This is a genomic window from Bacillus nitratireducens, assembly GCF_001884135.1.
Classification (GTDB): domain Bacteria; phylum Bacillota; class Bacilli; order Bacillales; family Bacillaceae_G; genus Bacillus_A; species Bacillus_A nitratireducens.
In genome coordinates this window covers 57,672-141,426 of the sequence record NZ_MAOC01000038.1, presented here as the reverse complement: position 1 = coordinate 141,426, position 83,755 = coordinate 57,672, and the positions used below count along the sequence as shown (strand labels likewise).

Sequence of the window (83,755 nt, the reverse complement as noted above, 5' to 3'; positions counted from 1 at the left end):
AAGCCACTAGCGCTTTTAGATTGTATCCAGTTCCGGCGGCTAGCTCTTCGTGTCTAAGAACCTCCCGCACTAAAGGTAAAAAGCACCTTTTGCGCGAGAGAACCTTAGCCAGTCAGAGCTGAACGAGCCGCCTCCACTTTTAAATATATTATCTAGCTCCAGCGGCTAGAATCTCCGGCTATTTCACTCTCTCGCTCGAAGCAAAAAGCGCTTCAAGGTCGAGAGTTGAAAGTGTCCTGCGATTCTGAACAAGCCACCTGCGCTTTTAAATATAATTTGCGTTTTTTTGATTAAGTACCATATACTATTTGTATTAGATACTAGGATGTAGAGGTGAATGGTGTGTTAGATCGTTTGCAAGCTGTAGAAGATCGTTATGAGAAGTTAAATGAATTGTTAAGTGACCCAGAGGTTATTAGCGATACAAATAAGCTTCGTGAGTATTCAAAAGAACAATCTGATATGCAAGAAACGGTAGAGGTGTACCGTGAGTATAAAGATGTTCGTGAGCAATTACGAGATGCAAAAGCAATGTTAGAAGATAAGTTAGACGCTGAGATGCGTGAAATGGTTAAGGAAGAAGTTTCTGAATTAGAAGGACAAGAGAAAACATTATCAGAACGTCTGAAAATCTTACTTGTTCCAAAAGACCCTAATGATGATAAAAACGTTATCGTTGAGGTTCGTGGTGCTGCTGGTGGTGACGAGGCAGCTTTATTTGCTGGTGACTTATACCGTATGTATAGCCGTTACGCTGAGGTACAAGGTTGGAAAACTGAAATTATTGAGGCTAGCTATACAGAATTAGGTGGATATAAAGAGATTATCTTTATGATCAATGGTAAAGGTGCTTTCGCGAAACTGAAATTCGAGAATGGTGCTCACCGTGTACAACGTGTTCCTGAAACGGAATCTGGTGGACGTATTCATACATCTACAGCAACGGTAGCTGTGTTACCAGAGGCGGAAGAAGTAGAAATTAATATTCATGAAAAAGATGTTCGTGTTGATACGTTCGCTTCTAGTGGTCCTGGTGGACAAAGCGTTAATACAACGATGTCAGCGGTACGTTTAACGCATTTACCGACTGGTGTAGTTGTATCTTGTCAGGATGAGAAATCACAGATTAAGAATAAAGAAAAAGCAATGAAAGTATTACGTGCACGTGTTTATGATAAATTCAGACAAGAAGCACAAGCTGAGTACGATCAAAACCGTAAACAAGCTGTTGGTACGGGAGACCGTTCAGAGCGTATCCGTACGTATAACTTCCCGCAAAACCGTGTTACTGACCATCGAATCGGTTTAACGATTCAAAAGCTAGATCAAATCCTACAAGGTAAGTTAGATGATTTCATCAATGCCTTAGTGATGGAAGATCAGGCGCAAAAGATGGAGGCAGCTGAGTAATGCGTGTCTATGAAGCCCTGAAATGGGCTTCTTCTTTTTTACAAGAAAATGGACGAGATGAGAATGCGGGAGAAATTGTCCTTTGTCATGTATTAAAGACGAACAGAACAGGAATGCTCATGAATATGCGTGAAGAAATAACTGCGGAACAAGAGACAAGCTTTACGGAGTTTATCCACAAGCATGTAGAGGGTATCCCTATTCAATATATGATGGGTTATGAAATGTTTTATGGACGATCGTTCTTTGTGAATGAAGAGGTATTAATACCAAGGCCAGAAACAGAGGAACTTATAGTTGGAGTCCTAGAGAGAATTGAGCGCCATTTCGGTAATGAGGAGCTTCATGTAGCGGATATTGGCACAGGTAGTGGAGCGATTTCTATTACGCTCGCTTTAGAAAATAAAAATCTTCATGTGTATACGGTAGATATTGCACAGGAGTCGATTGAAGTTGCAAAAGAAAATGCAAAGGCTTTAGGAGCGGAAGTAACTTTCTATCACGGTGATTTACTGTCGCCGTTTTATGAAACTGGTCAGAAGTTAGATGTTGTTGTTTCAAATCCTCCGTATATACCGGAGGAAGATTGGCGTGGTCTTTCTACTGTTGTGAAAGAGCATGAACCGAAAAGGGCGCTTGTTGGCGGTGAAGATGGACTAGATTTCTATCGTCGTTTTATGGAGGAATTGCCGAACGTATTAAAGAAAAAGGCGATTGTGGCGTTTGAAATTGGTGTAGGGCAAGGTGAAGATGTAAAAGCATTATTACAGCAAACTTTCCCTCACGCTCACGTTGAAGTTGTCTTTGATATTAATGGAAAAGATCGCATGGTATTTGCAGAGATGGAGTAAGGTTAAAACCTTACTCTATTTTTTTTGAAAAAATTTATATAGATTTTGAATTTAATAGTTTAGAAAGAAGTAACTCTGTCCACACTGTTTCTAGAGGGGACGGTGGAGGAAATGAAAAAACAAGTTATTGCTTATCTTCTTCTATTATTAATTGGTGCACAGTTACTTGTGCAGTTTGGATATATGAAAGCTGATGCGAAAGGGCCTTCTGTTATTCCGAAAGAGGCCGTTCGATTACGAATTTTAGCAAATAGTGATTCAGATAAAGATCAGGCGTTAAAGCGTAAAGTACGCGATGAAGTAAAAGCGCAAATTGATGGATGGGTAGCTGATTTAACGTCATTTGAAGAAGCTCGAAAGGTAATTCAAAATCATATTCCTGAAATTGAAAAGACAGTGACGAATACACTGAAAAGGGAAGGGAGTAAAGAGACTTTTCAAGTGAAATTCGGTAAAAATGTGAAGTTTCCTACAAAGGTATATGGGAATTTTATTTATCCAGCAGGAGAATATGAAGCGGTACTTATTACAATTGGAAAAGGTGAAGGTGCAAACTGGTGGTGTGTATTATTTCCACCGATGTGTTTCCTAGATTTTTCGAGTGGTACAGCTGTAAGGAAAGAAGAACACGTTGTGAAAGCTGAATCTCCTGAAGAAGAGCAAGTGAAACAAGCAGATGAGGAAGTAATGGAAGTACCGGAGAAGAAAGAGGATAAGGTGAAAGAAAAGAAAGTAGTAAAGCCGGAAAAAGCTGAAAAAGTAACGGCGCCTGAAAAGAAAGTAGTGAAAAATGAAACGCAAGTAGAAGAACAGCCTGTAAAAAAAGTAGAAACAAAACCTGTGGAAAAAGTGGAGAAATCTGTGGAACAAAAACAAGAAAAGCAAAATGAGTATGTAAAAGTAGAAGAGGAAGAAGAAAAACCAGAGGTTAAATTATTTATCGTCGAAGCTTTTACATCTTTATTCTCTAAATAGTACTATTAGTAAATCCCTCCTCATATATAAAAATGAGGAGGGATTTACTATGAAGAACGTGTATTTTGCTACGAAAGCAGATGTAGAAAGATTGCATTCTTTTTTCGGACAAGCTAATAAAAAAGATGATAAAATAAATGAGTTGTACGCACAATTTATGGTTTTGGAAGAGGCGGGAGAAATACGAGCTGTAATTGGATATGAACAAAGTGAAGAAGATGCGCTTATTCGTTCTTGTTTATTCACACCTAATGTGGATAAGCAGACTTTCTTATATTTTTTTGAAATGTTTTTGCAGTATATGAAAGAAAAAAATATTCGACAATTGTACTTACTCACAAATCATCCACAATCTGCGACAATCTTTCAATTTTTTGACTTTGTCATTATAGAGAAAGAGAAAGTTCCAGAGGGAATTCGACAGTTAGAACACTTTTGTAAAAATATAAAAGAGCCAAATGCAATAATACTAAATTGTCAGCTATTCACAAAGTTATCCACGGATTAACAAGGTTTATCCACATTTTGTGGATAAACCTTGTTTGTCTTTTGGATAAATCTCATAGTAAACTAAAAATAGACAAGTATTTCATGGTAGAAAAGGACGTGGGAAAAAATGCATACAAATATGTGGGTTGTGGATAATGTTGTGGAAAGAAAAAAATATTATCCACAATTAAAAGAAGCAGCGAGATTATTAAGAGAAAATGAAGCGGTGGCCTTCCCGACAGAAACGGTATATGGGTTAGGAGCAAACGCAATGGACGACGAAGCGATAGCGAAAATTTTTGCAGCGAAAGGGAGACCGAGTGATAATCCACTGATTGTCCACATAGGAACAAAATCTCAGTTAGATGGTATTGTAAGAGAAATTCCACCGGTTGCAGAAAAGTTAATGGAGCATTTTTGGCCAGGGCCATTAACAATCATTTTACCGAGGAAAGAAGGGATTTCAGAGAGGGTTACGGCGGGACTTAATACAGTCGGAGTAAGGATGCCAGATCATCCAGTAGCGCTCGCTCTTATTGAAGAAGCAAACGTGCCTGTTGCAGCACCGAGTGCGAATCGTTCTGGACGCCCAAGTCCAACATTAGCTTCGCATGTGTATGAAGATTTAAACGGGAAAATTGCTGGTATCGTTGATGGCGGGGCGACAGGAGTAGGTGTTGAATCAACTGTAATTGATTGTACGAGCGAAGTTCCGACGATTTTACGTCCTGGTGGGATTACGAAGGAACAATTGGAAGCAGTAATAGGAAATGTTTCTTTAGATCCAGCTTTAAAGGATGAGAAAGAAAAACCGAAATCGCCTGGAATGAAATATACACATTATGCACCGAAAGCGCCACTTAGTATTGTTGAAGGATCCCGTGAGTTTATTCAGCGTATTGTGGATGAGAAAAAGAAAGAAGGATTTAAAGTAGGTGTATTAACGACCGAAGAGTATCAACATGTATATAGTGCTGATGTTGTATTATCTTGTGGTATGCGAAATGATTTAGCTAGCGTTGCGACTAAATTATATGATGTGCTTAGAACGTTTGATGCAAGTGAAGTAGATGTTATCTTTAGTGAATCATTCCCAAATGAAGGAATAGGGAATGCAATTATGAATCGTTTAACAAAAGCAGCGGGACATCATATTATCACTGAATGATAATGTACCTTTAGCAAACAGAATATTTCTCCTCGGATAAGCATATTGTGAAGTAGCACGTCCGAGGGGGGACATGAATGACGCTTGAACAGCTAATACCTTTAATAATTATGGCATTCGCCCTAGGGATGGATGCATTTTCAGTGAGCCTCGGTATGGGGATGGTAACATTAAAGTTAAGACAAATCCTTTATATTGGTATGACGATAGGGATATTTCATATTATTATGCCGTTTATCGGAATGGTACTAGGACGTTTTTTATCAGAGAAGTATGGGGATGTCGCGAATTTTGCGGGAGCTATTTTATTAATTGGATTAGGGTTCTATATTGTATATTCGTCTATTTTAGAAGGTGAAGAGACTAGAACTGCTCCAATTGGAATCAGTTTATTTGTATTTGCATTTGGTGTCAGTATAGATAGTTTTTCAGTAGGTCTTAGCCTTGGGATTTACGGAGCTGAGACAATTATTACGATATTACTGTTCGGACTAATAAGTATGTTACTGGCGTGGATGGGTTTATTGCTCGGTAGGCATGCCAAAAATATGCTTGGTACATATGGTGAAATAGTAGGTGGTATCATTCTGGTTGGATTTGGATTATATCTCCTTTTTCCTATATAATTTTATATAGGAGGGAATTATGAACAAGTTGTTGGAATGGTATGTTAAGTTTTTAACCTTCTTTCCTAGATGGCTAAGAAGGCTAATTATCTGGGGTATTATTTTGCAAATTTCGATGTTAGGTTGGATTAGGTTAATTCTTGAATGGTGAGATCGTTCCTTTCTGTGCATAGTTTTGTTTGTACTATATTGATCGCGCTAAAAAATTACAAATATAGAAAGGATGAGATGGATGACGAGATTGAAGCAAGTTTTTGGTATTATTATTAGTTTTTTTGTTTTTTGGTTTAGTATGCTCGGTGTACAAATGTTTGCTGAGTTTTTAGATATTGAGTCATTGAAATTTGTTGCGGGGAAAACGGAGGCAGCGCGTACTTTTTATTCTCCGTACCCGTTTTTAATTGTTTTCCTTATTACATTGCTTTCTTTATACTTCTTTGTAATAAAGCTTGGTAAATCTAAAAAAGAGAAATTACCTGCATTAGAAGAGAAGAAGGAAGAATTACAGTGAAAAAATCCCCCGCTAAAAGCGGGGGATTTAATGTTTGAGTGCAGGAGCTGAGCGAGCCGCTGGAGCTTTTAAAGTGGCCTTACTAATTCAAATTGTTCTCCTAGTTTTGCGTAGTTGTGTCCTGCTAGGCGGCTTACTGGTTTTAGTCCTTCTGCGTGAATTCGGCCGTTTTCGTATAAGTGTTCTGCAACGTGGAAGCGAACGACGCGGCCGATTAGTAGGTCGCAAGCTGGTGAGTCTTCAGTTCCGCCGAGCGGGATAGCACGTTCTAATACACATTCCATTCGAATATTTGCTTCTTTCACCCCTGGTACTGAAATGGCATCACTGGCGATTGGGGTTAGTTTTGCTAGTTCAATTTCACTCTCATTTGGCGGGAGGTTAGCTGCTGTTTCGTTAATTGCTGCTACATATGATTCGTCAGAAATATGTACGACAAATTCGCCCTTTTCAATTGCATTTCGGGAAGTGTCCTTTGGTTTTCCTTCTTTTCGTTGTACAGAAACCGAGATAAGTGGTGGATTGGCTGCGACGATATTGAAGTAGCTATATGGTGCGCCGTTTAATACGCCATCTTTTGTTATAGAAGTGACAAAAGCGACGGGACGAGGAATAATACTTCCTGTTAATAATTTATAGTTTTCTTTTTCTGTCTGTTCATTTGGATTAATTGATAACATAATTGCAATCCCCTTTCTTAATATGACGACTTATTGTTTGTTTACAAGATACTAGTGGGAAACTCCTGCTGAAAAAATATTTTTTTGACGTTTTTTGTATTGCTACGTAAAAAGGCCTACTTCAAATTTTACTGAAGTAGGCCTTTTTTGAATAGGTATCTCAAATTCGAGATAAATGATTAAAGTAAAACGTAAGCGCCAGGGCCAATTAAAGCTACACCAATAGCAACAGCGATTAACATTAAATTGTACTCAAATCCGTTTTGTGTGATCCAATAACCATTTTTTCCGTGAACAGTGAAGATTGCCATTAACATTGTTCCAACGATAAATAATGAACCAATTGTAATGAAAATACCTGATGCAAATAAGAAACCACCTAATAATTCAGTTGCGCCAGCCATAAATGCCATGAATACACCAGGGCGTAACCCGATTGATTCCATCCAGCCACCTGTTCCTTTTAAGCCATAACCGCCGAACCAACCGAATAATTTTTGAGCACCATGACCCATGAATGTAATACCTATAATAAGGCGAATAATAAGAAGACCGATATCCATCATTTAAAAAAACCTCCTAAAAGTTATTAACTTATCTTATGTAAGTAATAATAAAATAGTTACTTACTTTAGTCAAGTGGATTTCAACAAAAATTTGAAAGAAATTTTACAAATTAACAACAAAAAATAAAATGTAGTAAAGACCTCTAGACAAGTAAGTGAAAAAAGGAGAAAATATAAGTAGAAGTTAACTTCTTATTGTTATTCAGACAATCAGAATTGACTGGAATTTTGTGAGGCGCTACAATAAGAGTCTAGTAGTAATGGCATAATTTATTTCGAAAGCGTTTTTACAGTATAACATTCGAAGTATGAAGTCTTACGTGTATTTCGATCTTGAATAGAGATTGCCCTATAACTTTTAGGTAAATTATAAGGAGGACTATCCTATGTTTAAAAAATTATTCGGTTTTGGTTCAAAAACAAATGAAGAAACAATCGTAGCTCCATTAACTGGAGCAGTGAAAAATATTGAAGAAGTACCAGATCCAGTATTCGCTGGTCGTATGATGGGTGAAGGTGTTGCAATCGATCCTACTGAAGGTGTAGTTGTATCTCCAGTTGATGGTGAAATCGTACAATTATTCCACACGAAACATGCTATTGGAATTAAAGCGAAAAACGGTACAGAAATTTTAATCCACGTCGGATTAGAAACTGTAAAAATGGAAGGCGAAGGTTTCGAAGCTCACGTTTCTGAAGGACAAGCTGTAAAAGCTGGAGATAAATTAATCTCATTCGACTTAGAATTAATTCGTGAAAAAGCAAAAAGCACAATTACTCCAATCGTTATTACAAACACAGATGCAGCTGAGTCTATTAAGACAACTGTAGGTGTAACAGCTACAAAAGGTTCAACAGAAGTAATGAAAGTTACAATGAAATAATTATTGTATGAAAGGAATCTGTTTCGTATGAAATAGATTCCTTATTTTGTTTTGTAGTGTGTTCATCATGTATGGTAAAATACTTTGGGCACTTGGAAATAGGGTTTCACATATATGTGGATAAGGCGCATTTTTCTTAGAAAAAATATAAGAGAAATGCGCCTTTCGTATATTCACATTTCTTTTTTTCTATTCTAATGTACGCTATGATAAAGTGAAACTTTAATTAGTCGAGGGGGCTGTTCATCCCAGCTGATTATTAGCCTTCACCAATCGGGGATAAATGGTAGGAAACAGAAAAAAAGGGGTGGGTTTAGATGAAACGAGTGTTATTTGTTTGCACTGGCAATACATGTCGTAGTCCGATGGCTGAGGCGTTGCTTCGTCATCATGGAGGAGATAAGTTTGAAGTGCAATCTGCTGGTGTTTTCGCCTATCCTGGAAGCGATGCATCGATATTTGCGAAGGAAGCTTTAGCTGAAAAAGGAATTTCAATCGATCATGCCGCGCAGCAGGTAAACGAAGCTTTGCTTGATTGGGCTGATATTGTCGTAACGATGACAGAAAATCATAAGCAAATTGTGCTTGGTCACTTTCCGAGTGTTGAAAAGAAGTTGAATACATTATATGGACTAACTGAAGGTATAGGTAAAGACATTTCAGATCCCTTTGGAGGATCGCTTTCTATTTATAAAGAAACGTTAGATGAGATGGAAAAACTTGTACAAACTTTACTGAAAAAACATTCAGAGGGTTGATGTTTCGTGTATAATACGATATTGGAGATCACTTCGTCCCATTGAGGTAGCGAGTGTGAAATGAAGATAATTGATTGAAACTTTGGAGGGGTAAAAATGAAAGTAGTAATAGCATCTGATCACGGCGGTATGAATATCCGTAAAGAACTTGTAAGTTTATTAGAAGAATTAAATATTGAATATATTGATTTAGGTTGTGAATGTGAAGCTGGTTCTGTTGATTACCCTGATTTTGCGTTTCCAGCAGCAGAAATGGTCGCAAATGGGGAAGTAGATCGTGGTATTTTAGTTTGCGGGACAGGCATTGGTATGTCAATCGCGGCAAACAAAGTAAACGGTATTCGTTGTGCGTTAGTTCATGATACTTTCAGTGCGAAAGCGACGAGAGAGCATAATGACACTAACATGCTAGCGATGGGCGAGCGTGTAATTGGGGCTGGTCTAGCGCGTGATATCGCAAAAATTTGGTTAACAACTGACTATGAAGGTGGCCGTCACGAAAACCGCGTAGGGAAAATTAAAACGTACGAAACAAAGTAATAGATTCTAACTATAAGTAGTATGAAATATAATTTGGTGAACCAACCTGTGAAAGGAAGAGGCGTAATGACAGAAATCGTAAAGGTAAGAGAACAGCTACAAATTTCGCTTTCTGATTTCCAAGAACAAGCTTCATTACAAAGTGGTCAAATTTTTGTAGTGGGGTGTAGCACGAGCGAAGTGCTAGGTGAAAGAATTGGAACGTCAGGAACGATGGAAGTGGCAGAGGCGATTTTTTCTGAATTAAAGCAATTTCAAGAGCGAACAGGTATTGAATTGGCGTTTCAATGTTGCGAGCATTTAAATCGTGCTTTAGTAGTTGAGAGAGATGTAGCGATGAAATATCAATTTGAAATTGTAACAGTTACGCCTGTTAGATCAGCAGGTGGTGCATTAGCGACGTATGCGTATCACAATTTTAAAGATCCGGTAGTAATTGAGTTTATTAAAGCAGATGCAGGAATGGATATCGGCGATACATTTATCGGTATGCATTTAAAACATGTAGCTGTTCCGGTTCGCACAAGTGTGAAGGAAATAGGAAGTGCGCATGTAACGATGGCGAAAACACGTGGAAAACTAATAGGTGGAGCACGTGCTGTTTATGCGGCAAATGAAGAAGTTATTCCTTGCCGTTAAACGTGAAAAATTATAAAGTCGCATAATAGCTTTATATCGAAAGATAAAAGGTATGTAGTCTGACTTTATAATAGAAGAAAGAAAAGACCGATTTCGGTCTTTTTTTTTCTTTTATGATATAGAAAGTCATGTTAGAATGTAGTTGAAAACATGAAGGTTCGAAAGAATTACAACCTGAATTTTCGTTTTTTCTGAATAAATGAGAAAAAACTATTGGGAATCGATGTAATTCGTTCAGAAAAGGGGGATTTTGGTGGATCATTTAAAACGTCAAGATGAAAAGGTATTTGCTGCAATTGAGGCAGAACTAGGAAGACAGCGTTCAAAGATTGAGTTAATTGCTTCGGAAAACTTCGTAAGTGAAGCGGTAATGGAAGCGCAAGGTTCTGTTTTAACGAATAAGTATGCTGAAGGATATCCTGGAAAACGTTACTATGGTGGCTGTGAGCACGTAGACGTAGTGGAAGATATCGCACGCGATCGCGCGAAAGAAATTTTTGGTGCAGAGCATGTAAATGTTCAACCACATTCTGGTGCACAAGCGAACATGGCAGTATACTTCACAATTTTAGAGCAAGGCGATACAGTACTTGGTATGAATTTATCCCATGGTGGTCACTTAACACACGGAAGCCCTGTTAACTTCAGTGGAGTACAATATAATTTCGTAGAATATGGCGTGGATGCTGAATCTCACCGTATTAATTACGATGATGTATTAGCAAAAGCGAAAGAACATAAACCAAAATTAATCGTTGCAGGTGCAAGTGCATATCCTCGTGTTATCGATTTCAAACGATTCCGTGAGATTGCAGATGAAGTGGGTGCATACTTTATGGTTGATATGGCACATATCGCTGGTTTAGTAGCTGCTGGTTTACATCCAAACCCAGTACCACATGCACATTTCGTTACAACGACAACACATAAAACATTACGTGGTCCACGTGGTGGTATGATTTTATGTGAAGAGCAATTTGCAAAGCAAATTGATAAATCAATCTTCCCTGGTATCCAAGGTGGTCCACTTATGCACGTAATTGCTGCAAAAGCTGTTGCATTTGGTGAGACACTACAAGGTGAGTTTAAAACATATGCACAAAATATCATTAATAATGCGAACCGCTTAGCTGAAGGTCTTCAAAAAGAAGGACTTACACTTGTTTCTGGCGGAACAGACAATCATTTAATCTTGATTGATGTTCGTAACTTAGAAATTACAGGTAAAGTAGCAGAGCACGTATTAGATGAAGTTGGTATTACAGTGAACAAAAATACAATTCCATTTGAAACAGCAAGCCCATTTGTAACAAGCGGCGTACGTATCGGTACGGCAGCTGTAACATCTCGTGGTTTCGGCTTAGAAGAAATGGATGAAATTGCATCACTTATTGCTTATACATTAAAAAATCATGAGAATGAATCTGCATTAGAAGAAGCAAGTAAGCGTGTAGAAGCGTTAACGAGCAAATTCCCAATGTATACAAATCTATAATAGATTGAAAAGGACTACTAAAACGTAATTGTTTTAGTAGTCTTTTTTTTGGACATATATTGTTTTTAAAGTATGTATACAAATGATGAATAAATTTTGGCGATATAACGAAGGATACACCTCCCATAATTGGTAAAGATACTAGATAGATTCATCACAAAATCATGATTTTGCCAAATTTGCCCTTGAATATTAGTAGCGTTTTCTTTACAATCGTAAATAGTGTAAAAAAGCGTGTAAACGCATGAATATCATCTAAAGGAGAGATTCACATGGGAAAACTGTATGTATTTGATCACCCGTTAATTCAACATAAGATTACATATATTCGCGATAAGAATACAGGTACGAAAGATTTTCGTGAATTAGTGGACGAAGTAGCAAGCTTAATGGCTTTCGAAATTACTCGCGACCTTCCACTTAAAGACATTGAAATTGAAACGCCTGTAAGCAAAGCGACAACAAAAGTGATCGCTGGTAAAAAACTTGGTTTAATTCCGATTTTACGTGCAGGTTTAGGAATGGTTGATGGAATTCTGAAATTAATTCCAGCAGCAAAAGTAGGACACGTTGGTTTATACCGTGACCCTGAAACATTGCAACCGGTAGAATACTATGTGAAACTTCCAACGGATGTAGAAGAGCGTGACTTTATCGTACTAGATCCAATGCTAGCAACAGGTGGTTCTGCAGCTGAAGCAATTAATTCTCTGAAAAAGCGCGGTGCAAAGCAAATTAAATTAATGTGTATCGTAGCTGCTCCAGAAGGAGTAAAAGTAGTACAAGAAGAGCATCCTGATGTTGATATTTATGTAGCAGCATTAGATGAGAAGCTAAATGACCATGGTTATGTAGTTCCAGGTCTTGGTGATGCTGGTGACCGTTTATTCGGAACGAAGTAAGACAACAGACGAGAGGGGAGTCCCCTCTCGTCTTTTTTTCGCCCTGAGCGTGCGGGGGAGGGGGGATAAATATACAGGGTGTATACAACATATGTTGTATACACATCACATATAATATAGAAGTCTTACGTCTTGGGGACACTATATTATGGAAGGAAAGCGCTATATCTTAAAAATATAATAGTGACAAACTTGTGAACATTTTCTTCTATTATAAAGAGAAAACTGTTAGAAATTGCATATCTCTAACCAGTATTTAGAAGGGGAACGTTTTCATTTTTGGGAGGAAATGACTAATACTCAAATTTTTTGATTTTTTACGATTTCTCGTTGACACTGTTAATACCCTATTGTATGCTAACAACGGGGATAGATGGTAGGGCTTTCAGTGACAAAAATGCATCTATTCCGTGACGAAAATGTAAACTTTTTATTTTGTATAGAATTTATGCAGAAAAATGAGTTATTATTAACACATCGTGAATGAGGGTTACATATTGGAGGGATGAATCCTTGCAAAAAAACGATCGCAGCCATATAAAAGCATATGCTTTAATGTCAGGAATTCTTGCTCAGTTAGTCGGTTCTATTCTTATTGGAATCTTTGGTGGGCAATGGATTGATAATAAGGTTGGAACGTTTCCATTGTTTCTTATTATAGGGTTATTACTCGGTTTAGGAACAGGGATATACGCAATGATTCGACTCATTCGACATTACTATTCGGGAGAGCAATGATGATAGACGTACATGGACTTGTCCAAAGACAAAAGAAATATATGTACTACTTGCTTGCGCTTCTAGTGCTAGGATGGGGATTTACCTCTTACAAGGATGTATTTCTTGGGCTGATTATCGGAACGATTTTCAGTTTTCTTAGTTTGCGCATCATTGCACGTAGAACAGACAAGCTATTAGATCGTGTAACAAATGGAGAAAACGTGAAGTTTAAGGCGACAGCGGTAAGTACATATTCAAGATTTGCCACGATTGGGTTATTAATTTTATTTGCAGCCAAATATCAAGAGTTAATTGCGATGTGGGGCCTAGGTGTAGGATTGCTGACAGGATACCTTGTCATGATCATAGATTTTCTTTATTTAGAGTATAAGAGCAGGGAAGAGAGGTGAATTACTAGTGGAACACGGTAAATTAGTTGAATTTCTAGGTTTAACGTTCGATTTGTCATCAGTTATGATGGTTACTGTAGCAGCAGTTATTGTTTTCTTAATCGCAGTTATAGGAACTCGCGGCTTAGCTCTTCGCCCAACAGGAATGCAAAATTTCATGGAATGGGTGTTTGACTTCGTGAAAGGGATTATCAATAGTACGATGGACTGGAAAACAGGTGGACGTTTCTTAACGCTTGGCGTTACGCTTATCATGTTTATCATCGTATCGAACTTCCTTGGTTTACCATTCATGTATTCAACAGTTGAGGCTGGCGAACATATTGCATGGTGGAGATCACCAACGTCTGATCCAGCAGTTACATTAACATTAGCCGTGATGGTAGTTACCCTCACCCATTATTATGGAATTAAGATGAAGGGTACGAAAGAATACGTTAAAGGTTATTTCCAACCAATGAAATTCTTATTCCCATTAAAGGTTATTGAGGAGTTTGCTAACACATTAACGTTAGGTCTTCGTTTATTCGGTAACATTTATGCAGGTGAGATCTTATTAGGATTACTTGCTAAGTTAGGCGGGGCATCATTCCTTGGAGCATTAGGTGCGCTTGTACCAATGTTAGCATGGATGGGATTCAGCGTATTCGTTGGATCAATCCAGTCATTTATTTTCGTTATGTTAACGATGGTTTATATGGCTCATAAAGTAAGTCATGACCATTAATATAATTTAAGTAAGAAAAAATTTATTTTTTTATAATACAAAGGAGGACAAATTAAATGAGTTTAGGTGTAATCGCAGCTGCAATTGCAATTGGTTTATCAGCATTAGGTGCAGGTATTGGTAACGGTCTTATCGTATCACGTACAATCGAAGGTGTTGCTCGTCAACCAGAATTAAAAGGCGCACTTCAAACAATTATGTTCATCGGGGTTGCTTTAGTTGAGGCACTTCCAATCATCGGTGTAGTTATTGCTTTCATCGTAATGAACAAATAAGGGAGACTCCCCTTACATAGATGGCGAAGAGTGTTTTTCCGAACTTTCTTCGCCATTGCTTTATGAATGAAACGTATGTCTTTTTTTTTCATATGATCAATTTAGATATTTTGAAGGGAGTGAATCCTTGTGCCAACTTTATTATTAGGGGCTGCCATTCCATTTGGAACGATTGCTTATACATTGTTCATTTTCTTACTTCTATTAGTAATGCTACGCAAATTTGCGTGGGGTCCTTTAATGGGAATTATGAAAGAACGTGAAGAGCATGTTACTAATGAAATCGACGCTGCAGAAAGAAGTAACGCTGAAGCGAAGAAGTTAGTAGAAGAACAACGTGAAATGTTAAAACAATCGCGTGTTGAAGCACAAGAGTTAATCGAAAGAGCGAAAAAACAAGCTGTAGATCAAAAAGATGTTATTGTTGCTGCTGCGAAAGAAGAAGCAGAATCAATTAAAGCATCTGCTGTACAAGAAATTCAACGCGAAAAAGAGCAAGCGATTGCTGCTTTACAAGAACAAGTCGCTTCTTTATCTGTTCAAATTGCTTCTAAAGTAATTGAAAAAGAATTAAAAGAAGAAGATCAAGTGAAGTTAATTCGCGATTATATTAAAGAAGTAGGAGAAGCGCGATGAGCAATGGGATTGTAGCAAAACGTTATGCTGTCGCTCTTTTTAAAATTGCTAAAGAAAAACACGTATTAGAAATGTTTGAAGAGGAATTACGCCTTGTACAAAACGTTTATGTAAAGAACGGAGAACTACATAGCTTTTTAACGCAACCGAACATTTCAAAAGAGCAGAAGAAAACGTTTCTTGCAAACGTATTCGGATCTGTTTCTGAATCTATTTTAAATACGTTATATATTTTAATTGATAACAAACGCATTGATATCTTACCTGAAATTGCAGATGAATATGTTGTTCTTGCTAATGAAGAACGTAACGTAGCGGACGCAACTGTATATTCTACTCGTCTTCTATCAGAAGAAGAGAAGCTTAACGTTGCAGAAGCATTTGCAAAGAGAACAGGAAAAGATGCAATTCGCGTGAAAAATGTTGTAGATGAAGATTTACTAGGCGGAATTAAAGTACGTATTGGAAATCGCATTTATGACGGAAGTTTACAAGGAAAATTAGCACGTATTCAACGTGAATTAATGAAGAATAGATAGGGGTGAAGCACATGAGCATCAGAGCTGAAGAAATTAGCGCACTGATAAAGCAACAAATCGAGAACTATCAGTCTGAAATCGAAGTTAGTGATGTTGGTACAGTTATCCAAGTCGGTGACGGTATCGCGCGTGCTCATGGTCTTGATAACGTTATGGCTGGTGAACTTGTAGAGTTCTCTAACGGCGTTATGGGGCTAGCACAAAACTTAGAAGAAAACAACGTAGGTATCATTATCTTAGGACCTTACACAGAAATCCGTGAAGGTGACGAAGTTCGTCGTACTGGTCGCATCATGCAAGTACCAGTAGGAAAAGAACTAATCGGTCGTGTTGTAAACCCATTAGGTCAACCAGTTGATGGTTTAGGCCCAATCAATACAACAAACACTCGTCCAATCGAAAGTCCAGCACCAGGTGTAATGGATCGTAAATCTGTTCATGAGCCACTTCAAACAGGTATTAAAGCGATCGATGCTCTTGTACCAATTGGCCGTGGTCAACGTGAGTTAATCATTGGTGACCGCCAAACAGGTAAAACAGCAGTTGCACTTGATACAATCATTAACCAAAAAGATGAAGATATGATTTGTATCTATGTAGCTATCGGACAAAAAGAATCAACTGTACGTAACGTAGTAGAAACACTACGTAAGCACGGTGCATTAGATTACACAATCGTTGTAACTGCATCAGCTTCTCAACCAGCTCCATTATTATACTTAGCTGCTTATGCTGGTGTAACAATGGGTGAAGAGTTCATGTACAATGGTAAACACGTATTAGTAGTATATGATGACTTATCAAAACAAGCAGCGGCTTACCGTGAGCTTTCATTACTATTACGTCGTCCTCCAGGTCGTGAAGCATATCCAGGGGATGTATTCTACCTACATTCTCGCTTATTAGAGCGTGCAGCAAAATTAAGTGATGCAAGAGGCGGCGGTTCTTTAACTGCACTACCTTTCATCGAAACACAAGCAGGGGACGTATCAGCTTACATCCCAACAAACGTAATCTCGATTACGGATGGACAAATCTTCTTACAATCTGACCTATTCTTCTCTGGCGTACGTCCAGCGATCGATGCGGGTACTTCTGTATCTCGTGTAGGTGGATCTGCTCAGATTAAAGCGATGAGTAAAGTATCAGGTACACTTCGTCTTGACCTTGCATCTTACCGTGAGTTAGAAGCGTTCGCTCAGTTCGGTTCTGACCTTGATAAAGCAACACAAGCGAAACTAAACCGTGGTGCTCGTACAGTTGAGGTATTAAAACAAGGATTACACAAACCGTTACGTGTAGAGAAACAAGTTATCATTCTTTACGCTTTAACACGTGGATTCCTAGATGATATCCCAGTAGTAGATATCACTCGTTTCGAAGAAGAATTCCATGCTTGGTTAGATTCAAATGCAACTGACTTATTAGAAGAAATCCGCACAACTAAGAAACTTGCGGATGACGACAAATTTGCAGCAGCAATTAACGGATTTAAAAAAGTATTCGTAGCTTCTGAATAATAAATAAAAGCGGAAGCGGCTGTTCTGAATGTGAGGGGGAAGAAGTGAAGCCACCGAGCATTCAAGCCGCTGGAGCTAGATAAATAAAAAGTGAAGCCGACTGTGGCTTAGCTAGATCATATAAAGGCATCTCAGCTTTTGAGATTGCTGACGGTTATGTAAAGGAAAAGAGTAGGTGCACCTATTCTTTTCCTTCAATCATGAGCAAGAATATCTTGCAACCTAGATTAGGAAGAGGATTCTTACTAATCGTGCCAACTTCCGGAAAAAAGGTGGTGAAAACCTGTGGCATCTTTACGCGATATAAAAGCGAAGATTACCTCGACAAAGAAAACGAGTCAAATTACGAAAGCGATGGAGATGGTATCTGCATCTAAGTTAAACCGTGCAGAGCAAAATGCTAAATCTTTCGTTCCGTATATGGAAAAGATTCAAGAAGTAGTAGCGAGCATTGCGCAAGGAAGTAAAGGAATTAATCATCCAATGCTAAATGCGCGTCCTGTAAAGCGTACAGGATACATCGTTATTACATCTGATCGCGGACTAGCAGGTGGTTATAACAGTAACGTATTACGTACAGTAAGTAATGTAATTCGTGAACGTCATAATATGGATTCAAACCAATATTCAATTATTGTACTTGGACGACTAGGACGTGATTATTTAAAACGTCGCGGCTTTAACATCATTGATGAAGTAGTTGGATTATCTGACCACCCATCATTTACTGATATTAAAGATCTTGCTTCTCGAGCAATTGCGATGTTCGCAGATGGTGCTTATGATGAGCTGTATATTTACTACAACCATTACGTAAGTAAAATTTCACAAGAAGTAACGGAAAATAAAATTTTACCGCTTACTGATGTGGCGTCTGACAAACCGACGACAGCTTATGAATTCGAACCTTCTGAAGAAGAAATTTTAAAAGTATTATTGCCACAATACGCAGAAAGCTTAGTGTACGGTGCATTACTAGACGGTAAAGCAAGTGAGCACGCAGCGCGTATGACAGCAATGAAGAGTGCTACAGACAACGCAATGGAAGTTATCGATTCACTTACACTTTCATTCAACCGTGCGCGTCAGGCAGCGATTACGCAAGAAATTACGGAAATCGTTGGTGGAGCAGCAGCGTTAGAGTAGTATTAAAAGGTGGAAGCGGTTCGTTCAGAATGAGAGGGGGATGGAGCTTTTGACGTAGAGGCGATTTGTGCCTCGCAGGAAAAAGCGAAGCCACCGAACATTCTAACCGCCGGAGCTAGATTCAATAAAAGTGGAAGCGGCTCTTTTAGGAGAGTCGCGTAAGCTATAAACTAATAAAAATTAAAAGCCGACTTCTCTTAGAAAGCTGGCTAATTAAAAGAAAGCTAGGAGGGAACCCGATGAATAAAGGGCGCGTTACGCAAATCATGGGTCCGGTTGTAGACGTTAAGTTTGATGGCGGAAAGCTACCAGAAATCTACAACGCCCTTACGGTAAAACAAAGCAACGAAAACGGAGCAAGCATTAACTTAACATTTGAAGTTGCACTTCATTTAGGTGATGACACAGTTCGTACAGTTGCAATGTCTTCCACAGATGGACTTGTTCGTGGCACAGAAGTAGAAGATACTGGTAAAGCAATCTCTGTACCAGTTGGTGATGCAACACTTGGTCGTGTATTCAACGTATTAGGTGATGCAATTGACTTAGATGGTGATGTTCCTGCGGATGTACGTCGTGATCCAATTCACCGTCAAGCACCTGCATTCGAAGAACTATCTACTAAAGTAGAAATTCTTGAAACTGGTATTAAAGTAGTAGACTTACTTGCTCCTTACATTAAGGGTGGTAAGATCGGTCTATTCGGTGGTGCCGGTGTAGGTAAAACAGTATTAATTCAGGAATTAATTAACAACATCGCACAAGAACACGGTGGTATCTCTGTATTCGCTGGTGTAGGTGAGCGTACTCGTGAGGGTAACGACTTATACCATGAAATGAGCGATTCTGGCGTAATTAAGAAAACTGCGATGGTATTCGGACAAATGAATGAGCCACCTGGAGCACGTCAACGTGTTGCATTAACAGGTTTAACAATGGCTGAACATTTCCGTGATGAGCAAGGACAAGACGTACTATTGTTCATCGATAACATCTTCCGTTTCACGCAAGCAGGTTCTGAAGTATCTGCCCTTCTTGGTCGTATGCCATCTGCGGTAGGTTACCAACCAACACTTGCAACAGAAATGGGTCAATTACAAGAGCGTATTACATCTACAAATAAAGGATCTATCACGTCTATCCAAGCGGTATATGTACCAGCCGATGACTATACGGATCCAGCACCAGCTACAACGTTCGCTCACTTAGATGCAACAACAAACTTAGAGCGTCGTTTAACACAAATGGGTATTTACCCAGCCGTAGATCCATTAGCATCTACATCTCGTGCACTTTCTCCAGAAATCGTAGGAGAAGAGCATTATGAAGTAGCTCGTCAAGTACAGCAAACTTTACAGCGTTATAAAGAGCTTCAAGATATCATCGCTATCTTAGGTATGGATGAGTTATCTGAAGAAGATAAGTTAGTTGTACATCGTGCTCGTCGTATTCAATTCTTCTTATCTCAAAACTTCCACGTAGCTGAGCAGTTTACAGGTCAAAAAGGTTCTTACGTACCTGTAAAAAATACAGTTAGTGGTTTCAAAGAAATTCTAGAAGGAAAATATGATGACCTTCCAGAAGATGCATTCCGTCTTGTAGGTGGCATTGAAGAAGTTATTGAAAATGCGAAGAAAATGATGGCGTAAGGCCTTAGGAGGGACGAAGTATGAAGACATTTCCAGTCAGTATTGTAACTCCTGATGGACCGGTTTACGAAAAAGAAGTAGAAATGGTAAGTGTAAAAGCAGAGAGTGGGGAAATGGGGATCTTACCAGGTCACATTCCAACTGTTGCACCATTAAAAATTAGTGCAGTTCGTCTGAAACATGGTGGACACACTGATTATGTAGCAGTAAGCGGTGGCTTTATCGAAGTTCGTCCAGATAAAGTAACTGTATTATCATCATCTGCTGAAGAAGCAAACCATATCGATATCCATCGTGCAAATGAGTCGAAGCGTCGCGCTGAGCAACGTATGCAAGATAAACAAGCTCATGTTGACTTTAGACGTGCAGAAATGGCACTACAACGTGCTGTGAACCGTTTAAACGTTTCCGATATGAAGTAAAAAAAACCGTAAAGGCTTTGCCTTTACGGTTTTTTTTATAAATGATAGTTCATGAATAATTTTACAAAAATGGTATGATTATATTGGTGTTTGTATAAGTAGAGAATGTACAACAATTTATATTTCGTAAAGGAGATGAATCAATGATCGGTGAAATGAAACGAGAAGCGTTGCACTCTTTAAAGGGAAATTGGGGACTAGGTGTTGGATCAACGATTTTATATTTTATTTTAAGTTATGTTGTTGCAATGGTTGCAATGCTTATACTTTTAATTCCAGGAATTATTATATTTTTTTTATTTGCTGGTTTAACAGGCTCACTTGAAGAGGAAACAATATCAACTGGGGCAGGTATTACATTTGGAATTTTTTATTGCATAATGATCATTTTAAGTAATGCATCTTACGGTATTACATCATACGGCTATACGAATGTACTGCTACAAATTAGTAAACGAGAAGGTGCAAAAGTAGATCACCTATTCGAAGGATTTCGTGGTTTTAAAAGAATGATGAAAACAATGTGGGCTATGCTTGCAATTTTGTTATATACAGGTACATGGATCCCGATGTTGTTACTAGGTTTATTCGCGTTTTTTGGTGAAGAAGGGAATATGTCGTTTGCAATTGCTTTCTTCGTATTATTAGCTATTTCGATTGTCGGCATGATTGTGATGTATTTTTCTTATGCGATGACGTATTATGTTATGATTGAAAATCCAGATTATAGCGTGTCACAGGCGATGAAAGAAAGTAAGAACCTTATGAAGGGACATAAACTAGATTTGTTTCTTTTATGGCTTAGCTTCATAGGATGGGCTATCTTAGCTACTTTTACTCTTGGAATAGGATTTCTTTGGCTTAGTCCATATGTAGGTACAACGACAGCGCATTTTTATCGCTATATTGCAAAAGGTGAATTGCAGTAGTAATATGCTATACTAATAGAATTGTTACGTATAGGAGGCTAGGTATGATTAGTGATTTAAAAGGAGAAGCGCTGGACTCACTAGAAGGAAAATGGGGATTAGCTGTCGGGGCAACACTACTTATTTCGATTCTTATTTCAGCTTTTAGTTTTAGTATTGATTTCGTTTTCTCTCAGGTTTGGGATTGGAAAGAAGTAAATAACTCACTTACAGTAGAAGTTATTACAATATTGGTGGTAGGTCCATTAACGATAGGTGGTTATTATTTAGCGTTACATCTAATTCGTGAAAAAGAAGCGCGTATTGGGCATATATTCAGGTGGTTTACAGAAGGAAGTAAGTTTATAAAGTCATTTTTATTATATATAGTAGTAAACATTTATATTTTCTTATGGTGCTTACTATTTATTATTCCAGGTATTATTAAATCATTTTCTTATGCGATGACGTACTTTATAATAAATGATCATCCGGAGTATTCCATAAATCAAGCTATTACAGAAAGCCGTCGTATGATGGACGGACATAAAATGGAGTATTTCATTTTATGTTTAAGTTTTATTGGTTGGTTTATATTGAGTTGTATTACATTAGGGATTGGATTTTTATGGTTAATTCCATATTTTTATACTACGTCAGCAGCTTTTTACGAAGAGATTGCAGAAGAATATTACGAGAAAAAAATTCCAACACTATAAAGTGAAGCTTTAATCAGTGGGGGGCCATCCCCCGCAAATAACAGGATAAAAACACCCAGTGTGAACTATTGGTTCATACTGGGTGTTTTTTGTAGAAATCTTATAAATTCTTTACTTGTTAGAGGTTTACTGAAATAGTAACCTTGCATGTAATTACAGTTATTTTTTTTCAAAAATTTAAGCTGTTTTTCTGTTTCAATTCCTTCAGCAACGACGGAGAGATTTAAAGTATTTGCAAGAGAAAGGATAGTGGAAACGATGGCTCTTTCTTCAGGTCGATGATCGGCTAGTTGTGTAAATTCTTTTGGTACTTTTAATGTATCGATAGGGAAAATTGATAAATAAGCAAGAGAAGAATAGCCGGTACCGAAGTCATCAATGGACGTTTGAATACCATATTCTTTTAATTGCTTTAGTCTAGATAATGTTTCTTTTTCATCAATCATCGCAATTCGTTCTGTTAGTTCAAGTGTTACATCTTTCGGGTCAATCTCAACGTCCTTTAGTATTCGTGAAATATTTTCGATTAATTGATTTTGTTGAAATTCTCTCGCTGATAAATTGACACTCATTTTTAAGTTTGTGTATCCAAAACTTTGCCATATTTTTAGTTGACGACAAGATTCTCTTAACACCCAATGTCCAAGAGGAACGACTTGTGGTGTCTCTTCTACAATTGGGATGAACTCGCATGGTGAAATATCACCTAATAGTGGATGTTTCCAACGTATTAATGCTTCAGCACCGATAATTTTATTTGTTGTCGTATCAATTTGTGGTTGATAGACGAGATAAAATTCGTTGTTTACTAAAGCGAGTGGCAAATCTTTTTCGATTCGAGCTTTTCGTTCCATTTTCTTATATAGTTCTTTCGTGTAAAGGGAGCTGCGATTTTTCCCTTTATTTTTTGCTTCGTACATGGCCATATCGGCATGTTGCAAAATAGACAGTGGGTCTTCGCCTGCTTCAGGGTATATGGCAATTCCGATACTCGGTGAGATGTGTAAATGTTGATTTTCGATTTCGAATGGTTCGTTCATAGCTACTACAATCATATCAGCTATCCTTTTTACATCTGTTCTTTTTTCATAATTTTCGATAAGGATTGTGAACTCATCCCCAGCTAGTCGAGCAAGTTTCATATTCTGTGTCGATATTCGTTCGAGCCTTTTTGCTACTGCAATTAATAGGAGATCTCCTATCCGGTGACCAAGGGTATCATTAATAACTTTAAAGCGATCTAGGTCGATAAACATAACAGCAAAGGGTCTTTTTGATACTTTTGCTCGTGCAATCGCTTTTTCTAAATGTTGATGAAATGAACGGCGATTTGCAAGCTCCGTTAAAGTATCGTGATATGCTAGGAAGTTAATTTGTTCTTGTTGCTGCTTGCTTTCTGTAATATCTTTAATCATTAAATAAACCCCAGAAATATGTTCCTTTAAAAAGATGGGAACAGCTGTGACATGCAAATAGTAAATATCTTTATTTTTATGATATGCCCGTATTTCTAAAGAAATAGATTTCCCTTTTTTTACGTGATGGAAGGCATTAATGATTTCTTCCAAGTCTTCTTCATACATAAGTGAATAGTATGGTTGGTTTAATAATTCATTCGTTTGATAACCGAGTAAAGTGGTTCCAGCGTTGTTTACATTTAGAAAATTACCGTACAAATCTAATGTGAAAATTGGATCTGGATGATGCTCATATAAAGATTTAAACATTTGTTGGTTATGATATAACTCGTTTTTTTGTTCTACTAAATCTTCTGTACGTAGTTCAATTTGTTTCTCGAGTTCCGAGTTGAATTGCATTTGTGCTAGCAATAATATTTTATTTTGTCTTCGGACTAACATGTGGCGTATGAGAACGAAGGCGAAAGTTACCATCAGTCCAATTACTAGGATAGGTGCAAAAACATTTTCGACCAATATAAAAACAATAAGCATCACTACAGAAATATACGGTAATGATAATCGGATTGATTCACCCAATCGAGGTGTTAGTAATACTTGTTCATGTTTTTCAGGTTCTTTTGTGTGAAGTATACAAGCGATTGCTACCAATACTAAAGTTACTTGATAGAATGGAGCAACTGTGAACATAGAGTGCTCAGGCTGGAAGTATTTTATATAAGAATACATAGCATCCGCAGTAGCATACAAAATTAAAGCACTGCCAAGAAGAGCACCAACTTGTTTTGGTAGTAAGAATAATGGTCTAAATAAAAGATTGATTCCTATTAAAAGAAAGAGTAAATCAGCCATTGGATACGTGAGTTGAACAAACATGTCGATATATGATGTTGTGAAAATATGAATGGTTCTTTCGATAAGCAAATAGTAGCTTAAAGTAAATTGAGCTGTAACAATAATACAAATATCACATATCGTAGAAAGCTGTTCCAATAAGTTTCGGCCATAAATAATTTCATATAGAAAGGCAAATGCAAGGCTAATTAAAAATAATAAGTAAAAAAAGTCTGATGGATCAACGAATGTATAGTAGTCATGTAGAATTAAGCGTTGATAAGCAACTACTATATCACCGATGAAATAAGAGAAGGATCCGATAGTTAATGTTATCCAAAACAAACGGGATAACCCTTGTTTTACATTTGAAAAATAAAATATATAACTGCAAATTGTAATATCAATTAATATGGTACTGATGCCCGTTAATATTTGAAATGGGAGTGCGTACTCATATAAAAAGGGCACTGATACGTAATGAATAGTTATATACAACAATGAAATGCTTATAAGGATACTTACGTGTGCTTGTTTTGTCATTTATATCACCTACTGTATATACATAAGAACCACCTTTTGTAGTTTATGTTTTTTTAGGATTGCTTGAAAAATATATAGAATTTCTATATTTATTTTACACATTTATAATGAGTTGTAAAAATAGATTTGTTTAGCAAGTATTAATTGTTGTTTCTGTCCCCAATATATCGACATAGGAATTTGAAGTTTGCTATAATGATTAAAATAGTTGCATTATTTAGAAAAATTTAAAAATAATAAATAATGCAAGTAAGACATATTGTTTACTATGTGAACTTGTTCTTAATTCAGGGGGGAGGGTTTCACAATGGCAAGTGTATATGAAAATAGTTATATGATCGTTTTGATTTTCTTGCTATTAGGTATATTGCTGCCGGTAGTGGCTCTTACATTAGGGAAAATGCTGCGTCCAAATAAACCGAGTGCAGCGAAAGCGACGACGTATGAGAGTGGAATTGAGCCTTTTCATGATGCGAATATTCGGTTTCATGCTCGTTATTATATTTTTGCTTTATTGTTCGTCATCTTTGATGTAGAAACTTTATTTTTATATCCATGGGCTGTTGCATATGACAAGCTTGGTTTATTTGCACTGATTGAAATGCTCATTTTTGTTGTGATGTTGTTGGTTGGATTAGCGTATGCTTGGAAAAAGAAGGTGTTACAATGGTTATAAATTTTGAGGAATTACACCCACAGGAGCGAGCGGAATTAGAAAGGAATATCTTTTTTTCTACATTGGAACAGCTCAAGGGATGGGCGCGGAGCAACTCTTTATGGCCGATGACATTTGGACTGGCATGCTGTGCGATTGAAATGATGGGAGTAGGTTCATCACATTACGATTTAGATCGATTTGGGTCATTTTTTCGGACGTCACCAAGACAATCGGATGTCATGATTGTGTCAGGAACGGTAACGAAGAAAATGGCGCCTATTGTTCGGCGCTTATATGATCAAATGCCTGAACCAAAGTGGGTAATTGCGATGGGATCTTGTGCAACAGCCGGTGGTCCGTATGTGAATTCATATGCAGTTGTGAAAGGCGTAGATCAAATTGTACCAGTTGATGTATATATTCCTGGATGCCCCCCAAACCCTGCTGCTTTAATTTATGGAATTAATAAATTAAAAGAAAAAATTCGTTACGAGGCGAAGACAGGGAAGCAGGTGACGAATAAATGAGTGATCCAAATAAAGACTTAGAAAGTATGAAGAGAGAAGCAGCTCGTCATGCGAAAGAGGAAGCGCGAAAACGTCTTGCTGCGAAACATGAGACGGAAATGTCTAAACTTGAAGAAGAACATCGAGAAAAAGAGAAAGCGCTACCAAAAGATAAAGAAGTTAATGTAGAAGAAGCAAAACGTCTTGCCGCAGCAGCCGCAAAAGCAAAAGCGGCGGCATTAGCGAAGCAAAAGCGAGAAGGAACAGAAGAAATACCGGATGAAGAAAAAGCAAAAGCGAAGGCGAAAGCCGCAGCAGCCGCAAAGGCAAAAGCGGCGGCACTAGCGAAGCGAAAGCGAGAAGGAACAGAAGAAGTACCGGATGAAGAAAAAGTAAAAGCGAAGGCGAAAGCCGCAGCAGCTGCAAAGGCAAAAGCAGCGGCGCTAGCGAAGCAAAAGCGAGAAGGAACAGAAGAAGTAACTGACGAAGAAAAAGCAAAAGCGAAGGCAAAGGCCGTAGCAGCTGCAAAGGCAAAAGCAGCGGCGCTAGCAAAAGTAAAATCTTCGCAAGGTGATGGGAATTCTGGAGATGAAAAAGCAAAGGCTATTGCAGCTGCAAAAGCGAAAGCCGCTGCTGCGGCAAGAGCAAAGGGAGCTGTAAATAAGGTAGAAGATGAACCGCAGCAGGAAGAACCATCAGTTAACCAACCATATTTAAATCAGTATGTGGAGGTTGTTAAGGAGAAGTTAGGGGAATATGCATTAGTAGATTCCTATATTAATAAGCTTTCAAAAGATGTCCCAACTCTTGTGGCGGAGCCTTCAAAATATTATGAAGTGATGGAGTTAATGCGATTGCATGAGGGACTTGCTTTTGATTATATGTCAGAGCTACATGCGACGGATTTTGTGACACATATGGAAGTATATGTTCATTTATTTTCATATGGAAAGAAACAGTCAGTAGCAGTGAAGGTAAAGCTGGATAGGGAAGCGCCGCAAGTAGAATCGGTGACGCCGCTTTGGAAAGGGGCAGATTGGCCGGAGCGTGAAGCGTATGATTTGCTAGGTATTGTATTTAAAGGTCATCCTAATTTATCTCGCATTTTAATGCCGGATGATTGGGTTGGGTATCCACTTAGGAAAGATTATGAACCGTATGATGTGGAGGTGTAGCTTGTGATCCGTACGGAAGAGATGCTCTTAAATGTTGGACCGCAGCACCCGAGTACACATGGTGTGTTTCGGCTTGTAATTAAGATTGACGGGGAAATTATTAAAGAGGCTACACCAGTTATTGGGTATTTGCATCGCGGAACAGAAAAGATTGCTGAGAGCTTGCAGTATACGCAAATTATCCCATATACAGATCGAATGGACTATTTATCAGCGATGACGAATAATTACGTCATTTGCCATGCTGTAGAGACGATGATGGGGCTTGAAATCCCGGAGCGGGCCGAATACTTACGAGTACTTGCAATGGAGCTTGGAAGGATTGCAAGCCACCTCGTTTGGTGGGGGACAAATCTTCTTGATATAGGAGCGGTCAGCCCGTTCTTATACGCGTTTCGTGAACGAGAGATGATTATAAATTTATTAAACGAATTATGCGGTGCCCGTCTTACTTTTAACTATATGAGAGTCGGGGGTGTAAAGTGGGATGCGCCGGACGGTTGGATTGAAAAAGTGGAAGAGTTTGTTCCGTATATGCGAGAGCAATTGGCAGGTTATCATGATCTCGTTAGCGGTAATGAGATTTTCTTAAATCGCGTAAAAGGCGTTGGTATATATAGCGCGGAAGAAGCGATTTCGTATTCTTTAAGCGGAGCGAATTTGCGGTGTACCGGAGTAAACTGGGATCTTCGCAAGGATGAACCGTACTCCATTTATGATCGTTTTGATTTCGACATTCCTGTTGGGAGTGTGGGAGATGCTTGGGATCGTTACGTTTGCCGCATGCAAGAGATTGAGGAGTCATTAAAAATTGTTGAGCAAGCTGTCCAGCAGTTCCCAAAAGATGGAGCCGTGCTGGCAAAAGTGCCGAAAATTATTAAAGCGCCTAAGGGAGAAGCGTTTGTCCGTATAGAGTCACCGCGGGGAGAGATTGGTTGTTATATTGCTAGTGATGGAAAGAAAGAACCGTACCGTTTGAAATTTCGAAGACCGTCTTTTTATAATTTGCAAATCTTACCGAAGTTATTGAAAGGTGAGAACATCGCCAATTTAATTACGATTTTAGGTGGGGTTGATATTGTACTTGGGGAGGTTGATGGCTAATGATTGAGACGCTCTTACAATCACCTTCAAGCTGGACGAATTTCTTCATTTTTTTCGGATTAGCGGTGCTTCTATTATTTGCAGTCCTGGGCTTTGTTACATACGGTATTTTGGCAGAACGGAAAGTGATGGGATTTATGCAAGGGCGGATTGGACCAAACCAAGTTGGGGGCCGGTTCGGTTTACTACAAACGGTAGCTGATGTTTTGAAATTATTATTAAAAGAAGATAGTATTCCGAAAGCTGCAGATAAACCGTTGTTTATATTAGCGCCTGTTATTGCATTCGCACCAGCATTTATGGTGCTTGCGGTTATCCCGTTTACTGATAAATTTCAGTTCGCGGATATTGGTGTAGGATTGCTGTATTACATTGCTGTTTCTGGGATTACGACGATTGGCGTTGTAACTGGGGGATGGGCATCAAATAATAAATACTCCCTTTTAGGAGGGATGCGTGCAGCGGCGCAAATGATTTCTTATGAGATTCCACTTGTGATGAGTGTAATTGGCGTCGTTTTGTTAGCAGGTAGTCTTAATTTAAATGAGATTGTAGCGGCGCAGGAGAAGGTATGGTACATTTTCGCACAGCCAATCGGTTTCGTTATTTTCTTAATTGCGTCAGTTGCAGAGCTAAATAGGACACCGTTTGATTTACCCGAAGCGGAGTCAGAACTTGTTTCTGGATACCATACAGAATACTCAGGTTTTCGCTGGGCGTTTTTCATGCTTTCAGAGTATGTGTATTTCTTCGGGATGGCATCTTTAATTACAGTACTCTTTTTAGGAGGCTGGAACCCAGTTATGTTCCTTGGATTTATTCCAGGAGCCGTATGGTTTGCTTTGAAATTCAGCAGTGTGGTCTTTCTGTTAATTTGGTTCCGCGTTACGTTCCCTCGCATAAGAGGTGACCAGTTAATGGAGTTTGGCTGGAAAGTATTATTACCAATCGCACTTGCAAATATTTTCTTAACGGCATTGATTAAGGAGCTATTCTTCTAATCTATAAAGGGGGTGCCAGTAAGAGATGAAAGGACTATTTAAAGGGTTAAAATATACGCTTAGTAATTTGAGTAAGAAAAAGGTGACGTATGATTATCCGAATCAGCCGCTACCATTACCAGACCGCTTTCGGGGTATTCAAAAGTTTTATCCAGAGAAATGTATTGTTTGTAATCAGTGTTCTAACATTTGTCCGACAGATTGCATTCAATTAACGGGAAAAAAACATCCTGATCCTACGAAAAAAGGAAAAATTATCGACACGTATGATATAAATTTTGAAATTTGTATTCTTTGCGATTTATGTACAGAAGTTTGTCCGACAGAGGCAATTGTAATGACGAATAACTTCGAACTCGCAGAGTATTCACGTGATGATTTATTTAAAAATTTGCAGTGGCTCGACGAAAACGACGAGAACGTCAGGAAGGAGAATAAAGCATGAATGGCGAGTTTGTAGCATTCTTTATCCTATCCTTGTCTGCGATTATCGGCGGAGTGCTTATGCTGAACTTAACGAAAGTAATGCATATGATGCTGGCTCTTGTACTTACATTTCTTAGCATTGCAGGCTTGTACTTTCTTTTATCGGCCGAATTTATCGGAGTTGCACAAATTTTACTTTACTCTGGTGCAATCACTATTATTATGATTTTTGGCATTATGTTAACGAAACATAATGCGGAAAATGAATCGCGCCTTACTCTTCGAAAATGGATTATCTTCTTTGCGGTTGTAGCATTTGGAGCAGTTATGTATTTCGCTGTTAATAGTATCGATTTTTCAAATCAAAGCACACAAGGAAGTTTACCTCTCCATGAAAATAACACACTTCAAATCGGTACACTTCTCTATTCAAAATATATTATTCCATTCGAATTAACCTCAGTTATTTTACTTGTAGCACTTGTAGGAGCGATTATCCTTGCGAAGAAGGATGAGGGAGAGGAGGATTCCCATGAGTAGCGTTCCGGCTTCTGCGTATTTAACACTTGCGATTATTTTGTTTTGCATCGGCTTATTTGGAGCTTTAACAAAGCGAAATACAGTAATTGTATTAGTTTGTATCGAATTAATGCTTAACGCGGCCAATTTAAATTTAGTAGCGTTTAGTAAATTAGGCTTGTTTCCGAATTTAACAGGACAAATTTTTTCGCTGTTTACGATGTCTGTAGCGGCAGCGGAGGCAGCGGTAGGTCTTGCAATTTTGATTGCTTTGTACCGTAATCGTCCGACAGTTCATGTAGATGAGATGGATACGCTCAAAGGATAGCATTGTGACCGAAAAGGGGGAAGGAAACAATGATCGATTATGCATGGCTCATACCGCTTTTCCCGCTTGTTTCGTTTTTGATACTTATTATGTTCGGGAAGAAAATTAGAGAGGGAAGTAGTGTACTAGGTATTTTCTTTACCTTTCTCTCTTTTATATCCGCGGTAGTGGTACTAATAGAACGGTTTTCATCCGAGGCAGTGAAGCATAAGTGGGTATGGCTTAGGGTAGGAGATATAGATATATCATTTGGTTTTGAAGTTACCGCATTAGGAGCTTTAATGTTGTTTATCGTTACGCTTGTGAGTTTTCTTGTACATGTGTACTCAAAAGGTTATATGAAAGGCGACGAAAGATTACCAACCTTTTATGCATATTTAGGGCTCTTTACATTTGCGATGCTTGGGCTAGTTATATCGACGAATTTATTACAGCTTTATATATTTTGGGAGTTAGTCGGCCTTGGTTCGTTTTTACTTATCGGTTTTTATTTCTTTAAAGAAGAAGCGAAGGCTGCTGCGAAAAAGGCTTTTATTATGACACGCATTGGGGATGTTGGGCTATTTATTGGGATGATTTTAATTTTTTGGCACGCAGGTAGTTTTGAATATGACGCGATTTTTAAAGCGATTCAGACCGGTGACCTCTCTCCTTCTATGATTACAATAACGGCGATATTAATTTTTATCGGTGCAATGGGGAAATCAGGTCAGTTTCCGCTTCATACATGGTTGCCAGATGCAATGGAAGGACCGACGCCTGTTTCGGCGCTTATTCACGCGGCAACGATGGTTGCAGCCGGCGTATATTTAGTAGCGACGATGTTCCCACTATTTTCAGCAAGTGTGGTAGCGATGCAAACTGTTGCAATCGTTGGGGCTTTCACCGCAATCTTTGCGGCCTCTATTGGTCTTGTACAAACGGATATTAAGAGGGTTCTTGCTTATTCCACAGTTAGTCAGCTCGGGTATATGATGCTTGCGCTAGGCTCTGCGGGTTATGTAGCTGGTATCTTTCACTTAACGACACACGCCTTTTTTAAAGCATTACTGTTCTTGGCGGCAGGAAGTGCAATTCATGCAGTCCATACGCAAAACATTAATAAAATGGGCGGTTTACAGAAAAAGATGAAAGTTACCGGTGCACTATTTTTAATAGGCACACTTGCAATTAGTGGTGTTCCTCTTCTTTCCGGATTTTTTAGTAAAGATGAAATTTTAGCGGTGGCTTGGATGAATGGCAATTACTTTCTATTCGTTTTAGCGGTAATTGCGGCATTTCTAACAGCATTTTATATGTTCCGTCTATACTTTCTTGTTTTTACAGGGGAAACGAAGACGGAGGAAGAGGTGCATGAATCACCTCGCACAATGACGTATCCGATGATTGTCCTTGGTGTTCTTGCGGTAGTGGCAGGCTATATAAATACACCGTGGTTCGGAACGTTTCTTGGGGATTGGCTTACGAAAGATGTAGGATTCAAAGTGCAGGAAGTGCATGGACCTGTTTGGATTATGATTGTTGCAATGCTCGTTTCATTTGCGGGAATTGCCCTCGCATATTTCATATATGGTAAGAAAGCTATCTCTAGAGATTGGGCAGGCGGAGAAGCGACGCCTCTTTATAACCTTTTGAAAGAAAAATATTATGTGGATGAACTTTACAATGTTACGGTGCTTCCTATTACGAAAGGGATCGCTTATGTGCTTCGCTTATTTGAAGTATACGTTGTAGAAGGAATTGCAGTTTTAATTGCGGGATTGGTTAAAGGTATGAGCCGTCTAGGATCGCGGCTTCAAAACGGGAATGTACAAGTGTATGGAACTGTAACGGCCGTTTCGCTCGCAGTGCTCATAATTATTTTGTTATATACGGGAGGGGATTTACGATGAATGGATTGCTATTAACGTTCTTCATTTTCTCCCCGCTTTTAGGGATTCTCTTGCTTGTGTTAACGCCGAAAAAAGAATCGCGTACAGTGCGAGCGCTTGGTTTATTTGGGACGGCACTTCCATTTGGTATCGCTATCGTCCTCGCTTGTACATATGTTTCAGGAAAGAGTTTATCGATATTTGATGAGAAAGTGAAATGGATTAAATTTGGGGATTTTGCAGCGGTAGATAAAAGATGGTTTTCCATTTATTACGAGATTGGTATTGATGGTTTATCGCTTGTAATGATGGTGCTGACAGCCCTACTAGCGGTGCTTGCAGCAATTGCAGCATTTTCCATTAAAAGAAATTTAAAAGCATTTTACATGCTATTACTCCTGCTAGAAATAGGGATGCTCGGTGTCTTCGCTGCTCAAAATTTAATGCTGTTCTTCATCTTCTTTGAAATTACGTTGCCACCAATGTTTTTATTAATTGGCAAGTGGGGGAAATTGTCGAGTGAAAAGGCTGCATATAGTTATTTAATATATAACGGTATCGGATCAGCTATTTTACTTATCGTTTTCTCGGTTTTGTTTGCGAAAACAGGTACAACAAATATTACGGAGCTTAAAGAAATATTAACGAGTGTAGGTGCTGGGGAAGGAATGGCTGTCTCAAGTAGCTTACAGTTCGGCTTGTTTCTTGCCATAATGATTGCTTTTGCGATTAAGCTTCCTGTTTTCCCTTTGCATCGCTGGATGGTCAATGTACACATAGAAGCGCATCCTGCTGTAGTTATGCTTCATGCGGGAGTTTTACTGAAAATTGGAGCGTACGGTATTATTCGTTTCGGGAAAGGATTATTTCCAGAACATTTTCGTGATTTTGCAACGCTAATTGCGATTTTAGGAGTCATTAATTTATTGTACGGGGCCTTTCTAGCACTCATCCAAACGGACTTTAGAAAGGTGCTTGCTTACTCTAGTGTTTCGCATATGGGCATTGTATTAATGGGGCTTGCGGCGTTAAATGCACCAGGTATACAAGGGGCACTGTTCCAGGTTGTGTCTCACGGTTTAATTGCGGCATTGCTCTTCTTCTTACTTGGCATGATTGAAGAGCGTTTTGGGACTTCAGATATTACAGCGCTTGGTGGACTCGCAAAAAGTGTTCCTGTGCTTAGCGGCTTCTTCCTAGCGGGAGGTATGGCATCGCTTGGAATGCCAGGGATGTCTGGATTTATTAGCGAATTCCTTGCCTTTCTCGGTTTATTCCAAGGGCAACCTGTTATCGCTGCCGTAGGTGTACTTGGAATTATTTTAACCGCTGTATACGTATTAAGAGCGACACTTCAAGTGACATTTGGTAAGAAAGAATGGGAAGCGAAATCTGATATACACGGATGGGAGTACGTTCCTGTTATATTACTTCTCGTTTCTATTATCGCAATTGGAGTAATGCCAGAACTACTAGGGGATCCGCTTCAAAATACGTTGAAAACATTGGGGGTGAAGTAGGATGGATATGAATACGTTACTTAGCTTGTCGTGGCATCTGATGGTGCCGGAATTCATTATTCTTGGGGCAGCCATCCTTCTTTCCATATGTGATTTGTTTTTTAAGCTGAACCATAGGCACGTTGCGATTGGTGCAATCGCAGCCGTCGTATTAGCAGCCGTGTCATTAATTACGCTATATAGTGAACCAGCGGGAGATATTTTAAATGGATCGTTTGTGTTAGATGGATTTTCAAAAGGGTTTAAAACATTGTTATTAATCGGGGCAGCTCTCGTCTTATGTATGGCAATGAGCGATGATGAAAAGGATCCTATTCAAGATAAGGGAGAATATTATTACTTAATGTTAATGGCGCTTCTTGGAGCGATGTTCATGGCTTCGAGCGTTGATTTCATCACACTATTCGTCGGTTTAGAATTGCTGTCGCTTTCTTCCTACATTCTTGTAGGAATCCGAAAAAGAAACCGCGCATCGAATGAGGCGGCAATGAAATACGTCATTAACGGAGGAATTGGAACAGCAATTACGCTCTTTGGAATGAGTTATTTATACGGTATTACAGGATCGACCAACATAGTGGAAATGCAACAGGCACTTACGCAAGGATTGGCCGGGGGTATTCAATTATTGTTAGCTCTCGCATTTCTACTTTTACTTGTTGGACTCTCATTCAAAATTGCAACAGTTCCATTTCATATGTGGGCACCGGATGTGTATGAGGGAGCGGCTACACCTGTCACTGCTTTTCTCGGAACGATTTCTAAAATTGCTGGTTTTCTACTCATTACGCGCTTGTTTCTTATGGTGTTTGCAGGTGTGGAAATCCAAGGGGACGCACAATCTTTGTACGGGCGTATGAGTATATACATTGCTGTGCTAGCTAGTATTACGATGATTATTGGGAATGTAGTAGCATTAAAGCAATACAACGTAAAACGTCTATTTGCCTATTCAGGTATCGCGCATGCTGGGTATTTGCTCGTGCCTCTTGTGGCGCTATCACAGTTCACGATGGATAGTATGTGGTTTTATATGCTTGCATATATGCTTATGAATATAGGAGCATTTGCAATCATCCACGGATTAATCTTACAAAATGATAAGGAAAATATGACGATTTTTACAGGATTATACAAGCGATCTCCATTTACAGCTATAGTGATGACAATCTTTATTTTATCGTTAGCTGGAATACCGGGGACAGCTGGTTTCATCGGGAAAATTAACATCTTTTTAGGGGCACTCCATGTTGAACCTGCTCATTACGTATTAGCTTCTATTATGATGGGGACAACAGTTGTTTCATTCGTATATTACTTTCGGATATTACAGCAAATGTTTTTCCGCACTGGAGAGACAGAAGAGAGGCTTCGGTTACCGTTAAATATAAAGATTGTCATGGGGTTTTGTGCAATTTCGATTGTAATACTAGGGATTATGCCGATGATTGGTTACAATTTCTTTTATGAATATTTTCCATTAATGAAGGATTTCTTCTTCTTGGGTAACGTGGTACAATAGTGAAAATAAAGGGTGTAGAGTCCGTACTCTGCGCTTTTTATTTTGGAGTAACAGCAAACGGAAACGTATATAAATATATGTTTTTTGAGAGGAAATTACGATTTGAAATGTAAGAAGCCTATTCGCGTTTGAAAAAGTGCGGCTCCTACTTATTATGGTATCGTTTTTACATTTTGCGTAAGTAGTAGCCAAACAAAAAAGGGGTCGATTTTTTGGCACAACTTTTAGGGCAACAAGCACTGATTGCCATTGTTTCGCATTTATTGTTTATTACTATTACGTGGTGGGCCTTGCAAGGTATTCACATTGAGCGTTTAATGAAGTCTGGGAAAGTGATGCAGACGAGAGTATTACTCATCCTAGTTACGATTGCGATTGGGACATCTGTCAGTAACTTTTTCCTTGATTATTTAGGCTATTCAAAGAGTTTAACGTATTTAGTAAAGTAAGTGTATAGAACCTCATATCTCCGTTAACAATGGGGATAGGAGGGGATGAAATTGAAGCTTAAAGCCATTCTTATCGTTGTCTTGAGTGTTGTTTTATTTTTGGTTGGATATAGAGAGATGAAACCTATAAGCGATGAACAGAAGATGGAGAGCATGATCGCAACTTTAGAGAAGAATGATGCAAAAGTAGAGCGGTGGTCATGGTTAGCGCGAGAAACAAAAACAATTTCTAATATACATACGTTTCAAAAATTGTTAAACGATGTGAAGGAAAAGGCAAATATCGAAAGTTGGGAATTAGAACAATCTCCAGATGGATATAAAGCTACATCCTATAAAAAATCTTCTTCATATGAAGAACGAGTAGTAGTAACTTGGACTAAGGAAAATACTAAAGAAAACACTTTCATTATATTTGAGGTAAGCGGGGCGAAATGGGACCCGAAGTACGTTCAGAAAATGAATAAAATTTTTAATGGAAAACCTACAATTTACACTTGTGTTCAAGGTGTATTGAATGATAAGATTGAAGGTGTTTTGCAAAATAAAACCAATCAGGTTTTGAAAGATCTTTCAGCAAGAGCGATCGAACAGACAGAAGAAAGAGCATTTGTGTCAGTCTCCGCATATAATAAAAAGTGGAATGACGCTCTTTCGATAAATAGAGAGAAAATAAATGTGCAAATAGCAATACGTTCTACAGACAACAAAGATACAATTGTGGTTGGCACACCGATCATAACTTCTGAGTATTGAGTGAATAGATACTGAAAAAAGGACACGGAGGGGAATAATTTGGAAAAGATCATCGTCCGTGGCGGAAAGCGGTTGAACGGCACAGTGCGTGTTGAGGGCGCAAAAAATGCTGTATTACCTATAATCGCTGCAGCCCTATTAGCGAGTGATGGAAAGAATGTACTATCTGAAGTACCAGTTTTGTCTGATGTATACACAATTAACGAGGTATTACGTCATTTAAATGCTGAAGTCGTATTTGAAAATAACCAAGTAACAATCGATTCTTCTAAAGAATTAAACATTGAAGCACCATTTGAGTATGTACGTAAAATGCGTGCATCTGTCCAAGTAATGGGTCCATTATTAGCACGTAACGGTCGTGCTCGTATTGCACTTCCTGGTGGATGTGCAATTGGTTCACGTCCAATTGACCAACATTTAAAAGGCTTCGAAGCAATGGGAGCAAAAGTAAAAGTTGGTAACGGTTTTGTTGAGGCGTACGTAGAGGGAGAACTAAAAGGAGCTAAAATTTATTTAGACTTCCCAAGCGTAGGCGCGACAGAAAACATTATGTCTGCAGCGACATTAGCAAAAGGGACAACAGTCCTTGAAAACGCAGCGAAAGAACCAGAAATCGTTGACTTAGCTAACTTCTTAAATGCGATGGGAGCGAAAGTACGCGGAGCTGGAACTGGAACGATTCGTATCGAAGGCGTTGATAAATTATATGGCGCAAACCACCCTATTATTCCTGACCGTATTGAAGCAGGAACATTCATGGTTGCAGCAGCAATTACTGGTGGAGACGTCTTAATTGAAAATGCTGTACCTGAACATTTACGCTCAATTACAGCGAAAATGGAAGAAATGGGTGTTAAAATTGTTGAGGAAAATGAAGGTATACGTGTTATCGGCCCAGATAAGTTAAAGGCGGTTGATATTAAAACTATGCCTCACCCAGGTTTCCCAACAGACATGCAATCACAAATGATGGCATTACTATTACAAGCTGAAGGAACAAGCATGATTACTGAAACGGTATTCGAAAACCGCTTTATGCACGTTGAAGAATTCCGTCGTATGAATGCTGATATTAAAATTGAAGGTCGTTCTGTAATTATGAACGGTCCAAACAGCTTACAAGGTGCTGAAGTAGGCGCGACTGATTTACGTGCAGCAGCAGCATTAATTTTAGCTGGTTTAGTATCAGAAGGTTATACTCGTGTAACAGAGTTAAAACATCTTGACCGTGGCTATGTAAACTTCCATAAGAAATTAGCTGCATTAGGTGCAACTATTGAACGTGTAAACGAAAAAGTAGAAGAAGTGAAAGAACAAGAAGTTTCTGATCTTCACGCTTAATTGAAATAGTCTCTATGTCTTTTGACATAGGGGCTATTTTTTTTACTATTACTGTTATAGTCAAGAAATTCTATACTTATGCACGTCTCAGTAAAAATATTTAGAAAATTTTCGTTTTATTTCGCTATTTGTGATCAGTACAACTTCACCTCATTAAAGTTTCACTTTATATCGATACCCCCAAGTATGTTCTAAAAGATTCCATAGTTCCATAAGAATGAAAGGAAGCCAACTTTATATTGGGGGAATAGGATGAAATTTTCAAAGCCACTTTTCATTACAGTAGCGCTTTTAATAGCGCTCGTCATCATTGTACCTGCTGCTCTTGTTATTCCGTTTGCGAAAGCAAAAGTAGGGGAAGAAGCAGCTTCTAAAACTCCTCCAGCGATAGAAAGCATACCAGCTCCAGGGAAAGTGGATACAGTGGTTCAGGTTGCTGTATATCGCGATCAACAGAAGAAGGTAGACACATTACCTATGGAGGAGTATGTGACCGGTGTAGTAGCTTCTGAGATGAATGCCAGCTTTGAAATAGAGGCGCTAAAGGCGCAGGCATTAGCAGCGAGAACATTTGTAGTCCAGCGTATGCTAAGCGGAGGTAAGAAAAACAATGCGGACGTGACAGATACGGTGAAAGATCAAGTGTATAAAAGCAAAGAAGAATTGAAGGAACAATGGGGTAATAACTACGAAAATAATTTGAAGAAAATCGAGGAAGCCGTTTCGAAAACCGCAGGACAAGTTTTAACGTATGATGGAAAACCAATTTCAGCTTCTTTCTTCTCAACGAGTAATGGCCGGACAGAAAATGCAGCTGATTATTGGGGAAATGATTATCCGTACCTGAAAAGCGTAGATAGTCCGTGGGATCAAGCATCTCCAAAATTTACGAGCGAGCAAACATTTACAGTAGCTGACTTTCAAAAACGTCTAGGTGTGAAGGTGTTGGCAGACGGGAAGGTTGGAAATATTAAAGATCTTACGGAAGGAAAGCGAGTAAAAGATGTAGCATTTCAAGGGAAAACATTAACAGGAAAGCAAGTTCGTGAAAAGTTAGATTTACGCTCTTCTGACTTCACGTGGAAACAAGATGGAGATAAAATCATTGTTACGACGAAAGGCTTCGGCCACGGCGTTGGTATGAGCCAATACGGAGCAAATGGCATGGCAGCGGAAGGTAAGAAATATACAGATATCGTCGCTCATTATTATAAAGGCGTTGAAATAAAGACGATGAATGATTATGAAGGAAAATTGATGGTGAAGAAGTAGGGTGAAAAAGAAAACCGTCCCAAATGGTAGTTGGGACGGTTTTTTTGTTGGTAGGTTATTTTTTTCGCATTTTGCAGTTAAGTCGATATAACTCAATTTCCGTTGATATAAATTCGATTATCATTGCAATCATGACAAAGAAGAAAATAGCTTTAGTCAGAGGTTCAATTTCGGAACGTCCTTTTTGTCATTATTTGTAGAAATAAATGGAAGTTACCCTGCATACTGCGTGTTATAATACAGTTATGTGAATATATAAAATATAACAACAGGGGGTAATGAAAAATGATGATGGATGTACCACTTCTCATTCCGTCCATGATGGAACGAGCGGAGAAATATTTTTCGAAAAAGGAAGTTGTTTCACGGACTGCATCGCGTATTCATACATTAACATACGGAGAAATTGCAAAGCGGACGAGAAGGCTCGCTAGTGTATTAACGAAAATGGGGATTGAACAAGGGGATAAAGTAGGGACAATTGCTTGGAACCATCATAGGCATTTGGAAGCATACTTTGCGATTCCAGGAATCGGAGCGGTGCTACATACGATAAATTTAAGACTTTCCGCTGATCACATTTCATATATTATTAATCATGCAGAAGATAAAATCATTCTTGTCGATGAAGATATGGTACCTATATTAGAGAGTATTCAACACGAAATCCCGCATATAAAAGCCTTTATTATTATGACAGACGATCATAAACTACCTCACACAACACTATCACCAGCATATCATTATGACCAATTACTCGAAGAAGGCGATGAGACATTTCCGTTTGTAAAAGATTTAGATGAAAAAGAACCAGCCGGTATGTGCTATACATCAGCTACAACAGGAAAACCGAAAGGTGTAGTTTACACACACCGTAGTATTGCGCTCCATAGTTATACACTTGGGCTTGCAGATGGCGGGAATATATCAGAAGTAGACACTTGTATGCCTATCGTTCCAATGTTCCATGTTAATGCATGGGGATTACCGTTTGCGAGTACATGGTTTGGGACAAAACTCGTATTACCAGGACCGCATTTCACACCGAAAATTTTAGCGGGGTTAATTGAAAGTGAGAAAGTAACAATTACGGCTGGCGTGCCGACAATTTGGATTGGCTTATTACAGGAACTTGAGAAGCATCCATATGATATTAGTAGCGTAAAAACGATATGGTCAGGTGGATCAGCGGCTCCGCAAAGTATGATTCGTACGTATGAAGAGAAATACGAAATTGCATTTAGACAAATATATGGAATGACAGAAACGAGTCCTGCTGTTGTAATTAATTGTCCGAAATCATATCAACGCGATTTACCGAAAGAAGAATATTATAACTTGCGCTCTCGCCAAGGATATTTATTCCCTGGGCTAGAAATGAAAGTGATTGGACAAGACGGTGAAGTTAAGTGGGACGGGGAAGAAATGGGAGAACTTTGCCTAAGAGGCCCATGGATCGCTGGTAGCTATTATAAAGATGAGCGTACAGAGGAATCGATGAAAGATGGTTGGCTCCATACAGGAGATATCGTTACAGTTGATTCGGAAGGATTTATTAAAATTGCTGATCGTACGAAAGACTTAATTAAAAGCGGCGGTGAATGGATTTCTTCAGTAGATTTAGAAAATGCTTTAATGTCACACGATAACGTATTAGAAGCATCTGTCGTGGCAGTTCCGCATGAAAAATGGCAAGAACGTCCTGTTGCTTGCGTCGTGTTAAAAGAAGGACAAGCAGTAGAAAGAGAAGAGCTGTATGCTTTACTAGAAGCCGAATTCCCGAAATGGTGGATGCCAGATGATATTTTATTCGTAAATGAAATTCCGAAAACATCTGTAGGGAAATTCCTAAAAAGAGCACTTCGTGATCAGCTGAAGACTTATATGGTAGAGCAGAAATAGAGAAGAAGGCTATCCTGATGGATAGCCTTCTTTGCTGATACAGTATAAAAATATTGTATTAAATATCATAATTTTCCATTAATTGTTTGGTATAATAGGATAAAAAAACATTTGGGGGAGACAGAATGGCGTTATTGGAGTTGAAACAATTAGGGAAGACGAACCAGTTACCGGCAGTTGAATTGAAGGTTGAAAAAGGACAATGTGTTGTTTTGCAGTGTAATAATCATACAGCTAAAGTGTTGCATCGCATTATTATCGGAGAAGAAGAGGCTTCTTCGGGCAGTGTGTTATTTGAAGGGGAGCCGATTGGAAAGAAAGTATATTCACGCATCGGTTTTTGTTTTTTGAAAGATGAAGCATACGACCGTTTGAAGGTGAAGGAATACTTCAAGTTCTTATTAGGGCTTTATGAATCACATATGAGTATAGAAGAAGTAGTACAATATGTCGGTCTCCTAGATAAGTTAAACGTTAAAATAGAAAAATTGTCCTTTTCAGAGAAACGCCGTCTTCATATCGGGCGAGTTATGATTCATAATCCTTATTTAGTTATTTTGGAAGAACCAGAGCAAAACGTAGATACAGAGAGTACAATTATTATTCGAAAAGCGATTATGAAAATGAAAGAGCAAGGAAAGGCAATCTTTATTACGTCATCTTTCTTATCGGACGCCCTTTCGTTAACAGAAGATGTATACATATTAAATAATGATGGTGTGAAAAAAGTAGAAATTGAGCAAGAAGAAGTTGAAGAAGTGGATGGAGAAAAAGTCGTTCAAATGATTCCGCAAATGAAGTTAGAAAGAATACCAGCGAAAGTGAACGATAAAATCATTTTATTAGACCCAATGGAGATTCATTTTATTGAAACGCAAAACGGAGTAACACATATTCACGTTCGTGAAGGCGATTTCGTATGTGCATTAACATTAAGTGAACTAGAAACGAGATTAACAGGATTCGGTTTCTTTAGATGTCATCGCTCGTACCTTGTTAATTTACAAAGAGTGCGAGAAGTCATTACGTGGACACGTAATAGTTTCAGTTTAATTTTGGATGATGAAAGAAAAAGTTCGATTCCGCTTTCGAAAGGGCGAATGGATGAATTAAAAGGTGTAATTGGGCTATAAAAAATGCTCCAATAAGCTCAAAATACGATTCGTTCACCGGTAAAAATACTCCTTTTACCGGTATTTTACTGCGTAAACCCTTTGTTTTTCATATGATTGAGTCAAGAAAAGCGAAACAAACAAACGAAAAGCGCTAAGGCGACTTTCATCTATAAAAAGAAAAAACAAAGGGGATGACGAAATGACATTGGCAATTGAAATGAAAGATGTAATGAAAAGTTTCGATGGAAAAACAGCCCTTCGAAATGTAAATATTGAGGTGAAGCAAGGAGAAATCTTTGGATTCCTCGGACCGAGTGGATCCGGGAAAACAACAACAGTAAAAATATTAACATCTCAATTGCTTCATAGCGTTGGAACAGTAAGAGTGTTAGGGAAAGACATTACGGGACCAAGTAGCATCGATTACAAACGAATTGGTATTTTAACAGACAATAGCGGCTTATATGAAAGACTTAGCATTTATGATAACTTACTATTATTTTGTGACTTATACGATTGTAAAAAAGAACGAATTGATGAAGTGTTAGCACAAGTGAACTTACTAGATGATAAAAAAACACAAGTGAAAAAGTTATCAAAAGGAATGAAGCAGCGCGTCATACTAGCGAGAGCAATTCTTCATAAACCAGATATCCTCTTTTTAGATGAACCAACATCTGCACTTGATCCAGTAAACGTACAAAACATTCATAAAATCTTAAAAGACTTAAATAAAGAAGGAACAACGATTTTCTTAACAACGCACAACATGGATGAAGCAGAAACGCTTTGTAACCGCATTGCCTTTCTATGTGGAGGAGAAATAGTAGCTCTTGATACACCAGAAAACCTTCGCTTGCAATATGCGAAAGATCAAATACAAGTTGTGTTAACAGATAAGAAGAAAGAAATTGTGAAAAAAGATGAATTAGGGGCAAAACGCATTTCAGAATGGATGAAAAAAGGCGAATTACTATCTATTCATTCGCACGAACCAACGTTAGGCGATATCTTTATAGAAGTTACTGGGAGGGGATTATAATGACATTTTCAATGAGACGATTTTCAGCGATTTTCCGGAAAGAGTTACAGGATTTTAAAACGAATTCACAAACTTTAATTATGTTGGTAATGCCACTTGTCTTTTCGGTATTATTTAGTCGCTCAGATAATATGAGAGAAGTTGGAGCAAGTACGTTAACTGCGATGGCGTTAGTTATGGTTGGAGGCTTTGTACAGGCGATGCTTATCGCTGAAGAAAAGGAAAAAAATACGCTTCGTGTTCTTATGCTATCACCAGCATCATCTATTGAAGTATTAATTGGTAAAAGTTCATTAACAGGTATGATTACAGTTGCAATCTGTTTTATTAATCTACTTATTTTAGGTAAATTAGAAGGCAATTTTGCATTATTATTACTCATCTTTGTTCTTGGAATGCTAATATTTAACCTCATTGGTACTTGTATTGGATTATTAGCTCAAAATGTGCCGCAAACATCAACAATTGGATTACCAATATTAATGACATTTCTTTTCGGTGATTTAATTGGAATGTTTGTGAAGAATGAAGTCGTTACAAAAATAATCGATTATTTACCAACTCGTCATATCGGTCTTGCAGTTAGCGGTGTTATAAAAGGTGGAGGTTTTAGTGCAATTACTAATAATTTATTGAACATAACTATTTGGTTAGTTGCAGTACTTGTTATTACGCTCTTCATTTATAGAAAGAAAAAAATGGACTAAAAACTGAGCTCAAACGCTCAGTTTTTTCCTTTTTCTATCATTTCCTCGGAAATTTTGCAATTCCTATACATATTTTCACAAATTTTGTCGAAAATTAATTAGTTATAGGTTGTATAGGATGATTGAATATTGTTCAAAATGATTGCTGAGGTGATGATGGAATGCGAGGAAGAAATAATAAAAAGTCGCGAAAAGTAGTACATTTATTTCAAAGAAGATGGGTGTTTCCGGCACTATACATTGCTTGTGCAGCGGTAATCTTAATGGTTGCGCTATGGTTCCAAGGAGCTAATCCAAAGAAAGCTCCGAACCAAGATCAAGCAACGCCGTATACACAAACGGAAGATCCAGCAGTACCAGTAACAAAGTCTTCAGAAGTAGTGAAAATGCCAGCTGCAGCAAATGCAGAAGTAGTAGTACAGAAGAAATTCTATGAAGATGCAGCATCAGAGGCGGAACAAGAAAAAGCACTTGTCTTTTATAACAACACATATTCCCCTAATAAAGGAATCGACATTGCTGCGAAGAACGGAAAAGAATTTGATGTTACAGCTGCTTTAAGTGGTACAGTAACGAAAGCTGAAAAAGATTCACTTCTTGGTTATGTTGTAACAGTAGATAGTGGAAATGGTGTAGCAGCATCTTATCAAAGCTTAGGCAGTGTGAAAGTAGAAAAAGGTGCAAGAGTTGCGCAAGGTGAAGTGTTAGGGAAATCAGGTCTAAGTGCAATGAATAAAGATGCAGGTTCTTACGTTCACTTTGAAGTACGTAAAGACAATGTGGCTGTGAATCCTGAGCGTTATTTAAATAAATCAGTAGCAGAAATTAAAGCTGATGCAGGTGCTGCAAAGGCGACAAATGCTTCTGGTAAAAAAGCTGATGACAAATCTCAAAAAGAAGAAAAGTCAACAAGCACGAAACCAGAAAGTAAAACAGAAGATAAGTCTCAAAAAGAAGAGAAATCAACAAGCGGTTCGACTAGTGATAAAGAAACGAATGGCAAACAAGATGAGCAATCTCAAAAAGAAGAAAAATCAACGAATGGTTCTACAGAATCATCTAACGGTTCTTCTTCACAAGAATAATAAAGTGAAAAATCAGTTCTCATTAGGAGAGCTGATTTTTTCACTTTCATATAAAAATAATCAATTTCGAGAAAAAAGTTGCAATAACAAGGAAAAATGACGAGATTCTCGAATATATATTACAAAAGGGAGGGGATACTGTGTCATTTTTATCTGTTCTGTCGATTGCTATTATTTTATTGTTTGTTTTATTCGCTTTATATTATTATATTGCCGGTAAGAAGGAAGTTCCCCACCATCAGTTGTTGAAAGAAGATTGTGATCGAGAAGAGTGACACCTTTTATAAAGAGGTGTCACTTTTTTTCGCTATAATTGTCATCTTTAACGTATTTCTCACAAAAAAACGTAATTTTTCTTAACTTAGTCCGCAAAAATAGTGAACATGTAGCATATATCAGTAGTGCGGGCAATACAATGGTATAAACCAATGCAAAGAGAGTGTTTGAGGTGAGAAATCGTGAATCCTTTCATTATAAATCCAAGAATGTTTAACGCTTACAAACAGCACTCACATTTACTTCATAGTCGTATGCAGCGAGTCTCATTTCACACTTCTCACATCCAATTTAGGGAGGCGAGTGGTGTGCACGATTACATCAAAGAGAGAACTATCAAGATTGGCAAGTATATCGTGGAGACAAGAAAGACAGTGCGTGTAATTGCAAAGGAGTTTGGGGTATCAAAGAGTACAGTCCATAAAGATTTAACAGAACGTTTGCCAGAAATTAATCCAGAGCTCGCAAATGAAGTGAAAGAAATTCTTGATTATCATAAGTCTATTCGTCATTTAAGAGGGGGAGAAGCAACGAAGCAGAAGTATAGAAAAGAAGATATAGAAAAGCCTGTACGTCAATAAATGCAAAACAGCAAACATTCCTTACAGATTCGGTAATGTTTTTCAGAAAAATTCTCTTTGCGAATATTACGTTTCTGTTAAATTTATGATAAAATCAGAAATTAGGTGTAAAAGAATTCGGGTGTAACCTGATTTTGAATATCGAGGAGGAAAAGACGGGAATGTTTGCGCGAGATATCGGAATTGACTTAGGTACGGCTAACGTATTAATTCATGTTAAAGGTAAGGGTGTTGTATTAAATGAGCCATCTGTTGTGGCAATTGATCGTAATAGTGGAAAAGTATTAGCAGTAGGTGAAGAAGCAAGAAGTATGGTGGGACGTACACCTGGTAATATTGTGGCAATTCGTCCGCTTAAAGATGGTGTAATCGCAGATTTCGAAATTACAGAAGCAATGTTAAAGTATTTCATTAACAAATTGGACGTGAAGAGCTTCTTTTCAAAACCTCGCATTTTAATTTGCTGCCCAACAAATATCACATCTGTAGAACAAAAAGCAATTCGTGAGGCTGCTGAACGTTCAGGTGGTAAAACAGTATTTTTAGAAGAAGAACCAAAAGTAGCCGCAGTTGGTGCTGGTATGGAAATTTTCCAGCCAAGCGGAAACATGGTTGTTGATATTGGTGGAGGTACAACAGATATTGCCGTACTTTCTATGGGTGACATTGTTACCTCTTCCTCTATCAAAATGGCTGGCGATAAGTTTGATATGGAGATCTTAAACTACGTTAAACGTAAGTATAAGCTATTGATTGGAGAACGTACTTCAGAAAATATTAAAATTAAAATTGGTACAGTATTCCCAGGTGCACGTAGTGAAGAGCTTGAAATTCGCGGACGTGACATGGTAACTGGTTTACCACGTACAATTACAGTATGCTCTGAAGAAATTACAGAAGCACTAAAAGAAGACGCGGCTATCATTGTACAAGCTGCAAAAGGCGTACTAGAGCGCACACCACCAGAACTATCTGCGGACATTATTGACCGTGGTGTTATTCTAACAGGCGGTGGAGCTTTATTACACGGTATCGACATGCTTCTAGCAGAAGAGTTAAAATTACCAGTATTAATTGCTGAAAACCCAATGCAATGTGTTGCTGTTGGTACAGGTATCATGTTAGAAAACATCGATAAATTACCACGTCGTGCATTACGATAAGGTTCAAAAACGTATAAAAGTAGTAAAAATCAGGAAGAGGATGTTTTCTTCCTGATTTTTTTGTAGTTGAAGAAGATAAATAGAACTTTGTAGAACTAACGAAGAAAGCGTTTTCCTAGAGTGTGTATGACAAAAACTGCATATTAATGGTAATAGTTTGTAAATGAAAAGTATGCGATAATCACTATTGTGAATTTTATGCGAACCTGATGTAAATTATATGTAAATTTGTTTAGGTTTACAGGGGCTTTTATGATTTCATGATGCGGGGAAATCTCTGTTTTAATTTACTTTCTTTAACCAATTATAAAGGGAATATTTCACAGGGGACAATGAAGTATGAAAAAGGTAATTACATACGGTACATTTGATCTTATTTAAAGGAATCAATATTTAATATAACAAGGGAAATTTTTAATGTGATAATGTGGATTTGAGTCAATATCATGGGGAATTAGATTGTTAACTTGTTTGACAGATTCAGAAATTAATGACTATCAATTACTATTAGAAGGAACTCGGGTAAAGTTATATAAAGCAGAAAATGCTACAGCAATCCCTGAGAAAACAGCTGGATTGGATAAAAAGGTAATGATTGCTGCAGGTAGATATGTACCTCAGAAAGATTTCGATCTTTTAGTTCCTGTTTTTTCTAAAGTTATAGAGAAATATCCGGATTGGAAGTTGGGAATGTTTGGTTCGTGAGAAGATGAACAACTTCTTCGACAACAGATTTTTGATCATAAAGCTTATAATAATATTTTTCTAATGCCAAAGACGAATGATATTATTGGTGAGATGCTTAATTCATCAATTTATGTTTTAAGTTCCAGATAGGAACCTTTTGGGGGGGGATCATTGAAGCCATGTCAGTAGGGGTTCCTTTTGTAAGTTTTGCTTGTACAGGTCCTGTTGAAATAATTAAAAATAAAGAAGACGGATTGCTTGTAGAAGAAGGAAATATTGATGATCTTGCTAATTTATTAATGACTTTAATAGGATCTGAAGAATTAAGAAAAGAATATGGTCACAAGGCTAAAAAGAATGTTGAGGGGTATACTTTTAATGTCGTTGGTGACAAGTGGGAAAATATTTTAGAAGAGCAAGTACAAAAAAATAAAACAGAATAAGAAGGCATTAACAGAGATATCGATATAATATTTTATTGATGTTGTATTAGTAATATCTTTAGTCATAGAATAATAACGTGTGAAATATGAATAGGTAGACATCATAAAATTAAAAATATAAAATATATAGATAATTTATTTTATATAGGAGTGTAATTAAATTCTCTATTTCTTTTTATTAGTGGTTAGATTTATGATTTATATAAATACGTTTTAGATTACTAGGAGGATTTTCATTGAAAAAAGTAAGAAAAGCCATTATTCCGGCTGCAGGATTAGGAACTCGTTTTTTACCGGCGACAAAGGCTATGCCGAAAGAAATGCTACCAATTGTTGATAAACCAACAATTCAGTATATTGTGGAAGAAGCAATTGAGTCTGGAATTGAAGATATTATTATTGTAACGGGAAAAGGAAAACGTGCAATTGAAGATCATTTTGATCATTCTTTTGAATTAGAACAGAACCTATTATCAAAAGGAAAGCATGAAATTCTTGAGAAGGTACAAGAGTCTTCGAAAATCAATATTCATTATATTCGTCAAAAGGAGCCTAAAGGTCTAGGACATGCTGTATGGTGTGCACGTAAATTCATTGGGAATGAACCATTTGCTGTATTACTTGGCGATGATATTGTTCAAGCTGAAACGCCATGCTTACGTCAATTAATGGATCAATATGAGGTAACAAAATCATCAGTAATCGGTGTTCAAACGGTTCCAGAAAATGAAACACACCGTTATGGCATTATTGATCCATTAGAGAAAAAGGATCGTAGTTATCAAGTGAGTAAATTTGTGGAAAAACCTGCTAAAGGAACAGCACCATCTAATTTAGCAATTATGGGACGGTACGTATTAACGCCAGAAATATTTATGTTCCTAGAAGATCAACAAACTGGAGCAGGTGGAGAAATTCAGTTAACAGATGCAATTCAGCGTTTAAATGAAATCCAACGTGTGTTTGCTTATGACTTTGAAGGGATACGCTATGATGTTGGAGAAAAGCTTGGATTTATTCAAACAACTGTTGAAATGGCACTGCAACATGAAAACCTAAGAAAAGAGCTATTAGACTATATGAAAAAGTTAGTAGAAAGCGAAATGGTTTATAATTAAGTTTTAACGACACAAAAAAGACTTCTATTTCATTAGAAATGAAGTCTTTTTTTAGAAAAGGATGCTAAATTTTTATGAATTAGAGTCAATATACTTGGTAAAAAGTTAAGGTAAATCTGTTTTGGGGATTAACCTTTTAATGATATTTCTTTTTTCGGTCATCATACTTGTAGAACATTATTTAATTCAGTTGTAAATGGTTACTTCTGATACGCCATACTCGCTGCTTAATGCTTTTACAGATTGTCCCGAATGATATAATTCAACCACCATTTTTTAAACTCTTCATTAAATTTCTTGTTTGTCATCCGGACACTGCCTCCTTGAAATCCATTGTAAGGACTTAACTAAGTTGTGTCCATATGACTATACTAACTCCGTTATTTTTGAATTTATATAAGGATAATTGAATTAAATATACTAAGGTAATCGATGGATTTGATGTATAAATTTATATTGACGGGTTCATTATCAAGAACTAAAATGAATATCGAGTATATTAAGATTAATGAAAAAAAGGTATATATTTTCTGAATAAAATATATACTCGGAAAATTCATCCTGTTTATGATTTAGTAAGTTATGTTCGGTATAATCAAAATTAACTTAGGTTATACGATTTAATTTACCTACGATTTGCTTTTTTATTAATCAAATAGACAGTAATGGAGGGGAAACATGGAAAAGGAAATAGACTTAAAAAAATTATTTAATGTTATAAAAAGAAAATTTTGGATTATTGCAGTAATTACGATATTAGCGGCATGTATTGGTGGTATATATAGCATCTTCATGAAAACGCCTTTATATGCGTCTTCTGCAAGAATCCTCATTCCAGCTAATGCCGATGCTATAGCTACACTTAAAGTGATGATAAAGGAACCTATTGTTTTAGAGAAAGTGGCCCAGCAATTAAATTCGCAAAAATCAGCAGATGCATTGAACGGACAGGTCAGTGTTGGAAAGATTGAAGAGTCACAGGTTTTTGTTATTACGGCTGTGGATACTAATCCAGCCCAGGCAGTCAAAATTGCTAATGCTACAGCAAATGTTTATAAAGAAGAAGCCAATGCTATCCTAAATTTTTCGAATGTCCGCATCTTAACAGAAGCAAAAGTACAAGAGCATCCTTTACCGATAAACTTGAATCATGCAAAAGCGATTGAGATGGCCTTGGCTGCCGGTCTTATACTGAGTATCGGAGTAGTCTTTGTATTGGATTCTCTTGATGAAACAATTAAATCGGAACGTAACATTGAAAAATTATTACCGGTTCCCGTTTTAGGAAGTGTTTCTCAAATGAAGAAAAATAATATAGTAGATAAAACAAGTAAGAGAGAAAGTGTAATAGTGGAGGGGAAAACATTTGATTCATAATAAAAAGCAAAGCCGTATCCTTGATAATAGTCATTTAATTGCTCATATCGCTCCGAAATCGAAGATGGCTGAGGAATATCGAACAATTCGTACTAACCTTCAATTTGCAATCGGCACGGACAAAACAAGAACTATAATTATTACTTCTCCTGGATATGGAGAAGGTAAAACCACCACTGTGGCAAATTTGGCGGTTTCTATGGCTCAGCGAGATGAAAAAGTCTTAGTTGTTGATGCGGATTTGCGAACTCCGGAACTACATGCGATTTTTGGGATGGAAAATAAATCTGGATTAACAAATATTTTGGAGGGAAAATCAGCATTAGAAAAAGTGGTAATGCAGACAGAAATCAAAAATGTACATATATTGACAAGTGGTCCCGAAGTTAATAATCCAGCTGAGATGCTTAGTTTACCATCTATGCAAAACTTAATTAGCAAAGCCGTAGAGCAGTATGACATTATTTTATTTGATTCTCCGCCCCTTCTTGAGGTTATAGATACAAATATACTAGCTAGTCAATGTGATGGGGTATTATTGGTGTTAAGTTGCTATCAAACTGCTAGTGAAGCAGTTGTTGAAGCGAATAGGGCCTTAGATTTAACAAAAGGAAAGCTTGTAGGGGCTATTCTAAATAAAAAAGTATAAGAGATTTATTAGAATTGATTATACATAAAATGATAATACAGCGCTTTCCTAATGGGTGACGTAAGGATGAGAAGCTTTTCATATGTTTTATAGTAGAGAATGAAAGACCACCTATAAAAAATTATAGGGTACGGTGATGTCTCCTTACCACTATCAATGGAGACACTCGATCATACTGTGGGTTGAAGAACCTTAGACGTTAGTCGTCAAGAGTGTGGTGTGAGGGAGGGTTAGATGCCCAAACTTATTTGAGGTTCTTGTCTAGAAAGTCTTTCTAAAGGATTTTGTAGATAGGAACTTTGTATTAGTTGGTTATTGATTATTTTCCTTGTCTATATGTTTAGCTAGACATATTCAATATATAAATCTTTTAATTCTAAGATAACAATTATGAGGATTTCCTTTTGTTATATATAAAAAATTTAGAGAGGGGGGCCTATTATGACATATCGTCAGAGATTATCCTTATTAATTTTAATTGATTCCTTAATCGTATTAACTACGGTTTTCTTTAGTCGCTTCTTGGTAAGTGCTGATTTCAATGTCATAACATTTCCCATCGTAGTGAGTGCAATGACGCTGCTACTTAGCCATCATATTTTTTCGTTTATTTATAAGCTTTATAAAAAAGCATGGGAGTATGCAAGTGTAGGGGAATTGCTAATTATTTTAAAAGCAATCACACTTTCTGTTATCACAACAGCAGTAGTACAACAAATATTGGTTCAAGATATTTATTTCCGTCTTCTTGTTGTAACTTGGATGATTCATATTTTACTGATTGGAGGATCACGTTTTCTATGGCGGATGTTCAGAGATGCTTATATTCAAAAAGGGGACGACAAAAAAAGAACACTAATTATTGGTGCGGGTTCTGCAGGTACAATGGTTGTAAGGCAACTTTTGAATAGTAATGATACTGAATTACTGCCTGTGGTATTTATAGATGATAATATAAAGAAACAAGGTTTGGATATTCTTGGAATACCGGTAGTTGGAGGAATTGATCGTATTGAATTTGCTGTTCAGCAATTAGATATCGATAGCATCATAATAGCAATTCCCTCACTTAGCAAGAAAGCATTAAATATGATTTTTCAAGAATGTTCCAAGACAAAAGTAAAAACACAAATTCTTCCAATGCTAGAGGATTTAGTGACTGGAAAAGTTTCAGTGAATGAATTTCGTGATGTCCAAGTAGACGATTTATTAGGACGTGATCCTGTTGAATTGGATATTGAAAGTATTTCAGAATTTATTACTAATAAAATTATTTTAGTAACTGGTGCTGGTGGTTCAATTGGATCTGAAATTTGTCGTCAAATTGCAAAATTCAACCCAAAACAATTGATTTTATTAGGTCATGGTGAAAATAGTATTTATTCTATCGAAATGGAATTGAAAGAGCTATACGGTGACACAGATATTGTCGTTACCACAGAAATTGCTGATGTACAGGATGATCTGAAAATGATGTCAGTAATGAGTCAATATCAGCCTCAAGTTGTTTATCATGCCGCTGCACATAAGCATGTACCATTGATGGAACGTAACCCCGAAGAAGCTATCAAAAACAATTTAATTGGGACAACAAACGTGGCAAAAGCGGCAAGCTGGAATGAGGTCGAGACGTTTGTAATGATTTCTACAGATAAAGCTGTGAATCCGACAAGTGTAATGGGAGCAACAAAAAGGCTTGCTGAAATGGTAATTCAAAACTTGGACAAAACAAGTAATACAAAGTTTGTGGCTGTAAGATTTGGTAATGTATTAGGAAGCCGCGGTAGTGTTATACCGTTGTTTAAAAAACAAATTAAGCAAGGTGGTCCAGTTACGGTTACACATCCAGATATGATTCGTTACTTTATGACAATTCCAGAGGCATCCAAGCTTGTAATACAGGCTGGTGCATTAGCTAAAGGAGGAGAAATATTTGTATTAGATATGGGAGATCCTGTGAAAATAGTAGATCTTGCGAAAAATTTAATTACATTATCAGGAAATTCGCTAGAAGAAATACAAATAGAGTTTACTGGAATAAGACCTGGAGAGAAGCTCTTTGAAGAACTATTGAAAAAAGAAGAAATACATGAACAACAAATTCATCCTAAAATTTATATAGGTAAAACATCGAACCTTTGTATAAACGAAATTGAATCAGTTCTCCAAACTTATAAGAATCTGGAGAAGACGGAATTAAGAAAACGTGTATTGACATTGGCAAATAGTCATATAACTCCACAAAATATGATGTAAATATGGATTTTGATCTGCATATATATGCTTAGACTTATGTTTTACTATGTAGAGAAATGAGAATGAAGTATGAACAGGTGGTTAGTTACAATATAACAATTGTAGGGTGATATATATGGAAAATAAAGTATTATTTTGTGCGACGGTAGACTTTCACTTTAAAGCATTTCATTTGCCGTATATGAAATGGTTTAAAGAACAAGGCTGGGAAGTCCATGTTGCTGCTGCTGGCAACATGGAACTTCCATATGTGGATAAGAAGTATGACATTTCTATTCAAAGGTCACCTTTGCAATTTAAGAATATTAAGGCTTATAAAGAGCTGAAAGATATTATTGATGAAAATCAATATAAAATTATTCATTGCCATACCCCGATGGGGGGAGCCGTTGCACGTTTGGCAGCAAGAAAGTCTAGAAAGCATGGAACAAAAGTTTTATATACTGCGCATGGATTTCATTTTTGTAAAGGTGCCCCGCTTGCAAATTGGCTGTTATATTATCCAATTGAAAAAGTGCTAGCAAATTATACAGATTGCCTCATTACAATTAACCAAGAAGATTATAACTTGGCTGTTCAGCGAAAGTTTAAAGTACCTAAAATTGAACAAATTCATGGGGTGGGAGTGGACACAGAATATTTTAAACCAGTTAGTGAGGCTCAAAAGAATTGTCTAAGGATTGAGATGGGTTATAAACCGGATGATTTTTTAATGTTTTATGCGGCTGAGTTTAATAAAAATAAAAATCAGCAGTTTTTGATTCGTTCATTGGCCTTAATAAAAGATCATGTTCCCAATGCGAGGCTTCTATTCGCTGGGAATGGTCCTTTGATAAATGATTGCAAAAATTTAGCTAAACAAATGGGTGTATTTGAAATGATAGATTTCCTTGGTTATAGGAATGATATTGCAAAAATTTTACCTATTTGTGATATTTCTGTTGCATCCAGTCTACGTGAGGGGTTACCAGTTAATATTATGGAAGCGATGGCTTGCGGATTGCCTGTTATAGCCAGTGAGAACAGGGGCCATAAAGAGTTAATTCAAAATGGTGTAAATGGTTGGACAGTAGGTCGTGAAGACATACAGACAATGGCAGAAAAGATAAAATATCTTGCTGAAAATAGTAGCTTACAAGGCATATTCGGAGAGTCTGGTCGTGAGATTATTAAAAATAATTATGCCGTCAATAAAGTATTAGAAGAAAAGAGCTATATTTACACCATGTTTATGAGTAGAACGGAGGCGTTAGATTGGATTGTCCATTAAGAATCTTACATGTTGTAGTCAATATGAACCGTGGTGGTGCAGAAACCCTTATTATGAACTTGTACCGGAATATAGATCGAAATAAAGTGCAGTTTGATTTTCTTACTTGTAAGGAAGGTGTTTTCGATACAGAAATATCGGAATTAGGTGGGAAAGTGCACAGGATTCCATATATTACTGATGGTGGTCATAACGAATACATAAAGTCTTTAGATAATTTTTTTGAATCTCATCAAGAATATATGATTGTACACTCACACATGGATAAGATGAGTGGATTTGTGTTACGTGCAGCTAAGAAAGCCGGTATACCAGTTCGTATCGCACATAGTCACAATACTAGCAGTGAAGGTGGAGTTGCTGCGAAAGTATATAAGTGGTATGCAGGGAAGTATATATTACGAAGTGCGACACATCTTTTAGCATGTTCGGATGCAGCATCTCGCTGGTTATTTGCAGGTAAAACAGATACTGCCACGATTTTAAAAAATGGAATTGAGCCTGAAAAGTTTTCATTTTCCCCCGAAATTAGAAAACAGATACGAGAGGAACTAAATCTTACAGTTGATAACTTTGTAGTAGGGCATGTAGGAAGGTTTGCGCATCAAAAAAATCATGGATTCCTTATCGAAGTGTTTGCTCAGTTAGTTAAACTTAGAAGAGATTCCGTTCTTGTTTTGGTGGGGGATGGTCCGTTACGGTTAAAGATTGAACAAAAAGTGGAAGAATTAAATTTAGGGGCTAATGTAAAGTTTCTTGGCATAAGGAGCGATATCGACCATTTACTTCAAGCTTTTGATGTATTTGCATTCCCATCCATTCATGAAGGATTGCCTGTTACTCTTATAGAAGCGCAAGGAGCTGGGTTATCTTGTGTAATCTCGGATGCGATAACTAAAGAAGTAGACATGGGAGCAGGTCTAGTGAGTTTTGAAAGCATAAATACCTCTCCCGAAATATGGGCGCAGGATATATTGGATGTCAATAAACGTATGCAAGATGTAGAAGGATATATCAAGAAAGAAGGATATGATATAAGTGAATCGGCTACTTGGCTTGAGAATTTTTATCTTCAAGCGCTTTAATTAATAGTAACTTCTATATTTTAAATAATGTCTAAAGGATTAAAAAGGAGCACAATGATGTCAAGAGTTTCATGTTGTCTTAGGCTAGGAGAAGTTCCGCTGCATCTCTATAATATAACTGCAGGTTTTGTTCTACTTGCTCAACAAGGAGTAATAGACTTGAGGATAGAGAAACTTAGTAAGAATCATCAAGATCAATTACCTTATAATATGATGGAAGTTATAATCAACGGGAAAACTCGAGTGTTATATGATGTTAATGATGGTTATGATAATTTGCTTAAGCAAAATCAGGATTATGTTGAGTTTATGAATGTATTGTTAGAAAAATACGACTTTTACTTTAAGCGAAGTTTTAATAGTTTTTATAATTCAAAGTTAAGGCATAAGGAAAAAATTTATCCTCTTGGATTAAATTATATGGTTACAATACCTGGAAATATTGCGCATTCACCGATGCCTCAAGATCCACTTAGGGAGAAAATTAAGAAAGTAATACGGAAGGTTCCGTTGTCTCAATATTACAATGGTTTATATCGTATTAATTCTTTTGAAGATATACCTCATAAAGAAATAGATTCAAAAATTCTTTTTATGGCTAGGTTATGGGATGTAAATGGAGATTATGAAGGGCAAATTTCTTCGAATAAAAAGGAAGAACGTGCATATATTAATGATTTTCGAGCAACATGCATTAGACTTTGTCGAAAAGAGTTTGGAGATAAATTTTATGGAGGAGTAGCACCATCAGAATTTGCATATAAAAATTATGCAGATATTGTTATAGAAGACGGAAAAGCTACTGAGCGGAATAATTACCTAAGAAAGGTAAAAGAATCTGCAATTTGTATTGCAACTATGGGATTACATCAATCTATTGGTTGGAAATTTGCAGAGTATGTTGCAGCAAGCAAGGCTATAGTAACAGAAGAATTACATTATGAAGTCCCAGGTGATTTTCGTGATGGTCAAAATTATCTTGTTTTTAAAACACCAGAAGAATGTATAAATCAAATATATACTTTATCAAATGATGAAAATTATAGATATCAAATGATGATTAACAATTATAGATATTACCATGAATATGTAAGACCTGATAGATTAGTATTAAATAGTATATTAACAATATTAGGGAATGAATTTTAATAGATTAGATGATTGATGGAGAGATGTAAATTGAAACCTACTCTTACAATTTTTACACCTACATTTAACCGTGCTTACACGCTGCATTTATGTTATGAAAGTTTAAAGCGACAGACAAGTAAGGATTTTGTTTGGTTAATTATTGATGATGGATCTACAGATGACACAAGAGAGTTAATAGAAAATTGGATTTCCCAAGGCAGTATCTCAATTCAGTATCATTATCAAGAGAATCAGGGAATGCACGGGGCACATAATACTGCTTACGAATTAATTGATACGGAACTTAATGTTTGTATTGATTCTGATGATTATATGGCGGATGATGCCGTTGAAAATATCACTCGTTTTTGGAAGGAGTATGGAAGTAATGATTACGCTGGCATAATAGGATTAGACGCTAATCCAAATGGAAAAGTTATTGGAACGATGATGCCGGAACATGTGAAGGAATCTAAACTGACAGATTTGCATGCGAAATATAAAGTCACAGGTGATAAAAAGTTAGTTTATCGATCAGAGTTAACACGAAAAACCCCACCATATCCAATATTTCCGGGCGAAAAGTACTGTCCTTTAAGTTATAAATATATTCTTATTGATCAAGAGCAGCCTTTACTCATCATGAATAAAGTTCTTTGTCATGTTGAGTATTTAGCAGATGGATCTAGCATGAACATTATTAAGCAATATAGAAAAAACCCCCAAGGGTTCTCATTCTTTAGAAAAGTTGCTATGAAATATGCTCCTACATTAAAAGAAAAATTTCGAGAATCTATACATTATGTATCTAGCAACTTGATGATCAAAAACTATAAATTTCTTATTGAGTCCCCATGTAAGCTTATTACTTTGGTGGCTACACCTTTTGGGATTATGCTTCATTTTTATATTCAAAAGACGAGTAAAGCTACTGTTTTGAAAAATAAATAGTAGGTCTTTAATTAACTATGTATTTTATTGTCACATGTATTTAGATTGTAAGAGAAATATAGGACTGATAGGCTATATTATTGAATTATTTGGTTAAAGAATAGCAAAGAGTTTTATATTTACAATCTATAATATGAAAGGAATTTAAAAATGTTTATATTTTGGGTTACGCTGGTCTTAGTTTATATTCTTTCTTTTTTAGCAAGATATTTTTCTACTCCTGTAATAATGGGACCACACATTGTTCAATCAAAGCCAAATAAGCTGTTAGTATTTTTAACAATAGTTATTCTTGTAATGGTGTCTGGTCTCCGTAATAATATCGGGGATACTTTTTTTTATATGTATTCTTATAAAAAAGATACGTTTGATTGGGAACATATAAAAGAAGGAAAAGATATGGGTTTTAATGTGCTTCAGATGATTTTAAAACAGTTCTCTAATGACCCTCAAATATTGATTTTTGTAACGGCACTAATAACAAATGTACTTATTGTGTTGGTTTTATATAAATATACAAGAATGTTCGAATTAAGTTTATATGTATATATAACAGGTGGAATGTATTTAATATCAATGAATGGGATAAGGCAATTTCTTGCAGCAGCAATTATTTTTGCTGCAACAAAATATATATTTGAAGGTAACTGGAAAAAGTATATTCTAATTATTCTATTTGCATCAACAATACATCAAACTGCACTTATCCTTATTCCAATATATTTTATGATTAGGAGAAAAGCATGGTCATGGGAAACGTATGTAACCCTTTTTTGCTCTGTATTCATAGTTATAGGGTTTAATCAATTTTTAGATACGTTATTTTCAGTCATAGGAGATAGTCAGTATGGAGATTACAAGAACTTTTCTGAGGGCGGAGCAAATATACTTAGAGTTGGAGTTAATATTCCTCCAATTATTATTGCTTACATTGGAAGAGAGAAACTTAGGGAAATATTTCCTAAAAGTGACTATGTAGTAAATATGTCTATATTAGGACTTGTATTCATGATAATTTCAACACAAAATTGGATTTTTGCAAGATTTTCTATATATTTTGGATTATACCAATTAATTTTAATTTCATGGATTATAAAATTATTTACTGATAAAGACCAAAAACTAGTTTATTATGCAATATTAGTATTTTATTTTATTTTCTATGCATACGAGAATGTAATAACATTAAACATTATTTATAAAAGTAATTTTTTAAATTTCTAAGTTTTTTAAGGTGAAATATGTTAATGACTAGTTGATCAATGAAATATGGAAATTTAGGTGTATAGGTATATTATTCTATATAGTTTAGAAAGGGGATACTGAGTTGGCATTTACAGAAAAGATTCCACGCACCATTCACTATTGTTGGTTTGGTAAAGGAGAAAAACCTATAATAGTAAAAAAATGTATAGATAGCTGGAAAGAGAATTTAGCTGGTTATGAAATAATTGAGTGGAATGAAGATAATTTTGATATAAATTGTAATTTATATGTCAAGGAAGCCTATGAATACAAAAAATTTGCATTTGTAAGTGATTATGTAAGAGTATACGCTCTTTATAAATTTGGAGGAATTTACTTAGATACGGATGTGGAGGTATTCAAATCTTTTGATGATATGCTACATCATGATTCATTTTGGGGATTTGAACAAGAGAACTATATAGCTACAAGTACAATAGGAGCGACTAAAGGAAATGTGTTAATAAGAATGTTTCTAGATTCATACGAAGAAAAAAGTTTTATTAAAGAGGACGGAAAGTATGACAGTTTAACCAATGTGGCCATTATAAGCGAGATACTAAAAAATAAAGGATTACAGTTGAATGGAAAATATCAAGAAATAAGTGGGATAGGAGCCTTCTATCCTCAAACATATTTTTCTCCATATGATTATATTAACTGTAGAAAATTTATTACTCCAAATACATATGCAATGCATCATTTTTATAAAAGTTGGTTACCACCTAAAGCAAGATTGAAGAGTGGTTTAAAACTGTTAGCATCTAAGGTTATAGGTGGAGAAAATATAGCGCGGATAAGAAAATTTGTTACAAAAAATTAGGAGGCATATATGAAGGATATACTGGTGGCCTCATTTGATATGGAAGTTGGAGGGGTAGAAAGAAGCCTTATAAGTATGCTTGAGGGTTTTGATTACAAAAAATACGCTGTTGATTTAATGCTGTATAGGCATCAAGGGGATTTTATGGAATTAGTTTGTAACAAGGTAAATTTATTAGAAGAAATTCCACAATACACCACCTTTAGGAAGTCAATCGGAGAAACATTAAAGGATAAAGAGTATGGCATTGGATTTTCTAGAATTTTATCTAAGATAAATACTCGTTTTGCAGGAAAAGCTAAAGGAATAGTAGAGACAGGATATTATCAAATGCAATTAATGTGGAAATATGCTATTCCATTTTTACCTAAACTAGATAAAGAGTATGATGTTGCAATTAGTTATTTGTGGCCACATTATTTTGTAGCAGATAAGGTCAAGGCTAAGAAAAAAATAGCATGGATTCATACAGATTATTCTACAATTGAGACAGATATAGAGATGGATTTAAAAGTATGGAATAAATTTGATTGTATTGTAGCTGTATCAGAGGCATGCAAAAATTCATTTTTAAAAAAATATAGTGCATTAAAAAATAAGGTTATAGTAATGGAAAATATAACCTCCCCGCAGTTTATTAGAGATATGGCGAATGAAGAAATAGATACCCCTATGCTTCTTGATAACCGTTTTAAAGTTATAACTGTGGCTAGACTATCTCATGCAAAAGGAATCGATAATGCTGTTAGGGCTTTAAGGATATTGAAGGATAAAGGCTATGAGAATATAGCCTGGTATGTAGTTGGATATGGTGGAGACGAAACAATGATTAAAAATCTAATAAGGGATTTGAAATTAGAAAATAGCTTTGTGTTGCTAGGAAAGCAAATCAATCCATATCCATATATAAAAGAAGCTGATTTATATGTCCAACCATCTAGATATGAGGGAAAAGCTGTTACAGTAGGAGAGGCTCAGATACTTGCAAAACCAGTCCTAATTACAAATTATACAACCGCAAACAGTCAAGTGAAAAATGGGGTTGACGGATATATTACGGAATTATCCGTTGAAGGAATAGCAGATGGAATAGAAAAATTGTATAAGGATGCTACCGTAAGAAAGCAGTTAGCTAACAATTGTAGTAATACTGATTATAGTAATAAATATGAATTAAATAAGTTGTATGAAATTATAGAGGCTTAAAAGGTTATTAAGTGTATTGGTACAACTACAAAAATTTTAAAAAATGAAAGTATAAGGGATTCAAAGCAAAGGGGTGAATTGCCCATGAATAGAAATGTCAGTGTAATTATACCGGTTTATAATGCTGGTAAATATATTACTCGGTGTATAGAATCACTGTTAAATCAGGTGCTTCATAACTGCGAATTTATCTTTATTAATGATGGTTCAACGGACAATAGCGTAGAGATTATTGAAAAGTATAGGGCACTAGATGACAGGATTATACTTATAAATCAAAAAAATCAAGGTGTGAGTATTGCAAGGAATCAAGGACTTCTTATAGCTAATGGTGAATATATTGGATTTGTTGATGCTGATGATTATGTAGAAGCGGATATGTATGAAACTCTGTATAATTCAGCAAAACAAAGCAATTGTGATGTAATTATATCAAATTTAAGAAGTGAGATTGAAGGGCATAAGGTAACAATTGAATATCCATTTCCAACTAATATCGTTCTAAAAAAAGAATATATAAATAAAGAGATATTAACCTATTTTCTTAAAAGCGATAATTTAAATACTGCTGTAAACAAAATTTATAAAAATAGCATAATAACGAAAAATAATGTGAAGTTTCCAGAGAAGGTCGCATTAGGAGAAGATGGAATGTTTAATATTCAATTTTTTAGTAATGCAACTAATATGAAATATATAGATTATACGGGATATTATTATAGGGATGTAGCGGGTAGCGCAACTCGGGATATCTCAAAAAAAGATTATTTCAAGCGAGCTGTGGAAGTATATAATATGGAACTACCGAAAATTTACATCGAAAAGGTCGATAAGGCAAAGATACGTGAATTGAAATCAAGAAAGTTTATAAATAGTGTAATTTCCTACGTATATATTTATTTTGAACCGTCTAAGGAAATACGGTTTAGTGAGAGATATGAATACATAAAAAATATGATATGCAATAAATATGTTAGAGAGGCATTGCCGCTATATTGTGAAGTAACTTATAGCAAGCTTGGTAGATATGAGAAATTTTTAATAAATATGATTAAAAGAAAATCTACTGTGGGGTTATACTTCGCAGTCTCTTACAGCAGGCTTAGAAATAAATAAAACTGGAGGAATTTAGTGTGAAGTTTATGATGTTTGCCCATGGGGGCAGTTTAAATAGAGGGTGCGAAGCGATAGTTCGAGCTTCTACAAATATTATAAAAGAAAAAATAGATGGAGCAAAAGTATGTTTGGCATCAGATAGACCTGAAACAGATAAGGTAATCAATAAGTTAGATTATATATATGATGGTTCTAGCCGCAGTCTGAAAAAATATTCATATGATTGGTTATTGTCCTCAGTTAAAGTGAAACTCTTTAACGATGAGTCTTATGCATTAGGGAAAATTCATCATAACATAATAAAGCATATAAAAAGTTCCGATGTATGTTTATCTATCGGGGGGGATAATTATTGCTATGGAGAGCAACCTGGGTGGTATGAGATTGATAGAAGAGTAAAAATGCAGGGGAAAAAGCTAGTACTATGGGGATGTTCTATAGGAGAAGAGGATATGTCTGAAAGAAAGTTGGAAGATCTAAAGCTCTTTGATTTAATATTAGCACGCGAAAGTCTTACCTATAATATGTTAAAAAAACAAGGATTAAATAACGTTCAATTGTGTGCTGATGCTGCATTTACAATGGAAAAAGAAGAATTGGAGTTGCCTAATGGATGGCAGGAAGGAAATACAATGGGTCTTAATTTTAGCCCGCTTGTATGGAATAGAAATGAGAATTCTCAAGTTGCGGTAAGAGAGTTAATTAATCATATATTAAATACGACAGATATGACGATTGCTCTTACACCTCACGTTATTGAAGATGGGAACAATGATTACGAAGTTCTCTACAAATATTACAAAGAATTTAAGGACACAGGCAGAGTGATTCTGTTACCAGATAACTTAAATGCAATACAGTATAAGGGGTATATAGCTAGAATGCGTTTCTTTATAGGAGCTCGAACGCATGCAACTATAGCTGCTTACTCTAGTTTTATTCCGACTATGGTATTGGGATATAGTGTAAAGTCCAAAGGGATATCTAAAGATATATTTGGGGAAGAAAAATTAGTTTTAGATATAGAGGAGATATCTGATAGTAATAAATTAAAAGCAAGATTTGATGAGATGGTACGAGAGGAAGAGGAGATAAGGCAAAAGCTACGACAATCTATACCTAATATAAAGAAAATGTCTTACAAAGCAGTAGAATATTTGAAAGAATTGTCTAAGTAATTTGGGGTACATTATGAAAAAAAAACTACTATTTGTTATGCCTAGTTTATCTGCTGGTGGTGGAGAAAAAAGCTTGATAAATTTACTATCTCAGATAGATTACAGTTTATATGATGTAGATTTATTTTTGTTTAATAAAACAGGAATATTCATAAATTCGATACCAAGAGAGGTAAATATATTAGATCTGCCAAGTGATTATAAAATATTTGCATCTAGCCTTAAAAATTCAATAATGGGCTTTTTAAAGAATGGACAAATTGATTTAGCATATTCAAGATTGATGTTCACTATTAAAAATAGATTGATAAAGGAAGCTGCAATTTCAGAACAGTATACATGGGAATATCAAAGTAAGTCATTTGAAGTGTTAGAAAAAGAGTATGATGCAGCGATAGGCTATCTTGAAAAGTCTTCAATATACTTCGTAGTTGATAAGGTCAATGCCAAAAAAAAGGCTGGATGGATACATACAAACTACTCGAATTCAGGTATGGATTGCCAGTTCGATAACTCATATTTTGAACAACTAGATAATCTAATAACGGTTTCAGAAGAGTGTGCAAAATCGTTACAAGAAAATTTTCCACAACTAAAAAATAAAGTTACGATTATATATAATATAGTAGCTCCTGGCGTTATATATGATTTATCTAAAGAAGATATAGAAGATGACAGTTTGTTTGATAGACATTATACCAATATTATTACTGTCGCCAGATTAAGTCATGAAAAGGGTTTAGATTTAGCAGTGAAATCTTGCAAGTTACTTCTTGAAAAAGGATACAAGATAAATTGGTACGTATTAGGGGATGGAAATGAAAAAGATGCATTAGAACGTTTAATAGAAGATCATCATCTATCAAACCATTTTACAATTTTGGGGGTTCGAGAAAATCCCTATCCTTATATACGAAAAGCAGATATATATGTGCAACCATCTAGGTATGAAGGTAAGTCTATAGCAATTGATGAAGCAAAAATATTGCATAAACCGATAGTGGTGACTAACTTTGAAACTGCAAAAGATCAAATAAATCATGGAATAAACGGAATTATTGCTGAGATGTCTGAAGAAGGAATAGCAACTGAAATTGAAAGGCTTATCAAAGATATAGAATTAAGGGAAAGAATCGTAAATAATTTATCTACAGAAAAGTTAGGAACCGAAAAAGAAATAAATAAGCTCTACGGAATTCTTTAAAAGGTGATTATTATGAAAAAAGACGTATTATTTGTTATCAATAATTTGAACTGCGGTGGGGCGGAGAAGTCATTAATCTCTCTGTTGAATACGATGGATTACTCTCGCTATAATGTGGATTTATTTTTATTTAAGCATGAAGGTTTATTCCTTAATAAAATTCCTAAACAAGTGAATGTATTAGAAGAACCTCCTGAGTATCAGTTGTTTGATATGCCGATAAAAGCAGCTATCATGAAATGCTTGCGACAAGGAAGACTAGATATAGCCTTATCAAGGGTTTGTGCAGGTTACATATTTAAAAGTGAAAAAAACAAGGCTCGTTGTGAACAGAGAGTATGGCGATATCTATCAAAATCTTTACAGAATATAAGTAAAAAGTATGATGTAGCGATTGGGTACTTAGAAAAGAACCCAGTTTACTTTTGTATAGACAAAGTAAATGCGAATAAGAAAATTGGTTTTATACACACTGATTATGACAAATTAGGAATGGATCCTAACATTGATAGGGGTTATTTTCGTTCATTGGATCATATAGTGACGGTGTCTGAGGAATGTGCCAATGTTTTAAAACAAAGATTTTCTATATATAACGACAAAATAGGTGTTATTCATAACATCGTATCTCCAAGTACGATAAATAAAATGTCACAGGAAAAGATAGATCTAGAGCGTAAAGGGGTAAAGCTTGTTTCTGTAGGAAGGTTAAGTCATGAAAAGGGATTTGATTTGGCTATAGAAGCCTGTAAGAATCTGGTTGGAGATGGATATGAAATAAAGTGGTATATCATTGGAGAAGGGGAAGGGCGAGGTAAGTTAGAAAAAATGATAGAAGAAAATCACCTTCAAGATTATTTTTTACTGTTAGGACTGAAAGAAAATCCCTATCCGTATATAAGAGAAGCAGATATATATGTACAACCATCCAGGTTCGAAGGAAAGTCTATCGCAATAGACGAAGCAAAAATACTGCATAAACCAATAGTGGTAACAAACTTCAGTACAGCTAAAGACCAAATTAAAAATGAAGAAAATGGGCTGATTATAGACATGGATGCTCACTCACTTTCGGAGGGAATTAAGAAATTAATACATAATGAAGAATTAAGAAATAAGTTAATAAAGAACTTATCAGATGAAGAGCTAGGAACCGAGTCGGAGATAAAAAAATTATATACATTATTTGAGTAGTATAGAAAGGACATAATTATATGGTTATACAGGCAGCGTGCTTTGTGTTACTTGCTGTAATCGCAATTATTGTAGTGATTGATTTCATTCCTATAGGAAAGAATTGGTTGGGAAGAATAAAAATAGGAAGATATACGGATAAAAGCTTATGGAATCAGTCAATCACTCATATAGGTGTTAAGTGGCTAAATAAAACACCAAAGATTAAGGTAACTGATAACACAAGATTAATAGCAATTGATATGTTGAAAGGAAATTATACGAAAAGTGCTATACAGCATTGGCAAGAAGCATCTTTACTATTAGGGTTGTCTGAATACCTGAAATATAACGATGACAAAGCAGTGAAACATGAAATTACGAAGTTTTTGAACTCTAAATTTGATCATAATGGTCAGTGGGCGCACAAACCTCAGTATGTAGATGGGGCAATACTTGCTTATGCGATCATGAAGCTGGATTTTGAGGATATAGATAAATATAAAAAAGCCTTGGATGCTACTTGGGAAATGATACAAGAGCATTTAGGTGAAGATGGTACAATAGAATATAGGAAGTTTATGAAAGGGTATCGCTATGTAGATACCATAGGTTTCATATGTCCATTTTTAGTGACTTACGGCATTAGGTATAACAAAAGTGAGTGTATAGATTTGGCTGTAAAGCAGATTAAAGAATATGAAACATATGGAATGTTAAACTTAAGTCATATACCATGTCATGCTTATAGATTAGAAGATAAAGTTCCTCTAGGTTTATATGGCTGGGGAAGAGGTCTTGGATGGTTTGCTATAGGTCTTATAGATACGTGGAATGAATTACCAGAAAACAACAGCTATAAACCTGTATTAGAAGAAAGTGTACGTAAATTTGCAAAAGCTACGATGAAATTTCAACAACAAGGCAATTGGAATTGGACTGTAACCAGGAACGAATGCGGACCAGATTCTTCCGCTACATCCACACTGGGATGGTTTATGTTAAATGCAGCAAAGATAGAAGATATTTCAAAGGAATGTTTGGAAAGTGCAGATAAAGCTATCGGTTATTTGATGGGAGTGACAAGAAGAAACGGAGCGGTCGACTTCTCTCAAGGTGATACGAAGGATATAGGTGTATATTCTACGTTATTCGATATCTTGCCATTCACACAAGGGTTTTGTATTAGATTAATTAATTTACGTAATAATTATAAAATTTAGTCATCCTTATAAAGATGACTAAATTTCAATAGTAAGATTAATAAATTTTATTTTAGAACAGAGGGAAGAATTATGACGGGACGTTATAAAGAATTGGATTCCCTTCGGGGTATTGCTGCAATCATTGTTCTATTAGGGCACTTCTTAGCATTATTTCCGATATTAGGTAAAAAGGTAATGTATTCAACATTTGGGACCTATTTTTCTATATTATGGCAAGGTCATTCGGCTGTTATTATATTTTTTGTGTTAAGTGGATTTGTTCTATCCTTGCCTTTTTATAAAGGGACGGAATTTAATTATTTAAAGTATCTTATTAAAAGAGTTTGTAGGATTTACATTCCTTATATTATGATTCTTTTTATTGCAATAGGAATTAAATTGGGGATTCATTCTAAAATTGGTACCATTCCTGGTTTGGTACAATGGGGTTCATGGAACATAGAAGTTTCTTTTAATAGAGTAATAGATCATATTTTATTCTTGAGAGAATTTAATTCTGATGCGTTTATTATGGTGATTTGGTCATTAGTTCACGAGATGCGAATTTCCATAGTGTTTCCTTTAATTATTTTTCTTTTACTTAGAGTAAACTGGAAAGTAAGTATTGGGATAGCGATGTTTTTATCAGTTATTGGTTATTTATTAATGAAGAACATTCCAAGCGAATTTAATATGCCAGTATCCACCAATTACTTTATCACATTACATTATAGCTCAATGTTTATTATTGGTGCACTACTAGCCAAAAACAGAGAATATTTAGTGAGTAAAATTATTAATTCAAAAGTAAAATATATATTATTGCCTTTAGGTCTTTTATTTTTTAGCTATCCCCGTATCCCATTTATGTTACTTTCCAAACTAATTGGTGAAATCGATTATGATTTGTATCTTATTATCATCGATTGGTATATATGCTTTGGTGCAGTTTTAATTATTCTATCCGCTCTAAGTTCAAAACTATTTTCTAAATTATTACTGATTAAACCAGTACAATTTATAGGGGAAATATCATATAGTCTTTATTTAGTACATCCAATTGTTCTATTAACAACAGTTCATATTTTCTATGGAAAGATATCAGTGCCTTTAATTTTATTAATTTCTTTCTTATTTACTATGGTTGTGTCGGTCTTATGTTATAAATTTATTGAAATTCCATCAATAAAAATAGGCCGGAAACTTGCCACTAAAAATTCTAGAGGCGATGTTTCATTGAGAAAAAAGGCTAGTTGAAAAATTGGAAAATAATAAGAATAAATAGTATGTAAGATGTGAATAGAGGGATAAGAGTAATTTTCTTAAGAAAAAGAGGAAAGATAATCTAATGCTCTATCGAGAAAAGTATTAGAAAGGAGCTTGGTATGGTGCAAATAAAAATAAAAAGTATGTTAGTTTTTATTTGGAATAAATTGATCGATATCAAAATTCAGAGTTTGAATCGATTAACTATCATAAAAGATCGATTCACGAAGTGCTTTTTCAAGCCCCCTAGAATTCAATCTATAGATGAAACTTTAAAAAAAATTATTCATGATAAAGCTTCCGTAGCCAGGTATGGTGATGGTGAATTTAAATTAATTCATAATCTAGATATAACATTTCAACGGGCTGATCATTTGTTATCAAAAAGATTAAAAGAAATATTGCTAAGTGAAGATGAGAAGTTCTTAGTTTGTTTGCCGGATGTTTTTCAAGATTTATCAAAATATGCAGATGAACCAAAGGATTATTGGAGTCTTCATACTGCAAAATATAGATTAAAGTGGTATAAAGACTTGAAGAAGGGAAAAATATATTATAATTCCTTTATATCGAGATTCTATTATCCCTTTCGAGATAAGTCAAAATGTAAAGAATGGTTTATATTATTAAAATTAATATGGAAAGATAGGGATATAGTTTTAATAGAGGGTAGTAAGAGTAGATTAGGTATTGGAAATGATCTGTTTGACAATGCTAAATCAATTGAAAGGATTTTAGTACCAGAGGAGCATGCATTCTTACATTACAATAAAATCTTAACAGCAGCAAAAAAAAATAATAAATCTAAATTGATTCTATTAGCGATAGGGCCTACTGCTACTATATTAGCATATGATTTGTATAAAGAGGGATATCAAGCAATTGATATAGGGCATGTGGATATTGAATACGAATGGTTTTTAAGACAAGCAAAAACTAAAATCAAAATTGAAAATAAGTACGTATGTGAAGCAGGTGCTGGACAAAATGTGGGCGATATTCAAGATGAGAAATATTTAAGCGAAATTAAAGCTGTAATAAGATAGGCATGAGGGTTTAACTTATGTAAGTAATGTAGAGGTGAAAGGATTGCATGAATTAATAAGTGTTATTGTTCCCATATATAATGTGGAAAAATGGTTAGCTAGATGTATTGAAAGTGTTTTAAAACAGCCTTTCGTCAATATTGAATTAGTTCTAGTCAATGATGGTTCAACAGATAAATGTGGTGAAATATGTGAAGAATATGTAGAAAAGGATAATAGAATTAAAGTAATCTATAAAGAAAATGGAGGAGTGAGTAGCGCAAGGAATGCAGGGATCGAGGCTGCTACAGGGAAGTATATAGTGTTTATAGATCCCGATGATGTGGTAAGCGAAAACTATTTTACTAGGTTATATGGTATTGCGGAAGATGAAAAGTGTGATGCTGTAATATGCGGATACAAAACTGTTCCAAATAATAATAGTATTATTCCTAACTTCAAATTAGATACTGTTATGAACGGGAGAGATTTTATACTGAGCTCTCCAAATGTTCATTCCAAGAATGATCTATGCTTCGCATGGAGGTATATATACAATTTAAGCATTATAAAAGAAAAAAACATCAGATTTAATGAACAAGTGTTTATTGGAGAAGATGTTATTTTTAATTTAGAGTTTTTATTGCACTCACAAAGGGTATGTGCAGTCTCAGAAGTTCTTTATTTTTATACTATTAATAATCCAAATAGCTTAATGAGGGTTCCGTATAAACCAAATTTAGAGAACAGTTTAGTTTTACAATATCAAATGAGAAGACAACTTTCACAAGAATTTGGTTTACTACACGATAAGCAATTTAAAAAAGATATGGCTAATTATTATATAAATCACATATATAGACTCTTGATTAATAATTTAAAAAGCGACCCTAATGTGGATGTTAATAATGCTTTTCGTAGAATAGTGAATTATGAAATGTTCTCAGATAGTGTAAAAGGAATTGGTTTTTCATATCGATGCAATAACTTTAAGGAGTATATATATTATTTAGCAATAAAGTTTAAAGTGTATCCTTTAATAGTTGCAGCATATAAAAGAGAAATCAGGTAATGCTCTTGGGTTGAAAGTGTTTTCATACTTTCTGAAGTGGGAGGAAAAATGAGAGTTAAAAATTCAATAATTAATATATCAGCCGGTATAGGCAGTCAAGTTATTATTACGTTACTAAGTTTTGCTTCCAGAACCATATTTATTACTTATTTAGGTGTTGAGTATCTGGGGGTAAATGGATTATTTACTAATATATTAGGAATGTTATCTTTAGCTGAAGCAGGAATAGGATCTGCTATCATATATAATCTATATAAACCAGTGGCAGAAAATAATCAGGATAGAATCAATATGCTTATGAATTTTTATAGAAAGGCATATATGGCAATAGCTTTAATAGTATTGTTACTAGGATTACTTTTGTCACCTTTTCTTGGATATATCGCTAAAGATGCAAAGGTAGACAATATTCATTTTATTTATATTATATTTTTAATTAATACAGCTTCATCTTATCTATTTTCTTATAAAACCTCATTTTTAAATGTTTGTCAAAAGGGATATATTGTTACAGGGATTTATTCTATCTCATCTATTATATCTACTTGCATTAAAATAGGAATTTTATACTTTACGCATAGTTATATTTTATATCTAATAATCGATATTATTATAACAATCAGTACCTCTGCGTTCTTGGCTATATTGGTAGATAAGATGTACCCATTTTTAAAAAATAAAGCAGCAAGCAAATTAGATAGTGAAACCAAAAGTAATATTGTTAAAAATGTAAAGGCTTTAGTGTTACATAATATAGGCGGATATATTGTCTTTGGTACTGATAACATGTTAATTGCGTCTTTTGTCAGTGTTACAGCTGTTGGATTGTATTCAAATTATTATATGTTAATTAACATTTGTAGAACTTTTATAAATCAAATCTTTGATAATATAAATCATAGTGTAGGGAATTTGGTTGCAAAAGAAAGCGATGAAAAAATTTATAGCATATTTAAGATTACTATGCTTTGTAATTTTTGGATATACTCATTTTTTTCCATATTTTTATATATTATAATGCAACCCTTTATTACTTTATGGATTGGTTCGAAATTTATTATGGATATAAGTGTATTAATTATATTAATGATAAATTTTTATGTATCAGGAATGAGACGTTCTATATCTATGGTCAAGACAACATCAGGGATTTTTCATGAAGATAGGTATGCGCCCTTTTTAGAGGCTGCCGTGAATCTGGTGGCTTCTATTGTCTTGGTGCAATATATGGGCATAACAGGTGTTTTTATTGGAACACTTATAAGTACACTAGTGGTTCCATTTTGGATTGCTCCTTATTTAGTATATAAGAAAGTATTCCGTAAACCGGTTAGAGATTATTTTTTAAAATATACTTACTATGTGATGATAGGGTTAGGAGCTTGTGTTATCACAAGTTTAATATGTGGTCTTATTCCGTATAATGGATTACTAGAATTAATATTAAGAGGGATGATTTGTTTAATAATTCCAAATGCTATTTATGTATTTGTTTTTTATAAGACAGATGAATTTAAGTATTTATTTGGAATTGTTAAAAGTATAATTGGAAACCTGAGGGTGAAAATTCAGTCACACAAAAAGGGCACTTTTTAATTTGAAATCTACATTTCTATAATCCCGTTACTGACCCAATCCATCGAGCACCAGCGCCTAATGAATTGACACAAAATTATAATGCTTAAAGTAAGAGCAAGTAAATAAAAGGAAAGTATTAAGAATCTTTTAGAAATGAAACACCACTATGCTCTGTTGAATATGGTGGTGTTCTTATTACTGAGTATTTTAATTAAGTATTTTGCATGACATGTCCTTAAATAAAAAAGTAAATCAATTTGTTATTTTTCAACTATGAATGGGGCTGCTTTTTATGAAGATAGAAGTTTTAGACAGTTATGGAGTAGAGGTTAATACATAAATCAAATTAGGAGTATGATTATATATGAAAAGACTTTTCGATTTGTTCGTTTCTTTGTCATTATTGGTGTTTCTTTTACCTCTTATTATAATAGTGGCTGTTTTAGTTAGAATTAAGTTGGGTTCCCCTATCATATTTAAGCAGCAACGCCCGGGATTGCATGGTGTCCCTTTTTTTCTTTATAAGTTTAGAACTATGACTGACGAGAAGGATAGTGAGGGGAATGCGTTGCCCGATGATGTAAGGTTTACCCGTTTCGGAGGGTTTCTGAGAAAATATAGTTTAGATGAATTGCCACAGTTGTTTAATGTTATAAAAGGGGACTTAAGTTTGGTAGGTCCAAGACCATTATTGATGGAGTATTTGGAACTATACACAGAAGAGCAGGCCAAGCGGCATAATGTCAGACCAGGGATTACGGGATGGGCCCAAGTAAATGGCAGAAACGCGATTTCTTGGGAGGAAAAATTTGATTTTGATGTATGGTATGCAAAAAAACGGACTTTTTGGCTTGATATGAAAATTTTGTTGTTAACGGTAAAGAAAGTATTTAAGTCAGAAGGAATCAATCAGGTTGGGCATGTAACTGTGGAAAAATTTAATGGTACAAAGAATTCTTGAGGAGGTGAGATGGATGCGAATAATTATGATTGGGGCAGGTGGTCATAGTAAAGTAATCCGAGATATTATCCTATCGTATGGAAATTATGAAATCATTGCGCAATTAGATGATGTGTATAAAGAGTTAAAAATTGAGGATGGTGTCTATTTTGGACCTATTTCTGCAGCTGTAAAGTTAATGGATGAGCATGTAGATACAAAGTTCGTGATAGCTATAGGGAATAACAGAACAAGAAAGATAATTATGGAGCAGTTAGAGATTCCCAGTCATCGCTATGCGACGCTTATACATAAACAATCTATTGTTAGTTTAAGTGCAAAGATTGGAACTGGTACAGTTATTATGCCAGGTGCAATTGTTAATGCAGATGTTGAAATTGGGAATCACGTTATTGTCAATTCAGGCGCTATTATTGAACATGATAATAAGATAAATGATTTTGCACATATTTCCCCAAATGCAGTGCTTACAGGATCCGTTACTGTAGGAATAGGAGTACATATAGGAGCAGGAGTTAATGTGATTCCAAATATTACAATTGGCGATTGGTCCGTTATCGGTGCCGGAGCAACGGTGATCCGTGACATTGTAGCGAATTGTAAGGCAGTTGGTATTCCAGCTAGAGTAATAAAAAAAGAATTATAGGAGAGTGTTTAAAGTGGTATACTCACAGGAAAAAACAAGAATCTATCTCTCCGCTCCACATATGAGCGGTAATGAACAAAAATATATAGGGGAAGCATTTGATATGAATTGGATTGCTCCACTTGGTCCAAATGTAGATGCGTTTGAAAGTGAACTTTCATCCCATGTTGGAGTTCTTGATGCGGCTGCAGTTAGTTCAGGAACCTCTGCTATCCATTTGGCACTTCGCTTACTGGATGTAAATGATGGAGATACGGTGTTTTGTTCAAGTCTTACTTTTATAGCGAGCGCAAATCCAATTTTATATTTAGGGGCTAAACCAGTATTTATTGATTCTGAGCTTGAAACGTGGAATATGTCGCCACAAGCTTTAGAACGTGCATTACGTGATGCAAATGAGAAAGGAATACCTCCGAAAGCTGTCATTGTTGTAAATTTATATGGACAAAGCGCTAAAATGGATGAAATTCTTTCGTTATGTAATGAATATGATGTCCCAGTGATAGAAGATGCGGCAGAATCGCTCGGTTCTTCCTATAAAGGTAAAGAAAGCGGGACATTCGGAAAATTTGGTATTTATTCGTTTAACGGCAATAAAATCATTACAACTTCAGGTGGAGGCATGCTTGTTTCAAATGATGTCGAGGCATTGAGAAAAGCAAGATTTTTAGCTACTCAAGCAAGAGATCCGGCTCCACACTACCAACATAGTGAGGTTGGATATAATTATCGTATGAGTAATGTTTTAGCAGGTGTAGGTAGAGCACAGCTGCAGGTCTTACAAGAGAGAGTACATGCAAGAAGACGAATATTTGATAGATATTATCAAGAATTATCTCATATTTCAGGGATACAGTTTATGCCTGAGTTAGAGGATACTTATTCAAACCGATGGCTTACAGTTCTTACTGTAGATGAAGAAAAAACAGGAGTACCGATTCAGGCATTACTGAAACAACTGGAAAATGAAAACATTGAGGCGCGTCCTGTTTGGAAGCCTCTTCATATGCAACCTTTATTTGAAGATGTAATGTATTATCCGCATAGTGAGAGTGAGGATGTTTCTAGAAAATTATTTGCAACAGGCGTATGTCTTCCGTCTGGATCAGGTATGACAGAAAAAGATCAGACAAGAGTTATTACATGTATTAAGAATATATTGATGGTAAGTGCTGGCATGTAAAGATAAAAAATAGAAACAGCTTTAATTAAGAAGGGTGTTAATGAACTAGGAGGATTTAATATCTCATTCAGTGCTGTTTTTATGAAATCTCATTTTACTGAAAAAAATTTTCTTTGAATGAAGGTCACGGCAATCCCTATAAAGAGTGAAATAGTAAGCGTACATAATCTTGTGGTAAATGCGAATGGTATTTTTTATTAGTGGTAAACGCATATTATATCATCCCCTTTGTGAAAATGGTATAAATATAAAAAGGTTATTCTCCGGTTTCGATTAAAGAAGCAGGAGAATAAAGTAATAGAGAACATAACAAGTGAAAAATCAACTTTAATTAGTGGGTTAATAATAAATTATATAAAATATCATAGCACAGAAATTTTAAAAATATAAAAAGATGAAAATTATCCTGTGTATTTGTAAGATATAACGTTTATCCTGCTATTTATGAGCATTAAGAGCACTACCTTAAGATTTTAGGGAAACTTAGAAGATAGATGGAATGTTCGTAAAAGCTCGATTGATGAGATTAATAGTCGGTAGGGATGTAAAGCCTCCTACCGATTAAAGTTGTACTGTATTATTTGTTCTTACAGTTACTAAAAAAGATACATAAATATTCACTTTCTTGAGTATATAGATACTTGACAATGTAATAGTGAAATGGTAATCTGAGTTTATATTCTTTATAAAGAATATAAACGTTTTATCGATATATTAAATTCAGTGATTTTTATTTATATAAAATTCAGATGGTAATATTTTGATTCGAATTAAGAAAATCACACCTTTGTTCTTTTTTGAGAAAATTAAAATGCAAGGGTTTACAATAGGATAGGTAGCCTGGAAGCTTGAATACTTCAACTGAAAAAGATTTAAGGCTATAAAATTGGGTTTTAAAATCTGTTATGCGTAAACGAGGTAGTTTGAGGAAAGGGTTTTCTAGTATATTAATAACATTTTTTTGATATATCTAGTAATTTACTTATCCATCGGGTTTTCCCTTAATTGTCTCGTAGTGGGAGGAAAAAATGAGTGCAATAACCGGAATTTATCATTTAAATGGAGAACCGATACCGCCTGAACATAGGATTGGAATCATGAAAGATTTATCTCGTTATCCAGGTGACAATACCGATATATGGCACAAGGAAAATGTTTTTTTTGGCTCCCATGCAAAATGGATAACATCTGAATCTATTAATGAACAATTACCCTACTATGATTATGAAACACAGTTGGTTATAACTGCTGATGCTATTATTGATAATCGCAATGAATTATTCGATAGATTGCAAGTAGACAAGGTACATAGAAGAGAGATGCCTGATAGTAAGTTGATTTTACTCGCTTATCAAAAGTGGGGAGAGCATGTACCAAAGTATCTAATTGGTGATTTTGCTTTTATGATTTGGGATGAGAGAAAGCAATTGCTCTTTGGTGCACGTGATTTTTCAGGAAGTCGGACTTTTTACTTTTACCGCAATCAAAATCAATTTGCTTTTTGTACTAGCATAAAACCGCTGTTTTCTTTACCGTACGTTGGGAAGGAATTGAATGAGCAATGGTTAGCTGAATATTTAGCGATACCTAATATGCTTGATACAATAGATGCATTTTCAACAGTGCATAAAAATATAGAGCAAGTCCCGCCTTCTCATACTATCTCCGTAGTTAAGGGAAGAGTTAGTATTGCGAAATACGACACGTTATTTGTAGAGGAGCAGTTGCAACTCAAATCAAATGAAGATTATGAAGAGGCGTTCAGGGACGTATTTGAAAGCGCAGTAACATCAAGGTTACGTACTCATCGTAATGTTGGTTCTCATTTAAGTGGGGGATTAGATTCAGGAGCTGTTGCTAGCTTTGCTGCGAGAGCCCTGCAAAAAGAGAACAAAAAATTATATACATTCAGCTCGGTACCTGCGGAAGGGTTTACTGATTGGACTCGTGGTCATACGATTGCTGATGAAAAGCCATTTATTCAAACTACAGTACAACATGTAGGGAATATTAAAGGGAATTATTTGAATTTTCCGGGAGAAAATTCTTTCTCAGAAATTGATGATTGGCTTGAGATTATGGAGATGCCATATAAATTTTTCGAAAATTCCGTCTGGGTGAAAGGAATTTATGAAAAAGCTCAACAACAAGGGATTGGGGTGCTCTTAAATGGAGCGAGAGGAAATTTCACAATCTCTTGGGGGCCAGCTTTAGATTATTATGCGATTTTACTTAAAAAGTTCAGCTGGTTGCAGCTTTATCGTGAAATTGATTTGTATGGTAAGAACGTTGGAGTCAAAAAATCGAGAATACTGAAAGTTGTAGGGGAGAAAGCATTCCCATCGATAAAAAACATGTTTTCCTCAGAACAGCAATACGAACTGCCAACGTTAGTTAGTCCAGAACTTGCCAAACGTACTGATGTATTTAGAAAGCTTGAAGAACATGGTGTGAAAGTAACAGGGGCCTCTATCCCAAATATATATGAAATAAGGCAGAAACATTTTGAACAGCTAAACTTGTGGAATACAACGGGTACAAGTGGAACAAAGCTCTCCTTGCGTTATGGTTTACAAGGGCATGATCCAACGAATGACTTACGGGTAATTCGATTCTGTTTATCGTTACCACTCGAACAATTTGTTCAAAATGGCTTAAATCGTGCACTTGTCCGGAGGTCCACAAAAGGATTTCTTCCTGACAAAGTAAGGTTAAATCAGCGTGTGCGGGGAATACAGGCAGCTGATGTGGTTCATCGCATGATTCCTTCATGGAAAATGTTTATCGAGGAACTTCAGCAGCTTAGTAAAGACCCAGTGGCCTCTAACTTTTTTAATATGGAGATTATTAAGAGCGCGATTTTGAAAATTCAAGGAGAACCACGAGTAGAATACGTGTTTGATCCAGATTTTAGAATTTTAATGCGTAGTCTTATTGTTTATCGATTTATCAAAAAATATATTTGAAAGGGGGTGAAATTATGAAACAAGAATGGCAATCACCAGTATTAGAAGTACTTGATATCAACATGACAATGGCTGGACCTGGAAAGAGACTTGTTGACCAAGTTTTTGAAGATGAGGATGAGCAAGGCGCTCTTCACCACAGCTAATGCACTAATATTTAAATGAGATTTATATGCTTTACAGCCCTTATATAGTTTAATTACGGTATAAGGGTTTTTTTTAATCAATTTTTCAACTATTTGGAGTGAGAAAGATGATACATACTGTAAAGAAAGAGATTTACAAAGCCTTCGGATTAGCCCTATTAAGTGAGATTCCCCTGCCGGAATTGCCTCAAGTAAGTAATTACGAAAATGAAGTAGACGTAAAAATAGAAACTGCAGATTTGTCCCAATTATGGGGAGAGTTATCTTCTCCGAAGTCAGTGTTTGTAGTTGAAGAAGAATTAATTATGTTTCAAATCCCCGAAACTGCTACGTTTTGTATTAAAAATGGAGAAAAAATCATTGTTTCACCTATGAAAGGGTCTGATCAAGATAAGATTCGGCTTTATATTCTTGGGACTTGTATGGGGGCATTGTTGATGCAGAGAAAAATACTCCCTCTGCATGGAAGTGTAATAGCCATCAATGGAAAGGCGTATGCTTTTGTAGGAAGATCAGGAGCTGGAAAATCAACTCTTGCATCAGCCCTTTTAAGCAAAGGCTATAAGCTTTTAAGTGATGATGTAATTGCTGTGTCTCTTTCTGAGGATAATACTCCTTTTGTTACACCATCTTACCCGCAGCAAAAGTTATGGAAAGAGAGTCTTGATCAGTTTGGAATGGAGACAGCGCATTATCAGCCATTATTTGAAAGGGAAACTAAATATGCTGTCCCCGTTACAGCTAACTTTTTCGAGGAACCATTACCATTGGCAGGTGTATTCGAATTAGTGAAAGTAGAAAATGGGGATGTTGAACTTCAGCAGATTGAAGGACTGGAGAGACTACGCACATTGCTACGTCATACATATAGGAATTCATTAATCCCACGATTGGGGATGATGGAATGGCATTTTATGCATTCAACAAATATCGTCAACAAAATAGATATGTGTCAATTGAGACGTCCTATTTCAAAGTTTACGGCACATGATTTAGTATCCAAAATTCTAGAGTCTTTAAAAGAGGAGGAAAAATAATGAGTAGTAAACAAACAATTTCATTACACAGTTTTGTTGTACAAGGTCAGGAAAATGTAGTGAGCGATATGGATGGGGAGAAAGTGATGATGAGCATCCATAATGGGAAATACTATAACTTAGGAGGTATAGGTGGTGAAATTTGGAGTTTAATTAATGAATTAATATCTGTCAATCAAGTGATCGATATATTATTGTCTCGATATATGATTGAAGAGGCAGAATGTAAGGAACAAGTACTCTCTTTCTTAAATCATTTGTATGCAGAAGGGTTAATTTCGGTTGATGAAAAACTTTGATTTTTAATTGAACGTTCCAGATTTAATAGATTAGGAGTAGGATCGATGAATATCATAAATAAAGCCAAAGCTTTCTTGTCGTTCGATATGGGAACAAAATTATTACTTATAGAAGCTTTCTTTTATTTAGGCTGGGCTCGTATTCTGAAAAGTATACCGTTTTCTAAAGCTGCTCCTATATTAGGAATTCATATGGCAGAAACGTCTTTAAGCTATGATGAATCGGAAAAGATTACGTTAAGGAAAATTTCTCAAGCAGTGCATATGATGAGCCGTTATACATTTTGGGAAAGCCAGTGTCTCGTTAAAGCTATCGCTGCAATGAAAATGTTGGAGAAGCGTCAAATTGAAAGTACCCTTTACTTAGGGACCGCGAAAGATGAGACGGGAAATATGATTGCCCATGCGTGGTTACGTAGCGGGCCCTTTTATATTACTGGCGTAGAAGAAATGAAGAGATTTACCGTTGTTGGTAAATTTGCAAAAAGGATAGGGTAAAAAAATCTTGAAGGAGAATGAGATGTATACCGGTTGTAATCTTGATTTGAGTCATTTACCTAAAGAACTAAAATTGTTACTTGAAATTATAAAGAAGGAAGATAAAGAGATACAAGAAATCCCGGGAGACTGGTTCATAAATATTGATTGGAACAAATTTTTGAAACTGGCGCTGCATCATCGTATGTACGCGTTCATTTACCCAAAAATGAAATCTATTGATAAACAGTTAGTTCCATCAAATGTTGTGCAAGTATTAAGTACATATTTTAAAAGGAATACATTCCATATGCTTCATTTAAGTGGAGAAATGGGAAAAGTAAGTAAATTATTTGCTGAAAACCAACTTCAACTTCTATTTTTGAAGGGCCCTATTCTTGGCGCAGACCTATATGGAGATGTTTCCCTTCGAACATCAGGGGATCTGGATGCCCTTGTTCCTATAGATGATCTTGGAAAAGTGAACGAATTACTTGTAAAGAATGGTTATGTCAAAGAGGATGATTTTCCGACGGTTATGAATGAATGGAAGTGGAGACGCCACCATACAACTTACACGCATCCGATAAGTAAGGTGAAATTGGAGATTCATTGGCGACTACACCCAGGACCGGGAAAGGAACCACACTTCGATGAGTTATGGGGGCGAAAGAGGACGAGTCCTGTCACAAATTATCCTGTCTATTTTTTAGGTAGAGAGGATTTGTTTATGTTTCTTGTGACTCATGGAACTAGGCATGGTTGGTCCAGGCTTCGATGGTTAACGGACATTGACCGTATGGTAAGGCAAGAAATAGATTGGGAAGAACTCACTGTTATGTTGGGGAGATATGGATGTAAACAACTGGTAGGTCAGGCGCTTATTTTATCTTCTGAGCTTTTAGATACTCTTATAATAGAGGAAGAGGCAAAAGTATTAATGTCAGGGAGAAAGGTAACGCAATTAGCGCAGCTTGCTATATATTACTTGGAAAATATGATTAACTTGCATACAGATCCTGTCCCGGAAGAAGTTTCAAAATATCATGAGCGATATTTATATTTGTTAAAGACAAGCTCTCAAAAGCTACTGTTTCATCTTAGTTGGTTGTATCCTTATCCTCAGGATGTGGAAACTTTACCACTGCCAAAACAACTGCATGTTTTATATTTCCCTTTGCGGCCGGTTTTATGGATTTGGAGGGAAATGAGGTACCGTAAGGAGAAGTGAAAATGAGAAATATTTTATATTTTACAAAGCGGTTATACTCTTTTACTGGAAACATTCTCATTGTTAATCTCATGGGAATGGTATTGGTCAGTCTCGTAGAAGGAATCGGCATTTTATTATTAATTCCTATGATAAGTATTAGCGGTATTGCGAAGATGAATGAACAGACAAGTCCTCTTTCAGGGGTTCTTGGATTCCTAGGTGAGATTCCAACTACTTTAGGATTACCACTTGTATTAGGAATATATATTATATTGGTCGTGGGACAAGCGCTTTTGCAAAGGAATATAACAGTTCGTAATGCGAAAATCCAGATACGTTTTATTAATCATTTGAGATTGGAAACTTATCGTGGATTGTTGCAGGCCAACTGGAGTTTCTTTGTGAAAAAGAGAAAATCAGATCTTATCAATTCTTTGACAACGGAATTAGGGCGTGTTAGCGCAGGCACTAATTTATTTTTACAGTTGCTCACTTCTTTAATGTTTACATTTATACAGATTGGTTTCGCTTTTTGGTTAGCGGCAGATATAACAATTTTTGTACTATGTTGCGCTGTGGTACTTGCCTTTCTTTCACGAAGATTTATTAAAAAATCAAAAAGATTAGGTGGTCGAACCTCAGAGAATTCAAAAGCGTATCTTGCAGGTATAACTGATCATTTTAATGGAATTAAGGATATTAAGAGCAATACACTAGAACGATCTCGTTATATGTGGTTACGTAATTGGGTAGAAGATGTGGAACGTGAACAGTTTGCATATATTAAGGTGAGAAATAATTCTCAACTCTTTTATAAAATTGCATCAGCTGTTTTCATTGCTATTCTTATCTTTCTATCTGTTCAGCTGTTTCAGACGAAAACAGAGCAATTATTATTAATTATTCTTATATTTTCTCGTTTGTGGCCACGATTTGCAGGTATACAATCAAACATGGAACAAATTGCAGCGAATCTTCCCGCTTTTAAAGATTTGTTGCAATTACAGGAAGAGTGTAAGAAAAGTATAGAATTGCAAGATATAGAGCAGGATTATGATTGTATAAATCCTATGCAGATAGAACAATCTATTGAGTGTCAAAATATCTCTTTCCGCTACAATAAAGAAAATGCTGTGTACTCACTTAAAGATATTAATTTGTGTATTCCTGCAAATTGTATGACAGCTATCTCTGGGCGTTCCGGTGCTGGAAAGAGTACATTAATTGATATCATAATGGGACTTATGCAGCCGGAGAGCGGTCAGTTATTAATAGATAACAAACCGTTGACAAGTAAGGACCTATTATCATTGAGGAAATCTATTAGCTATGTTCCTCAAGATCCATTTCTATTCAATGCCAGTATAAGAGACAATTTGAGAATGGTTGAACCAAATGCAAGTGAGGAGCAGCTTTGGGAAGCTTTAGAATTTTCTGCTTCCGCTGAGTTTGTTAGCAGGCTCTCGCAAGGATTGGATACACTGATTGGCGATAGGGGAGTCAAACTTTCAGGGGGAGAACGACAACGTCTTGTTCTGGCTAGAGCAATACTTCGAAGGCCTTCTATTTTAGTATTAGATGAGGCAACAAGTGCATTAGATGCTGAAAATGAAGCAAAAATACAAGAAGCATTGGAAAGATTGAAAGGAAGCATGACAATTATTGTCATTGCACATAGACTATCTACTATACGTAAAGCTGACCAAGTAATTGTAATGGATCAAGGACAAATTATTCAACACGGTAGTTTCACACAACTGGCAAAAGATGAAGGTGGTTTATTTAGTAGTCTACTTGGACAACAGGCTAAGGTAAACATTTAAATATGACTAGTCCCAATTATTTTTTATAAATTTAAGGAATACACTGCCTTTATTTCTTTCGGGCCGGTAACACAATTTGATTATTTATGGTTTGGGGGATAATTGGTATTTGTGTACTGGTCTTTTTATGGAAATATGAGCTTAATTCAATTGTGTGACCAGTAAAAAAATTAGAAATACTTTTTGTGGCTTATTAATATACCGTCTATATACATGTATAAATATTTGGGTTATAATTTAACATAGAACCTGATTTTATTTATACCATATAACAAAAAGCAGCGAGACCCCTTGTCTTTAGGACTAGAGGTCTCGCTGCTTTTTGTATATAAAGGTTTATTAGTGTAGTTGTGATAATATATTTTGAACCACCTTGTAGACATTTTTATGGTCAGTGATTAATGAGAGGTAGTGCCTAATGAATTGTTGGTATTTTGAATTGCTACTAATTTTAAATAAGTAATTAAGAAGGGAAACGATTTGAGGAGATGAAAGAGAGATAGTGAGGAATATTATATAAGTATTTCTTTTTATTTCATTTGAGTTTTTCTCTCAAATACTCCGGAATGCCTTATTTAATAGATAAACAAGGAAAAGCAACAATTTCTTATTAGTTATACTTTATTCTTATGTATTGTTAAATAGATTTAAAAGAATTCATATG

Annotated in this window: 85 protein-coding genes and 1 pseudogene; 82 read left to right on the top strand and 4 right to left on the bottom strand. The window is 36.0% G+C overall.

Annotated elements, in window-relative coordinates:
* Positions 1 to 342 precede the first annotated feature (342 nt).
* The 8 genes from prfA (at position 343) to BAU23_RS14700 (ending at position 6,030) form a co-directional block, all read left to right on the top strand.
* Positions 343 to 1,410: a peptide chain release factor 1 gene (gene prfA, locus BAU23_RS14730; RefSeq protein WP_002094338.1), complete on the top strand. Its 1,068-nt coding sequence runs from the start codon at positions 343 to 345 to the stop codon at positions 1,408 to 1,410.
* Complete coding sequence (gene prmC, locus BAU23_RS14725; RefSeq protein WP_001267049.1) at positions 1,410 to 2,261, top strand: peptide chain release factor N(5)-glutamine methyltransferase; 852 nt, start codon at positions 1,410 to 1,412, stop codon at positions 2,259 to 2,261. Before prfA ends, prmC begins: the two co-directional genes overlap by 1 nt.
* Before the next feature lie 111 nt (positions 2,262 to 2,372).
* Entirely contained in the window at positions 2,373 to 3,236 is an 864-nt protein-coding gene (gene spoIIR, locus BAU23_RS14720; protein WP_071734730.1) for a stage II sporulation protein R, read from the top strand.
* Positions 3,237 to 3,285: 49 nt separating this feature from the next.
* The gene (locus tag BAU23_RS14715) at positions 3,286 to 3,744 is read left to right on the top strand and encodes a GNAT family N-acetyltransferase (protein WP_000800343.1); all 459 of its coding nucleotides are present in this window, start codon (positions 3,286 to 3,288) and stop codon (positions 3,742 to 3,744) included.
* Between the two features lie 108 nt (positions 3,745 to 3,852).
* Positions 3,853 to 4,893 (top strand): L-threonylcarbamoyladenylate synthase, encoded by a 1,041-nt coding sequence (locus BAU23_RS14710; RefSeq protein ID WP_000557332.1) that lies wholly within the window; start codon positions 3,853 to 3,855, stop codon positions 4,891 to 4,893.
* Between the two features lie 77 nt (positions 4,894 to 4,970).
* Positions 4,971 to 5,519 (top strand): manganese efflux pump MntP, encoded by a 549-nt coding sequence (locus BAU23_RS14705; RefSeq protein ID WP_000171552.1) that lies wholly within the window; start codon positions 4,971 to 4,973, stop codon positions 5,517 to 5,519.
* A 19-nt stretch (positions 5,520 to 5,538) separates the two neighbouring features.
* Positions 5,539 to 5,670: a hypothetical protein gene (locus tag BAU23_RS30825; RefSeq protein WP_001037635.1), complete on the top strand. Its 132-nt coding sequence runs from the start codon at positions 5,539 to 5,541 to the stop codon at positions 5,668 to 5,670.
* Between the two features lie 81 nt (positions 5,671 to 5,751).
* Positions 5,752 to 6,030 carry a DUF3935 domain-containing protein gene (locus BAU23_RS14700; protein ID WP_000197479.1) on the top strand — a complete coding sequence of 93 codons (279 nt, stop codon included), beginning with the start codon at positions 5,752 to 5,754 and terminating at the stop codon, positions 6,028 to 6,030.
* A gap of 68 nt (positions 6,031 to 6,098) precedes the next feature.
* Here BAU23_RS14700 and BAU23_RS14695 read toward each other — a convergent pair whose 3' ends face one another.
* Both BAU23_RS14695 and BAU23_RS14690 read right to left on the bottom strand, forming a co-directional pair.
* Positions 6,099 to 6,710 (bottom strand): flavin reductase family protein, encoded by a 612-nt coding sequence (locus BAU23_RS14695; protein WP_000949063.1) that lies wholly within the window; start codon positions 6,708 to 6,710, stop codon positions 6,099 to 6,101.
* A 179-nt stretch (positions 6,711 to 6,889) separates the two neighbouring features.
* Positions 6,890 to 7,276 carry a DoxX family protein gene (locus BAU23_RS14690; RefSeq protein WP_000968692.1) on the bottom strand — a complete coding sequence of 129 codons (387 nt, stop codon included), beginning with the start codon at positions 7,274 to 7,276 and terminating at the stop codon, positions 6,890 to 6,892.
* 386 nt (positions 7,277 to 7,662) lie between these two features.
* Between BAU23_RS14690 and BAU23_RS14685 the strand changes: the two genes are divergently transcribed.
* From BAU23_RS14685 to BAU23_RS14595, 19 genes are all read left to right on the top strand, one after another.
* Positions 7,663 to 8,160 carry a PTS sugar transporter subunit IIA gene (locus BAU23_RS14685; RefSeq protein WP_000473647.1) on the top strand — a complete coding sequence of 166 codons (498 nt, stop codon included), beginning with the start codon at positions 7,663 to 7,665 and terminating at the stop codon, positions 8,158 to 8,160.
* A gap of 317 nt (positions 8,161 to 8,477) precedes the next feature.
* The gene (locus BAU23_RS14680; protein WP_000832363.1) at positions 8,478 to 8,918 is read left to right on the top strand and encodes a low molecular weight protein arginine phosphatase; all 441 of its coding nucleotides are present in this window, start codon (positions 8,478 to 8,480) and stop codon (positions 8,916 to 8,918) included.
* Between the two features lie 96 nt (positions 8,919 to 9,014).
* Complete coding sequence (gene rpiB / locus BAU23_RS14675; protein WP_000869542.1) at positions 9,015 to 9,458, top strand: ribose 5-phosphate isomerase B; 444 nt, start codon at positions 9,015 to 9,017, stop codon at positions 9,456 to 9,458.
* Between the two features lie 66 nt (positions 9,459 to 9,524).
* Positions 9,525 to 10,097, top strand: coding sequence for a TIGR01440 family protein (locus tag BAU23_RS14670; RefSeq protein WP_000136369.1), 573 nt, complete (start codon positions 9,525 to 9,527; stop codon positions 10,095 to 10,097).
* Positions 10,098 to 10,350: 253 nt separating this feature from the next.
* Positions 10,351 to 11,592: a serine hydroxymethyltransferase gene (gene glyA, locus BAU23_RS14665; RefSeq protein WP_000349798.1), complete on the top strand. Its 1,242-nt coding sequence runs from the start codon at positions 10,351 to 10,353 to the stop codon at positions 11,590 to 11,592.
* Positions 11,593 to 11,864: 272 nt separating this feature from the next.
* Complete coding sequence (gene upp, locus BAU23_RS14660; protein ID WP_000517536.1) at positions 11,865 to 12,494, top strand: uracil phosphoribosyltransferase; 630 nt, start codon at positions 11,865 to 11,867, stop codon at positions 12,492 to 12,494.
* 373 nt (positions 12,495 to 12,867) lie between these two features.
* Positions 12,868 to 12,981 carry a DUF4024 domain-containing protein gene (locus BAU23_RS14655; protein ID WP_000232963.1) on the top strand — a complete coding sequence of 38 codons (114 nt, stop codon included), beginning with the start codon at positions 12,868 to 12,870 and terminating at the stop codon, positions 12,979 to 12,981.
* Positions 12,982 to 13,007: 26 nt separating this feature from the next.
* Entirely contained in the window at positions 13,008 to 13,232 is a 225-nt protein-coding gene (locus BAU23_RS14650; protein ID WP_001171218.1) for an AtpZ/AtpI family protein, read from the top strand.
* The gene (locus BAU23_RS14645) at positions 13,232 to 13,624 is read left to right on the top strand and encodes an ATP synthase subunit I (RefSeq protein ID WP_000567600.1); all 393 of its coding nucleotides are present in this window, start codon (positions 13,232 to 13,234) and stop codon (positions 13,622 to 13,624) included. Before BAU23_RS14650 ends, BAU23_RS14645 begins: the two co-directional genes overlap by 1 nt.
* 7 nt (positions 13,625 to 13,631) lie before the next feature.
* Complete coding sequence (atpB, locus tag BAU23_RS14640) at positions 13,632 to 14,351, top strand: F0F1 ATP synthase subunit A (protein ID WP_000399868.1); 720 nt, start codon at positions 13,632 to 13,634, stop codon at positions 14,349 to 14,351.
* A gap of 56 nt (positions 14,352 to 14,407) precedes the next feature.
* On the top strand, positions 14,408 to 14,626 hold the full coding sequence (gene atpE / locus BAU23_RS14635) for a F0F1 ATP synthase subunit C (protein WP_000052064.1): 219 nt from the start codon (positions 14,408 to 14,410) through the stop codon (positions 14,624 to 14,626).
* 129 nt (positions 14,627 to 14,755) lie between these two features.
* A complete protein-coding gene (atpF, locus tag BAU23_RS14630) occupies positions 14,756 to 15,262 on the top strand; it encodes a F0F1 ATP synthase subunit B (protein WP_001142618.1) in 507 nt (168 codons plus the stop codon).
* The gene (gene atpH, locus BAU23_RS14625) at positions 15,259 to 15,801 is read left to right on the top strand and encodes a F0F1 ATP synthase subunit delta (protein ID WP_000064684.1); all 543 of its coding nucleotides are present in this window, start codon (positions 15,259 to 15,261) and stop codon (positions 15,799 to 15,801) included. The genes atpF and atpH overlap by 4 nt, the downstream gene beginning before the upstream one ends.
* Before the next feature lie 11 nt (positions 15,802 to 15,812).
* Positions 15,813 to 17,321 (top strand): F0F1 ATP synthase subunit alpha, encoded by a 1,509-nt coding sequence (atpA, locus tag BAU23_RS14620; RefSeq protein ID WP_000027511.1) that lies wholly within the window; start codon positions 15,813 to 15,815, stop codon positions 17,319 to 17,321.
* Between the two features lie 285 nt (positions 17,322 to 17,606).
* Positions 17,607 to 18,467 carry a F0F1 ATP synthase subunit gamma gene (gene atpG / locus BAU23_RS14615; protein ID WP_000157703.1) on the top strand — a complete coding sequence of 287 codons (861 nt, stop codon included), beginning with the start codon at positions 17,607 to 17,609 and terminating at the stop codon, positions 18,465 to 18,467.
* 239 nt (positions 18,468 to 18,706) lie between these two features.
* Positions 18,707 to 20,116 (top strand): F0F1 ATP synthase subunit beta, encoded by a 1,410-nt coding sequence (gene atpD, locus BAU23_RS14610; protein ID WP_001032589.1) that lies wholly within the window; start codon positions 18,707 to 18,709, stop codon positions 20,114 to 20,116.
* A 20-nt stretch (positions 20,117 to 20,136) separates the two neighbouring features.
* Positions 20,137 to 20,538 (top strand): F0F1 ATP synthase subunit epsilon, encoded by a 402-nt coding sequence (gene atpC / locus BAU23_RS14605; protein ID WP_000847207.1) that lies wholly within the window; start codon positions 20,137 to 20,139, stop codon positions 20,536 to 20,538.
* A gap of 143 nt (positions 20,539 to 20,681) precedes the next feature.
* On the top strand, positions 20,682 to 21,467 hold the full coding sequence (locus tag BAU23_RS14600; RefSeq protein WP_000578808.1) for a DUF975 family protein: 786 nt from the start codon (positions 20,682 to 20,684) through the stop codon (positions 21,465 to 21,467).
* Positions 21,468 to 21,511: 44 nt separating this feature from the next.
* Positions 21,512 to 22,165 (top strand): DUF975 family protein, encoded by a 654-nt coding sequence (locus BAU23_RS14595; protein WP_000622451.1) that lies wholly within the window; start codon positions 21,512 to 21,514, stop codon positions 22,163 to 22,165.
* A 65-nt stretch (positions 22,166 to 22,230) separates the two neighbouring features.
* On the opposite strand, the gene BAU23_RS14590 is transcribed toward BAU23_RS14595, so the two are convergent.
* Positions 22,231 to 24,960: a putative bifunctional diguanylate cyclase/phosphodiesterase gene (locus BAU23_RS14590; protein ID WP_071734729.1), complete on the bottom strand. Its 2,730-nt coding sequence runs from the start codon at positions 24,958 to 24,960 to the stop codon at positions 22,231 to 22,233.
* Positions 24,961 to 25,267: 307 nt separating this feature from the next.
* On the opposite strand from BAU23_RS14590, the gene nuoA reads away from it, so the two are divergent.
* The 26 genes from nuoA (at position 25,268) to galU (ending at position 49,530) form a co-directional block, all read left to right on the top strand.
* Positions 25,268 to 25,636, top strand: a complete 369-nt coding sequence (gene nuoA, locus BAU23_RS14585; RefSeq protein ID WP_000179270.1) for an NADH-quinone oxidoreductase subunit NuoA — start codon at positions 25,268 to 25,270, stop codon at positions 25,634 to 25,636.
* Entirely contained in the window at positions 25,627 to 26,145 is a 519-nt protein-coding gene (nuoB, locus tag BAU23_RS14580; protein ID WP_000236333.1) for an NADH-quinone oxidoreductase subunit NuoB, read from the top strand. Before nuoA ends, nuoB begins: the two co-directional genes overlap by 10 nt.
* Positions 26,142 to 27,299, top strand: a complete 1,158-nt coding sequence (locus tag BAU23_RS14575) for an NADH-quinone oxidoreductase subunit C (protein ID WP_071734728.1) — start codon at positions 26,142 to 26,144, stop codon at positions 27,297 to 27,299. The genes nuoB and BAU23_RS14575 overlap by 4 nt, the downstream gene beginning before the upstream one ends.
* 3 nt (positions 27,300 to 27,302) lie before the next feature.
* On the top strand, positions 27,303 to 28,403 hold the full coding sequence (gene nuoD, locus BAU23_RS14570) for an NADH-quinone oxidoreductase subunit NuoD (protein WP_000621434.1): 1,101 nt from the start codon (positions 27,303 to 27,305) through the stop codon (positions 28,401 to 28,403).
* Entirely contained in the window at positions 28,403 to 29,404 is a 1,002-nt protein-coding gene (nuoH, locus tag BAU23_RS14565) for an NADH-quinone oxidoreductase subunit NuoH (RefSeq protein ID WP_000573435.1), read from the top strand. Before nuoD ends, nuoH begins: the two co-directional genes overlap by 1 nt.
* A 25-nt stretch (positions 29,405 to 29,429) precedes the next feature.
* The gene (nuoI, locus tag BAU23_RS14560; protein WP_000677191.1) at positions 29,430 to 29,849 is read left to right on the top strand and encodes an NADH-quinone oxidoreductase subunit NuoI; all 420 of its coding nucleotides are present in this window, start codon (positions 29,430 to 29,432) and stop codon (positions 29,847 to 29,849) included.
* Positions 29,846 to 30,370, top strand: a complete 525-nt coding sequence (locus BAU23_RS14555) for an NADH-quinone oxidoreductase subunit J (RefSeq protein ID WP_001012819.1) — start codon at positions 29,846 to 29,848, stop codon at positions 30,368 to 30,370. The genes nuoI and BAU23_RS14555 overlap by 4 nt, the downstream gene beginning before the upstream one ends.
* Complete coding sequence (gene nuoK / locus BAU23_RS14550) at positions 30,363 to 30,677, top strand: NADH-quinone oxidoreductase subunit NuoK (RefSeq protein WP_000100081.1); 315 nt, start codon at positions 30,363 to 30,365, stop codon at positions 30,675 to 30,677. Before BAU23_RS14555 ends, nuoK begins: the two co-directional genes overlap by 8 nt.
* 29 nt (positions 30,678 to 30,706) lie before the next feature.
* On the top strand, positions 30,707 to 32,569 hold the full coding sequence (gene nuoL, locus BAU23_RS14545; RefSeq protein WP_071734727.1) for an NADH-quinone oxidoreductase subunit L: 1,863 nt from the start codon (positions 30,707 to 30,709) through the stop codon (positions 32,567 to 32,569).
* Entirely contained in the window at positions 32,566 to 34,068 is a 1,503-nt protein-coding gene (locus BAU23_RS14540) for an NADH-quinone oxidoreductase subunit M (RefSeq protein WP_071734726.1), read from the top strand. The genes nuoL and BAU23_RS14540 overlap by 4 nt, the downstream gene beginning before the upstream one ends.
* Positions 34,069 to 34,075: 7 nt before the next feature.
* On the top strand, positions 34,076 to 35,590 hold the full coding sequence (gene nuoN / locus BAU23_RS14535; RefSeq protein WP_071734732.1) for an NADH-quinone oxidoreductase subunit NuoN: 1,515 nt from the start codon (positions 34,076 to 34,078) through the stop codon (positions 35,588 to 35,590).
* A gap of 212 nt (positions 35,591 to 35,802) precedes the next feature.
* Positions 35,803 to 36,039 (top strand): DUF1146 family protein, encoded by a 237-nt coding sequence (locus BAU23_RS14530; protein ID WP_071734725.1) that lies wholly within the window; start codon positions 35,803 to 35,805, stop codon positions 36,037 to 36,039.
* 51 nt (positions 36,040 to 36,090) lie between these two features.
* Positions 36,091 to 36,795: a YwmB family TATA-box binding protein gene (locus tag BAU23_RS14525; protein ID WP_000767925.1), complete on the top strand. Its 705-nt coding sequence runs from the start codon at positions 36,091 to 36,093 to the stop codon at positions 36,793 to 36,795.
* A 39-nt stretch (positions 36,796 to 36,834) separates the two neighbouring features.
* Positions 36,835 to 38,139 (top strand): UDP-N-acetylglucosamine 1-carboxyvinyltransferase, encoded by a 1,305-nt coding sequence (gene murA, locus BAU23_RS14520; protein WP_000411272.1) that lies wholly within the window; start codon positions 36,835 to 36,837, stop codon positions 38,137 to 38,139.
* Positions 38,140 to 38,391: 252 nt separating this feature from the next.
* Positions 38,392 to 39,411 carry a stage II sporulation protein D gene (spoIID, locus tag BAU23_RS14515; RefSeq protein WP_071734724.1) on the top strand — a complete coding sequence of 340 codons (1,020 nt, stop codon included), beginning with the start codon at positions 38,392 to 38,394 and terminating at the stop codon, positions 39,409 to 39,411.
* A 285-nt stretch (positions 39,412 to 39,696) separates the two neighbouring features.
* Entirely contained in the window at positions 39,697 to 41,313 is a 1,617-nt protein-coding gene (locus tag BAU23_RS14510; RefSeq protein WP_083583357.1) for a long-chain fatty acid--CoA ligase, read from the top strand.
* 125 nt (positions 41,314 to 41,438) lie between these two features.
* On the top strand, positions 41,439 to 42,446 hold the full coding sequence (locus BAU23_RS14505) for a LytTR family transcriptional regulator DNA-binding domain-containing protein (protein WP_001185947.1): 1,008 nt from the start codon (positions 41,439 to 41,441) through the stop codon (positions 42,444 to 42,446).
* 181 nt (positions 42,447 to 42,627) lie between these two features.
* Positions 42,628 to 43,470 carry an ABC transporter ATP-binding protein gene (locus BAU23_RS14500; protein ID WP_000170828.1) on the top strand — a complete coding sequence of 281 codons (843 nt, stop codon included), beginning with the start codon at positions 42,628 to 42,630 and terminating at the stop codon, positions 43,468 to 43,470.
* Entirely contained in the window at positions 43,470 to 44,177 is a 708-nt protein-coding gene (locus BAU23_RS14495) for an ABC transporter permease (protein ID WP_071734723.1), read from the top strand. The genes BAU23_RS14500 and BAU23_RS14495 overlap by 1 nt, the downstream gene beginning before the upstream one ends.
* Positions 44,178 to 44,338: 161 nt before the next feature.
* Positions 44,339 to 45,262, top strand: coding sequence for a stage II sporulation protein SpoIIQ (locus BAU23_RS14490; RefSeq protein ID WP_016130953.1), 924 nt, complete (start codon positions 44,339 to 44,341; stop codon positions 45,260 to 45,262).
* Positions 45,263 to 45,402: 140 nt separating this feature from the next.
* Entirely contained in the window at positions 45,403 to 45,537 is a 135-nt protein-coding gene (locus BAU23_RS14485) for a hypothetical protein (protein ID WP_044738197.1), read from the top strand.
* Positions 45,538 to 45,846: 309 nt separating this feature from the next.
* Entirely contained in the window at positions 45,847 to 46,119 is a 273-nt protein-coding gene (gene spoIIID, locus BAU23_RS14480; protein WP_000544010.1) for a sporulation transcriptional regulator SpoIIID, read from the top strand.
* A gap of 161 nt (positions 46,120 to 46,280) precedes the next feature.
* Complete coding sequence (gene mreB / locus BAU23_RS14475; protein WP_000457994.1) at positions 46,281 to 47,282, top strand: rod shape-determining protein; 1,002 nt, start codon at positions 46,281 to 46,283, stop codon at positions 47,280 to 47,282.
* A gap of 459 nt (positions 47,283 to 47,741) precedes the next feature.
* A complete protein-coding gene (locus tag BAU23_RS29820) occupies positions 47,742 to 47,987 on the top strand; it encodes a glycosyltransferase family protein (RefSeq protein WP_071734722.1) in 246 nt (81 codons plus the stop codon).
* A gap of 161 nt (positions 47,988 to 48,148) precedes the next feature.
* Positions 48,149 to 48,412 carry a glycosyltransferase gene (locus tag BAU23_RS29815; RefSeq protein WP_071734721.1) on the top strand — a complete coding sequence of 88 codons (264 nt, stop codon included), beginning with the start codon at positions 48,149 to 48,151 and terminating at the stop codon, positions 48,410 to 48,412.
* Between the two features lie 236 nt (positions 48,413 to 48,648).
* Positions 48,649 to 49,530, top strand: a complete 882-nt coding sequence (gene galU, locus BAU23_RS14460) for a UTP--glucose-1-phosphate uridylyltransferase GalU (RefSeq protein ID WP_000757802.1) — start codon at positions 48,649 to 48,651, stop codon at positions 49,528 to 49,530.
* A 192-nt stretch (positions 49,531 to 49,722) separates the two neighbouring features.
* Here galU and BAU23_RS29810 read toward each other — a convergent pair.
* Positions 49,723 to 49,838, bottom strand: a pseudogene (locus BAU23_RS29810) (transposase); the annotation flags it as partial.
* Positions 49,839 to 50,208: 370 nt separating this feature from the next.
* On the opposite strand from BAU23_RS29810, the gene BAU23_RS14455 reads away from it, so the two are divergent.
* The 29 genes from BAU23_RS14455 to BAU23_RS14320 all read left to right on the top strand — a co-directional run bounded on the left by BAU23_RS14455 (position 50,209) and on the right by BAU23_RS14320 (position 83,091).
* Entirely contained in the window at positions 50,209 to 50,907 is a 699-nt protein-coding gene (locus BAU23_RS14455) for a YveK family protein (RefSeq protein WP_000409967.1), read from the top strand.
* Complete coding sequence (locus tag BAU23_RS14450; RefSeq protein ID WP_000581658.1) at positions 50,897 to 51,556, top strand: CpsD/CapB family tyrosine-protein kinase; 660 nt, start codon at positions 50,897 to 50,899, stop codon at positions 51,554 to 51,556. The genes BAU23_RS14455 and BAU23_RS14450 overlap by 11 nt, the downstream gene beginning before the upstream one ends.
* Before the next feature lie 441 nt (positions 51,557 to 51,997).
* On the top strand, positions 51,998 to 53,812 hold the full coding sequence (locus BAU23_RS14445; RefSeq protein ID WP_071734720.1) for a polysaccharide biosynthesis protein: 1,815 nt from the start codon (positions 51,998 to 52,000) through the stop codon (positions 53,810 to 53,812).
* Between the two features lie 115 nt (positions 53,813 to 53,927).
* Positions 53,928 to 55,082: a glycosyltransferase family 4 protein gene (locus BAU23_RS14440; protein ID WP_071734719.1), complete on the top strand. Its 1,155-nt coding sequence runs from the start codon at positions 53,928 to 53,930 to the stop codon at positions 55,080 to 55,082.
* Positions 55,067 to 56,167: a glycosyltransferase family 1 protein gene (locus BAU23_RS14435; protein ID WP_000340571.1), complete on the top strand. Its 1,101-nt coding sequence runs from the start codon at positions 55,067 to 55,069 to the stop codon at positions 56,165 to 56,167. The genes BAU23_RS14440 and BAU23_RS14435 overlap by 16 nt, the downstream gene beginning before the upstream one ends.
* A gap of 57 nt (positions 56,168 to 56,224) precedes the next feature.
* The gene (locus BAU23_RS14430) at positions 56,225 to 57,316 is read left to right on the top strand and encodes a hypothetical protein (protein WP_016130947.1); all 1,092 of its coding nucleotides are present in this window, start codon (positions 56,225 to 56,227) and stop codon (positions 57,314 to 57,316) included.
* A 30-nt stretch (positions 57,317 to 57,346) separates the two neighbouring features.
* Positions 57,347 to 58,249, top strand: coding sequence for a glycosyltransferase family A protein (locus tag BAU23_RS14425; protein ID WP_070145562.1), 903 nt, complete (start codon positions 57,347 to 57,349; stop codon positions 58,247 to 58,249).
* Between the two features lie 150 nt (positions 58,250 to 58,399).
* Positions 58,400 to 59,473 (top strand): EpsG family protein, encoded by a 1,074-nt coding sequence (locus BAU23_RS14420; protein ID WP_000469601.1) that lies wholly within the window; start codon positions 58,400 to 58,402, stop codon positions 59,471 to 59,473.
* A gap of 103 nt (positions 59,474 to 59,576) precedes the next feature.
* On the top strand, positions 59,577 to 60,317 hold the full coding sequence (locus BAU23_RS14415; RefSeq protein ID WP_000885932.1) for a glycosyltransferase family 32 protein: 741 nt from the start codon (positions 59,577 to 59,579) through the stop codon (positions 60,315 to 60,317).
* 9 nt (positions 60,318 to 60,326) lie between these two features.
* Positions 60,327 to 61,523 carry a glycosyltransferase gene (locus tag BAU23_RS14410; RefSeq protein ID WP_000651828.1) on the top strand — a complete coding sequence of 399 codons (1,197 nt, stop codon included), beginning with the start codon at positions 60,327 to 60,329 and terminating at the stop codon, positions 61,521 to 61,523.
* Positions 61,524 to 61,607: 84 nt separating this feature from the next.
* On the top strand, positions 61,608 to 62,639 hold the full coding sequence (locus tag BAU23_RS14405) for a glycosyltransferase (RefSeq protein ID WP_001081477.1): 1,032 nt from the start codon (positions 61,608 to 61,610) through the stop codon (positions 62,637 to 62,639).
* Positions 62,640 to 62,656: 17 nt separating this feature from the next.
* Positions 62,657 to 63,817, top strand: a complete 1,161-nt coding sequence (locus BAU23_RS14400) for a polysaccharide pyruvyl transferase family protein (protein ID WP_000671003.1) — start codon at positions 62,657 to 62,659, stop codon at positions 63,815 to 63,817.
* 13 nt (positions 63,818 to 63,830) lie between these two features.
* On the top strand, positions 63,831 to 65,021 hold the full coding sequence (locus tag BAU23_RS14395) for a glycosyltransferase (protein WP_016130943.1): 1,191 nt from the start codon (positions 63,831 to 63,833) through the stop codon (positions 65,019 to 65,021).
* 12 nt (positions 65,022 to 65,033) lie between these two features.
* The gene (locus BAU23_RS14390; protein WP_071734718.1) at positions 65,034 to 66,215 is read left to right on the top strand and encodes a glycosyltransferase; all 1,182 of its coding nucleotides are present in this window, start codon (positions 65,034 to 65,036) and stop codon (positions 66,213 to 66,215) included.
* Between the two features lie 20 nt (positions 66,216 to 66,235).
* A complete protein-coding gene (locus tag BAU23_RS14385; protein WP_071734717.1) occupies positions 66,236 to 67,417 on the top strand; it encodes a glycoside hydrolase family 88 protein in 1,182 nt (393 codons plus the stop codon).
* 72 nt (positions 67,418 to 67,489) lie between these two features.
* The gene (locus BAU23_RS14380; protein WP_016130940.1) at positions 67,490 to 68,656 is read left to right on the top strand and encodes an acyltransferase family protein; all 1,167 of its coding nucleotides are present in this window, start codon (positions 67,490 to 67,492) and stop codon (positions 68,654 to 68,656) included.
* Positions 68,657 to 68,784: 128 nt separating this feature from the next.
* Positions 68,785 to 69,711, top strand: a complete 927-nt coding sequence (locus BAU23_RS14375) for an SP_1767 family glycosyltransferase (protein ID WP_071734716.1) — start codon at positions 68,785 to 68,787, stop codon at positions 69,709 to 69,711.
* A gap of 43 nt (positions 69,712 to 69,754) precedes the next feature.
* Positions 69,755 to 70,762: a glycosyltransferase gene (locus tag BAU23_RS14370; protein ID WP_016130938.1), complete on the top strand. Its 1,008-nt coding sequence runs from the start codon at positions 69,755 to 69,757 to the stop codon at positions 70,760 to 70,762.
* A gap of 48 nt (positions 70,763 to 70,810) precedes the next feature.
* On the top strand, positions 70,811 to 72,358 hold the full coding sequence (locus BAU23_RS14365; RefSeq protein WP_071734715.1) for a lipopolysaccharide biosynthesis protein: 1,548 nt from the start codon (positions 70,811 to 70,813) through the stop codon (positions 72,356 to 72,358).
* Between the two features lie 346 nt (positions 72,359 to 72,704).
* Positions 72,705 to 73,301: a sugar transferase gene (locus BAU23_RS14360; protein WP_070146104.1), complete on the top strand. Its 597-nt coding sequence runs from the start codon at positions 72,705 to 72,707 to the stop codon at positions 73,299 to 73,301.
* A 13-nt stretch (positions 73,302 to 73,314) separates the two neighbouring features.
* Positions 73,315 to 73,947, top strand: a complete 633-nt coding sequence (locus tag BAU23_RS14355) for an acetyltransferase (protein WP_071734714.1) — start codon at positions 73,315 to 73,317, stop codon at positions 73,945 to 73,947.
* Positions 73,948 to 73,960: 13 nt separating this feature from the next.
* Positions 73,961 to 75,130 (top strand): DegT/DnrJ/EryC1/StrS family aminotransferase, encoded by a 1,170-nt coding sequence (locus BAU23_RS14350; RefSeq protein WP_071734713.1) that lies wholly within the window; start codon positions 73,961 to 73,963, stop codon positions 75,128 to 75,130.
* Positions 75,131 to 76,158: 1,028 nt separating this feature from the next.
* The gene (locus tag BAU23_RS14345) at positions 76,159 to 78,096 is read left to right on the top strand and encodes a lasso peptide isopeptide bond-forming cyclase (protein WP_071734712.1); all 1,938 of its coding nucleotides are present in this window, start codon (positions 76,159 to 76,161) and stop codon (positions 78,094 to 78,096) included.
* Positions 78,097 to 78,110: 14 nt separating this feature from the next.
* A complete protein-coding gene (locus BAU23_RS29805; RefSeq protein ID WP_000808480.1) occupies positions 78,111 to 78,242 on the top strand; it encodes a paeninodin family lasso peptide in 132 nt (43 codons plus the stop codon).
* 107 nt (positions 78,243 to 78,349) lie between these two features.
* The gene (locus BAU23_RS14340; protein WP_000582033.1) at positions 78,350 to 79,279 is read left to right on the top strand and encodes a hypothetical protein; all 930 of its coding nucleotides are present in this window, start codon (positions 78,350 to 78,352) and stop codon (positions 79,277 to 79,279) included.
* Positions 79,279 to 79,578: a lasso peptide biosynthesis PqqD family chaperone gene (locus BAU23_RS14335; RefSeq protein WP_000095761.1), complete on the top strand. Its 300-nt coding sequence runs from the start codon at positions 79,279 to 79,281 to the stop codon at positions 79,576 to 79,578. The genes BAU23_RS14340 and BAU23_RS14335 overlap by 1 nt, the downstream gene beginning before the upstream one ends.
* Before the next feature lie 45 nt (positions 79,579 to 79,623).
* A complete protein-coding gene (locus BAU23_RS14330; protein ID WP_001021513.1) occupies positions 79,624 to 80,076 on the top strand; it encodes a lasso peptide biosynthesis B2 protein in 453 nt (150 codons plus the stop codon).
* A gap of 22 nt (positions 80,077 to 80,098) precedes the next feature.
* On the top strand, positions 80,099 to 81,286 hold the full coding sequence (locus tag BAU23_RS14325) for a nucleotidyltransferase domain-containing protein (RefSeq protein ID WP_071734711.1): 1,188 nt from the start codon (positions 80,099 to 80,101) through the stop codon (positions 81,284 to 81,286).
* 2 nt (positions 81,287 to 81,288) lie between these two features.
* Positions 81,289 to 83,091, top strand: a complete 1,803-nt coding sequence (locus tag BAU23_RS14320) for an ABC transporter ATP-binding protein (protein ID WP_071734710.1) — start codon at positions 81,289 to 81,291, stop codon at positions 83,089 to 83,091.
* The last annotated feature ends 664 nt before the right edge of the window (positions 83,092 to 83,755 follow it).

Excerpts from the sequence above, each read along its gene's own strand:
- BAU23_RS14680 (WP_000832363.1), top strand. The coding sequence starts at position 8,478 with ATGAAACGAGTGTTATTTGTTTGCACTGGCAATACATGTCGTAGTCCG.
- BAU23_RS14500 (WP_000170828.1), top strand. The coding sequence starts at position 42,628 with ATGACATTGGCAATTGAAATGAAAGATGTAATGAAAAGTTTCGATGGA.
- BAU23_RS14395 (WP_016130943.1), top strand. The coding sequence starts at position 63,831 with ATGAAAAAAAAACTACTATTTGTTATGCCTAGTTTATCTGCTGGTGGT.
- BAU23_RS14365 (WP_071734715.1), top strand. The coding sequence starts at position 70,811 with ATGAGAGTTAAAAATTCAATAATTAATATATCAGCCGGTATAGGCAGT.
- BAU23_RS14700 (WP_000197479.1), top strand. The coding sequence starts at position 5,752 with ATGACGAGATTGAAGCAAGTTTTTGGTATTATTATTAGTTTTTTTGTT.
- nuoB (WP_000236333.1), top strand. The coding sequence starts at position 25,627 with ATGGTTATAAATTTTGAGGAATTACACCCACAGGAGCGAGCGGAATTA.
- atpA (WP_000027511.1), top strand. The coding sequence starts at position 15,813 with ATGAGCATCAGAGCTGAAGAAATTAGCGCACTGATAAAGCAACAAATC.
- BAU23_RS14430 (WP_016130947.1), top strand. The coding sequence starts at position 56,225 with ATGTCAAGAGTTTCATGTTGTCTTAGGCTAGGAGAAGTTCCGCTGCAT.
- prmC (WP_001267049.1), top strand. The coding sequence starts at position 1,410 with ATGCGTGTCTATGAAGCCCTGAAATGGGCTTCTTCTTTTTTACAAGAA.
- BAU23_RS30825 (WP_001037635.1), top strand. The coding sequence starts at position 5,539 with ATGAACAAGTTGTTGGAATGGTATGTTAAGTTTTTAACCTTCTTTCCT.
- BAU23_RS14555 (WP_001012819.1), top strand. The coding sequence starts at position 29,846 with ATGAATGGCGAGTTTGTAGCATTCTTTATCCTATCCTTGTCTGCGATT.
- BAU23_RS14540 (WP_071734726.1), top strand. The coding sequence starts at position 32,566 with ATGAATGGATTGCTATTAACGTTCTTCATTTTCTCCCCGCTTTTAGGG.
- nuoN (WP_071734732.1), top strand. The coding sequence starts at position 34,076 with ATGAATACGTTACTTAGCTTGTCGTGGCATCTGATGGTGCCGGAATTC.
- BAU23_RS14440 (WP_071734719.1), top strand. The coding sequence starts at position 53,928 with ATGGAAAATAAAGTATTATTTTGTGCGACGGTAGACTTTCACTTTAAA.
- spoIIR (WP_071734730.1), top strand. The coding sequence starts at position 2,373 with ATGAAAAAACAAGTTATTGCTTATCTTCTTCTATTATTAATTGGTGCA.
- mreB (WP_000457994.1), top strand. The coding sequence starts at position 46,281 with ATGTTTGCGCGAGATATCGGAATTGACTTAGGTACGGCTAACGTATTA.
- BAU23_RS14345 (WP_071734712.1), top strand. The coding sequence starts at position 76,159 with ATGAGTGCAATAACCGGAATTTATCATTTAAATGGAGAACCGATACCG.
- BAU23_RS14510 (WP_083583357.1), top strand. The coding sequence starts at position 39,697 with ATGATGATGGATGTACCACTTCTCATTCCGTCCATGATGGAACGAGCG.
- upp (WP_000517536.1), top strand. The coding sequence starts at position 11,865 with ATGGGAAAACTGTATGTATTTGATCACCCGTTAATTCAACATAAGATT.
- BAU23_RS14360 (WP_070146104.1), top strand. The coding sequence starts at position 72,705 with ATGAAAAGACTTTTCGATTTGTTCGTTTCTTTGTCATTATTGGTGTTT.
- BAU23_RS14355 (WP_071734714.1), top strand. The coding sequence starts at position 73,315 with ATGCGAATAATTATGATTGGGGCAGGTGGTCATAGTAAAGTAATCCGA.
- BAU23_RS14590 (WP_071734729.1), bottom strand. The coding sequence starts at position 24,960 with ATGACAAAACAAGCACACGTAAGTATCCTTATAAGCATTTCATTGTTG.
- BAU23_RS14715 (WP_000800343.1), top strand. The coding sequence starts at position 3,286 with ATGAAGAACGTGTATTTTGCTACGAAAGCAGATGTAGAAAGATTGCAT.
- BAU23_RS14505 (WP_001185947.1), top strand. The coding sequence starts at position 41,439 with ATGGCGTTATTGGAGTTGAAACAATTAGGGAAGACGAACCAGTTACCG.
- atpC (WP_000847207.1), top strand. The coding sequence starts at position 20,137 with ATGAAGACATTTCCAGTCAGTATTGTAACTCCTGATGGACCGGTTTAC.
- BAU23_RS14405 (WP_001081477.1), top strand. The coding sequence starts at position 61,608 with ATGAATAGAAATGTCAGTGTAATTATACCGGTTTATAATGCTGGTAAA.
- BAU23_RS14595 (WP_000622451.1), top strand. The coding sequence starts at position 21,512 with ATGATTAGTGATTTAAAAGGAGAAGCGCTGGACTCACTAGAAGGAAAA.
- BAU23_RS14390 (WP_071734718.1), top strand. The coding sequence starts at position 65,034 with ATGAAAAAAGACGTATTATTTGTTATCAATAATTTGAACTGCGGTGGG.
- BAU23_RS14575 (WP_071734728.1), top strand. The coding sequence starts at position 26,142 with ATGAGTGATCCAAATAAAGACTTAGAAAGTATGAAGAGAGAAGCAGCT.
- BAU23_RS14710 (WP_000557332.1), top strand. The coding sequence starts at position 3,853 with ATGCATACAAATATGTGGGTTGTGGATAATGTTGTGGAAAGAAAAAAA.
- BAU23_RS14670 (WP_000136369.1), top strand. The coding sequence starts at position 9,525 with ATGACAGAAATCGTAAAGGTAAGAGAACAGCTACAAATTTCGCTTTCT.
- BAU23_RS14455 (WP_000409967.1), top strand. The coding sequence starts at position 50,209 with ATGGAAAAGGAAATAGACTTAAAAAAATTATTTAATGTTATAAAAAGA.
- atpE (WP_000052064.1), top strand. The coding sequence starts at position 14,408 with ATGAGTTTAGGTGTAATCGCAGCTGCAATTGCAATTGGTTTATCAGCA.
- atpD (WP_001032589.1), top strand. The coding sequence starts at position 18,707 with ATGAATAAAGGGCGCGTTACGCAAATCATGGGTCCGGTTGTAGACGTT.
- BAU23_RS29805 (WP_000808480.1), top strand. The coding sequence starts at position 78,111 with ATGAAACAAGAATGGCAATCACCAGTATTAGAAGTACTTGATATCAAC.
- BAU23_RS14445 (WP_071734720.1), top strand. The coding sequence starts at position 51,998 with ATGACATATCGTCAGAGATTATCCTTATTAATTTTAATTGATTCCTTA.
- BAU23_RS14685 (WP_000473647.1), top strand. The coding sequence starts at position 7,663 with ATGTTTAAAAAATTATTCGGTTTTGGTTCAAAAACAAATGAAGAAACA.
- BAU23_RS14385 (WP_071734717.1), top strand. The coding sequence starts at position 66,236 with ATGGTTATACAGGCAGCGTGCTTTGTGTTACTTGCTGTAATCGCAATT.
- nuoH (WP_000573435.1), top strand. The coding sequence starts at position 28,403 with ATGATTGAGACGCTCTTACAATCACCTTCAAGCTGGACGAATTTCTTC.
- BAU23_RS14410 (WP_000651828.1), top strand. The coding sequence starts at position 60,327 with ATGAAGGATATACTGGTGGCCTCATTTGATATGGAAGTTGGAGGGGTA.
- BAU23_RS14335 (WP_000095761.1), top strand. The coding sequence starts at position 79,279 with ATGAGTAGTAAACAAACAATTTCATTACACAGTTTTGTTGTACAAGGT.
- BAU23_RS14340 (WP_000582033.1), top strand. The coding sequence starts at position 78,350 with ATGATACATACTGTAAAGAAAGAGATTTACAAAGCCTTCGGATTAGCC.
- nuoL (WP_071734727.1), top strand. The coding sequence starts at position 30,707 with ATGATCGATTATGCATGGCTCATACCGCTTTTCCCGCTTGTTTCGTTT.
- BAU23_RS14600 (WP_000578808.1), top strand. The coding sequence starts at position 20,682 with ATGATCGGTGAAATGAAACGAGAAGCGTTGCACTCTTTAAAGGGAAAT.
- BAU23_RS14690 (WP_000968692.1), bottom strand. The coding sequence starts at position 7,276 with ATGATGGATATCGGTCTTCTTATTATTCGCCTTATTATAGGTATTACA.
- BAU23_RS14490 (WP_016130953.1), top strand. The coding sequence starts at position 44,339 with ATGCGAGGAAGAAATAATAAAAAGTCGCGAAAAGTAGTACATTTATTT.
- BAU23_RS14320 (WP_071734710.1), top strand. The coding sequence starts at position 81,289 with ATGAGAAATATTTTATATTTTACAAAGCGGTTATACTCTTTTACTGGA.
- nuoI (WP_000677191.1), top strand. The coding sequence starts at position 29,430 with ATGAAAGGACTATTTAAAGGGTTAAAATATACGCTTAGTAATTTGAGT.
- BAU23_RS14655 (WP_000232963.1), top strand. The coding sequence starts at position 12,868 with ATGGTAGGGCTTTCAGTGACAAAAATGCATCTATTCCGTGACGAAAAT.
- BAU23_RS14705 (WP_000171552.1), top strand. The coding sequence starts at position 4,971 with ATGACGCTTGAACAGCTAATACCTTTAATAATTATGGCATTCGCCCTA.
- nuoK (WP_000100081.1), top strand. The coding sequence starts at position 30,363 with ATGAGTAGCGTTCCGGCTTCTGCGTATTTAACACTTGCGATTATTTTG.
- BAU23_RS14695 (WP_000949063.1), bottom strand. The coding sequence starts at position 6,710 with ATGTTATCAATTAATCCAAATGAACAGACAGAAAAAGAAAACTATAAA.
- BAU23_RS14380 (WP_016130940.1), top strand. The coding sequence starts at position 67,490 with ATGACGGGACGTTATAAAGAATTGGATTCCCTTCGGGGTATTGCTGCA.
- atpH (WP_000064684.1), top strand. The coding sequence starts at position 15,259 with ATGAGCAATGGGATTGTAGCAAAACGTTATGCTGTCGCTCTTTTTAAA.
- BAU23_RS14420 (WP_000469601.1), top strand. The coding sequence starts at position 58,400 with ATGTTTATATTTTGGGTTACGCTGGTCTTAGTTTATATTCTTTCTTTT.
- BAU23_RS14495 (WP_071734723.1), top strand. The coding sequence starts at position 43,470 with ATGACATTTTCAATGAGACGATTTTCAGCGATTTTCCGGAAAGAGTTA.
- BAU23_RS14375 (WP_071734716.1), top strand. The coding sequence starts at position 68,785 with ATGGTGCAAATAAAAATAAAAAGTATGTTAGTTTTTATTTGGAATAAA.
- nuoA (WP_000179270.1), top strand. The coding sequence starts at position 25,268 with ATGGCAAGTGTATATGAAAATAGTTATATGATCGTTTTGATTTTCTTG.
- rpiB (WP_000869542.1), top strand. The coding sequence starts at position 9,015 with ATGAAAGTAGTAATAGCATCTGATCACGGCGGTATGAATATCCGTAAA.
- BAU23_RS14325 (WP_071734711.1), top strand. The coding sequence starts at position 80,099 with ATGTATACCGGTTGTAATCTTGATTTGAGTCATTTACCTAAAGAACTA.
- BAU23_RS29815 (WP_071734721.1), top strand. The coding sequence starts at position 48,149 with ATGTCAGTAGGGGTTCCTTTTGTAAGTTTTGCTTGTACAGGTCCTGTT.
- spoIID (WP_071734724.1), top strand. The coding sequence starts at position 38,392 with ATGAAATTTTCAAAGCCACTTTTCATTACAGTAGCGCTTTTAATAGCG.
- BAU23_RS14330 (WP_001021513.1), top strand. The coding sequence starts at position 79,624 with ATGAATATCATAAATAAAGCCAAAGCTTTCTTGTCGTTCGATATGGGA.
- BAU23_RS14645 (WP_000567600.1), top strand. The coding sequence starts at position 13,232 with ATGATAGACGTACATGGACTTGTCCAAAGACAAAAGAAATATATGTAC.